A 115,343-nucleotide genomic window follows, 5' to 3' on the forward strand; every position below is an offset into this window, starting at 1 on the left:
GCTACGGGCCAGAGAAACGGATGGGCGGCCATGGGCGCTTTTGCGCCTGTCTGCGGACTCTTGACATCGGAGTTCTCCAGGTTCACGCTGTTGCGTATAGCGCTTATCGTTCCGTCTTCCGAAACTTGGGGTTAGTGACGATGATCCCGGTGTGCCCGCCGGCAGCCCTTCCACGAGGTGAGGCCCACCGGCTCGACACCGTCCCGAATCGTACGGACTCCACCGTGAGGAGCGAACTGTGAGCACGCGAACCCTGCCTCCCAGCGTGATCTCCACCCTTCCCGGCAGCCACTACACCGACGAGAGCGTCTTCGCCTCGGAGCAGGCGCGGATCTTCGAGTCAATGTGGTTCTGCGTCGCCCGCGCCTCCGACCTGGGGAAACCCGGCGCCTTCAGGACGGTCCAGGTGGGACGGGAGAGCGTCCTCGTCACCCGGGCCGGGGACGGTTCGATCCGCGCCTTCCTCAACGTGTGCCGCCACCGGGGGGCCCGGATCTGCACCGAGGAGTCCGGCGAGGTGAAGCGGGCGTTCCGGTGCCCCTATCACGCCTGGGCCTACGACCTCGAAGGCAGGCTGATCGCCGCTCCGAACCTCACCAAGATGCCCGACCTCGACCGGGTCGAGTTCGGGCTGGTGAACGTCCACGTGCGGGAGTGGCTGGGCTACGTGTGGGTGTGCCTGGCCGACGAGCCGCCGTCGTTCGAGGCGGACGTGGCCGGCGAGGTGGTGACCCGGCTGGGCGACGGAGAACTGATCAAGAACTACGACATCGACAACCTCGGAGTGGGACGCAGGATCGTCTACGACGTGAAGGCGAACTGGAAGCTCATCGTCGAGAACTTCATGGAGTGCTACCACTGCGCGACCATCCACCCCGAGCTCACCGAGGTGCTCCCCGAGTTCGCCGACGGCTACGCGGCGCAGTCCTTCGTGGGGCACGGCGCGGAGTTCGGCGAGGACATCCGGGGGTTCACGGTCGACGGGTCCGAGGGCGTGGACCGCATCCAGGGGGTCAGCGAGGACCAGGACCGTCGCTACTACGCGATCACCATCAAGCCGCAGGTGTTCATCAACCTGGTGCCCGACCATGTGATCATCCACCGGATGTTCCCCCTGGCCGTCGACCGGACGATCGTCGAGTGCGACTGGCTGTTCCGCAAGGACGTCGTGGAGGGCGGCAAGGATCTGGGCCCGTCCGTCGAGCTCTTCCACCGGGTCAACGTGCAGGACTTCGACGCGTGCGAGAGATGCCAGCCGGCGATGAACTCCCGGGCCTACGCCGGGGGCGGGGTCCTGGTGCCGAGCGAGCATCACATCGGGGCGTTCCACGACTGGGTGCTGGAGAAGCTGGGGACGACGTAAGACTCAGCCGGTGTGTCCCAGGCGGTGGCTGATGTCCTCGGCCCCCGCGATCAGCACCGGGGCGAGCTCGTGCAGCCGCTCCTCGCTGAAGCGGTAGGCGGGGCCGGAGGCGCTGACCGCGGCGACGACCTCGCCCTCGTAGGAGCGGACGGGCGCGGCGACGGCGTTCAGCCCGATCTCGAACTCCTCGACGGTGACCGCGTAGCCCTTGCGGCGGGCCTCCTTGAGCTGCTCCTCCAGAACGGGGAGGGAGGTGATCGTGTTCGGGGTGTACGTCTCGAAGCCCGCGGCGTCGAGAAGCCGCGTCCGGTGCCGGTCGTCGAGGTGGGCCAGCAGGATCTTCCCGCTCGACGTGGCGTGCAGCGGGGTGAGCTGCCCGACCCAGTTCTGCGTGGTGACCGCCGCCGGTCCGCGCACCTGGTCGAGATTCACCGCGTAGTGGGATCGGAGGACGGCGAGGTTCACCGTCTCGCCGATCTCCTCGGCGAGACGCCGGAAGACGGGACGGCCCTGCTGGGTGAGGTCCATCCGGGCGGCCACGCCGCCCGCCAGGCGGACGATCCCGAAGCCGAGCCGGTACTTCCCGCGGTCCTCGGCCTGCTCGACCAGGCCCCGCGACTCCAGGGCGCCGAGGAGCCGGAAGGCGGTCGACTTGTGGACCGCGATCTCCAGGGCGATCTCGCTCACCCCCGCCTCGCGGCGCTGGGAAAGGATTTCCAGAATGCTGATGGCCCGGTCGACGGACTGGACCCCGCCGCTGCTGTCGGTGCGACCACCGGGGGAATCGTTGCCCATAGCGGGACTGTAAGCGTTATGAGGAACGAGCGTCCATCGTATACAACAATCTTAGTTGCGAATAGCACAACACATTGCGTAATTCGCTACGATGACGCCACGTGATCCTGCTTGAGCGAGACGAGGCAGATATGTACGACTTCGTCGTCGTCGGGGGTGGATCGGCCGGAAGCGCTCTCGCGAACCGGCTGTCCGCCGATCCCTCCAACCGGGTGCTGGTGTTGGAGGCCGGTCGCCCGGATTACCCGTGGGACGTCTTCATTCACATGCCGGCCGCGCTGCCCTTCCCCATCGGCAGCCGCTTCTACGACTGGAAGTACGAGTCCGAGCCCGAGCCGCACATGAACGGCCGCCGGATCTACCACGCCCGGGGAAAGGTGCTGGGCGGCTCCAGCAGCATCAATGGGATGATCTTCCAGCGGGGCAACCCCCTGGACTACGAGCGCTGGGGCGCCGACCCCGGCATGGAGACCTGGGACTTCGCCCACTGCCTGCCGTACTTCAAGCGGATGGAGAACTGTCTCGCCGCGGATCGGGACGACCCCATGCGAGGGCACGACGGACCCCTCGTGCTCGAACGCGGGCCCGTGCGCAATCCGCTGTTCGCGGCCTTCTTCGAGGCGGTGCAGGAGGCCGGATATCCGCTGACCGACGACGTCAACGGATATCGCCAGGAGGGATTCGCTCGTTTCGACCGCAATATTCGCCGGGGGCGCCGATGGTCCGCCGCCCGGGCCTACCTGCACCCGGTGAAAAGGCGTCCCAATCTCGACATCAAGACGAGGGCGTTCGTCACGAAAATCCTCTTCGAAGGAAAACGCGCCGTCGGTGTGGAGTACAACGGCCGGACGGTCCGCGCGGGCGAGGTCATCCTCTGCGGCGGTTCGATCAATTCGCCGCAGCTGCTCCAGCTCTCCGGGGTGGGCAACGCCGCGGAGCTGGGCGCCCTCGGCGTCGACGTCGTGTACGACCTGCCGGGGGTCGGGGAGAACCTGCAGGACCACCTTGAGGTCTACATCCAGTACGGCTGTAAGCAGCCGGTGTCGGTGCAGCCCGCGATGAAGTGGCGCAACCGGCCGTGGGTCGGCGCGCGGTGGCTGTTCCTGCGCTCCGGGCCCGGAGCGACCAACCATTTCGAGGCCGGCGGCTTCACCCGCGGCAACGACGACGTCGACTATCCGAACCTGATGTTCCACTTCCTGCCCATCGCCGTGCGCTACGACGGCTCCGCGCCCGCGGGCGGGCACGGCTACCAGGTGCACATCGGGCCGATGTACTCCGACGCGCGCGGTTCGGTGAAGATCAAGAGTACGGATCCCTGGGTCCATCCGGCGCTGCGGTTCAACTACCTGTCCACCGCCCAGGACCGCAGGGAGTGGGTGGAGGCCGTCCGGGTGGCTCGCGACATCCTGACCCAGAAGGCCATGGACGAGTTCAACGACGGGGAGCTGTCGCCCGGCCCGGAGGTCCAGACGGATGAGGAGATCCTGGACTGGGTCGCCAAGGACGGCGAGACCGCGCTGCATCCCTCGTGCACGGCCAGGATGGGTGTCGACGACCTGGCCGTCGTCGATCCGCTGTCCATGAGGATCCACGGTCTCGAAGGAATCCGCGTCGTGGACGCCTCGGTCATGCCCTACGTGACGAACGGCAACATCTACGCGCCGGTCATGATGGTGGCGGAGAAGTCCGCCGACCTGATCCTGGGCAACACCCCGCTCGCGGCCGAGCCCGCCGACTTCTACCGGCATCGCGAGAGCCCGAGCCGGTGACCGTACGGGTGCGCTGAAACCACGCCGAGCCGGGCCCGGGGCGACCCGGGTCCGGAGTGGGACCGTCGTTCGGGGGACGGACCGTGTTCGAGGGCGGGTCGCGCCGGGAGTGAGTCGCGAGCGCCCGGACGGGCACGACGAGGGGACACCCCTTCTGGCCGGCTACTACGCTCACCGCGACGTTAGCCGACATAATAATTTGTCTTGACGGATATTATTATCGGTGTGAGGATGGTCGACATGTTGGACGTGGCGGTAATCGAGGATGCGACGGCGGCTGCGGCCACGCTGGATCCCTTGCGGGCGCGACTGCTGGCCGAGCTGGCCGAGCCGGGGTCTGCCAGCAGCCTGGCGGTCCGGGTCCACCAGCCTCGGCAGAAGGTGAACTACCACCTGCGCGAGCTGGAGCGGCACGGCCTGATCGAACTGGTCGAGGAACGCCGCAAGGGCAACATGACCGAACGGGTGCTGCAGGCGACCGCGTCGTCGTACGTGATCTCACCCGCCGCGCTGGCCACGGTCGCGCCCGATCCGCGGCGCTCGCCCGACCGGCTCTCCGCGCGCTGGCTGCTGGCCGTCGCGGCACGGCTGGTCAGCGACGTGGGGGCCCTGATCACCGGGGCCACCCGGGCCGGGAAGCGGGTGTCCACGTTCGCCCTCGACGGTGAGGTGAGGTTCGCCTCCGCCGCTGACCGGGCCGCCTTCGCCGAGGAACTCACCAATGCGGTGATCGGCCTTGTCGGCAAGTACCACGACGACACAAGCCAGAGCGGGCGGAAGTTCCGTGTCGTCGTCGCCGTTCATCCGGCGCTCGACAGCCTGCTGGCAAAGGGCACTCCGGAGAAGGAGACCTGAGATGGGACACGCGTGGGAAGAGCGCGACGAGGCCGTCGTCGCCGCCTCGGCCGAAGAGGTCTGGGCCGCCATCGCGACCGGGCCGGGCATCGACTCCTGGTTCATGGGCCGTAACGAGGTCGACCCCGGGCCGGCAGGCTCGGTGACGACCGACCTGGGCGGTTTCGTGTCGACCGGCACGGTCACCGCATGGGACCCGCCGAACCGTTTCGCCTATCGCAGCGACGGGCCGGGCGAGCGGTTCGTCGCCTTCGAGTACCTCATCGAAGGCCGGGATCAGAGCAGCGCCGCACTACGGCTGGTCACCAGTGGCTTCCTCCCCGACGATGACTGGGAGGCGGAGTTCGAGGCCATGACCATCGGTGGCCAGATGTACTTCCAGACGCTGGTCGCGTACCTGGACCACTTCGCCGGGCGCTTCGCCACACCGGTCGACGTCATGGGGCCACCGGTCGCGGACTGGCCGGCGGCATGGGCCGCCCTGCGGGCCGCGCTCGGTCTGGGCGACCGGCCGGCGGTCGGCGACCCGGCACGCCTGACGGTGCCGGGCGTTCCCCACCTCGACGGGCAGGTCGACTTCGTCAACTCCCAAGCTCTGGGTATCCGAACCGCGGACGGTCTGTTCCGGTTCATCCAAGGCTATTTCGGGAGCTTCTTCATCGGCCATCACCTTTTTTCTGAAATCGATGAAAATCAGGCCGGTCAGGCGTGGAAGACCTGGCTGAGTGCTTTGACATAGGAGAAACCATGGGATCGATCAACGCTGGACTTTTCATCACGCTCGACGGGGTGACCGAAGCGCCACAGACGTGGCAGGGCGACTACTTCAACGACGAAATGGGTGCGGCCGTCGGTGGGCTGATGACCGGTAACGATGGGATGCTGCTGGGCCGTCACACCTACGATGAGTTCGCCTCGTTCTGGCCGCATGCCGACCAGGCCGACCCGACAACCGCCCAGATGAACGCCACCCTGAAGTACGTCGTGTCGACGACGCTGGAGAAGGCCGACTGGGAAAACACCACGGTGGTCAGCGGTGACATCAAGGCGGAGTTGCTCAAGCTGAAGCAGGACAACCGACTCGGCGTGACCGGCAGTGCCACCCTGGTCCGCTGGCTGCTGCAGGAAAAGCTGATCGACGAACTGCACCTGTTCGTCCACCCCGTGGCGGTGGGCGCGGGCAAGCGCCTCTTCGAGCCCGGCGAGGCGATCCCGCTCCGCCTGATCGACTCAACGGCGTTCAGCACCGGTGTCCTGCACCTGGTCTACGGCCCCGTGAGCTGATCAAGGCACAGAGCGCGTCCGACGTGAGCTGATCAAGGCACGGAGCGCGTCCGACCGCGGCGCCGATCATGACCCACGGGTCATGATCGGCGCGGAACCGGGTGAAGGAAACCCCGCCGAAGGCGCGTCATGTCACGGCCGAGGGCGGCCAGGTCAGCGGGGTTGAGGCCGTTCGTGCAGTGGCGGTCAAGGGAGGGTGCACAACCCGCATAAAGTTGTGCCATGAGCAACGATATGGAGAAGGACGGCACCGCGGTGCAGTCCGTCGACCGGGCGCTGTCCGTTCTCACGTTGCTCGCCCGGCGCGGAGACCTGGGGGTCAGCGAGCTCGCCGCGGAGCTGGGGGTTCACCGGTCCACGGCGTTCCGGCTGGTCATGACGCTGGAGATGCACGATCTCGTCGAGCAGACCGCCGACCGGGGAAAGTACCGGCTGGGCGTGGGGGTCATCCGGCTCGCGGGCGCCACGACCGCCAGGCTCGACGTGGTCCAGGAGAGCCGTGCCATCGGGGAGAGGCTCGCGGCGGCGGTCGGCGAGACCGTCAACGTCGCCATCCTCGACCGCGACGAGGCGCTGTACGTCGACCAGATGGCGGGGCCCTCGGCCCTGCAGGCCTACAACTGGGCGGGCCGGCGCGTGGCGCTGCACGCCACCTCCAACGGCAAGGTGCTGCTCGCCCACGCCCCCGCCGAACGGCTGGAGGAATTGACCGCCGGGCCGTTGCGGTCGTTCACGGAGCGGACCGTCACCGACGCCGGGCGGCTGAGGAAGGAACTCGACGTCGTCAGAGGGCGCGGATACGCGACCGCCGTCGACGAACTGGAGATCGGTCTCACCGCGGTGGCGGCGCCCGTCTTCAACGTCGAGGGCGCGGTCGTCGCCTCGATGAGCGTGTCCGGTCCGACCTTCCGGCTTCCGGCGGAACGGCTTCCCGAGGTGGCCGGGCAGGTGAGGGCGGCGGCGGAGCGGGTTTCCTCGCGACTCGGCTGGTCGGGCGATGAAAACGGCAGGCCCTTGACCGGGTGAACCTAAAGGGTCGATTCTGTTCCTCGTTAAGCATTCCGATGCGTGATACGCAACAGATCATGCGATAGCCGGAAGGACGGCCCGTTCGTGACTGATCTCTATCTGGGTGGCAGCTGGAGGGATCCCGTCGCGGGCGGACGCCGGGAGATCCGTTCACCCGCCGACGGCGGCCTGGTGGCCACGGTGGCGGAGGCCACCGGAGCCGACACCGAGATCGCGATCGCCGAGGCGCGCAAGGCGTTCGACGAGGGCCCCTGGCCGGCGACCCCGGAGCGCGAGCGCGGGGCCCTGCTCCTGCGCGTGGCGGATCTGCTCGAACGGGACAAGAAGGACTTCGCCCGAGCCGAGTCGCTCGACACCGGGAAGCGGCTCGTCGAGAGCGAGTACGACGTCGACGACGTGGTGGCGTCCCTGCGCTACTTCGGCGGCATCGCCGGGACCGAGGCCGGCCGCGTGGTCGACACGGGCCGGGACGACGCCGTCAGCCGGGTGGTCTACGAGCCGGTCGGCGTGTGCGGCCTCATCACGCCGTGGAACTACCCACTGCTGCAGACCTCCTGGAAGGTCGCTCCCGCGCTGGTCGCCGGAAACACCTTCGTCCTCAAGCCCAGCGAGCTCACGCCGTCCACCGCGATCATGTTCATGCGCCTGCTGGAGGAGGCCGGTCTGCCCCCGGGCGTCGCCAACCTCGTGCTGGGCGCGGGCGCCGAGGTCGGCGCGCCCCTGGCGGAGCACCCCGACGTGGACATGGTGTCGTTCACCGGAGGTCTGGCGACGGGCCGGCTCATCATGGCGTCGGCGGCGAGGACCGTGAAGAAGGTCGCGCTGGAACTCGGCGGCAAGAACCCCAACATCGTCTTCGCCGACGCCGACTTCGAGACCGCCGTCGACTTCGCGCTGACCGCGGTCTTCCTCCACTCCGGCCAGGTCTGCTCCGCCGGCGCCCGGCTGCTGGTGGAGGACTCCCTGCACGACGCCTTCGTCGACGAGGTGGTGCGCCGGGCCGGACGCATCAGGCTCGGCGGCCCCTTCGACCCGGAGGCCGAGGCCGGTCCGCTCATCTCGGCCGCTCATCTGGCCAAGGTGGAGGACTATGTCGCGGCCGGGGTCGCCGAGGGGGCGGTGCTGCGCTGCGGCGGGCGGCGGCTCCCCGGGGCAGGCAACTTCTACCCGCCGACCGTGCTGGACGAGTGCCACCGGGACATGCGGGTGGTCCGCGAGGAGTCCTTCGGCCCGGTCCTGACCGTCGAGCGTTTCAGCGGTGAGGACGAGGCGGTCCGCCTCGGCAACGACACCGACTACGGCCTCGCCGGAGCGGTGTGGACGCAGGACGCGGGCAAGGCGCAGAGAGTGGCCGGACGGCTCCGGCACGGCACGGTCTGGATCAACGACTACCACCCCTACGTCCCGCAGGCGGAGTGGGGCGGGTTCAAGCAGTCCGGCGTCGGCCGCGAGCTGGGACCGACCGGCCTGGGTGAATACCGCGAGATCAAGCACGTGTGGCAGAACGTCCGCCCCCAACCGCAACGGTGGTTCCGCAGCTGAGGAGAAGGTCTCCCCGCAGGACGGCGCCCACGGACGATCTCCACGTAAGGACCCCGTCCGGACGGGTACCGCCGGGTGCGACGCCGGCACGGACGACACCCCGGACGAGGTGAGGGCCTGGCTTCCCACCTCCTGAGCGCGTGGCGGCCCGAATTCTTGACAGCGTCACCCGAGGGAAGACACTCTGTTGCGAGAAGCGCACTATGTTCCAGACTGCGCAACGACGGAGGTGGATATGACAGGCCGGCGCGTCGTCATCATCGGAGCCGGAGTCGTCGGCGCAGCCCTGGCGGACGAGCTCTCGGCGAAGGGCTGGGACGACATCACCGTCGTCGACCAGGGCGCCGTGCCGTCCACGGGCGGATCGTCCTCCCACGCCCCCGGGCTGGTGTTCCAGACGAACCCCTCCAAGACCATGACGGAGATGGCCCGCTACACCGTCGAGAAGCTCATGGCACTCGGCTGCTTCCTCCAGGTGGGCGGCCTGGAGGTGGCCACCACGCCCGAAAGGCTCGTCGAGTTGCGCCGCCGCCACGGCTGGGCCACCTCCTGGAGCGTCGAGGCCCGGCTGCTCACGCCCGAGGAGTGCCTGGAGCGGCACTCCCTGCTCGACCCCGAGCGGGTCCTGGGCGGGCTGTACGTTCCCACCGACGGCCTGGCCGGAGCCGTGCGCGCCGTCGAGGTCCAGCTCCGGCGCGCCCAGGAACGGGGCGTGCGCCTGCTGGAGCGGCACGAGGTGCTGGACATCCGCGTCGAGGACGATCGGGTCGCCGCCGTCGTCACCGACCGGGGAGAGATCCCGGCGGACGTCGTGGTGTGCTGCGCGGGCATCTGGGGCCCGAAGGTCGCGGGCATGGTGGGCATGTCCCTCCCGCTGACCCCCCTGGCGCACCAGCTCGCCTGGACCGGGCCCGTCCCCGCGCTGAGCGGGCAGACCGAGGAGGCGATCCGGCCCATCCTGCGCCACCAGGACGCCGACCTGTACTACCGGGAGCGGTTCGACCGGCTGGGCATCGGCTACTACGGCCACCGCCCGATGCCGGTGAGGCCGGAGGAGATCCTCTCGGTCGACGCGGCGGAGGTGATGCCGTCGGTGACGGCGTTCACCGAGGACGACTTCGCCCCGGCGTGGGCCGAGACCAGGGCGCTGCTGCCCGCCACGCAGGAGGCGAAGCTCGAAGAGGGCGTCAACGGCCTGTTCTCCTTCACCACCGACAACATGCCGCTGCTCGGGGAGTCGTCCGAGGTCAAGGGCTTCTGGGTGGCCGAGGCCGTGTGGGTGACGCATTCGGCGGGGGTGGCCCGCGCCATGGCCGAGTGGCTGGCGGACGGCCACTGCTCGTCGTTCGACCTGCACGAGTGCGACGTCAACCGCTTCGAGCCCCACCAGCTCTCCCCGGAGTACGTCCTGACCCGCGACTGCCAGAACTTCGTCGAGGTCTACGACATCATCCACCCGCTGCAACCGCCGGAGAACCTGCGCCCGCTGCGGACGAGCCCCTTCCACACGCGCCAGCGCGAGCTCGGCGCGTACTTCCTGGAGGCCGGAGGCTGGGAGCGCCCCCAGTGGTACGGTGCCAACGCCCCGCTGGTCGACGGCCGGGACATCCCCGACCCCGGCGACTGGGCCGCCCGCCACTGGTCGCCGATCGTCGCCGCCGAGGCCCAGGCGTCGCGGGAGTCGGTCGCGCTGTACGACATGACGGCGCTCAAGCGGATCGAGGTCAGCGGCCGCGGGGCCGTCGCCTTCCTGCGGCGGCTCTCGACGGGCGACGTCGACAAGTCCGTCGGCTCGGTCACCTACTGCCTGCTGCTCGGCCACGACGGCGGCCTCCGCGGCGACATCACCGTCGCCCGGCTCGGCCGCGACCTGTTCCAGGTCGGAGCCAACGGCAACCTCGACCTCGACTGGTTCCACCGCCACCTCCCGGCCGACGGGTCGGTCGTGATCCGCGACATCACGCCGGGCACCTGCTGCGTCGGGGTCTGGGGCCCCCGCGCCCGCGACCTCGTGGCGCCGCTGGCCGGCCCCGACTTCGCCGCCGGCGGCTTCCGCTACTTCCGCGGCAAGCGGGCCCACGTGGGGACGGTGCCCGTCACCGCACTGCGGCTGTCCTACATCGGGGAGCTCGGCTGGGAGCTCTACACGACCGCCGACCTGGGCGCGAAACTGTGGGACACCCTCTGGGAGCGGGGGCAGCGCCACGGGATCATCGCGGGCGGGCGCGGCGCCTTCAACAGCCTGCGGCTGGAGAAGGGCTACCGCTCCTTCGGCACCGACATGACCTACGAGCACGACCCCTACGAGGCGGGGCTCGGCTTCGCCGTACGGAAGGCCGGCAAGGGCGACTTCATCGGCCGCGCGGCCTTACAGGAGCGCGGCGCGGCGCCGCGCCGCCGCCTCACCTGCCTGACGATCGACGGCCCCGCGGCCGTCGTCATGGGCAAGGAGCCGGTGTACGACGGCGAGAACTGCGTCGGATACGTCACCAGCGCCGCCTACGGCTACACGATCGGCAAGGGCATCGCCTACGCCTGGCTGCCGGCCGGGCTGTCCGTCCCCGGGCGGACGCTCCACATCGGCTACTTCGACCGGCGCCTCGCCGCCGTCGTCGCCGAGGAGCCGCTCTACGACCCGGCGATGGAGCGCCTGCGTGGCTAGGCCACGGCGTCCCCGGAAAACCGCTTCACGGCCTGGCCCGTCCGGGCGCGGCGACGGCGGGAACCGTACGACCCGGCGATGGGGTGTCTGCGCGGCCAGGGCACGGTGTCTCCGGGGAACCCGCTCCACGACCCGGCGAGGGAGCGGAGCCGGGGCGCGGCAAGGGAGAAGACTCATGACCATACGTACCCCCGGTGTCGGGAGGGCCGGCTCCGTCCCGCCCGCCGACGTCGCCGGGACCGCGGAAGGACGACGATGAGCACCGACGAGCTGCCCGAGCACCCCGACCGGTTGTGGAACAGCCCCGAGCCGAAGAGCTCCTACGACGTGGTGATCGTCGGCGGCGGCGGCCACGGCCTGGCCACCGCCTACTATCTGGCCAAGAACCACGGGATCACCGACATCGCCGTGCTGGAGAAGGGCTGGCTGGCGGGCGGAAACATGGCCCGCAACACCACGATCATCCGATCCAACTACCTCTGGGACGAGAGCGCGGGCATCTACGAGCATTCGCTCAAGCTGTGGGAGGGACTCGAAGAGGATCTCGGTTACCCGATCCTGTTCAGCCAGCGCGGCGTGCTCAACCTCGCGCACAGCATGCAGGACGTCCGGGAGAGCGTGCGCCGCGTCAACGCCAACCGGCTCAACGGCGTCGACGCCGAGTGGCTGGGCCCCGAGGAGGTCAAGGAGGTCTGCCCGATCGTCAACGTCTCGCCCGACGTGCGCTACCCGGTGCTGGGCGCCACCTACCAGCCGCGCGCCGGGATCGCCAAGCACGACTACGTCGCCTGGGGGTTCGCCCGCGCCGCCGCGGCGATGGGCGTCGACCTGATCGAGCACTGCGAGGTCACCGGGATCGACGTCGTCGACGGGCGGGTGCGGGCCGTACAGACCACCGGGGGCCGTATCGCGGCGGGCAAGGTCGCCCTGTGCGCGGCCGGCCACTCCTCGGTCGTGGGCCGGATGGCGGGAGTGGAGCTCCCCGTGCAGAGCCATCCCCTGCAGGCGCTGGTGTCGGAGCTGCTGGAGCCCGTGCACCCGACGGTGGTCATGTCCAACGCCGTGCACGTCTACGTCAGCCAGGCCCACAAGGGTGAGCTGGTCATGGGGGCGGGCATCGACGCCTACACCTCCTACCGGCAGCGCGGCGCGTTCCACATCATCGAGCAGCAGATGGCGGCGGCGCTGGAGCTGTTCCCCGTCTTCGCGCGGGCGCACGTGCTGCGGACGTGGGGCGGGGTGGTGGACGTCAGCCCCGACGCCTCGCCGGTCGTCGGGCTCACCCCGGTGGACGAGCTGTACGTCAACTGCGGGTGGGGCACCGGCGGTTTCAAGGCCACGCCGGGGGTGGGGTGGTGCTACGCGCACACGATCGCCCACGGCGAGCCGCATCCGCTCAACGCCGCCTTCTCCCTCGAACGGTTCACCACGGGCGCGCTCGTGGACGAGCACGGCGCCGCCGCCGTGGCCCACTGACCGGCCATGCGCCGATCAGCTCACCGATCAGCTCACCGGCCGACCGCCGAGCAGCCCGCAGACACCAGCCCACCGAACGACTCCTTCGAAGGAGAGGCCGCCCGATGCTGCTGATCCCCTGCCCGTGGTGCGGGCCTCGCGACGAGGCCGAGTTCCACTACGGCGGGCAGGCGCACGTCGCCTATCCCGACGATCCCGCCGCGCTCTCCGACACCGAATGGGCCCGTTACCTGTTCTTCCGTGACAACCCCAAGGGGCCGTTCGCCGAACGGTGGAACCACACGGCCGCCTGCCGCCGCTGGTTCAACGTGGTCAGGGACACGGCCACCAACGAGATCCACGCCGTCTACCGCACGGGTGAGACAAGGCCGGTGAGCGCGTGAACTCCCAGCCGTTCCGCAGGGACACCCACCGGGGCGAGGTGCTGCGGTTCCGGTTCGACGGCCGGGACCTCGAAGGGTGCCGGGGTGACACGCTCGCCTCCGCCCTGCTCGCCAACGGCGTGCGCACGGTGGCGACGAGCGTCGGGCTGGGCCGTCCCCGGGGCGTCTTCGCCGCGTGGACCGAGGAGCCCAGCGCGATCGTTCAGATCGAACACCCCTTTCCCGAGCCGATGCTGCAGGCCACCACCGTCGAGCTGTACGACGGGCTGGTCGCCAGGGGCCTGCGGGGAAAGGGAAGGCTGAGCGACGAGCCCGACCCGGCGCGCTACGACGCCGTCCACGCCCACTGCGACGTGCTGGTGGTCGGGGCGGGGCCGGCCGGGCTCCGCGCGGCGCTGTCCGCCGCCGCCTCGGGAGCCCGGGTGATCCTCGCAGACGACCGGCCGGCGGCCGGCGGCTGCCTCCTGGACACCACCGAGACGATCGACGGCGTTTCCGGGGCCGGCTGGGCCGCCGCGGCACTGGCCGAGCTGGAGAGCCGCCCCGAGGCGCTGGTGCTCAGGCGCACCAGCGTGTTCGGCTACTACGACGACAACTACCTGGTCGCGGTGGAGCGCCGGGGGGAGCGGGCCTACTCCCGCGAGCGGGTCTGGCGTATCCGCGCCCGCCGCGTCGTGCTGGCGACCGGCGCGCACGAGCGGTCGATCGCCTTCGCCGACAACGACCGGCCGGGGGTCATGCTCGCCGGGGCCGCCCGCGCCTACGCCAACAGGTACGGAGTCCTGCCCGGACGCCGGGCCGTGGTGTTCACGACCAACGACAGCGCCTACGCCGCGGCCCGCGACCTGGCGGACGCCGGCGTCGAGATCGCCGCCGTCGTCGACGCACGGCCGGGCGGCGGCCGGGGGTGGGACGGTTCCGAGGTGCTCGCCGGGCACGTCGTCACCGGGGTGGGCGGGCAGGACGCCGTCACCTCGGTGACCGTTTCCAGGCGTGACGCCTCCGGGGGCGGCGCGGGGTCCGGGCGCGAGATCGAGGCCGACCTCCTGCTCGTCTCGGGCGGCTGGAACCCCGTGGTCCACCTGTTCGGCCAGGCGGGGGGCAGGCTCCGCTACGACGAGGAGCTCGGCACGTTCGTTCCCGGAGCCGTCCGCCAGGCGGTGGAGGTGGCGGGGGCCGCGCGAGGGGTGTTCACCCTGGAGGGCTGCCTCGCCGACGGGGCCGAGGCCGGAGACCGCGCGGCGAAGGCGGCAGGCTTCCGTCCCGCCCCGCCCGGACCGGTCTCCGATACGGCCCGGCCCGCGCCGGTTGCCCGGGGCGCCGTTTCCCAGGCCGATGTTCCCCGGGCCGATGTTCCCCGGGCCGCTGTTCCCCGGGCCGAGACCGTCGCGGCGCTCCCCGCGGAGCACGTGTGGCTCGTGCCCGCCGACGACTACCGGAGCCACTTCGTCGACCTGCAACGGGACGTCACCGTCGCCGACGTCATGCGCGCGACCGGCGCAGGGCTGCGCTCGGTCGAGCACGTCAAGCGCTACACCACGGCCGGGACGGCCCATGACCAGGGCAAGACCTCGGGGGTGCTGACCAGCGGGATCGTCGCGCACGCCCTCGGAGTGGACGTCGCCGAACTCGGCACCACCACCTTCCGGGCCCCGTACGTCCCGGTCTCCTTCGCCACCCTCGCCGGGCGTGACAGGGGGGCGCTGCACGACCCCGTCCGGGTCACCTCGCTGCACGAGTGGCACGTGGCGCGGGGCGCGCCGTTCGAGAACGTCGGGCAGTGGAAGCGCCCCTGGTACTACCCCCGGCCGGGCGAGGACATGGAGACCGCGGTCCTGCGGGAGTGCGCGGCCGTACGCGAGGGTGCGGGGGCGATGGACGCCTCCACACTGGGCAAGATCGACGTCCAGGGGCCGGACGCCGCCGAGCTGCTGGACCGGCTCTACACCAACCTGATGAGCACGCTGAAGGTGGGCGCGATCCGCTACGGCGTGATGTGCCGCCCCGACGGGATGGTCTTCGACGACGGGACGGTGATCCGCCTGGCGGAGGACCGGTTCCTGCTGACCACGACCACGGGCAACGCCGCCGCCGTCCTGGACTGGATGGAGGAGTGGCTGCAGACGGAGTGGCCGTCCCTGAAGGTGTACTGCACCTCCGTCACCGAGCAGTGGGCGACGGTGGCGCTCGCGGGACCGGATTCCCGGGACGTGCTGGCCGGGCTCGCCCCCGGACTGGCCGTCGGCAACGAGAGCTTCCCGTTCATGACGTGGCGCGACGCCCGGGTGGCGGGAATCGAGGCCCGGGTGTGCCGGATCAGTTTCTCCGGAGAGCTGGCCTACGAGATCAACGTCAGCGCCTGGGACGGGCTCGCCCTGTGGGAGGCCGTCCAGGCGACCGGCGTGGTCACACCGTACGGAACCGAGACCATGCACGTGCTGCGGGCGGAGAAGGGCTATCCCATCGTCGGCCAGGACACCGACGGCACGGTCACCCCCGCCGACCTGGGCATGGACTGGGTGGTGTCCAGGAAGAAGGCCGACTTCCTCGGCAAGCGGTCCTACACCCGCGCCGGCAACCTCAGGCCCGACCGCAAGCACCTGGTCGGCCTGCTGCCGGTCGACGAGGACCGGCTGCTGCCCGAGGGGGCCCACCTGGTGGCCGCTTCCGTACTGCCCGAGCCGCCGGTGCCGACGCTCGGCCACGTCACCTCCAGCTACCGCAGCGCGGCGCTGGGCCGGACCTTCGCCCTCGCCCTCGTCAGCGGCGGGCGCGAGCGCCTCGGCGAGCGGCTCCACGTGCCGGTCGGGGACGAGATGATCCCCGTCACGGTCACCCGTCATGTTCTCTACGACCCCGAAGGAGCGCGCCGCGATGGTTGAGCCGGCTGCCGTGCGACAGAGCCCGCTGACTCGGTTCGAACCGGTGTCGAGCAGGGACCTGCGCATGGCGGAGATGCCGTTCCTCACGCAGGTCAACCTGCGGGTGGACCCCGAGAGCCGCGCCGTCGCCGAGATCGGCCTCGCCCTCGGGGCGCCGCTTCCCACCGAACCGAACACGTACGCGAGCGCGGACGTCGACGTGCTGTGGCTCGGCCCCGACGAATGGCTGGTCGTCGGGGAGGCGGACGAGGTCGGCGACGCGTACGAGGTGGAGGCCCGGTTGCGGTCCGCGGCCGGAACGGAGCACGTCGGGATCACCGACGTCTCGGCCCAGCGGACGGCGCTGCTCGTGGCCGGGCCCAGGGCGCGCGACCTGCTGGCCCACGGCTGCGCCCTCGATCTGCACCCCAGGGTGTTCGGGCCCGGCCGGTGCGCCCAGACCCTGCTGGCCCGGGCCCAGATCCTGCTCGTCGCCCACGAGGGCGACGAGTTCGTGATCTTCGTGCGCTCGTCGTTCGCCGGCTACCTCGCCGCCTGGCTCCTCGACGCCGCGGCCGAGTATCTCGTCGAATGACGTAGGGCCTTGCTTCGGCGTCATGGGGACCGTGACCGCCCTCGGTGCATCGGACATTCCCATTGCCGAGATCGCCGATCTCGATGAAGTAAGCCGGTCAGCGGCGGCGGAGGCGCTTGTCTCCGATCGCGGGTGACGCGGCGAGGTGGTTGTCCGCCGGGTTGATCTCGGTGCCGGGAGGCACGATCTCGTCGATCCGGTCGAGCACGTCCTCGCTCAGCTCCACGCCGGCGGTCTCGTTCGTCGAGGACGAGATCCATGAACCGGCCTCCACCAAAATCTGGTTTTTCCCTGAAAAAACCTAGTTTGGTGGCATATTGCGTTCCATGATTTTTAAGGGAACCCCCTTAGTGGCTGGTCCAATGAAAAAGATCTTAACTATCCTCACGGCCGTCGCACTCGCCGGCACGGTAAGCGCGCCCTCGGAGGCGTTGAGCACGAAGGCCGCCGTCGAGAAGATCACGGTGGCGGCCGCCGCCGACGTCTATGTCAGCCAGGCGAGCCCCACCCGGAACCATGCCGACTACACGTGGCTGTCCGTGTGCCCGAAGGCCTGTGACGGGGTCGCCGACTCCGAACGGCGCGCCCTGCTCCGGTTCGACGTCGCCGGTGTTCCCTCCGGTGCGACGGATGTCACGATGGCGCTGGAGCTCCAGCCCGCGCGGTCAACCGGTACGACCGTGGCGGTGCACCAGGTCACCGCGGCATGGGAGGTCGCCTCCACGTCGTGGACCAAGCAGCCGGCGCTCGGGTCGACGATCGCCGAACGGACCGGCTTCACCAGCGGTGAGGTGGCTCGGCTCGACGTCTCGTCCGCGTTCGACGGGAACGGCGACTACTCCTTCGGCCTGACGGCGTCGGCGGGCGCCCAGGCGGTCCTGCACTCCTCCCGCGCGCCGGGCGGCATGGGTCCGCGTCTCGTGATCTCCTACACCGAGGCACCGGTGGTCGCGGAAGGGCCGCTGCCGTTCGACCTGCCCTCCGTCCAGGCACTGCGTGCCTCGCCGAAGAAGGTGTTCGCGCACTACTTCACGCCCTATCCCACCTCCTTCGACAACAAGGCGGAGAGCGAGGACTACTACACCAGGAACTACCTCAACCCCGCCGGGGAGTCGGGCAAGCACATCGCGTACGGCGGGCTGCTCCGCGACCGTCCGCTTCCGCGGGCCCCGCTGTCCGGCAACTGGCAGCTGGCGGACATGGAGACGGAGGTGCGAACCGCCAGGGCCGCGGGCATCGACGGCTTCACTCTGGACATCCTCTCGCTGACCAGCCAGAACTGGACGCGGGCCAAGCTGCTGATCGAGGCCGCGGAGAACGTCGACCCGGGCTTCAGCATCGTCCTCATGCCTGACATGACGTCGCTGAAGGCCGACGCCGCCACCCTCGCCACGTCGATGGCCGAGCTGGCCGAGTCGGACTCGGCCTACCGCCTGGGTGACGGGAGCCTGGTCATCTCGCCGTTCAAGGCCGAGAACCAGACCGCTGCCTGGTGGACGGGCTTCATCAACGAGATGCAGCAGGCACACGGCATCAAGGTGGCGCTGGTCCCGGTTTTCCTGAACTTCGCCGCCAACTACAAGGCCTTCGCCCCGATCAGCCATGGCTTCTCCAACTGGGGTAACCGCAGTCCCAACCAGCAGTCGGGCATCGCCGGCAACATCAAGGCGTCCCACGATCTCGGCAAGATCTGGATGCAGCCCGTGGCCATTCAGGACGAGCGGCCCAACCAGGGCATCTACGACGAGGCGAACAACACCGAGAACCTCCGGGTCACCTGGGAAAACGCCATCTCCGGCGGGACCGACTGGGTCCAGCTCACCACGTGGAACGACTTCTCTGAGGGGACGCAGTTCGTGCCGTCCGCGCACAACGGCGGCGCCTACCTCGACATCTCGTCGTACTACCTGACCAAGCTGAAGACCGGGGCGTCTCCGCCGATCGTCCGTGACACCGTCTACCTCACCCACCGGGTCCAGATGGCGGCCGCGCGTCCCACGTCCGGCACGCAGACCAAATTCATGACTCCGCGTTCCGGTGCGAGCACGCCCCGCGACACCGTGGAGATCCTGTCCTTCCTCACCGGGGCGGCCACGGTCAAGGCGTCGATCGGGGGCACCGTCCAGAGCCAGCAGGCTCCGGCCGGAGTGAGCGCCCAGCAGTATCCGCTGAAGTACGGCACCAACAGCGTGTCCGTGACACGTGGCGGCGCGACGACCGCCGAGGTCGCCTCGCCGTTCGAGGTCCGCCAGAACTTCTCGGTGCAGGACCTGCAGTACAACGCCGTGAGCAGCGGCCGCAGGTAGTCCCTCGCCGGCAGGCGACGACAGGCGACACGGCCGTCCGCGAGCACATCCGGGAGCGTGGACGGCCGTGTCCGGGGTCGTAGGGCGCCTCGCTGATCGTCTATGAGGACGGAGCTCGTCTTCATGCGATTCGGCGGCTCGCCACCTCGCTCGGCCGGACCCGAGGGAAAGGTTCCTCTACGGCCTCAACGGGCTCCTGAAGGCCGGCCGTCACAGAAAAGTAGTCCGGGATCGCTGAAAGCACCGGGGTGGAGTCACCCGGTGTGCTACCCCTGCCGATCCGCCTCGGGCCTCTGGCCACGGGATGCGCGAGGGGTCTGCTTCGGCCCTTCCGCGCCCAGAGGGCGGCGGTGGGCGGCATGTTTGGTTTTCAGGCAGGCAGGAGACCTCCGCGCCGGGCCATCGAGACGGCGAGAGACTGCACGATGCGCATGACGAGCGCCTCCAGCAGAAGGAAGACCGCCTTGGCGAGAACCGAGGACAGGAATCCAGACATAACAACCTCACGTAGAGAAATGGTCTCTTAGTGGGATGTTCTAGCAGTAAGTTGTATAAACCGGCTAGTCATGGTTGCCAATCAGTTAACGTTCGGTGACATCTCGCGTGTCATCGGCTCGATCATCATCCCCAGAAGCGTGGAGGCCGCGGCACTTCCGAGGGCGACGCTCCATCCCACGGGCCCGAGCGGGCGGCAGCCGAAGAACCGGGAGAGGCCCGGAATCGTGACGATCAGGCCCAGCACGAGGAGGGACCCGAGGGCGGCCAGCGCGACCATACGGTCTCGTTTGCCCATGGCCAGGGTCTGGAACAGCTGCGCCGCCACCAGCGCGACCAGTCCGATCGTGTTCGCCCGTACCTGCGTACCGGTCACCCGCCCGATCGACCAGCCGACACCGGCCGCGGTCGCGGTGACACCGGCGCGCAGGTAGATGTTACGGGTCAGGGACGTCCCCAGCGAGGCCTCCGGGCCCTCGGCGAGCAGCTTCTCCGGGCTGGTCGCCTCCGGAGGCCGGATGGCCACCGCCATCGCCGGGAGCATGTCGGTGAGCAGGTTGACCAGCAGGAGCTGGCGGGCGTTCAGCACGTTCTGCCCGGCGATCAGGCTGGACGCGACCGTGAAGACGATCTCTCCGAGGTTGCCGCCGAGCAGGATACTCAGGGCGTCGCGGACCGAGCCCCACATGGCCCTGCCCTCGATGATCGCGTCGACGATCGTCTCGATGCGGTCGTCGGTCACCACGACGTCGGCGGCCGCCCGGGCCGCCTGGGTGGCGCGGGACCCGAGGGCGATCCCCACGTCCGCGGTGCGGATCGCGGGGGCGTCGTTGGCGCCGTCGCCGGTGACCGCCACGACCTGACCGGCTCGGCGCAGGCAGCTGACGATGCGGGCCTTGTGGGCCGGGGTGGTCCTGGCGAAGACCGCCACCTCGGGCAGCACCTTCATCAGGGACTCGTCGTCGAGGTCGTCCACCTCCGGGCCGGTCATGATCCGCGAGCCGTTCAGAGCGTTGAGCTCGGAGGCGATGGCCTCGGCGGTGCTCGGGTGATCACCCGTGATCATGACGATCCGGACGCCCGCCCGCATCAGGCGGCCGACGCTCTCCGCCGCCGTGGGCCGGACGGGGTCGGCCAGGCAGAGGAAGCCCAGGAAGGTCAGCTCGTTGACCCGGGGCTCGTCGAGATCACTCCGGTCGGAGGCGGGGCGCTCCGCCACCGCGAGCACCCGGTATCCCTGGAGGGCGAGCCGGTTGACCTCCTTTTCGAGTTCTGCCCTGAGGGACGCGTCGAGAGGGATCGTCTTGTGATCGCGGAGCAGGTGCGTGCAGCGGATGAGCACGGCCTCCGGGGCGCCCTTGACGCTCAGCAGGTGTCCCGAGCCGCTCAGCCCGAGCACGGCGTGGTAGCCGCGTCCCGGTTCGAAGGGAATCTCGTCGACTCGTTTCCAGGTGTTCAGCCCCTCCTCGGGCGTTACCTTCAGCCGCTTGGCGCCCTTGATCACGGCGCGGTCGGTGGGGTGGGGGATGGGCTTCTTGTCGGCGCGGGGGCTCGCACGCAGCCCGGTGGCCACGATCTGCTTCAGCTGGGGCGTCAGCTTCTCCAAGAGAGCTCCGGCGCGTCCGTCCGAGACGAACCGCAGCCTGATGTGCCCCTCGGTCAACGTCCCCGTCTTGTCGAAGCAGAGCACGTTCACCCGGCCGAGGGCCTCGATGGTGGAGGGGTTGGGCACCAGGGTGTTGCGGGTCGACAGCCGCTTGGCGGCGGCGAGCTCCGCGACCGAGGCCACGAAGGGCAGCCCTTCGGGCACCGCGGCGACGGCGAGGCTCACCGCGGGGGCGAGCGCGGCCGACACCGATTTGCCCCGGAGCATCTCGGTGACCAGCAGGACGACCCCGGCGCCGATCGAGATCGGAAGGATCCGCCGGCTCAGCGCCTGCAGCCTGAGCTGCACGCCGGTCTGCGGGTGCTGCTCCACGTCGAGGTTGGCGGTGCGCGCCACCTCGGTCGCGTCGCCCGCCGCGACGACCACGGCGAGTCCGTGACCGGCCGCCACCGTCGTGCCCTCGTAGACCATCGAGCTCCGGTCGGCGAGGGCGGACGCGCTGACGGGGGCCGGTGACTTGGCGACGAGCATGGATTCGCCGGTCAGGCTCGCCTCGTCGAGTTCGAGGCCCACGGCGGTGAGCACGCGGGCGTCGGCCGGTACGGCGTCGCCCGCGCGCAGCTCGATGACATCGCCCGGTACGAGGTTGTCGGCGGTCGTCTTCTCCCCGTCCTCATGGGGGCGGCGGAGCCGTACGCGAACGGCGACCGACTCGGTCAGGCGGTGCAGCGCCCGGTCGGCGGCGTACCGCTGGCCTCCTCCGATGAGCGCGTTGATGAGCATGACCGCGGATATCAGCACGCTGTCGGAGATCGAACCGACGACGGCGGACACGCCCGCCCCCGCCCCCAGCACCGGGGTCAGCGGGTTGGCCAGCTCCTCGACGGACGTGCGGAGCAGCGAATCCGGTCCCTCGGGTTCCTCGGGACCCGAGGACTTCCTGCGCTTCGCGGCCTCCGTCTCGGTGATCCCCTTGGACGACGAACCGAGGCGGGCGAGGACGTCCTTGGCCGACATGGCGTGCCAGGGGGTGCGATCGCTCCGGGAGGGGAGGCTCCCGCGCCCGATGTTCCTGGCCGACCACTCGCCCACGCCGACCGCGGCCAGCGCCGTGCAGTCGTTCACCAGGCTGGCCCTGTCCACGGCCGTCGCCGGCGGTCCGACGGTCGTCAGCGTGACGCCGACGGCGGCTCCCGCCGCGCTGAGCCACACGCACTGCTCGCCCGTCTTCCTCGCCGGGGCCAGGCAGCTCAGGAGCAGATGGACGCCGTCGAGCTCGGCGATCACGTCCCCGTCCCAGGGCATCCGGCCCGACCGGCTCGGCACGCCGATGCCCAGATCGGCCTGGGCCAGCGCGGCCCCCGAGCGTCTCGACACCACGGCCACCCCATGGCCGTCGGCCTGGAGCGTACGGATCGACGCGGCCAGCCGCCGGCCGCCCGGCAGGGTCTCGTCGATGGAGAGCCGGAGGCCGAGCCCTTCGTCGCCTCCCGCCAGCATCACGGTGCACCCGGCTCCGGCCGCGGCGACGATCGCGTCGGCCAGGGGGTCGACCTCCGGTGCCAGGCCGACCAGGGCGATCAGATCCCCCTGCCTCCTCACGCCGACGGGCCGAAGCCCTCGGGCCTCCCATTCCCGGGCATCCTCAGGGTCGAGCTCGGCCAGATCCGTCAGCGGCTCGGCCACCCACGCGTCGTTCTCCCGTCGCTTGCCCGGGTCGCTGAAGTCGACCAGAGCGTAGAGCCGCGCGTGCAACTCGTCGGTGTCCAGGTCGTCGGCGAACGGGACGACGCGGTCGATCGTCCAGGAACCGGTGTCGAGCGTGTCGGCGTCGAGGACGACCGTGTCGATGCCGTCCATGTGGCGCAGGGCGGCGTTGTTGAGAACGATCACGCCGCGCTTGGCCAGCTTGCGCCCGACGGCGGCGGCGAAGGACTCGGTGCCCCCTCTGGCGGCCTTGGGCGTCGTCGTGATCAGGGTGGCGAGTCCCCGCTGCCTGTCGTTGCTCACGAGGTGGGTCACGATGGAGGCGCCCAGAGCCGCCGGGCTCACGAAACGCTGGAACCGTTCCACGGGGCTGTGGGCCATGGGAGCCGAACGCCGCTTCCTCGCTTTCCGCGTATGGCGGTAGGCCCCGTTCGTGGAGGACAGCTTCTGCTCGTGCACCTCCCAGGCCTGCCGCGTTTCGCGTGCCTCCACGTAACGACTGGCGGCGGTCGCCGTCTGGACGAGCAGTCCGGTCGGACGCAGCGCGAGCGTGTGGGCGATGATGTTCGTCGTCGAGAACAGGGCACTGGTGGCCGGGCGGCCGAGACGGCGTTCCATCTCGTGACGGATTCGCGGAGTGGATTCGACCAGGTTCAGCAGAGCGGGGACGACGGGGGACAGCGGCGGGAGACTGACCGTGCGACCGGCGAACGCCAGCCCGGTCCCGACCAGGCTCGCGCCGAGGCGGATGCCGGCACGGGTGTGATGCCCCATCAGGTTGGACAGCGCCGCCCCCTGCGACTGATCCTTCTCGGCGTCCTCGCCGAAGTCCTCGTCGAACTCCTCGCCGTCATCCTCACCGAGGTCTTCGTCGGTGTCCTCGCCGCCGTCGAAATCCTCGATGATCGACAGGATCTTCTCCAGGTCGACCGAGCCCGGCTCGCATCCCACGAAGATGGAGCCGAGGACACCGTTGACCTCCGCCCTCTCGACACCTTTCAGCGTGAGGAGCAGTGTCTCGAGCCGCCGCGCCACCCGGTCGGTGCCCGGACCACCGACCGTGCGCAGCGCGATCTGAAGTCCACCGGCACAGGCTCGCGTTTCACGAGGGCGCGGCAGGAGGTTCCGGACGGCGTCGGGCACGACGCCCCACACCGCTGCGGTGGAATGCGCGAGCACACGCGACAAAGACATTCAGTTCTCCAGTGACGAATATTCAGCTCGATCAAGCCGTGATGACCCGTGGCCCGATCAGCCGTGCCACCGCGAGCCTGTGATCACGTGGACGTGCTCCCTTGACCCGCGCCGGTCCGCGCCGCGGTGGCGGACCTCGCGGTTCCGGCTCGGGAACTCGTGCCGCCGCTCCGGGAGCTCGTGGTGCGAGCCCGCGAACCGGTGGCGCTCGCCCGGGAGCCCGTGGCGCTTGCCCGGGAGCCCGTTGTGCTCGCCCGCGAACCGGTGGTGCCGCTCCGGGTACCGGTGCTGCGGGTACCGGTGCTGCGGGTACCCGTGGCGCTTGCCCGGGTACCCGCGGTGCCTGCCCGGGAAGCCGTCGTGCCGCTCCGGGAGCTCGTGCTGCGGGTACCTGTGGTGCCGCTCCGGGTGCTGGTGCTGCGGGTACCCGTGGCGCCTGCCCGGGAAGCCGTGCCGGTCCGGGAGCTCGTGCTGCGGGCGCGGGTACCGGTGGTGCCGCTCCGGGAAGTGGAGCCGGTGGTGCCCTGCGTCCGGCCGGCAGACGCTGTCGTGCTCTGCGCCTGGGGCGCGGACCTGGCGGCCCCGTTTCTCCCGCGAGCCCGTTGGGCGATCAGTGTCCCGACTCCGATGGCGGCCGCCACCGGCCATTCGATCAACCCTGCGACCGCGAGCGCGCCGAGCCCTCCGTAGTAGGCGATGCGCTCCGGTGGCGGGAGGAACGACCTGGCGGTGTCGACGGCCTGGCCGACCTCCTGCCGGTTGACATGCGGCATGGGAATGTGAGGCATGGAAACGTTCGGCATGGAGATGTTCGGCCGCCGGACCTGAAGAGTCATCATCGGCAAGTCAAGCGTGAGTGAGCGCTTGGAGCTCCTCCGTGTCGTCGCCTTCTGAGTTGCCGGTGCCTTCTGCGCGGTGGGCATCTGGTCCGTGACCTTCTGCCGTGCGGACTTCCGCTCCGCCGCCCGTGCTCTCTGTCCTGCGGGCTTCCGTGCGGTGGCCGCGGTCGCCTTCTGCCCTGCGGACTTCGCCGTCGTGGTGGCCTTCCGCGTGGCGGACTTCGCCGCCGTGGTCGCCTTCTGCCCGACGGACTTCGCGGCCGTGGCCGTCTTCCGTGTGGCGGACTTCGCGGCCGTGGTCGTCTTCTGTCCGACGGACTTCGTCGCCGCCGTCGCCTTCTGTCCCGCGGGCTTCCGCGCGGCGGACTTCGCCGCCGTGGCCGTCTTCTGCCCCGCGGGCTTCCGTGCGGTGGCCGTGGTCGCCTTCTGTCCGGTGGACTTCGCGGCCGTGGTCGTCTTTCGCGCGGCGGACTTCGCCGTCGTGGCCGTCTTCTGCCCTGCGGACTTCGCCGCTGTGGCCGTCTTCCGCGTGGTGGACTTCGCGGCCGTGGCCGTCTTCTGCGCGGTGGACTTCGCGGCCGTGGTCGCCTTCTGTCCGGCGGACTTCGTCGCCGCCGTCGCCTTCTGTCCCGCGGGCTTCCGTGCGGTGGCCGCCGTCGCTTTCTGTCCGGCGGGCTTCCGCGCGGCTGCGGCCGTCGCCTTCTGCCCCGCGGGCTTTACCTGCGTCGCCGTCGCTTTCCGCTGTGCGGGCTTCTCCTTTGTGGCCTTCCGTTCGGCGGGCATGGTGGACTTCGGCGGCGTACGATTGCTCCGCCTCATGGTCGTCGTCTCACTCACGGTCATTACCCCTCCTCGCAAGAGTCGAGAAATCGGTTCAAGGGGGGACCGAAGGAGGTTGATGACGCCTCCCACCTGCTGATTGTGGCCCAACAGCCATTTTCCTAACCTTCCGCGAACCGAGTCTTCCGAAACTCGCCCAAACCTTTAAATCGGACATTAGGTCGGAATCATCCGACCTGGAGTACAGGGCATGTTCGCGGACGACATGTTCGGGGTCCGCGGTCGTGACGAGAAGGTCTCTCGCGCCTCGTCGAGACAGGTCGTCGTCGTCTTCGAAACGGACCCTGCGGGAGTGGGCCGGTCGCGTTCTCGGGATGACGCCTGCCGAAGGTCGGCCGTCGACCGGCACGGTCACCCTGTCACCGGGGTGAAAGGTGGGTGTCTGCTCTCCGAAGAGGGTGCCTGCTCTCCGGAGAGAGGGTGAGGACGGCCGTCGCACCGATCGCCGCGACGCGGAGCGGGGCGGACGTCGCTCCGGCTCCCGGCCGATGAGACCGTCGAAGCGGTATCGCGGGCGCCGCCGTCCCCGACTTGAGCCGTCGAACGAGCCGGTGGGAGCTCCGGCCGGACCCGGGCCGGGTCCGGCCGGAGCGGACGATCCCTGACCCGCTGGGATCAGGTGACGTTCGCGCAGATCGCGAAGACGCTGATGCCGACGTCGTTGTAGCCGATCTGGCGACCGATGCCGATCCAGCCGGTGCCGTCGTCGGTGGGGAAGGATCCGACCAGGATGGCGCCGTTGCCCTGTGCCTCGGCGCCACCGCTGACGACCTGCTTGCCCGCGGGGCACCGGAGCGTGCGGCGGGCGAAGTTGGGGACATTGGCGTTGGGCAGCTTGACGAGTTGGTAGCCGGTGAAGTCGGCGGCGCCGGCGGGGGCCATGGGGGCGGAGGCCGTCGCGGGCGTGGCGACGGTCACGGTGGCGAGGCCCGCGCAGCCGACGAGGGCGGCGGCGAGGACGGTGAGTTTTCCGCGTGACATGTTCTCTCCTGAGACAGGGAAGATCGTTATGGTCACGTAGAGTAAACAAGCCGATGCGTCGGGTGTCGAGCTCCGGCCCCGGTCGCCCCGTGGCACGTCGCGTCGCGCGCATTGCTCATGGCGGACGCGCGAGGGCGGCGCGACCGGGTGGCGCGACCGGGTGGCGCGACCGGGAAAGAGGGCGGGAAAGAGGGTGGCCCGCTTCGAGGCGGCCCCGGACGCGGGCACCGAACAAGGGCCGACCGGCGATGGACGGCCGTCGGCAGAGAGAGCGCTCTCAGATCAGGGTACGGCCATCGGGTGGTGATTAACCAGAGTCGCAATGGAGCACTGTCGGGTGCCGCCCACCCGCATCGTGCGCCGTAAAACCCTGTTTTACGAGGAAAAGCCCTCTCGCCTGCATCTCTCGGCTTTACCTATTCGTTACCAACGTGAAACATTGACTCATGCTGAACGGGCCGTTACTTTTTCGGTCAGAGAGCGCTCTCTCAGATTGGTCCGCCTAAGATCCCGATTCCTCTCCCCGGAGGCACCCCCCAATGGATCCCTCGATCCGGACCACGGGTCCGGACAGTGCGCACCCTCGCGAAGGACGATTCATCCGCCGTTCCCGGAGTCACCGGCGCGGCCTCGCCGCCGGAGTGGTCATCGCGATGGTGGCCGCCCTGTTCGGCTTCGGCGCCATCCACTCGGCCGAGGCTGCCACGGTCGGCGCCGGCAGCTACGCGGACACCCTGCCCGCGGGTCGCTCGTTGCCGAGCGGCTGCGGCTCCATCTCCACGAACCCGCGCCAGTGGGTGACCGCCAACGCGCCGGCCGGCGCCGTGCCGACCAACGACTGGTGGTCGTCGATCCTCTTCAAGAAGACCGACTGCGCGTACGGCGAGCCGCTCTACGCCCACCCGATCTCCTACGACACCTTCGGCGACGGCCTCGGCTTCTCCTACAGCACCACGGCCACGATCAGCGGCACGGCGACCGGGGTGGGCGAGTACCACTACCCCTACGTGCAGGACATCCGGGTCGGCGTCGCCGGGATGAACTCACCCGACGTCAAGGTCGACGGCTGGAGCGACTGGACCGTCACGCCGTACTGGAGCGGTGGTGGCCGGACCATGAAGGCCACCATCGGCCACGGCCTGCCGTTCGGCTATTTCCAGGTCACCGGCGGCGACGCCCAGATCACCACCTCCGGCACCCCCGTGGTCTGGTCCAACAGCGGCGCCACCATCGGCTTCACCGCACGCGGACACGACTACGTGGCCTACGCCCCGACGGGCGCGACCTGGACGGTCAGCGGGACGACGATCAGCTCGTCCCTGGCCGGACAGGGCTTCTTCTCGGTGGCGGTGCTGCCCGCCGGCGGCGACCGCGCCGCCCTGGCCGCCACCTACGGCCAGTACGCGCACGCGCACGTCACCGGTACCCGCGTCTCCTACGCCTACGACCAGTCGGCGAGCACGCTCACCACGACGTACGCCTTCACCACCACGGCCAGGCAGGGCACCGCGACGGGTACGGTCATCGCGCTCTACCCGCATCAGTGGAACTACCTGACCGGCTCGACACCGCTCGCGCAGACCTACGTCTCGGCGCGCGGGCAGATGAAGATCGTCACTGGCGCCCAGTTCAGGACGACGATGAAATACACCGGCGTGCTGCCCGAGGTGCCCGCCGTCGGCGACAGCAGCGGCGCCGACCTCACCACGATCACCAACCAGCTCAACGCGGAACTGGCCAACCCGGCGGACATCCGCGGTGACGACACCTACTGGACCGGCAAGGGCCTGGGGCGCGCCGCCCGCATCGCCGAGATCGCCGACCAGCTCAACCTGACCTCCGTACGCACGGCGGCGCTCAACGCCATCCGCACCCGTCTCAACGACTGGTTCACCGCCTCGCCGGGCAAGACCAGCCGGGTCTTCTACCTCAACCCCGCCTGGGGCACCCTCATCGGCTACCCGGCCTCCTACGGCTCCGACCTGGAGCTCAACGACCACCACTTCCACTACGGCTACTACATCGCGGCCGCCGCGACCCTCGCCAAGTTCGACCCGAACTGGGCAAGGACCAGCCAGTACGGCGGCATGGTCGACCTGCTGATCCGCGACGCCAACAACTACGACCGCGCCGACACCCGCTTCCCCTACCTGCGCGACTTCGACATCTACGCCGGCCACGACTGGGCCTCGGGGCACGGGGCGTTCGGCTCCGGCAACAACCAGGAGTCCTCGTCGGAGGGCATGAACTTCGCCAACGCCCTGATCCAGTGGGGACAGGCCACCGGGAACACGGCGGTCCGCGACGCGGGCATCTTCATCTACACGACCCAGGCCGCGGCGATCCAGGAGTACTGGTTCGACACGCGCAACCAGAACTTCCCCACGACCTTCGGCCACAGCACGGTCGGCATGGTCTGGGGCTCGGGCGGCGCCTACGCCACCTGGTTCAGCGGTGAGCCGGAGATGATCCAGGGCATCAACATGCTTCCGGTCACCGGCGGCCACTTCTACCTGGGCGACAACCCCGGCTATGTCACCACCAACTACAACGAGCTGGTGACCAACAACGCGGGCCCGCCCACCGTGTGGCAGGACATCATCTGGCAGTTCCGCGCCCTGGGCAACGGCGACGCGGCCCTGGCGAGCCTCCGCGCCGCGGGCGGCTACACCCCCGAGGAGGGTGAGAGCAGGGCGCACACCTTCCACTGGATCCGCAACCTGGCCGCGCTGGGCAACGTGGACACCTCCGTGACCGCCAACCACCCGCTGGCCAAGGTGTTCAGCAAGAACGGCGCCCGCACCTACGTCGCCTCCAACATCACCGGCAACGCGATCACGGTGACCTTCTCCAACGGCACCGTCCTCAACGTGCCGGCGGGCAAGACGGCCACCTCCGGCGCCTTCACCTGGAGCGGCGGCAACGCGGGAGGCGGCACCACCCAGCCCCCCGACCCCACCCCGACTCCCACCCCCACCCCGCCCACGGGCACCTTCACCGCCACCCGCTACCTGCAGACGGGCGGGGCGCTGCCGGGCACCTCCGGTACGGCGGGCAACCTCACCCTGGCCGCCGCCGCAGGCAACTCCAACGGCTCGCCCGTCAACCCGCAGGTCTTCACCGCCACCGGCCTCACCGCCACCCACAACGGCGGCTCCACCGCGTTCGACCTCTTCCTGGACGCGGGCGCCACGGTCGCCAACGGCAGCCAGGTCCGGGTCTCCTACGACCTGACCGGCAACGGGAGCTGGGACAGGGTGGAGACCTACCGCTATTTCGCCACCGACCCGGTAGCGGGCTGGGAGCACTACACCCAGGCCGCCGGCCTGCTGTCCTCGTCGGGAACGCTCGGCAACCTGTCCGGCGGTCAGGTGAGGGTGGAGGTCTGGAACGCCATCGGCAACGGCACGACCACCCTCGGCGTCGGCAACCAGTCGCTGGTGAGGCTCCCGTTCAGCTGATCCGTCGACGCACGGGGCCGTGGTCCTGACAGGTCTCGTGACGCGTGAGGCCGGCTGATCCCAGCACGTCCGGGGTCAGCCGGTCTCGTGTCGCGCGAAGGCGGCCGAGAGCGAGGACTCCCGATCGTCCTCGCCCGGGACGACGGGCGGCCACTTCAGGCCGATCGGGCTCGACGGCGGAAACGTGCCCGACTCGACGATCGCGTCGGTCAGGGGACGGAGCAGCCGGGCGAGCGTGGTGGTGAGCTCGTCCCCGAGGGCTCGCCAGGGACCGGCCGCCGCCTCGTCGGTCAGCCGCTCGATCCGGTCGCGTTCCCGCGCGCCCACGGCGGTCAGGCGATCGGAGCCGTCGAGCCATCCCCGCTCGCGCAGGGCGGCGGCGCCGGCGACCCAGTCGTCGTCATCCCATTTCCGGCCCTGCCGCAGGAGGTCCATGTCGGTCTCGTCCGCCGCGGCCTTGAGCAGGTGGGACTGGATCGGGGACACGCCGTGGGCCACCAGTGCGGCCACGTGCCCGTCGCCCCGGTGCTCGCGCAGCGTGGTCGCGGCCTGCCACAGCCGCAGGTGCGGTTCGGCCGGCGAGGGAAGGGCCTGGTTCGCCGCGCCGAGTATCCGGCCCGCGGTGTCGGCGTGCTCGGCCGCCCTCCAGGCGAGCGTGGCGGCCGTGCGCAGGTCCTCGGAGTCGAGCGTCGTGCCCGTGAGCAGGCGCTCCAGGGCGGCCCCCGCCCCTTCGAGCCGGGCCCGCAGCACGGAGGAGGGGGTCGCGAACGTCCAGGCGTCGGGGAGCGCCCGGCGCACCCGCGCCGGATGGAAGCCGTGGAAGGCGGCGGTGACCACGTCCGGACCCACCGGTCCGAGCGGAGCCGCTCTCATCGCGAAGTAGCCCATCCAGAATCCGCGCATGCCGATCGCGTCGGCCGCCGCCCGTGCTTCCGGGGCGAAGTAGGTGACGGCGTGTAAGGGCTCCAGCAGTTGCCACATGACACGTGGGACGTTCGTGGTCACCGTCGGCACGTTCTCACCCCGTTTCGTGGACCTTGATCAATGGGTCTGTGCGCTTTCACCCGGCAAGCATAGATATTTCAGGACGTCATGTCTGGTCAGGACACTGACCCAATGTGTTTGGGGCAGTCAGATCCATTTGTGAAGTTGGGCCTTCTCAATGGTCGGCGGGCGGGTTATCAAGAGCAGGAAAGAGATTGTGAGCCGGATGTCACATCCGGCGCGGCTCGCCCCGCCGTACGGCATCGCTGCCACATCCGGCCGTCCAGCCCCCCGATCCGATGGAGAGCGCCATGCGTCAGTTACGAAAAGTCATCGTGAGACTTCTGTGCGTCACCGTTCTGCTCGCATCCGGTCTCGCCATGGCCACGAGCGCGCAGGCCGCCGTGCCGGACCGCTGGGGGTTCGCCTACGTCAACGCCTACTCGGGCGTTCCCAGCCTCGCCCACCAGGCGGGAAGCTGGGGCCCCGGGTTCAACGTCACCGTCACGCCCGGCGCCCTGGGCCAGTCATTCGTGAGGTTCCCGCAGATCGCGACGGGCGGCGGCGTCGTGCACGTCACGGCGGTCGCCCCGGCCGCCCACTGGTGCCAGGCCCAGAACTGGGGGCCGTCGGGACTCGATCTCGTCGTGGCCGTGCAGTGCTACCGATACGGCGGGGGCCCCGTGTTCGCCCAGTACACCATCGTCTTCGAGACGAGCACGGGCACCCTGCCCGCCTCGCAGGGGCTCGGCTACGTTCACTACAACGGAGCCGGAATCACCAGCCAGTTCAACTCGGCCGGCGCGCCGAACGGCGTTGTCGGAGGCGGGGGAAGCTGGACGGTCTCCCTGCCGGGCCTGGGCTCGCCCGCGCCGGCGGGCAACATCCAGGTGACCGCGGTCAACCCCGTCCAGCCCGCCCGCTGCAAGGTCGCAGGGTGGAGCCCGTCCGCGGGTGGTCAGACGATCCAGGTGCGCTGCTTCAACGCGACGAACGTGCCGCTCAACACCGGCTGGACGCTGACGTACCAGCGTGAGCGGGCGATCACCGGAGCGGCGATCCCGCCGAAGAGCTTCGCCTACACCTTCGACCTCTCTCCCGGCACCGCCGGTCCGTACTCGCCGACGCCCGCCGGGATCAACTACAACTCCCAGCTGGGCGTCAACACCGTCCAGAGCGCCGGGGCCGGTCTGCGCATGGTGATCTTCCCGAGGGTCGCCGTTCCGCCCACCCACGTCCAGACCACCGCGTTCGGCCCCGGTCCCGAGTTCTGCAATCTGCAGTCCCCGTGGACCCTGAGCGGAACCACCGTCATCGTCCGCAACGTCGCCTGCTACAGCGCCGCCACCCCGGTGAACCAGCCCTCGCTGACCACCTACACCTCGGCCCTCTGACCGGAGGCGGCTCTCCGGGCGCCGCGGGTGCCCGGAGAGCCGCGTTCTTCCGGGTGCTCCCATGCGCCCGAGCCCGGCGCGCCGTACCGGCCGCGCTCGCCGGACCGCGCTCGCCGGACCGAGGCCGCCGGGCCGCGCTCGCCGGGCCGGGGCCGCCGGGCCGCGCTCGCCGGGCCGGGGCCGCCGGGCCGCGCTCGCCGGGCCGGGGCCGCACGGACACGCGCCGGCCCCACCCCGGGCGTGAAAACCGGAGTATCGGCTCGCATCCCGGGCAGCCGGAGACGATGACGACTTACGGATTTCACTCCTCACACGAGCAGATTCATCCGGCGGAGTTGCTGAAGGCGGTGACGCGGGCCGAGCAGGCGGGGTTCGAGGCGGCGATGTCGTCGGACCACTTCTCCCCGTGGAGCGAGAGGCAGGGACAGTCCGGCTTCGCCTGGTCCTGGCTGGGCGCGGCCCTCCAGGCCACGGAGCTGCCGTTCGGCGTGGTCAACGCCCCCGGTCAGCGTTACCACCCGGCGATCATCGCCCAGGCGATCGGCACCCTCGGGGCGATGTTCCCCGGACGCTTCTGGGCCGCGCTCGGCACGGGCGAGGCGAGCAACGAGCACATCACAGGCGACCGCTGGCCGCGCAAGGAACTCCGCACGACGCGCCTGAGGGAGTGCGTCGACGTCATCCGGGCGCTGCTGGCGGGGGAGGAGGTCAGCCACGACGGCCTGGTGACCGTCGACCGCGCCCGCCTGTGGACCCGTCCGGAGGTCCCGCCCAAGCTGGTCGGCGCGGCGGTGAGCGTCGAGACGGCGCGGTGGTGCGCGGAGTGGGCCGACGGCCTGATCACGGTGAACGGGCCCCTGGAGAAACTGCGCGAGGTCGTCGGGGCCTATCGGGACGCGGGCGGCCGGGGGAAGGCGGCCCTTCAGGTTCACCTCAGCTGGGCCGAAAGCGAGGAGGAGGCCATGGCGATCGCCCACGACCAGTGGCGGAGCAACGTCTTCTCCCCGCCGGTGAGCTGGGACCTCGATACCGCGGAGCTCTTCGACGTGGTCTCCGCCGAGGTCTCGCCGTCCAAGATCGCTGAGGTCGTCAACGTCTCCTCGGACCTGGGCTGGCACGCGGCCCGGCTCAACGAGTACGCGGAGGCGGGTTTCGAGGAGATCTACCTGCACCACGTCGGACAGGAGCAGAGCGCCTACATCGACGTGTTCGGCGCGAAGGTGCTGCCCCAGCTCCGCTGACGCCGGGCGGGGCCCGTCCCGGAACGTTTCTGGAGGTGATCTTAAAGGAGGGCTGGAGTATCGCCTGGTGACGTGACCTTTCCTCATCTTTGCGACATTTGGTGGAAACAAATATGTCGTAATCAATTCACATGGTTGGGGTGAATGTTCTACATTTAGTTGTGGGAGCGCTCCCATTAGAAGGAGGCGCAGTGTCTCTCCACCGCAACTCATCCGCGGCGTCCGCCGACGCCGCTCTCGAGTACGAGGCCGAGTGCCTGCTGTCTGCGGCTCCCGCGAGCGTGCGCGAAGCCCGCTCGCTGGTCCGCCGCGAACTCTCCCTGTGGGGTGCCCACGACCTCATCGACGACTGCGTACTGATCATCAGCGAGCTGGTCACCAACGCCGTCAGGCATGGCGGTGCCGCGTGCGCGCTCAGGATCTGCGGCGGTGAGGGTTTCGTGTACGGCGAGCTCTTCGACCCCGGGGCGGGCGCACCCCGGGTCTGCGAGCGTGACATGAGCGCCACCGGCGGCAGGGGCCTCCAGATCGTCGACTCCCTGGCGCGGGACTGGGGCGTCACCCGCACCTCCGCCGCCGGCAAGGTCGTCTGGTTCACCCTCGGCCCGCCCGTCTCACGCCACCACCCCGCCGTCATCCCGGTCCTGCAGCTCAAGTAGGCGCCGGAGACGCGGCCGGCGAGCGCCTGGCCGCCGGCGGACGGGGCTCGTCGTGGACGGCCGGCCCCGAAGGCCGCACGTGTCGTGTATATCGTGCACGTCGTGCGCATAGGCTTGGTGCGATCGTCCGGAGACGCCCTGGGGCGGGGCTCGCGACGGCGTCCGGGCCCGTACGCGGGGAATCGCTTCGCGTGAGTTTCCCGGCGGCGGCGACCGAGGGTCGTAGGGTGGTCACGGGGCCGGACCTTCACCGGATGGTTCCGGGGCCCTCTCACCGGATCGTGGCGTGCTGAAAGGACTGCGGGCGGCATGCGAACCCACTTCGAGATCGAGGAATCCGAGGAGTACGAATCGGCGAAGGAGCTGCTGCTCCGCCGCTGCGGCAGGTGGGCCGCGGATCACGGCATGCGGGCCGACGAGCGGATGCTCGTGGCCGCCCTGGACTCACGGCACCTCAGCTCGGACGGCCGCCTCGGTTACTGGACTCCCGCCGAGGTGCGGCGGTTGCTGCTGGAGTGGATTCCCCAGTCCGTGGTGGCCGACCCCGACACGCTGAACGCCGCTCCGGAGAGCCTGCTGACGCTCCTGCGTTACCTCGCCGCGTCCGGGCTGCGCGACCCGCGAGGCGCCTCGATCGCCACGCTTGAGAAGGCCGTCGCCGAAGCGGCCGTGGATTACCCGGCCGTGCTGGCGGATCCGCTCCAGCAGGGAGTCGGCAAGTTCTGGACGCTGACCGCGCTGGACCACGGGGTCGATCTCAGCGACAGCGGAACCCTGGCGAAGTTCCAGCGCGACGTCGACGCCGGACGCGTCCGGTACGACGCCGAGTTGCTCGACCGGCTGGTCGGCGCGAGCCTCGAAAGGCCGCCGCTCGACCAGGTGCGGGCCTACGCCCAGCTTCCCGTGGCCCTTCCGCCCCGAGAGGAGTTCGCCACGGCCGCCGCGGTCAGCGAGACCGTCCGGCGGCTGGCCGCCCTCGCCGACTGGGTGGGCGCCGACGGCCGGGCGCTGACGGCCGCCGGCGACCTCCGGCCGAACGACGCCCGTGAGCTGGCGAGACTGCTCGGCGCCGGTGAGCAGGTTTCCAGGGCGCGCGGCTCGGCTGAGATGCCCCGGCTCGACCTGCTGTTCACCTGGGCGAAGAAGGCCCGTCTGGTGCGGGTGAGCAAGGGCCGGGTGCTGCGGGTGGCCAAGGCCGCGCCGCTGCTGCGCGACCCGGAGGCGCTGTGGCGGCGGGCGTTCGAGACGTTCTTCGACCTCGGAAGGGCCGTGTGCACGCCGGTCCCCCTCTGGGGAAGGTCCGCGCCCCTGGCCCTGACGTTCGACGAGATCCTGCCCGATGTGCTGAACACTATCTACAGCATTCCGTGTCCGACGCCGGTGGTGCGGCTCCAGGAGACCGTGTGGCTGGCGTGCCAGGAATATCTCTGGCTCGACGACGAGGAGGAGGCCCCCTCGGGCGACTTCCTGCGGAAGGCGACCGAAAGAGACCTGACCCGGGCCCTTGAGGTGCTGGCCGAGCTGGGCGCCGTGGAGCTGAGCCACGGCATGGCGGACGAGACGTTCTTCGCCGACCTCGGCGACGACTTCGAGGAGCGGTACGGCGAGGAGCGCCCGCTGCCTCCGAAGGTGTGCGCGCGGCTCCTCACCCGGCTCGCCGAGCCGGGCCCGCTGGTACGGCTGACGCCCCTGGGCACCCGGGCCGTACGAGAGCAGATGCTCGCCGAAGGCCGTGACGTCCCCCTGGTCGGAGAGCTGGCGGAGGCGGCGCCGGCTGAGATGCTCGGCGTCGTCGCCCAGCACTACACCGTGGAGACGGCGAAGACGGAGATCGAGGGCTGGCTGGCGGCGCACGGCGAGGACGTCGAGCGGCTGCTGCGGGCCGTACGCGAATGCCCCTTCCGCACCCGGGCCGCGGCCATGCTGAACATCCTCGTCGGGGCGCTGCCCGACGGCCGGTCGATCCTCCGAGGGCTCCGCGGAGACTCGGGACTGAGGTCCCTGGCCGTGATGTCCCTCCTTGACGCGGGCGATCTCCAGCCCGAAGACCTCACCGACCGCGAGCAGCTGCTTCTGATCACCGAAGGGCTGCTCACACTCCTGGAGCTGGGCGGATCGGAGGTCGTGCGAGAGCAGCTCACCGACCTGGCCCCGGACCAGGCGTCGGAGATCGTCACCGGCGTGCTGAGCTCGGGGCATCCCGACAGGGTGGCCGTCGAGGAGTTCCGGACCCTGGTGGCCGAGCGGATACGCGACCACGATCGCCCGCTGCGCCTGATACGAGGTCAGGCGCCCGGCGCGCGAGGCCGTCCCAGCGGGCACGGGAAGAAGCGCCGGCGCTGAGCCCTCTCGTTCCCGTCGGGTCTCCCCGGCAGAGGGCGGGTGCGATGTCTTGCCGTTCCGCCCCGTAGTGTGCGGGATTGCCAGCCCCTGTTAGGAAGAGACGCGCATCCCTCCATGACGATGACTTTCGACCACACCCGCCGCGCCTGCTACACCGGCTACGTCACCCAGGCCATCGTCAACAACCTGGCGCCGTTGCTGTTCATCGTCTTCCAGACCCGCTACGAGCTGCCGCTGGAGATGCTCGGGCGCCTGGTGCTGCTGAACTTCGCCACCCAGCTGGTCACGGACATCGTGGCGGTGAGGTTCGTGGACCGGATCGGCTACCGCGTCCCGCTGGTGGTGGCCCATGTCCTGTCGGCGGTGGGACTGGTGCTGCTGGCGGTGGCCCCGGCCGTCTCGCCCTCCCCATATCTGGGACTGTGCGTCGCGATCATCGTCTACGCCGTCGGCGGCGGCCTGCTGGAGGTGCTCGTCAGCCCCGTCGTCGACGCCCTGCCCAGCCCCCAGGAGGGCAAGGCCGCGGCCATGAGCCTGCTGCACTCCTTCTACTGCTGGGGCCAGGTCGCCGTGGTGGCGGGCAGTACGCTGCTGCTGGCTCAGATCGGCCAGGATGCCTGGCAGATCCTGCCGCTGGCCTGGGCGATCGTCCCGCTGATCAACCTGGTGGTCTTCCTGAAGGTGCCGCTGCCCGCCACCGTGCCCGACGAGCACCGCACCTCGCTGAGAAAGCTCTTCAGCGTCCCCGCCTTCGTCGCGGCCGTCACGCTGATGCTCTGCGCGGGCGCGGCCGAGCTGACCATGTCCCAGTGGTCGTCCCTCTTCGCCGAGGACGGGCTGGGCGTCTCGAAGGTCTGGGGAGACCTGGCCGGTCCGTGCCTGTTCGCGGTGCTGATGGGGATCGGCCGCATCGTTTACGGCCTGTGGGGGGAGAGGATCCCGCTGGTGCCCGCCATGGCCTTCTGCGGCGCCCTGGCGACCGTGTGCTATCTCGTCGCCTGCCTGTCGACCAGCCCGGTGGTCAGCCTCATCGGCTGCGCGGTGTGCGGTCTGGCCGTCAGCCTCCTGTGGCCCGGAACCTTCAGCCTCGCCGCCGGGCGCTTCCCCCTCGGCGGCGCGGCCATGTTCGGTGTGCTGGCGGTCTTCGGTGACGCCGGCGGCGCCGTCGGCCCCTGGATCGCCGGTGCCGTCGCCGACGCGGCCGGCACCGGTAACGCGGTGCTGAGCGGGCTCGCGGACCTGCTTCCCGACGACGGCGGCTCCGGGCTGCGCGCGGGACTTCTCGTCGCCGTCGCCTTCCCCCTCGTCATCGTCGTCATCACCCTTCTGTACGGTGCCCGGACCCGGCGCGCGCCGGATGCCGCGTCCCCCGAGACCTCGGATCCGATCGGCGCGTGACACCCGGCGGATCGCATCACTCCCGTGGCCGGAACGAGTGACCGGATAACGGTGCCTGACCCAGGATTCGGTCACCTACCACCCCAATCTTGTCGTGGAGAACAAGAGTAAGAGCGTGCCATCTGGGGCGATTGGGTAGGCAACTACCCATCGTGGCGGCAACGGGGAAATATCGCCGTCGAAATCATGCGGTTCTTCATGGGTACAACGGGGCGACAAGGGGAAAAGATGAAGCGCAACACTGCCGTGCGTGCCATGCACGACGTCGGGCTGGCCATATGGTGCGGCGGCTCGCTGATGGGCGCCGTCGGCCTGAACGGCGCGGCGTCCGCGGTCAGCGACAAGTACGAGCGCATACGGGTGGCGAGCGTCGGGTGGAACCGGTGGACACCGGTCAACCTCGCGGGCATCGCCATGCACCTCGTCGGCTCGGCAGGCCTGCTGATGGCCAACAAGGGACGGGTGGCCCACCAGCAGGGCGTGGGCGCTAACACCGCGCTCAAAGCCACGCTGACCGGCGCGGCCTTGGCCGCGACCGCCTACAGCAAGGTTCTCGGCGCCAAGATCGACAAAGCGGGCGAGGTACCCGTGGAGGACGGGGTGAAGCCCGACGAGGACACCCCCCATGACATCGCGATGGCACAGCGGCAGCTGAGCGTCCTGCAGTGGGTGATCCCCGGCATCACTGGGACACTCGTCGTCCTCACCTCCCTGCACGGTGAGCAGCAGCGGCCGGCCGAGGTGTTCTGGGGAGTGATGAAAAAGGCCTTCCTCAAGCGAGCGTCCGCCTGACGCGAAGATCTGGTTCGGCGGGTCCGGAAACGAGGCCGGAGATCCCGCCGGCGGGTGACAGCCGGTCGGCCGGGAGCCTCGGGGTGGACGAGGCCCCGGCCGGTGCGGGAGAGTTGCCGGAGTTCCGGGTTTCGTCACCGGGCACCGGAGGAAGGTCGGCGATGGCGACACCTGACGAGTTGGTCGCCGTGGCCGTGGCCGTGGCGGATGAGGGAGCCGCTGCCGGAGAGCTTCCCATCGGTGCCGTGGTCGTCATGGGCGACGAGGTGATCTCTCGGGGCCACACGCAGGAGCGGGCGCGGGGACGTCGGCTGGTCCATGCCGATCTCCTGGCGATGGAGGAGGCGGATCGGCGTCTCGGGTGGAGGCCGCGATCCGCGCCGCTGGTGCTGGCCGTCAACCTGGAGCCGTGCCTGATGTGCGTGGGGGCGGCGATGTCTCTCGGCGTTGAGGCGATCTACTACGGCTTGGACTCTCCCGGCGACGGCGCCGCCGGGGTCGGAGCCGTATGGCGGCCTCAGCGTGAGGACATGACGTTCTCCCGGGTGCCCGAGATCAGGGGTGGCTTCCTCAGGGAGAAGGTGCGTGCTCAGTTCGCCCGCTACGCCGCCACGACGCGAACGGGAGGGCTTCGTCAATGGGCGGAGGACCTGGCCCGGCCTCCCGCCTGACGTCCGAACTCACCGATCTTCAATATCGGGTTCTGCTCGCTTCTCTTTGTGCGGGATTTCGTCAGGTGGTTTTTCTTCCTGGATATATGTGTTTTTCGGTTATGTGGAATCACGTTTTTTGTTCGGTGACGGTGAGAGGGGCGCGGCTGAAGGATTTTTGTCGGTGTGACGGTTCAGACTCGCCGTTGACTGCATCCCCGAGTGCGGAGGTCCCACGATGGCGAGGCGCAGATCACCGGCACGAGGGCGGGCGCCGGCACGGGGGCGATCCTCGGCTCGCGGGCGGTCGCCGGGGCGGAGGCGTCCCCGGCGTAAGGCGGGTAACGGCTGGGTGCTCTGGCTGCTTGCCGCCATGGTCGTGATCATCCTGATTCCGTACGCGCTCGACGCGTTCACCTCCGCGTGGCCGATCGTCCTGGTGGCCCTCGTCGTCCTGCTCGCCCTCACGGCCTGCGTGATCCTGGTGCTGCGCGGAACGAGCCGGCGGTATCGGCGGGAGGTGCTGAAACGCGCGGCGGTCGACCGGCTGACCCCCGGGCAGTTCGAGCGGTTGACCGCGGAGCTGCTGCGCAACGAGGGTTTCCGCGGGGTCAGGGTCATCGGCGGAGCCCGTGACGGCGGCATCGACGTCCTCGGCGTCGCACCGGGCGGCAGGCCGTACGCCATCCAGTGCAAGCTCTACACCAGGCCGGTCGGGCCCGGGCAGGTCCGTGAATTCATCGGCGCCCTGCGGGCCGCCGCCTACAGGGAGCACAGGGGTGTCCTGGTGACCTCCAGCGTCCTGAGCCGGCAGGCCTCCCAGACCGCGCGCGAGGACGGCATGATCGTCATCGACCGTGACCGGCTGGCCGACTGGATGGCGGGCCTCTACTCCCTCCACTCCGGCGAAGCGGCGTCACCGGCCTGGCTCGCGTGGCTTCGCCGTGGCCGCCCTGACCGGAAACGCCCGGACCCCCTGCCTGCCGCGCGAGAGGACGATCCCGGTCTGAGCGGCGTGATCGTCGACTGACGCGGGCCCGCGAGATCGCATCCGCCGCCGGGCGGAAGCACCTCTCCTGGCAAAATGGACAGGGATGGACATATGAGACAGAGTGCCTGAGCGAGAGGGAAGGGGTCGTCTACTCGTGGGAACGGGCTCGGGGGAGTGGAGAGGCCAGGCCAGGGGGTTTCCGGCTCGACGGCGCGGACGCGGAGGGGTGAGCCCGTGAGGCGAGCCGAGTCCCCGACGGGGGCGGAGTCCCTGACGAGGGCGATCGAGGCGATCTCGCTGGTGGACCACCACGTTCACGGAGCCTGGGCCGATGACGTGTCCCGGCGGCAGTTCGAGGAGCTGATCACCGAGTCCGACCGGCCGGTGCCCGGCTGGATGACCCAGTTCGACTCCCAGGTCGGTTTCGCCGTCCTGCGGCACTGCGCGCCCGTCCTCGGCCTGGACCCGGGTCCGGACCCCGAGACCTACCTCGCCCGCCGCGCCGAACTGGGGGCCGAGGAGGTCAACAGGCGCCTGCTCACCGCGAGCGGGATCGGCCACTTCCTGGTGGAGACCGGCCACCGAGGGGACGAGATCCTCGGCCCGGCCCAGATGGCCGCCGTCGCCGGAAGGCCCGCGGACGAGATCGTCCGGTTGGAACCGATCGCGGAGCGAGTCGTCGCGGCCGGGACCGACGCGGCCGGGTTCGCCGGCCGCTTCGAGGAGGCCCTCTGGGAGCGCAGCCGTACGGCACGCGGTCTGAAGACCGTCGTCGCCTACCGCCACGGGCTCGACTTCGATCCCCGCCCGCCCACCCCCGCCGAGGTGACGGAGGCGGCCGGCCGCTGGCTGCGGGCCTCCGACCGGTCCGGGACGATCCGCCTCGACGATCCGGTGCTCCTGCGCCATCTGATCTGGACGGGCCTTGAGCGTGGCCTGCCGCTGCAGTTCCACATCGGGCTCGGGGATCCCGACATCGATCTCCGCCGTTCCGACCCGCTGCTGTTGCGCGGCCTCATCGAGCTCGCCGAGCCAAGGGAGGTCCCGCTGCTCCTGCTGCACTGTTACCCGTTCCACCGCCACGCGGGCTATCTCGCCCATGTCTACCCGAACGTCTACTTCGACGTCGGGCTGGGCGTGAACTACACCGGCGCGCGCAGCGTGGCCGTCGTGGCCGAGAGCCTGGAGACGGCGCCGTTCGCCAAGGTTCTCTTCTCCTCGGACGCCTGGGGCCCCGCCGAACTGCACCATCTGGGCGCCCTGCTCTGGCGCCGCGCGATGATCCGAGTCCTTTCGGAGTTCGTCGCCGAAGGCGAGTGGAGTGAGAACCAGGCGGTTCGGGTAGCCACGATGATCGGCGCGCAGAACGCCCGCCGCGTCTACGGCCTCGGAGAGAAGGTATGAAAGAGATCCACGAACGGCTTCGCGCCGCGCTGCACGCCAAACTTCCCGCCGCCTGCGAGCTGCGACGGGAGTTGCACGCGGAGCCGTACGTGTCCGGCAAGGAGGAGCCGACGCTCAAACGCGTGCTGGACGCGCTGCCCGACGGCACCGTGATGGAGCGGGTGGCCGGAACCGGCGCGCTTCTGCGCATCGGTGGCGAGGGTCTGGCCGTCGGGGTGCGCGGAGAGCTGGACGCCCTGCCGATCCTGGAGGAGACGGGTGTTCCGTGGGCCTCCGGCAACGGGGCCATGCACGCCTGCGGTCACGACGTCCACCTCGCCGCGCTGGTCGCGCTGGCCGGGGCGGTCGAGCGCGTGGGGGCGCCCGCGCCGCTGGTCGCGGTGCTGCAACCACGTGAGGAGAGCTATCCTTCCGGCGCCTTCGACATCGTCGAGTCCGGGGCGCTTCAGCGGCACCGGGTCGGCGCGATGGTCGCGGCACACGTCCAGCCGGTGCTCGCCGCAGGTGAGACGGCCTGCACCCCCGGCGCGGTCAACGCCTCCTCCGACGAGTTCACGCTCACGGTTCGGGGCCAGGCGGGGCACGCCGCCTACCCTCATCTGTCCCGCGACCCGGTTCTGGCGCTCGCCCAGATCGTCGTGGCCGCGCAGCAGATCGTCAGTCGTGACTCCGACCCGATGACGCCGACCGTGGTCACCTTCGGGACCGTGTCGGCGGGCACCGCGCCCAACGCCATCCCGGAGAGCGCCTTCGCCCGAGGCACTCTCCGCACGATGTCGGAGTCCTGGCGCCACCAGTTGCACGACCGCTTCCGCGCGGTCGTCGAGGGGGTCGCCCGCGTCCACGGCTGCGAGGCGGAGGTGCAGATCATGCCCGGGGAGCCGGTGCTCGTCAACGACACCCGCCTCGCCGAGGAGACCGGCTACATCCTCGTCGACTCCGCTCACCACATGCCCGTCAGCATGCGTTCCTGCGGGGCCGACGACTTCGCCCACTTCGCGTCGGTCGTGCCGTCGCTGATGCTGTTCGTGGGCACCGACACGGAGGCGGGCCTGCACAGCCCGTACTTCCTGCCCGGGGACGAGACGGTGGTGGCGGTCGCCGAGAGCCTGCTCGCCGCATACCTCGGCGCCGCACACGTCATCGGCGCGGACGGCGGTAAAACGCGGGATCGTCAACCACGGTGAAGGCCGAACGCGCCGGTGGGGTCACCTTCGGCGCGCGACGCCACGGCAGCGCGCCAACGCCACATCCGTGACTCTCTGTAACTAATTGATTACAGTCTTCTTCGTCGTGCTTCCCACATGAACGAGGAGAATCATGTACACCTTTGTCCGTAGTGCGGGCACTGCTCTGGCCGGTGTCGTCCTGGCCGCCACCGGCCTGCTCGCCGTACTCCCGGCGACCGGCGCTCAGGCCGCGTCGGCCGTGGCCGTGGCCACCAAGGCCGCACCGGCGGCCGCCTGCACACAAACCGCCAGGGGCTGGATCTGCTTCCTGCGTTACTGCGACCGCTACTACTGCTACTACGACTGCTACCCCACCTTGGCCGCGCGCAACAGGGGCGATGCGCCCTCCACGACCCACAAGGAGACGAAGGTCGAGGGCAGAGAGCCCGCCAAGATGATCACCCTGCCCTGATCGGTGAGATCGTGAGACGGGTGCGGACGACGGCGCTGCCCGCATGACATCCGCATCTACGACAACGGCGAAGGCCCCGCCACGGCGGGGTCTTCGTGTCGTTGCGCGGAGAGGCCGCGAGACGGCGAGACTCTGACCATGCTCCGCTTCCACGCCACGACGGTCTGAGAGTTCCGCTGATCCGTCGCTGACGGCGTGGCCGGCGACCGCCTCCCGGGGAGAGCCGTGATCGCCTTCCGCGGGTCACGCCGGGGGGTTCCAGTCGCCGAGGTGGGTGCGGACGGTCCGTCCGGCCGCCTGCGCGCGCGTCAGCTGGGGCCTGTTCTCGGGAACGGGAACGGCGGCTCCCGGGCCGGAGTTGCGATATTCGCCGAGCCTGGCGTCCTGCCAGGGGTAACCCGAGCTCATGTTCACGTACGGCGTGGCGGTGTCGATCTCCGGGCCGATCCAGGTCTCGCGCACGGTCAGCATCGGGACGGCGGTCAGGTCGCTGCTCGGGCGCCAGGGGCGCGCGAGGCCGTAGGCGCCGTCGGGGGTGTCACCGGTGATGCGGCATCGGGTCACCAGAAAACCGTGCGGGTTCGCGGCGGCGGTGCTCGGTGAGAACACGTAACCGTAAGGCCTGAACGACACGTCGCGGACCAGGGTGCGAAACTCGCATCGATCGAAGACCGCGGTGGCACGGCCGAAGACGAAGTCGACGTCGCCCTCGATGTGGCAACGCCGGTAGTACTGCCGGGCGAAGGTCGCCAGGGTGAGGGTGTCGGCGTACAGCGTGTCCTGGTGGCCGAGGAACCGGCATTCCTCGAAGGAGGAACGGTCGCCCATGACCTTCACGGCGACGGCCTGCGTCGCGGTGATCTCCGGGTGGTCGGCGCGAAGCCAGTCGTTGGCGAAGGTCACGTGGGTCGCGGTGAACCCGTCGGCCTGGATCGTGGTGGTGGCGCTGCCGCTCGTGCCGTACGTGCCGCCGCCGGGCTTGACCGTTCCGGAGGCGTTGTCGAAGACGATGACCACGTCGCGGGCGTCGCGGGTGGCGCCGGTGAAGGTCAGTCCGGTCTTGGCCGAGGACACCAGGACCGTCTCGCGGTAGGTCCCGGCCGCGATCACCAGCGTCCAGCCCCGCCCGGGGGCGTCCGGCGTCGCGTCGACGGCCGCCTGGACGGTGAGGTGGTCGCCCCGGCCCTGGGGGTCGACGTACAGCGTGCGCGCGTTCAGCCTGTGGTGCGGTGATCCGTAGGGGCCGAACGGGCGCGGGGCGGCGATGGCGGCCGACGCCTCCGCGGCCGGGACGAGCGCGATGCCGAGGGCCGCGGACGCGGCTCCGGCCAGCATCTGGCGCCGGCCGACGAATGGACTCTGGGGCGACATGACCACCCTCTCGTGTTCACATATGTGAACGGCCTCCATGTATAAGAACATTTGAAAGGTAAAGAAACGTGACTGGCATGTCAACAGCGAAAGTCAGCTGCTTTTCGGGCGGTCCGGGATTGGACGGTTCCATATATTCGCGACGGCCGATATCACATCGGGAAAGCGTCCCTTGGGTGCGGCGCGTATCGCGGGAACGCGAGACGGTGAAGGCCGTCGTCGAGCGCGGGCCCCCTGCGGGGCCGACGGTCCGGGGCGGTTCGCCGGAGACGGGACTCCGGGATGACGACGCCGATCTTTTTGTCGGAGCCGGCTGATAGTCATGGCCATCACAACGATTCCGACGATTCATGGAGCCGCGGGATGGCGACGGTCGTTTTCCGAGATGAGACCGCGACGGGAAAGCCGATAGAGGAGTTCACGCTCCCCGATCTGCCCGAGAGCATCTCGGCGCGGGAGCTGGTGCGGCTTCGCGTCCGGGAGGAGGTCGCCCGATACAACGCGGCCCCCTCCGAACGGTTCAACGGCCTGGTCCGTCCCGCGGACGCCGAGGTGGAGCTGAACGGCTACCGGATGGGTGCGAAGCGGCGGATCGACTGGGAGCGTCAGGCGGACACCGCCGAGCGGGCGTTCCAGCGCAACGGGTTCCTGCTGCTGGTCGGGGAGCGTCAGATCGACGACCTGTCCGAGGTGATCGACCTGACCGTCGACCCGGTGGTGTCGTTCATCAAGCTCGTTCCCCTGGTCGGAGGCTGAGCGTGGGTGTCGTCGACGACTTCCCGAGATCTCACGACCATGTCATTCGCGATCTGGACCCGTCGATCCATGAAGCCTTCGCCCGTTTCGACGCGGCCTTCGACGCGGGGCGGGAGCTTCCCGGGGAGGAGGGCGACTCGCGGGCGTTCGGCCGCTGGGCGCAGATGCGGCTCAGCCTGGGAAGGGGCGGAGGCCACGACTACGACGAGCGCGTCCTGCGCGCGACCCGGCTCGCCGCCGACGGTGACACCCCGTGGACGTTCGAAGAGGTCCGCTTCCTCTGGTGGGTCGCCCACGCCCTGATGGTCCATCTGCACACCAACTACCTGGAGCTGTACCGGATCCCGCTGGCCGCGATCCGGACACTGGGCTACACGGAGCGTCGCCGGATCCTGGAGGGAACGCAGCGTTGGTTCCGTGAGCGCCACAGGCCGGTCTGGAAGGCCCTGCACGAGCAGTTGAAGGACGTGCTGACCGAACCCGCCGAGAACGGCCCGGCCGGCGTGGTGCGAAACCTGATCTGGGACCGCGACGACCTCGCCCGCACGCTGGCCGAGGAGCACGGCGCGGGCCTGGCCGACCCCGCGGTCCTGCCCCTGTTTCGCCACTGGAACACCGCCGGCTCCTCCAAGCCCAGCGGAAAATGGCTCAAGACCGCCGATGAGCTCCTGACCCCCGAGGCCGTCGGCCTCGTCCGTGAGATTCTCGGCCGGGTGGCGGCCCACAGGGAGAAGAGGATCGACCACCGCTCCGACGGGGGCCACGAGTGGACGGAGACCGTCTTCCTGCACGAGCGCACCGCCGTACCGGTGCGCGGCATGGTGTGGACGTGCGAGCTGATCGACGAGCCGTGGGTGGCCCGGCTTCTCGGTGACGTCGCCCTGACCTGCGGGACCGGGATCGGCGGGTCGGGCGCCAACTGCCGCAGCGAGAAGCTCGCCAACGCCGCCGTGGGCGTCCTGGCCCGCCGGGGCGGCCTGGAGATCGTCGCCGCTCTGGCCAGGGTCCAGGTCAAGGTCCGTAAGAAGTCCGTGCTGGCCAACGTGGCGCGCACCCTGGACGCGGTGGCCGCCTCGGAGGGGCTGAGCCGTGAGCGGTTGCTGGATCGCACCGTGCCGGACTTCGGGCTCGGCGCGGACGGGGTGCGGGAGGAGAAGATCGGCGACTACCTCGTACGGCTGTGCGCCGACGGTCCCGTGCTGCGGTTCGTCAATCCCGCGGGGAAGGCCGTCACGTCGGCGCCGCAGGCGATCCGAAAGGATCCGGCGCTGGCCGAGCTCAAGACCACGCTGAAGGAGCTCAAGCAGGCGCTGCCCGCCGAGCGGTTCCGGCTGGAGCGGGCGCTGATCGAAGAACGGCTGTGGCGCTGGGAGGAGGTGACGGAGTTCTTCCTCGACCACCCGGTGACCGGCCTGTACGCCCGGACCCTGATCTGGCAGGTCCCGCGGGGCCCGGCGGGGCTGCCGGTCAGGACCGATGCGGGATGGGAGCTCACCGGCCCGCGGGGGCGCCGTGTCCATCCCGATCCGGACACCTCGGTCCGGCTGTGGCACCCGATCCGGGAGACGGCCGAGGAGGTGCGGGCCTGGCGTGACCACCTGCTGGAGCACGGGGTGCGCCAGCCGTACAAGCAGGCCTTCCGCGAGGTCTATCTGCTGACTCCGGCCGAGGAGCGGACCCGCGTCTATTCCAACCGGTTCGCCGGGCATGTGCTGCGCTACGGCCAGGCCAAGGCGTTGCTGAACCAGCGCGGCTGGACCGGGCTGTCGATCGGTCACTGGGACTACGAGTGCGACGGCGGCCAGGGCGAGGCCTTCAAGGAGCTGTCCGGCTGGCATGCCCGCTGGGGCATGCACATCACCGGGTCCCCCGAAGCCGACGGGTGGGGCACCGCCTCCTTCTGCGCGAGCGAGCAGATCGCTTTCTACCGTGACGAGCGGGAGCTTTCCGCGTACGGCATGGTGGGGAACCACGTCGGCCACGTGGGGGCGCCGCTGGCCGAGGTGCCGCCGCTGGTGCTGTCGGAGGTGCTGCGCGACGCCGATCTGGCCGTCGGGGTCACCTCGGTGGGCCTGGATCAGCAGGCGACCGGCGGGCACGAGGCGTACTGGAACTCCTACGGGTTCGGCGAGCTCACCGAGACCGCCGAGACCCGGCGTGACGCGCTCGCCCGGCTGCTGCCCCGGTTGAGGATCGCTGATCGGGTGGAGCTGACCGACCGGTTCCTGCGCGTGCGCGGTGATCTCCGCACCTACCGGATCCATCTGGGCTCGGGCAACATCCTGATGGAGCCCAACGACGCCTACCTGTGCATCGTCCCCGGGCGCGACCGCGGCACCGCATCGGTCTTCCTGCCCTTCGAGGAGGACGGCGGCATGCTCTCGATCATCCTGTCCAAGGCGTTCCTGCTCGCCGACGACACGGCCATCGCCGACCCGTCGATCACCCGCCAGCTCGACGCCTGAAAGCACCGTGGCGGCCTCCCCGATGAGCCCGGGAAGGTCGCCACGACCGGGGAAGGGCGGGATCGAGCTCTAGTGAAGGTCCAGCATCATGAGGGCGATGAGGCCGACGAGGTGAAGCACCACGATCAGCACGATGAGGAAGATGAACACGAACTTGGCGGGTCCGTGCTCGAACTGCCGCCCCTCCTGGAGCGGATCCCTCTGCGCCTGACGGTCGGCGATCCGCTCTTCCAGGGTTTTCCTCTTCTGACGAGACATGACGGTCCCCGGGGTGGAGTGAGTGCTCATCGGTCCGCACCCCCGCACGGCACGGGGGGCGGCGTCACGAGGCGGGCGCCGGCGGGTGAGCCGTACTCGACCCAGGAGGCGTCGACAAGCGCGTTGGAGCGGCTCATGGCTTCCCTCTGTGGTGATGGCGTGCCTGGTGGCGGATGGGTTAGTGTACTAACTGTTCGTACACTAATTTTATAGCACGAGCTTCGGTCTCCATGGAGGTGCCATTGAGTGACTTCGGCGACATTCCCGACCCGCTGTCCCTGGAAAATCAGGTGTGCTTCGCCCTGGCGGTCGCCTCGCGCGGTGTGATCGCGGTCTACCGTCCCCTGCTGGAGCCGATGGGGCTGACCCACCCTCAGTACCTGGTGATGCTGGCCCTGTGGCAACACGCGCCCCTGTCGGTGAAAGACCTCGGCCGGCTGCTCCAGCTGGAGCCCGCCACGCTGTCGCCCCTGCTCAAGCGCCTTGAGGCGAACGGGTTCGTCAACCGCCCCCGCGCCAGCCAGGACGAGCGCTCTCTCGCGGTCACCCTCACTCCCGCCGGTCGACGGCTGCGCGACGAAGCCGAGAAGATCCCCGCGGCGATCGTCGAGCGCCTGGGAATGGAACCGGCCGAGCTCCAGCGGCTTCACGGGATGCTGACCCAGGTGATCTCCGCTGCCGGCAAGGCCAACGCCGCCCACCGGGCCGCGAACGGGCAGACGCCGGCCGGGTGAACCGTACGGCGTCATCGGCCGGCCGGGCCGGTGCCGCGGACGACGCGGGCGATCCGGGCAGGGCGTGCTCCCGCGGATCGGCGGTGAGCGGGGTCACCTTCTCCGCGCCGTGCGTTCCGCTCCCTCGGAACGCACGATGCGGACGGCCGTGGGCTGTTTCCCGCCGCTGACGTGCCGGTCGGGACCCGCCCGGGTTTCAGGGCCTGCTAGGAGGGTTCGTGCGATTCTTGCCGGGGTCGCGTCAGGCGGTCGCCTTGAGGTGGTCTCGCAGATAGTCCCTCAGCACCACGGCGTTGTTGTGCTCGGGGTCCTTCGCCGCGTAGAGAAGAGTGATCGGTCCCTGCCGTGCGGCCTCCAGCAACGGACGCACGACGTCCGGGCGCCGATCGAGCTCCTGCCGGTAGCGGGTTCGGAACTCCTCGAAACGTTCCGGGAGGTGCCCGAACCAGAGTCGCAGGTCCGGTGAGGGCGCGATGTCACGCACCCACCCGTCGAGTTTGAGGTCTTCCTTGCGGATGCCCCGCGGCCACATTCCGTCGACGAGGAATACCGGCCCCTTGGCGGGCTTCGCGCCGTACACCCGGCTGATGAGGATGTCTTCCATCTCTTGCGCGTACCCACGTCGCACGTCCCGAAGCAGACAAGGCACGGCCAATCACTGTCCGTGATCGGCCATGAGGGCTACGGCTTCGGCGGGCCGGTCGTCTCGCCGCCCCCTGTGACCTCCGCTTTCCCGGTCCGGAGGGTGTCCGGCTCGCTCGCTCCGGCGGCGGGGCCGGTGGAGGCGAGATGCGCCAGCAGGGCGAGTGACTGGGCGGCGTCGCTGCCGGGCGCGGCGTGGAAGACGACCAGAACCTGCCCGTCGGTGCCGGTGACGGCGAGCTTTTCGTAGTTCAGCTCCAGCGGGCCGACCTGGGGATGGTTCAGGAGGACCACACCGCTGACGCGGGGCTTGACGTCATGCCGGGCCCACAGCCGGCGAAACTCCTCGCTGCGCACCGACAGCTCTCCGACCAGTTCGGCCAGGTGCGCGTCGCGGCTCTCGGGACCGGCCAGGGCGCGTACGGCGGCGACCAGGCCGCAACTGTTGTTCTCCCAGTCGTCCTCGTACAGGGCTCGCACCTCGGGGTCGAGGAAGGCGGCGCGCAGCGCGTTGACGCCCGCCGCGTGGCAGGCCGACAGCGCGGTGGCGAGGGGATTGGCGACCAGCACGTCCAGATAGCGGCCCATGATGAAGGCGGGCATGTCGGTATGGGCCATCACCAGCTGCCTCATACCGGCGCTGACCCGTTCGGGGCGCCGCCGGGTCGGGCGGCGCCGCGCCGGCCGCGCCAGCCGGTGCAGGTGGGCGGCGGCGTTCGTGTCGAGCGTCAGCACGCGGACGAGGGCGTCGAGGACCTGCGTGGAAGGGTGCTGGTCGCGGCCCTGTTCGAGGCGTAGGTAGTACTCGGAGGAGATTCCGGCCAGCAGTGCGACCTCCTCGCGGCGTAGCCCCGGTACCCGCCGGCGACCACCGGGCGTCAGACCGACGTGCTCGGGCCGTATGAGATCGCGCCGGGCGCGCAGGTAGGCGCCCAGTTCGTTGGTCTGGCTCATATCGCCACGTTAGGCGCTTTACGCGCAGGAAGCGTAGCCCTGCCACTACCAGGGTCCGAGCCACCACCGGGGTCCGGTCGACATGTGATCGTCCGGCGCGACTCTGCCCGGGCGTCGGCCGGCGCGGTGCCGTGGCCGGAGTCCCGGCACGGCACCGTGCGAGCCGCGCGGCCCTTCGGCCGCACCCCCCGGGACGCGGTGGTGTCGTGGGGGTTCGGCGGTGCTACAGGGGGATCCATTCGGTGGAGGTGGTGACGGCGTCGAGGAGGTCGGGGATCGGGTCGATGCCGATGCCGGGTCCGGTGGGGACGCTCAGGTGGCCGTCGTGCAGCTCGAAGGGCGGGGTGATGTCGGTGGTGTAGTAGCGGTCGGAGGCGGAGGTGTCGCCGGGCAGGGTGAAGCCGGGCAGGGCGGCCAGGGCGACGTTGGCGGCGCGGCCGATGCCGGTCTCCAGCATGCCGCCGCACCAGACGGCGATGCCGTGGGCCTGGGCGAGGTCGTGGATGCGGCGGGCTTCGAGGTAGCCGCCGACGCGGCCGGGTTTGATGTTGATGATGGAGCAGGCGCCCAGGGTGATGGCGGCGGCGGCGTGGGCGGCCGATTCGATGGATTCGTCCAGGCAGATGGGGGTGGTGATCTTCTGGGCGAGGTGGGCGTGCTGGATCAGGTCGTCGTGGGCGAGGGGTTGTTCGATGAGCAGCAGGTCGTAGGGGTCGAGTTTGGCCAGGTGCGGGGCGTCGGTGAGGGTGTAGGCGGCGTTGGCGTCGACCTGGAGGAGCAGGTCGGGGCCGAAGTGTTCGCGGACGGCGCGGACGGGGGCCAGGTCGTTGCCGGGTTCGATCTTGAGTTTGATGCGCCGGTAGCCCTCCTCGAGGTAGCCGGTGACGGCCTCGAGGAGCTCGGGGATGGAGTTCATGATGCCGACCGATACCCCGCTGGGGACCTGGGGGCGGGTGGCGCCGAGGTAGGTGGCCAGGGGTTGGCCGCCGGTGCGCAGGTGGGCGTCGAGGACGGCGGTGTGCAGGGCGGCTTTGGCCATGCGGTGGCCTTTGAAGGGGTGCAGGGCGGCTTCGGCGGTGTGGGGGTCGACGGTGGCCGGGAGGGCGGGGATGAGGAAGCGGCGCAGGACGTCGGCGGCGCCGTCGACGTATTCGGGGGAGTACAGCGGGTCGGACATGGCCACGCATTCGGCCCAGCCCTCGGCGTCGGGGGTGATGACGCGGAGCAGCAGGACGTCGCGTTCGGTCTCGGTGCCGAACGAGGTGCGAAACGGGGTGACGAGCGGCATCGCGATCCGGCGGAGCTCAATCCCAGTGATCTTCACGTTCTCTCCCTTTCATGGTCGTGTTCGCCGCCGGTCGGGCGGCCTGTCGCAGGATGTCGTGCGGTCCCCGTGGGAGTTCCGCCGGCAGGCGGCCCGCTCCGGGGTGGTTGTGTGGTTCGTGTCGTGTCTTCGGCGCCGGGTTCCGGCCGGGCGGCCCGTTCCACGGCAATCATGGGGTTCGTGTCGCGTCCGAGGGGCTGGTTTCCCCTTCACGGCAATCATGGGACGCCTCGGAACCGGGTTCCGTTTCACGGTGGTCGTGCGGTCCGGGCCGTGCCTTCGGTGCCGGGTTCCGCGTCACGGCGGTCGCGCCCCGGGTGCCGGAGCCGGGTCAGGTGGTCCGCTCCACGACGTAGCAGGACCCGCGGTGGAATCCGGTGATCGACGCGCCCTCGGACAGGAGGCCGCCCAGCACGTCGCGTACGGCGTGCCGCCAGGCCTTGGCCGCGCCGGGATCGGTGCGGCGCAGGCCCTCGATGTCCTCGGGAACGGCCACCAGCACCGTGCGCGCGTCGGCCCGCCCGAGGACCGGCCGGCCGTCGCGGTCGCTCAGCGCGGCCACCGCCCCGGACGGGACCCGCGGGGGGTGGGGTCGCCGCCGGGCGGCGGCCAGGACGTGCGGTTCGGACAGCCGCCAGACGGCGAGCACCCGGTCGGACTCGTCTCCGGCGTTGATCGCGTCGTCCATGGCGCCGTAGAAGGAGGGCAGGTACTCCTCCGGGCGGGCGCCGAGCTTGGCCAGGTTGAAGTGCGCGTTGCGCCGGACCAGCGGGTCGTAGGTCCAGGTGATCCGTTCCAGGCCGCGCTCCAGTGCCCAGGCGCGCTGGTGCAGTTTGAGCGCGAACCCGATCCCGCGTCCGATCGAGGCGCCGGTGACGTGCGAGTGCAGCACCTGTCCGGGGGGCGCGCCCAGGAACGCCACCGAGGCGCCCACCAGGCGGTCACCGTCGTAGGCCCCGGCCACGTAGTTGCCCGCGTGCGACAACGCCCGCATCATCTCCACGGTGACGGGCGCGCTACCCGGGTCGGGGCGCCAGATGTCGTCGAACAGCCGGAAGACGTCCTCGAATTCCTCGATGAGGTGAAGCTCGCGCAGCACCGCGCCGGTCACCTGAGCACCGCCTGGACCAGGCCGGTCAGCAGCGCCGTACGGCCGGGCATCTCGCTCACGATCACGTGCTCGCCGTCGGCGTGGGCACCGCCGCCCACCGCGCCGAGCCCGTCGAGTGTCGGGCAGCCGGCTCCGGCGGTGTAGTTGCCGTCGGAGGCTCCGCCCACCCCGACGCCGGTGAGAGGAGCGAGCCCGAGGTCGGCGGCGATCCGCTGGGCGACGGCGAACAGCGCGGCCGAGGAAGCCTCCTCCAGGGGAGGGCGGTTCGGGCCCCCGTTCACCTCCAGCCTGGTTCCGGCGAGCCGGGGGGACAGGGCGCGCATCAGCTCGTCGACCCGTTCCTGCGCGGCGAGGGTGGGCACCCGCACGTCCACCGACACGTGAGCCAGCGCGGGCACGGTGTTGACGGTGGTCCCGCCGAACAGCGCCGTCGGCGTGACGGTGGCGGGCCCCAGGGATCCCGGCGGGGTCCCGGCCGCTCGCGCCCCGTCGGCGGCCGCCGTCACGCCTGGAGGACGACCGTTCACCCGGCCGGCGATCCCGTTGATGGCGAGGATCTGGTGGGCGAGCTCGATGCCGGCGTTCGCGCCCTTCTCCGGTTCGAGGCCCGCGTGCGAGGCCCGGCCGTGCACCACGAGTTCGTAGATCGAGATGCCCTTGCGCGCGGTCTTCAGGGCGCCGCCGTCGGCGCTGGCCTCCAGCACGAAGGCCGCCGCGCATTCGCGTGCCGTCTCCTCGATCAGCGCGCGTGAGGACGGCGAGCCGACCTCCTCGTCCCCGGTGACCAGCACGCACACCCCGTCCGGCGACGGCAGCGCGGCCAGCGCGTGAAACGCCTGCACCAGCCCGGCCTTCATGTCGAACACCCCCGGGCCGCGGGCGATCCCGTCGGTGAGCGACCAGGGAATTCTCTCCAGCGTCCCGATCGGCCAGACGGTGTCGTGATGGCCGAGGATCAGGACCCGGGGCGTGCCGAAGGTCCACCGCAGGTGGGTCACCCCGTCGATCACGATCGTCTCCGGGCGCGCGCCCAGCCTCCGGAACCCCTGATCGGCGACGACCGCGGCGCTGCGGGCCACGGCCTCGTGGTCGGCGGAGAACGACTCGCACCCGACGAGCTCCTCCAGGTCTTCCAGCATGGCGTTCAGGTTCACCGCGGCCGTCCGAACTCGGCGCGGAACAACCGGTGCACGTCGTCGCCAACGATCTCGACGATGTCGTCGGGAAGGCCCCGTTCGACCGGGGCCTCGGTGACCGGGGGCAGACCGCGTGGCCCGGTGAGCTCCGGAGGCCGGGCGGCGACCGCCGTCAACAGATCGTTATAGGCGTCCGCGACGACGGCGCGGCGATGAGGATCAACGGACACGTACCAGCCCTCCGACGGATGTTTACCGCGACGGTATGACAGGCCGGGGGTGGGGGAGTTCGTCCGGTCTTCCTAAGAGGGGGGAGATGTTCGTCCATTCGGCCAAGGGCGCCCGGTCCGCCGGCCGTCCGCCGCGGAGGGATCGCCCGCTGACGGGCGCGAGCGGACCACACCGTAACCGTCATGATGTGACGCTTCCGGCATTCTCCCGGAGGGGGCACGGCCGTCCGCGTATCCGATACCTCATTCGTGGGGAGAGACCGGAGTCGCGGTGAGCCGATTCTTGTCATGACGGATGAGAACGAAGACGGGCGCGCGGTGCTTCGTCGATGGGTTTTGATATGGCGGCCCTATTAAAGGCCGGACCGAACCCGCCGTAATGAATGTCCGCGACGAGTTCTGCCCCCGAGAGATGTCAGCCGGTATGGCATGTGATCGGGAAGGCCTGTTCGCTGACCTCGTCGTTTCCCTGGGCGCCGCCGAGTCGTGGGTCGAGGTCTCGCCGGAGGTCGCCGCGGGTGAGGGGAAACCAGATGCCGTGCCACCGCGGTCGCGGTGCTGAAAAGCGGCCGTCTGGCGGAATTCGACGCGCACTCCGCTGCGTAAACCTGTACTTTTTTATCGGAAAGTTCTCTGGATTTTCCTGAGAGGGCAGAGCCTTTCTGGAGGGCGGATCGTTTTGGGCAGGTGGATCACCGTCGGCGGTCGTTACGAGCTGGATCCTCTGTCCCGGCGTTCCGGTGGAATGGGAGAGGTCTGGTTCGGCTACGACAAACGCCTCGACCGGCAGGTCGCCGTCAAATTCATCAAAGTCAGCAGGTTTCCCGACGGCCGGCCGGACGAGGAACTGGCCAGACGTTTCGTTCGTGAGTCACGGATCACGGCCCGGCTGGAACACCCCGGAGTGCCCACGGTCTACGACTGCGGGTCGCACGGCGACGACCTCTATCTGGTCATGCAGGTCGTCAACGGCTGTCCCCTCTCCTCGCTCCTGGAGGAGACCGAGATCCCCGTCGCCTGGGCCGTGGCGATCGCCGCCCAGGTGTGCTCGGTCCTGGCCGTGGCCCACGCCAACTCACTGGTGCACCGGGACCTCAAGCCCGCCAACCTGATGCTCTGCCCCGACGGCACGGTGAAGGTCCTCGACTTCGGGATCGCCGCCACGCTCGTCTCCTCGGGCGCGACGAGACTCACGCGGACGGGAGAGGTGCTCGGCACCCCGGCGTACATGCCGCCCGAGCAGGCGATGAGCGGGGCGGCCTGCCCGCAGAGCGACCTGTACTCCCTCGGCGTGATCCTGGACGAGATGCTCGCCGGGGAGAACCAGTTCGCCGCCCCCACGGCCCTGGCCTCGATGCGCAACCACACCGACGTCCCGCCCCGGCCGCTGCGCGTCATCAGGCGGGACGTGCCCGAAGAGCTGGAGCGGCTCGTCCTGTGGCTGCTCGCCAAGACACCGGAGCGGCGGCTGCCCAGCGCGGACGTCGCCTACGAGCGGCTGCTCGACTTCTGCCGCGATCTGCCGCCCTTCCCCGGTTACGTGAACCTGGAGACGCCTCATCCGGTGCGCATGTACGCCACCGTCGTCGGGCGCATCACCCCTCCCGCGGAGAGCCGCGACCGGTGGCCGGCCGAGCCGGTGCGGCCGGCGCGGATCAGGCACTCCGGAGGGGCGGTGCAGCTCGGGCGCGAAGACATCGAGCGCGCCCGCAAGGACGCCGAGGCCCTCAAAGCCGAATCCCGGTTCAGCCAGGCGGCGGACGTGCTGGCGGAGGTGGCCGGTCCCGCCGCCGGAACGTTCGGCCCGATGAGCCCCGACGTGGTCAACCTGCGCATCGAGCTCGCCGAGGTCCTCTTCCTCGGCGGGGACTACCGCCGGGCGGCGCCCGAGTTCCACCGGCTGGCGGTCGACGTCGCCAAGGTGGAGGGGCCGGGCAACAATCTCGCGCTGCGATGCCGGTTGATGGCGGCCAACTGCCACGCGGCGGTGGGGGAGACGAACCTCGCCCTGATCCAGCTCCACCGGCTGCTGGACGACGAGCGGCGATTCGGCGCCGACGAGGAGCGGGTCCTTGAGCTCCGTTGCCAGATCGGGCTGCTGGAATTCGGCTCGGGAAACAGGACGCAGGCGAAACGCACCCTGGGCGAGCTGTTGTCTGACCTTGAGCGGAGGTACGGCCAGCACCACCCCGACGTCGGCAAGGTCAGGGAGATCCTCAAAGGTCTCGACGATCGGTGACCCGACCGGCCGCCCAGGAGTCGCCGGGGAAGCCCGGACACGGCCGGGGCCGGTCAGTTCGTGCGGGTGTTGGGGAGATGGTCGCCGAGGTAGCCGATCCAGATCTTGCCGGTGGCGCCGCCGGAGTCGTCGTGGAAGTAGATCCGCGGCGCGGGGTATCCGACGGACCTGAGCTTGATGTGGGCTTCCATCAGGACCTGCCCGGTCGGGCTCACCTCGGGGGGGACGGCGAAGGTGCGGGGGGCGCTGAACTTGTGACGGCTGGCCACGGTCTTCGACTCGCGCATGGACAGCATCCTGGCCGGGATGGTGAAGCGGCCGGGGGAGCCGTGGGCGCACCAGTCGTGGAAGCCTCCCGCGAACTCCCCGCTGGACCGTGCCTTCGCGAAGTCGTCCAGGGCACGGAGGGCGTCCCACGCCTTGGCCGCCCACGTGCGGCACTGGGCGGGGTGGCCCAGGTCCAGCCGGGCGGCGACGCCGTCGGTGTCGCCGATCACGAGGTGACGCAGGCTCTCGCGGGCCTCGATCAGGGCCTCGGCCAGGGTGGCCGGTTCGAATACGGACTCCTCCCCGGTCACGCCGTACACCGGCTGGCCCGCCTCGGCGAGCGTGCGCTCCAGCCAGCGGACCCGTTCGGAGAGCTTCCTGGCACTCGTGACGGCCTCGGCGTACTCCTCCTGGAGTAATCGGTGCTCGTCGAGGAGACTCTCGATCTCGGTGGCCGGCCGGTCGTTCGCGTCCTCGGCCCGCCCGTCGCCACGCCGTTCGGCGACGATGTCACGCAGGCCGGAAAGGTGCGCGCCGAGGGTCCGGATCTCGCGGAGCAGCCTGCCGGAGTCACCGCCGGAGGTCCCGGACGACGTGGCGAGACCCAGCGCCGTTTCCAGTTCGCCCCGCAGTTCCTTGACCACCTTGTCCGCCACCGCCTGGGTGAGCTCCTCCAGGTCGTGCTCCGGTGCGGCGGGGGCGGGCCCGGCCGGTGCGGCGATGATCCCCTCGGGGAGAGTCGACGTGGTTCCCACGGCGTCGGTCATCGTCGCGACAGCCGCCTCGGCCGGTGCGACGACGGCTCCCTCGGGGAGGGTCGAGGTGGTTCCCGAGGGGGCCTCCTCGGCGACAACGGGCTTGTCGGCCCCCGGCCTCTCGACGACGGCTCCGGGGACGGTCGCGGCCACGGCCCTGGTGACGCTCCCGGTGCCGGGCGGCGCCGGGCGCTGCATCAGGACCTCCATCCGGCGCCGCAACTCCTCGCGGGTGGGAACGGCCCTCACGGGCCGGGGCGCGACGACCGCGGCGATCTCGCTCGGCTCGGCCCGTCCGGCGAGCACGCGGTAGACGACACGGAGGGTCTGCTGGACGTCGTCGGGAAGCTTGCGGCGGGCGGTCTCACCGATCACCCTGTCGACGACCCGGTTGAGGGCGGCCGTGCCCTGGTCGCGGATCGTGGCGAAGCCCATGGGCGGGTGCCGGTAGGGGTAGCGCTCCTCGGCGGGGTCGAAGGGGGCGAGGTAGGTGCGGATACCGCCGCCGAACACGCCCAGTTCCCTGCCCATCGCCTTGTTGAACCGGTCCTGGGCGCGCAGGTCGGTCAGCTGCACCACCAGGCTCGCGCCGGCGGTGGCGCCGGCCAGGTAGTCGGCGCGGACCCGGCCCGCGCCGGGATTCTGGGGGTCCACGGAGACGACCACGATCGGCACCCTCCGGCGGGGCTCGGTCATCGTGTGGACGAAACGCCGCACGTCGTCCTCGTCGAGGACGACCGGACCGTCCTCGACATGGATGCCGCCGTCGGTGATCCGCGCGGTGCGCAGGTAGGGCTGGAGGAAACCGGGAGCGTTCGCCGCCGCCGGCTCCCCCTCCCCGTGCCGGTCCATGGTGACGACGACCCACCCGGTCATGCCCGGCACCGATTCGGCATAGGTCACGCGGGTGCACAGGTGTCCCTCACCGCGCGGCTCCTCCAGCGTGTAGCGGCCGCAGCCGCCGTGCCGCTCCATCGTGAGCCGGGCTCCGTCGACCTCGCTCTCGACCTTCGGCTCACCGTCCGCGGGCGGAAACCCCTTCGCCGTGACCCAGTCCGAGAAGGTGCGGAGCAGCGGGGTCGAGATGGGGACGGACTGGTCACGCAGTACCGCCTGATACAACCGGGTCACAGTCGACGCCATAGCGAAGGCACCTCATACGTCAGCAGCTTGGGGGGTGTACGGCTCACGTCCGGATACGTCGTTTACACGGGCGTGTACGGCTCACATCGATACGTCATCTCCACGGGCGTGTACGGCTCACATCGATACGGAATGTACGGCTCACCTCCGGCGCGCGGGCGTGAGCCGTACGAGATCGGATGCCAGTGACGTCCGGCGGATTCCCGTATGCGCAACAGCGTGTCACGTACGCCTGCCCGGCACCGGATGATTGCTGCGTTCCTCACCAGGCGTTGCATTTGTCCTTGGCCGACCATCCTGATCGAATGCGTCGCATGCGGCCCAGAAATTGTGCTGTTATGTCGAAATTTCCGCATGTCCGAGCGCCGCGCCGGGACCGCGACGGATCACGCCGGCCGGACCGATGACTCCCTTACGTGTGCGGAGTCACGCGACTCGGCCGGAACAGCAACGGCGCGCGGGACGCTGTTCTCAAGGAACAAAACGGAACCAGCTGGCTAAATCGGACGGCCGCGGAAGCCGTTTCATCGACTATGAGGAGTGACCATGTCCACGATCACCACCAAGGACGGCGCCCAGATCTTCTTCAAGGACTGGGGCAGCGGCCGTCCCATCGTCTTCAGCCACGGCTGGCCGCTGAACGCCGACGCCTGGGACAACCAGGCCAACCTGGTCGCCTCGAGCGGATTCCGGGCGATCGCCCACGACCGTCGCGGGCACGGCCGCTCCAGCCAGACCTGGGACGGCAACCACATGGACCAGTACGCCGACGATCTGGCCGAGCTCATCGAGCAGCTGGATCTGACCGACGCCGTCCTGGTGGGGCACTCCACCGGCGGCGGTGAGGTCGTCCGCTATCTGGGACGCCACGGCACTTCCCGGGTCTCCAAGGCCGTGCTTCTGGGCGCGGTCCCGCCGCTGATGCTCAAGACCGCCGCCAACCCCGAGGGCACTCCCATCGAGGCCTTCGACGGCATCCGGGAGGGTGTGCGTGCCGACCGTTCGCAGTTCTACCAGGACCTCAGCGTCCCCTTCTACGGCGCGAACCGCGACGGGGCCACCGTCTCCCAGGGCCTGCGCGACGCGTTCTGGCTGATGAGCATGCAGGTCGGGATCAAGGGCGCACTGGACTGCATCAAGGCGTTCTCCGAGACCGACTTCACCGAGGACCTCAAGCGCATCGACATCCCGGTGCTGGTCGCGCACGGCGACGACGATCAGATCGTCCCCATCGGGGCCGCCGCCCTGCAGACCGTCAAGCTGGTCAAGGACGCGACCCTCAAGGTCTACTCCGGCGCGCCGCACGGCCTGGTCGGTGACTTCGAGCAGAAGTTCAACGCGGACCTGCTCGCCTTCCTGCAGAGCTGACCCGCGGAACCGACGCACACGCTCCTCGCACGCCGGCGGGCCCGCAACGCTGCTGGCCCGCCCGTGATCCCGGCCCCTTCCCGGTGATCGACAGGAGGCGGCCCATGCCCCGCGACCCCGGCGCCTTTCCAGTGATCGACGGGGGCGGCCATGTCCCGTGACGCACCGCGGATGCTCGGCTCGAAGTCCTTCATCGAGGTTCCGGCCTTGCCGATGCGGTGAACGCGGAGGATCTTCCGGTCAGTATCCCGCGGCGGGATCGATCACCCCTTCCAGCGGCAGCCCCGCCCGCAGGTTGCGCACGTTCCGTTCGACCCGCTCACAGAGCATTCGCAGGACGTACTCGGCGGAGTCCGCGCAGTGCGAGGTGATGAGGACCCGGGAGTCGGCCCAGAGCGGATGCCCCTCGGGCAGCGGTTCGGGATCCGTCACGTCCAGGCCGGCGGCGGAGATCGTCCCCGCGCGGAGGGCCTCGACCAGTGCGTCGGTCCGGATGTGCGCACCACGTGCGACGTTGACCACGACGGCCTGCGGCGGCAGCAGTGCCAGCTCGGCGGCGTCGATGATGTGCCTGGTCTCCGGGGTCAGGGCGAGGGCCAGCACCAGGATGTCCGTCTCGGGAAGCGTGGCGTGCAGAGCCGTGGGCGGCAGCGTCTCCTCCGCGCCCTCGACCTTCTCCGGACGGCGGCGTATCACCCGGATCCGGCAGCCGAAAGGCCGCAGGAGCCGGACGAGCTCCGAGGCTATGCCGCCGCCCCCGAGGATCGTCACCCTCTGCCCGTGCAGGGACCGGGGATCCACCGGGCTCCAGTGAGGCGCCCGCGCCTGCCGTACGACACCGCGGAGACTCGCCAGTATCAGCATGAGCGCGTGCTCGCTGACCTGCCCGGCGAACGACCCCTTGGCGCAGGTGAAGACCGTCGGGCGCTCGAAGAGGCCGGACGTCGCGAACTTCTCCACTCCCGCCCAGGGGAACTGCACCCACTCGATCCCGGGATTGCCGTCCAGAGTCAGCCGGAGCTGTTCCGGCTCGCCGGGGATGAGCCATACGAGGCCGTTGGCCTCGGCCGGGGAGACGTTGACACCGCCGCCCTCGGACACGGCCTCCTCGATCTTGGAGCGCAGGTGGTCGAGGCCGGGGGAGTTGGGGCGGCCGTAGGCCTTCTCCGCTTCCACGGACGGGGCTATCGCGATGCGGGCTTCCATGAGCGACATTCTGCCCGGGCTCGCCGACCAGGCCCTGAACCGGTCCCACGCCGATCGTGATCCCGATGTGAGCGGCGGGCCCACCGGGGAGTCCGCCACCGCCCTCACCCGGCGGCTCGACGGCGGATGTGGTCACATCCAGTGGATCTTCGACGTTCGGTGGGTTCCGCGCTCGGCCGCCGAACGACGGCGACCGGTGAACGCCGGAGACGATCACGTGCCGGGCCTCCCAGAGCGACCGGGACGGGCTCATCGGAGCGCCGGGGCCTCGACCAGCACCTCGCCGGCGGTCGTGCGGTAGTAGAGGACGGACCGCCCGGACCGACGCCGCCGGATCAGCCCGGCGTCGAGCAGGACCTTGAGGTGGCGGCCCACCGACCCCAGCCCCTGACCGGTCAGTGCCACGAGCTGCGAGGTGCTCATGGGCGAGTCGAGCAGGACGAGGACGCCCGCCCGCGCCGGGCCGAGCAACGTGCCCAGCGCCGCGGGGACCGCCGCCCGCTCAGGTTCGGCGAGCGTTCCCGAGCACGGATACACCACCGCGTACCGCCGCCCCGGGTTCCAGGAGACCCAGCCCTGGCGGGCGGTGACCGGGACGAACATCAGCTGAACGCCGATCACCTCTCGCGGCGGGCGGTCATGCGTGTTGATCTGCAGCCGGTCGTCCCCCAGCCAGCGCATCCCCGGGCGCATGTCGTCCAGCACGGCGGCCCAGCCGCCCTGGCTCAGCCGGCTCGTTCGCGCGACGACGTCGGCCTCGAAGACACGGCGGCGCCGCGGCCAGTACGGCTGCACCGTCTCCGTCCACACCCATTCCAGCAGGTCGGCGGCGCGCTCCGGCAGGTCTGACCGGTGCAGCTCACCTGGAAGCGGACCTCGCAACGCCACCTCCAGGTCGGCGCGGGCGACTCCGGGCGGGGTCTCGCGCACGCGCGCCAGCTCCTCCTCGAAGGTCGGCGCGCCCTCGCCCGGCGGGGTGGGCGTGAGAAAGTCCGCGATCCAGTGCCATCTCAGACCGGCCCGTACGAGCAGCGCGGTGACCGGGTCGTCCGCCAGCCGCGCCCGGTAGTCCGCCAGGTGGGCCTCCAGCCATACGCGCTCGCCCGGGTGCGTGGCCGTCGCCCTCTCCAGGGTGATCACGCAGGCGAGGGTCTCTGCCAGGGCGGAGATCACGAACCGGCTCCCCGCCAGTGTGTCGGCGTTGACCTGCCACCAGCCCATTGTTTCGCCTCCCCGCGAAACAATAACGGTCCGGCGGCGACGCCCCCGAGACTCCCGCCATGCGCACCTACCGAGAACTCTTCCGGACGCCTGAGTTCACCCCCCTCTTCACCGCGAGCTCCGCGCAGGTCGCCGCCTCGACGGTGAGTGGGCTGGCCCTGGGCGTCCTCGTCTACGCGGCCACCGGCTCACCGCTGCTGTCGGCGCTCAGCATGTTCGGTTCCTCCTTCGGGCAGGTGCTCGGCGCGATGGCGCTGCTGTCGGCCGCGGACCGGCTGCCGCCGCGCGCCGCGATGACGGGACTGGCGCTGGTCTTCTGCCTCGGCACCGCGGCCCTCGCCATCCCCGGCCTGCCGCTGTGGGCGCTCTTCGTCATCGTCCTCGGCATGGGAGTGGCCGCCTCGCTGGGCGGCGGGATCCGCTACGGACTGCTCAACGAGATCCTCCCCAAGGACGGCTACCTGCTCGGGCGGTCAGTGCTCAACATGTCCGTCGGCGTTCAGCAGATCTGCGGATTCGCCGTCGGCGGGGTGCTCGTGACCGTCATGTCCCCGCGCGGCACCCTGCTCGTCGGCGCCGCCCTCTATCTCGCCGCCGCCGTCGTCGCCTGGTACGGCCTCGGCGCCCGCCCGCCGCGCGCCGCCGGACGGCCGTCGGTCAGCGAGACCTGGCGGGCCAACGGGCGGCTCTGGTCCTCCAGGCCGCGCCGCTACATCTACCTCGCCCTGTGGGTGCCGAACGGACTGATCGTCGGCTGCGAGTCGCTCTTCGTCCCCTACGCCCCCGAACACGCCGGGCTGCTGTTCGCCTTCGCGGCCCTCGGGATGCTCGCCGGCGACACCGTGGCCGGCCGGTTCGTCCCGGGGCGGTGGCGGGAGCGGCTGGGCGCCCCGCTGCGGCTGCTCCTGGCCGTGCCGTACCTGGTCTTCCTCCTGAGCCCACCGTTGCCCGTCGCGGTGACCGCCGTCGTGCTCGCCTCGATCGGGTACGCGGCCAGCCTGCTGCTGCAGGAACGGCTGATGGCCATCACCCCGGACGAGATGAGCGGACAGGCCCTCGGCCTGCAGTCGTCCGGCGTGATCACCATGCAGGGGGTCGGCGCCGCGCTCGCGGGCGGCGTCGCCCAGTTCACCTCGCCCTCGACGGCGATGGCCGTGATGGCGGTGGCCTCCGTCGCGGTCACCCTGGCCCTGGCGCCCGGACTGCGCCCCGTCCGGGAAGCCCACGACGCCGGTGACCTCCACGCCCCGGCGACCGCGTCGCAAGCCGGCGATTATGCGGCCGAGCACGGTATCGGCCGGTCCGAGCAGGCTGGATAAGCCTGATTCCCCCGGCGGGCCCGGTTCAGGTCACCAGGCGGCGGCGCAGCAGCAGCCACGCGATGGCCGTGTACACCCCCGCGAGGAGGAGCAGCACGGACAGGTTGGTCGTCAGCTGGCCGACGGTCTGGTTCCACAACGCGTCTTTCGGTCCCAGCGGTTCCACCAAGGTGGCGCCCGCCGCGAACGCCCAGCGGGCCGGCACCGCGACCGCCACCGTCGCCAGCGGGTCCATCAGCTTGAAAAGGGAGCCGTTGAGCGCGACCTGGACGATCGCGGCCACGGTGGCGAAACCCACCGCCTTCTCGGGCGTCGAGGCCAGCGCGGAGACTGCCAGGCCGAGCCCCATCGAGGCCAGCGCCAGGCAACTCAGCGGCAGGCACAGTTCCAGGACGAACGACAGCGGGAGCAGTCCTTTCCCCAACTCGCCCTGGATGGCGATGTAGACGACGGCGGCCAGCATGCCCTGGGCGATCGCCACGATGCCGAAGATGACGAACTTGGCGGACACCAGCGCGCCCGGCGACAGTCCGGAACGGTACTCCCGGGCGGTGATGTCGTACTCGGAGACCAGGTTGTTGTAGGTCAGAGCCTGCCCGGCCAGCGCGCAGACCGTCACCAGCATGGTGAGTACCGGGACCGGGTTCGAGCTGGGCGGTCCTTCGCCGGCGACGGACAGCGCCGCGGTGAGCAGCGCGCCCACCACCGCCAGCGCGAACGGGGTGATCAGGCCGATGGGCCCGCGGGCCCGCAGCAGGGCCGCCTCCCGCCGGGTGAACACCCAGAACTGGCGCAGAGCGGAGGCGCCGGTCCGCTGCGGCCGCAGCGCGGGGTCCGTGCCGGGCACCGGCGGCGCGGGTGAGGCCGACGGGCCGGCGGGGTCGCGGACCGGACGCAGGGCGCCCTGGCTGAGCTTGCGCATCAGCTCCGGGTAGTCGTTGACCTCCATCGCCGGGAGGATCTGCTGGGGTGCGCCGACGTAGACCGGCCGGCCGCCGGCGCCCAGGACCAAGACCTGGTCGGTGAGGATGAGGTTGTCCGGGGTGTGAGTGACCACGATGACCGAGCAGCCGCGCCCCGCGATCTCCTTCAGCAGCCGCATGACCTCCTGGTCCAGGCCGGGGTCGAGGCCGGAGGTGGGCTCGTCCAGCAGCAGGAGCAACGGGTCGGACAGGATCTCCAGGGCGATGGACAGCCGTTTGAGCTGGCCGCCGGAGAGTCGCGCGGCCCGCAGGTCGATGCGCTCGGTGAGGCCGAGCCGGTCGACGATCTCCAGGATGCGCGCCTCGCGGTCCTTCCTGGGCAGGTCGGCGGGCAGCCGAAGCCGGGCGGCGTAGCGCAGGTTTTGTCGGACGGTGAGTGATTTGTGCAGGTGGTCCTGCTGGGGCAGGTAGCCGAGCAGGTGGCGGATCTGTTCGCCGTCGGTGACCAGGTCCAGGCCGCGGAACAGCAGCGTGCCGCCGGTGATGGGCAGTTCCCCGAGCAGGGCCCGGAACAACGAGGACTTGCCCGCGCCGGACGGGCCCACGATCGCCATGAACTGGCCGTGGCCAAGGGCGAAGGACAGGTCCTGCAGTGCGGGTATGGACCCGTACCGCGCGTTGACCTCATGTGCGATGAGGTCGGCCTGCGGGGCCGGCCGAGACTCCAGGATCCGGTCGCTGAGGAGGCGGAATGTGGTGTCGGCGATGCTGAAGGCGTCGCCGGTGTGCAAGATGGCCCACAACACCGAGCGCCCCGCGATGAAGGTGCCGCCGCCCTTGCCGTGGTCGCGCAACCGGAACCCGTCCTGGGTGCGGAGCAAGGTGGCGTGCTCGGCCGCGACGTCCATGCCCCGCACCCGCACGTTCGCCTCGTCTCCGCTGCCCAGCACGGTCACGTCGCCGATCGTGTGGTGCGTGACCTGCGACGAGCTCCCGGTGGGACCTCCCGGCCACGGCAAAGTGAGCCCGGGCCCAGCCCCAGGCCCAAGGCCCGGCCCCGGGCCCGGCCCAGGGCCGGGGGTGGACTCAGGGCCGGGGGTGGGGTTGTGGGGCGGGTGATGGGGCTGGGCGGGTGGGTTCAGGGAGATCTGGCACTTCACCGGTATCCCGTTCACCTCCCCGCGTATGACGCACCGGCCGTCGGGCGTGTCGAAGGCCACCATCGAGCCGTCCCGTTTGGCCTGCTCCACCTGGATGTCCGCTCCGGGCAGCCGGACGTTGAGCCGCCAGACCCCGCGATGCCGGATGTAGATCAGATCTCCGGGCGCCCAGACGTAGGGGATCTCGATCGAGCTGCCCGGGCCGCCTGCCGTGTGCGGGTGGTCTCCGCCGAGCACGTGCACCATGCCACCGACGACGAGGTACAGCGGAGGCACGCCCTCGGCTGACCCCTGCAGCTCGGTCCCCTGCGGTCCAGCGCTCTGTGACCCGGTGCCTCGCCCTCCATCGCCCGGCGGGGCCAGAGGCGGCACGGGTGGAGGGGCGAACGGGAGCAGCTGCGGCGGAACCAGCGGTGGCAGAGGGGCACGGACCGGAGCCGGACCGGAACCGTGAGCCGGTGGTTGAACCTGGTGCGGTGGAGGCGGGGTGCGGAGCGGAACGGACGGTGGCAGGGGCGGGGCACTGATCGGAGGGACCGGGCCCGGCTCGATCAGCATCTGCAACATCTGCAACGAGGTCGGCCGATCCTCGGGACGCTTGGCCAGGCATCTGCTCACCAGCCCGCGCAGCGGTTCGGCCAGCCCGTCCAGCCGCGGCGGCTCGTTCAGCACCCGGTACATGACCGCCGGAATGTTCCCCTCACCGTACGGCGGCTGGCCGGTCGCCGCGAAGACGACGGTGGCGGCCCAGGCGTGCACGTCTGCCGCCGGGCTGACATCCCCCTCGCCGAACTGCTCGGGGGCCATGTACGGGCAGGTCCCGATGATGCCCTTGGTGTGCATCGAGGGGTGCAGAGAGGTGTTCTCCAGCGCCTGCGCGATGCCGAAGTCCACCACTCGCGGCCCGTCCGGCCCGAGCAGCACGTTGGCCGGCTTGAAATCCCGGTGCACCACCCGCGCCCCGTGGATGGCGGCCAGCGCGGTCGCGGTGTAGGTGGCCAGCCGTTCCAGTGCGGAGCCGTCCAGCACGCCCTTGTTGTCGATGGCCTCCTGCAGCGACGGTCCGGCGACGTACTCGCTGACGATGTACGGCGTCTCGCCCTGCATGTCGGCGTCGAGCACCACCGCGGTGCACACGCGGGGCACCCGGCGCGCGGCGAGCAGCTCAAGGGCGAACCGACGCCGGGCCGGTGAGTCGTGCGACGCCCCGGTCCACAGGATCTTGACGGCCACCCGGTCGCCGCCGGGCCGCTGCGCCAGGTAGACCTGGCCCTGCCCGCCTTGCCCAAGCCGGCCGAGCACGCGGTAGGGGCCGATCTCGGCGGGATCGTTCGGCTGCAGCGGCAGCGGGGCGTGTCCGCTCATCGGCCGCTCATCCACTCTGCACCGCTCCACTCCGCACCGCGAGGACGAGCAGGATGATCACCAGGATCGCCAGGACGGCCGCGATCGCCCAGAGCCGGCCCGCCGGTTTCGCCGGGATCGGTAGGGGCTGCGGGACGGTGGCCGGATCGCTCGCCCGGACGCCGGCGGGCGGCATCGCCGACTGGCCCACCGGCCACGGCATCCTGGTGTACTGGTCCGCGTTGACGAAGAGCCGGTTGCCGATGACCAACCTCGGCCACACCGCGGCAGCCTCCCGCAGCTGTTCCCGGGTCCCGGCCGGCGGCAGCGTACGCCCGCACTCGATAAGCGTGTCGGCCAGGTCGGAGCGCATCACCGCGCACAGCACCGCGCGGTCCGGCTGCCAGGTCTCCACGGTCTCCTGCACGCATCTGATCACCGCCCAGGCGAACTTGTAGTAGTCGGACTTCGCGTCGAACGGCGCCCCCTGCTGCTCCACGGGCCGCTTCCACTGCTCGGGGTCGACCGGCGGCATCGGTCCCGGACCGTTCAACGGCACGCACGAGTCGCAGTCCAGCAGGTACGTCCGGGGTCGCGGCTCGACGGTGAAAACGGCGTTGCGCAGTTGCAGGTCGCCGACCGCCCACCCGTGCTCGTGGAGCCAGTTGATCGTGTCGAGCAACTCGCCGAGCACTGCCAGCTTGTACGGCGGCTCGTAGTACGCCTTCTTGATCTCGAAGCGCGTGGAGATGCGCTGTGCCCGCTCCGGGCTGCGGGTCAGCTCGTCGAGGTGCCGGGGTGTCTCGACGATCGCCCCTGTCCGGGAGGTACGCCGCTCGAACATGGTGTCGTCGGCCAGCCGGACGAGGATGCCGTGCACCTCGACCGCGGTGCCCACGGCGGCGATCGGCCAGGCGCACCGGGCGTCCAGCTCGCGGCGCTCGTCCTCGGGCAGCTCCCGGCGCCAGCGGATCATTCGCAGCAGCGGGTCGATCCGCAGCTCCGCCTTGGTCTCCGGCCGATACCTCTTGTAGAGGTAACGCTCCTGGTCGGGAGTGGTGCACAGGAGCAGCCCCTGAGTCTGCCCGCCGTCGCGGAGCACCGGCCCGCCGTCCACGAAGGTCAGCTTGTGCTCCTCGACGGTCGCCGGCAGCATCCGGCGGCCCCTGCCGGGCCCGATCATGGCACGGCCGTATCGTGCCGCCCGGCCCACAGCGCGACCACGGTCCGGTCGTCGTCGAAGGTGGACAGCCGGAAGTCCACGTCGCGGGCGAACTCCGCCAGGCTCGGCGGGGTACGCCACGTCTCCGTGAGCAGCTGGGCCAGCGGGGTCTGGCCGCCCATCACACCGGCCGCGAAGCCGTCGCTGCTGAGGAGCAGCAGGTCGCCCGCCTCCCACGGGAAGGCCAGCACCTCCACGCTGTCCGGGTCGCCGGGCAGCGCCACGGTGACGTTCTCGGACAGGCCGGACTTGGGCTCGACGCCCACCAGGGGCCGCCACCGCTCCGCGCTGATCAGCATGGCCGGTGAGTCGCCGACCGCCGCGCACACCGCGGGCCCGGCACCGTCGGCCGGCACCACCGCGATGGTCAGCGTGGTGCCCGGCCGCGCCGAGGGCAGCCGCTCGGTGTTGGTGCCGCCGTGCGGCGCGCCCAGTGCCTCGGTGGCCCGCCGTACCGCGTCCGCGACATACCCGGTGACGGCCTTGAAGTCCAGGTTCTGCGGGTGCCGCGCGGTGCGCAGGGCGGCGTCGATGCCCTCCAGCGCGGCCCGGACAGCGGCGATCGCCGCCGCGTCGGCGTGCCGCGCGCTGCCCAGGCCGTCCGCCACCGCGGCGATGACCCACGCTTCGTCCTCGCTCAGCCGTACGCCGTAGGCGTCCTGCCGGGTCTCGCCGCGGAAGTTGTGCGTGCGACCGCGCACGCTGGCCGCGCGTACCGTGGTGCCCTTGAGCAGGCCGCCGTCTACCGCGAGCCCCGGTTCCGCGGAGGTGGTCGACCAGGGAAGGTGCACGGGGATGCGCTTGGGCTCGGGGCCCACCACGAGCCGCTCGTCCTGCTGCGCCCGGACGACGGGGATGGACGGGCTGAGCCTCGGCTGGAGGGTGCCGCCGGGTGGAGCCGGTTTCCGAGGCTGCCTGCCCGGCCGGCCGCCGCGACCGGTGCGCGCCATCGCGGGACGCCGGCCGAACAACAGCAGCGCGATGACGGCGATGAACCCGCCGGCCAGCAGCGCCAAGGCCGCCTGCGGCAAGGAGAACCCGAGCGAGGGCGTGGGCGTGGCCGCGCTCGGGGCCGGTCCCAGCAGCCGGTCCACCCAACCGGCGGCCTCTTGGGCGTAGTTCTTGCTCATCGCCATCTCCTGCACGGCATCGGGGTTCAACTGGCGCAGGTGGCGCCTCAGCCAGGCATTGAGAGGCTCGGAGACGCCATCGCTGACCAGGACGTACTTCACGGGGACCACCGGTACCTCGCCCAGCTTCTTCAGCTGATCGTCGATGCGCGAATCGTCCGGCGGCACCAGCGCGGCCCCGTCGAACCCCGGAGTGTCCAGGTCGGGGTTGCTCCCCTCGGCGGACTGCAGGGGTACCGGTCCCCACTTCCGCAGAGCCTCCCTGGCCGCCGGCAGGAACCTCTCCGGCACCAGCACGGGCGCGCTGGGGAAATTCCTCGTGAAGTCGCCGATATTGGGCGGGTCCAGCGCGGGTTCCGGCGACCCGTTCTGCGACAGCGGCGTGCCCAGGTCCAGGTCGTTCCGGACCACGAACGTCAAGCTCTCCTCCAGCTTGATGGCGTCGCGGTAGCCCTGGTTCGGGGTAGGCGGCGCCTGCGCCACCACGTCTACATGGCGCCCCTCCGCGCGCAGAGTGGGGTCCTGCACCACGGGCGCGCCGACCTCGGCCGTCCGGCGCTTCAGCAGGGCGGCGCAGATGTGCGCGAGAACCTGGTCGGTCGCGTCCTCCCCCGAACGCACGGTGATGCTCACCGCCTTCGGGGTCGTCACGGCCGACTTGGCCGTCGCGCCGGGCGTCACCTCGGGCTCCCCGCCCACGCCGCAGCCGGTCAGGCCGAGATGGAGCAGCAGCAGCCCGGCGGCGACCAACCGACGCCGGTTCATCACGCCGCTCCGCAGCGCAACTGCCGCATGCCGGCCGGGATGGGCACCACGAAGTCCGAGCCGCGGATGGAGTTGCCGATGCTGTCCTGGACCGCCTGCGCGATGGCGGCCACCACCTTCACCGCCTGGATCGACTCATCGGCGACGAACGCCAGCGGGGCGCCCTTGAAGTTGGTCGCCACCTGGCACAGGGTGTGCTCGGTGACCTGGCCGAAGCCCATCGCGGTGATGTGCGGGTGGTAGGTGAACCGAGGCTCGGTCAGCCGCTCCCGGGCCGGCAGCCAGACCTTCGGGGGCTGGCGTCTTCCCCCGACGTACGGCTCGCCATCGGTGATGAAGAAGACCACCGGGGTCTTGAGCTGGTACTGCGCGGACAGACGGACACAGTCGGTCTCGATGAGCTGCCGGAGCATCGTGAACGCCTGCTCGTAGTTGGTCTGGCCGCCCTTGGGCAACGCCGAGATGGCGCCGGCGTCGCATGGCCGGGTGAGCGGCAGGATCAGCTCGGCGCGGTCGTGGAAGGCCACGATGGCGACGTGCGCCGCCTCGCTGACGCCGGGGTCGCCGGCCTCAAGCTGGAACAGCAGTTCCCCGACGCAGTTGGCGAGGATGTCGAACGGCGTCTGTCGCCCGTCCTCGCGGCGCGCGTGCATGGAATGCGACACATCACAGACGATGTAAAAGGGGAACGCGCGAGGAAGCCCGTACGCGATGACGGGCTCGGGTGCAGGGGCCATTGAACGATCACCTTCCGGAGCAGCAGGACACAGGAAATCGGCCAAGGGCGTGCATGCGCTCGTTCCGAGGCCAACAATGGAGGCCCAGGCCCCCCGCGCCTGAGCTTGTCCTTAACTGGTGACTTTGTTCTACGCGCGTCGGCAGGGTGTGACGCTTTCTCGTTCCAATGAGGAATCGGGTCTTGACAATTGCCGGAGACTTAAGGCAGCGATCACTGATCGACGTCCCTGACCTGGCGTCGTGGATCGGTCGTCCGGCTCATTCGCCACACAGGGGTGCGCATGGATCTGGATCTCGGGTTGGTCGCCGACTTCTTGGTGCTGGTGAAGGAGCGACACTATGGGCGGGCGGCCGGGAGGCTGCACCTGACCTCATCGGCGTTGACCAAGCGCATCCACCGTCTGGAACGGCAACTCGGGGTCGCCCTCGTTGAGCGGAGCCCTGCGGGGGTGTTCGCGGTGACCTCCGCGGGCCGGCGGTTCGCGATCGCCGCCGGCCCCCTGATCGCTCAGGCTCATGCCGCCCGTGACAGTGCCCGGGTCACACCCGCCCGCTTCACGCTGCGGCTCGGTGTGCCCGCCGGCATCGGCGCGCTCCTGAGACAGTTCGACATGGCCCGCATCGCGCGAGAGGTCCGCCTCAACTTTCCCGAGATCCGGCTGGTGCGTCAGGACATTCCCTTTCCCGCGCTCACCGGCTGCCTGCCCGAGCATCAGGTAGACGTCCTGTGGACCACCACGTCCGTGCGGCATCCCGACGTGGACTCGTACCCCCTGGCCATGACCACCGCGCGCATCGGCGTGGTCGGCGCCCGGCATCCCCTCGCCGAGGTCGAGACGATGAACGTGGGGGACTTCAGCGAGCAACCGTTCCTGTACAACCCGGCCGGCGCCGACGAGTGGATGAACCAGTTCTGGCTCGGGGATGTGCGGCCCCGCCGTGAGGCGCGCCTGGTCGAGCTCGACGCCGGAGACCTCACCCGCGTCATGCGCCAAACCGCCGATGGCACAGCCGTGATGATCACCGTCGCGGAGATGGCTCCGTTCCTGGGCTCCGGCTTGCGGGCGGTGACGCTGACCGGCGCCGCCCCGGTGGTCTTCCACGTCGCACGCCGACGCACCGACCGGCGCGGCGCCGTTCACGCCCTCGTGAAAGCCTTCCAGGCTCTCGGACCCCAGATGCTGTAGGGGGTCCCCTCTGACTGTCGGCCAATATGAGGGCTTGCTGTCGGATGAGAGCTTCCTCGTGGCTTACACCGTCGTCGGACTGATCGGCAACCCCGGCAAGGAGGCCGAGGTCGTGCCGGGAGCCGGTCTGCTCGATCACTCGCCTGCCCTCCGTGCGCCGGGTGCGGCGGACGAAGGGGTGCATGGTCCCGTCAATCGAAATGACAGTTGGAATGAGATGACGCGGCCGATAGAGGTCTTGTGTCGTCGCCAGGGCGACGACAACTCCTGCACCAGCCACAGGCCGCGTTCTCCGCCGCTGTCGAAGTCGACATCCGTACAGGCCCGACCCCGGCTGAGTCAGATTCGAGGACGGCTCACCCAACCGATCGAGAGGTGCTCTCGACCGCCGATGTCCGGGTGGATGCGGGCGTCAGCCGGGCTGGCTGTTGTCCTTGAGCGTGCCCCAGCCGTGCCAGCGGTCGATCTCGATCCAGGCGCTGACCCGGTCACGGTCCCGCCGTGGGTACGGCTTCCCGGTGTACTGCCGGGACAGCCTGTCGATGCCGGTCAGGCTTTCGTCGTTCTGGATTTCGGCGACATGTCCGATGATGCTGACGTGTGTGTACCAGTCGTTCTCGTCGGTCACGGTGAGGGAGACCCTGGGGTCGTTGCGTATGTGGTTCAGCCGCTTGCGACCCTCGTCCATGTTGACCAGGATCCGGCCGTCGTCCCAGAGGTACCAGGTGGCCGTGGACACCGGCTGGCCGTCGGACAGAAGCGTCGTGATGACGGCGGGATTCGGCTTCTTCAGCATGGCGATGGCTTCGTCGGGAAGCGGCGGGTTCGACATGATCTCTCCTTTTCGCGCCGGTGCCTCCTGTGGTGGAGGTGGTGCATGCGGTTCATGAGACGTATATCCACAATATTATATCGCATATAGTGACTATTAAGTTACCCTCCGCGTTCAACGATAACCCGCCGACTCCCGTAGTTCTTGGCGCAAAAGTGGTGAATTGGCACTTTTAGTGAATCATGGGCGTTATGACCTTAGATGCACCATCTTCCCGGCGTGGGCGCAAGACGATGCTGATCGTCGCGATCACGGCCGTTCCGGCGATCGTGGTCGCCGCGGCCATATTCGTCGCGGCCACCGTCGCCGTGAACCACATCACCTCGCGCGCGCCTTTCATCGAACCCCCCGCCTCACTCCGCCTCCAGCCTGTCCTTGAGGTCACGCAGGCGCCCTGCGCCGACACGGATCTGCTGGACTCCACGGGAACCGCGTGCTTCCGTCTGGCGGAGGGGGCAACGGTCAGGCAGGCCGCGAGGGCCGTGGCCGGTGTCGATCCCGGCACCGGGCAATGGTCGATCATGGTCACCTTGAGCCGGGCCGACGCCGTCATGTTCGCTGAGCTGACCGGCAGGCTCGTTGCGGAACCCTCACCTCGCAACCAGCTCGCGATTCTCATCGACGGCAAGGTTGTTTCCGCCCCGATCATCCTGGAGCCGATCACCGGAGGGAAAGTGCAGATAAGCACCGGGTCCGTTAAGGAGACCGCCCTCGCCTTCGCCCGGCAGCTCAACGACGAATGACAGCCATACGTGGCGTCACTACCTGGTAGATCACCCGATATAATCGAAAGACGGACATCCGTACGGCGTCAATCAGCTCATCGGCCGACATGGCCTGCCGGTTGGCGAGCTGCCCCGCCGACGCCCTTCGCGACGTCGGCGCGAAGGGCGTCCGTCAAAGCGGAACACGTTCAGCCGGCCCTTTCCTCTTCCTGACCGGAGCCGTACGTATGGTGATACGCCTCGACGACGTCCTCGGGCAGGCGGCCACGGTCGCCGACGGTGTAGCCCTGATTGCGGGCCCAGGAACGAATCTGTGTCGTGGTCGGGCCAACCGAGGAGTTCCCGAAACGGGGCATGCTCAATGCTGTGATCGGTGATTCGTTCATGTCGCCGGAGTGGCCGTCTTCGAGGCCGTCCCAGCCTTCGCTTCCCGACAGAGCCAGGACGTTCCACGATGAGGACGTGTCGTTCCCTTCTCCGGTCGAGGTCTCAACTTCATTCGGAAGGATTCCCCGGTGATCGAGCTCGGCCCAGAGAGACTCCATGGCCGCCGATGGATCGAAGTAGAACTCGCTCTCGCGGATGCGCCAGAACCGCCACCCCGCGCGCTTGAGCTCGCGCTCCCGGTCGAGGTCCTCCGCTCGTTGCTCGGGTGTGCCGTGCCAGAAGTCACCGTCGCACTCGACGGCGAGGCGTCCCTTGGCGCCGCTCACCACAAGATCGATCCGGCGGCCGTTGGCCTCCACCTGGGGGACGACGTGGTACCCCCGCCGGTGGATGTGCAGGAAGACACGCTGCTCGAAGAGCGAGTCGAAGTCGGGATGAGGATCGTCGGAGGTCACGTCGCTCAAAGAATCCGTGAGCAGAGTCGAGGGCGGGTTCAACATGTAGGTGAGCAGCGACCGGCGAAGGCACACCGGAGAGAGGAGGTCGGGACTGACGGAGTGGAACAGCCACATCTGGTCCTTGGCTCGTGAGGCTGCCACATTGAACCTGCGCTGCCACTCGGTGCTCGTCACCGCGGTGCGCTTCTCGGCGACCACCATCGAGAGGAAAACCACGTCACGCTCGTCGCCCTGGAAGTCGGGAGGCGTACCGACCCTCAGCCTCCGTTTCTCCCAGTCTTTGGGATCCAGCCGGTCGAGAAGCATGTTGTGGAGAAGTTGCACCTGCCCGGTGCCCTGCAGCACGACGACGCCGAAGGTCTTGTCCTTGTAGTTCGGATCCTCCATGCAGACGAGGATTCGATCCACGATCGCTTCGGCCTCCACGACGTTGCGCAGCCGGGTCGCCGAACCCTCACTCTGCGCCCCGGTGACGCGCATCACCCGCAGCGGCGGCAAGCGGTCGGCGCCGAACTGCCGGAGCGGCACCAACGGCTCGTCCGCGTAGAACTGCCGTGACGAGAAGTCAATGATCTCCGGCATACATCGGAAATGCTCCTTGAGCCGCAGGACAGAGCCGAACCTTGTCGCCAGCAGGTCGAACAGGCTCGACTTGGGAGTGAACGCGTCCCGAAGATAGGCCGGCATATCCGGTAGATAAGTCGACAGCTTCGTGAAGATCGGTTCCAGTTCGCCATGGCTCACGACAGAAGGCGCACACTGTTTGTCATCACCGACGACGATGACGCGAGGAGCCAGCCAGAGCAGGAAAAGCGCTTCGATGCTCGCCTGGCTGGCCTCGTCGACGATGACCACGTCGAAGGAGTCGCGAATCGGTGGAATGGTCTCCAGCACCTGCTGGAGCGGCATGATCCAGGCCGGGACGGCGTCACGGGCGTGCACCATGGCCTCGCGCGCGAGGGACTGGTACCTACCGGCATATCGTCCGGTGCCCTTCCCCAGCTTGCCGATGTGGTCCTGGTAGGCCCGCAGCGCGGTCGTCTGGCGGGAGCTCATTCTGCTCAACGCCGCTTGCCAGGCCTGTTCGGCGGCGAGCTCGGCGGTCAGCCGCATTTCCCGCGCGTTCGCGGCCTCGAGTTCGGCCTCCAACCGCTGTTCGAGGCCCGGCTGACGTTGCTCGGCGAAGAACGTCTGCGCCTTGGCCCACGCCCATGCACGGTCCCAGGTGGAGAAGTGGAGCTGCCACGTCTGCGCCTCACCCAGAAGGCTGAGCAGCGCCGGATGAGCACTGCGGACTCGACCCGAAAGCTCCTCGCAGCGTTGTTGCTCGGCCTGTTCGCGGTGTGCGTCGACGAGAGCGGCGAGACACAACTGGTAGGTGATGCCGTCACGTGCGGCCACCGCGTGTCCGGCCTCGAGCAGTTCCGGAGCCGGCGTTCCGAGACGAGCCTCGTGCTGGAGAGCCGTGTGGAGTTCGTTGAGTGCCGAGGTAGCCCGCTCGGCCTCGGCCTGAAGCCGTACGGCGCGTAGAGCGGTCACATAGGACAGCCATTCCGCGGGAGTGCGAAATCCGATGTGCACGGCGCCCGTGGTGAGCAGCCGCGCCGTTTCCGTCACCGCTGACGTGATCTGACGCACCTGATCGAGCCGCTTGAAGGCATCGCCGAGCTGCGCCACCGTGCGTTGAAGGGGCAGGTCCTGCGGAAATTCCACCCCCACCAGCTGCCAGCCACGCAGGAGCTCGCCGACCGCGGCCCGGGCTTCGAGCTCGGCGATGATCAGCGACAGAAGTTCGGCGTTGGACGGCACGATCCCGTCGACCTGCGTGCCGGCCAGCCACGGCTCTGCCTGCTTCTGCACCGCGGGCCTGAACAGACCGCGTTTGAGCTGGTTGCCCGCAGCGAGGTGGTCACGCAGCGCTCGCATGGACTGGAGGTAGGAACCCGTCGCGCCCGGTGAGTCCAACGGTGGATAGTCGATTTTGCGAAAGCCAACGGAGCGGATCGCGTTCTGGGCTGTGACAAGGCGATCGGCGTGTGCGGCCAGCTGATCCCAAATGGCGGTCTCACGGCCGCCGAGCCCGTCTGTCAGTGCGCTGACCGCCCAGTCGGCCGGATCCCAGGCCGATGCCTCCTCGGGCATGCCGAGCTGCTGGAGGTGGAGAGTGACCTCGGCCGCGATCGTCTCCAGCTGAGCGATCAAATGGGGAGCGAGGTGCTCAAGTCTCGCGGAAATGTCCGTCTGGGCCTGCCGGGCCATCCCCTGCGCGGCGACCTCCGCCGCGATCAGACCCTTGAGTTTCTCCGCGCTGGGCAACGCGGCCACGTCGGGGAGGCGCTGGGAGAGTCTCGCCTTGCGTCCCGAGGTCTCTCCAGCGAGCAAGGCGATGAGCTCGGCAGCCTCGCCGACCGTGATCGGGGGCACGGGCGATGCCAAGGTCGGTAGGGGAACCGGCATCCACGAGCATTCGGGTTCCTCCCGCGTCAGACGCCGGACTACGTCAGCGAGAGTTCCCGAATAGCCGGCGGCGATCTCAGGGTGGCGGTAGGTCTCGGACTCGCGCAACGCCCGGATCTGCTCGGTCAGTTCGACGGTCGTACGGCGAGCGGAGTCGAGCTGGTGTCGTTTCTCGGCGATGCCCTTGGCCTGCCGGGTGGCATCAAAGGATGAGAAGCGGTTCGACAACGCCTTCACGCCGCCCTCGAGCTCCGCGGAGCCGCCGCGGCCGAGGTCGGTCATGGAGACGCACAGATTGGCGATCTCCGTCGGAAGCTTGTCCCGCAGGACTCGGAGTGCCTGAGCCTTCTGGCTGGTGACCAGTACCCGCTGGCCCTGAGCGAGCAGAGCCGACAGCAGGTTGGCGATGCTGTGGGTTTTTCCCGTTCCCGGGGGGCCCTGGACGACGACGCCGTTGTCCGAGCGCAGACGCGTCATGATCGTGCGCTGCTCGGGGTTGGCGGGGAGCGGGAACAGCGGATCCTGCCCGAGAGTGTCTCCCGACGCGACCCCTCTGTTCTGCAGGAAAGCCATGCGTTCTGCCGGCTCAAGGGGACTGACGAGTTGTGCCAGCCCGAGGGGTGTCTGGGCGTCCGGCCCGGTCAGCGTGGAGATCATCTCGTCGTAGTAGGAGATCAGGGAGCCATGATCTCGCTTACGCAGCACAAGTGCGGGTGCCAGCCGTACCTCCGGGAGCTCGGCGGAGGCGTCGCCGGAAGCCCAGTCAGGCTGATATTGGGGCTGGGGGTCGGATTCCAGCCCGCGGTCGCACCACGACTCCAGCAGGTCGGTCACAGTGGTCTGGAGCCCGATGCCCTCCCCCTCCCTGACACGTAGACGAAGACGATCAGTCCGTTGCGGGCTGAATCCGTCGAGGTCGGCCAGTAGCTCCCGGTCCTGGAGTTTGGTCGCCGTCTCGCCCAGCAGGACGTCCACTCGTTCGGTGTCCTGGTCGACCCGGAGGTGAAGGCGGGTCGCGAGCAGGTGGTTGCGGATACGGGTGCCGTCGGGTGCGGTCCAGGAGAGCAACCCGGTCGCCAGGACCAGTTCCCACTCGTCGTCCATCTGGCCGAGCTGGGTAGAGGTCGAGTAGAGATCGCGATGCCAGCGCTGTTGCAGTACTCGCTCTCGTTCCTGATCCGCCCATGTCCGCCAGCCGGGAAGCCACTTGCCGTAGGCCTCGACCACATCTGGCCGGTCCTCCTGGGTTTCCCAGCGTGACACCGGGTGGCCGTCTTCATCGGTCTCCTCGATGCGACGTAGACCGGTCTCGGAGAGTTTGGGAGCATCCAATTCGGGATCTACAAGTTCGTCCTGCTGCAGCCACCCGTGAAGCTCGTCCGGCGGAGCCGGATGCGGGGCGCTCCGGACGTGATCGACGGAGAAGAGGACCTCACCAAGCCCTGCCTCGCGGTGCAGCTCGACCGTATCCGGGAGGTCCACCAACCAGAGGACCTGACTGTGGTCGCGGAGGTCTCGAACAGGGACACGACGGGCGGTCGCCAGGTCGCGAAGAAACTCCACCAGTCGCGTGGTGGAGTCGACCAGGCGGGGGTCACGGGCCCGGGACTGCTGCGCACTCACGCTGCTCTTCTCTCATTCGGATTGGTACGGCTGGGGCTTGCGAGGTTAGTGCAGGTGGGAACGGGGATGCCGGGCAAGGTAGTGCTGCAGGGCACAAGCGACGCCGAAGGCCTTTGACCTGACCTCTCCCATCGCGTTCATCAATCGGAATCGATCATCTTCGTCATATTGGTCGTCCGCACAGAGCAGCAGCTCGTCGACGGCGAACTCGAAGTCGTCGATGGCGTTCACCAGACTGCGCGCCTCCTCGCTCGATTTTCGTGCCGCCTCTGCCTCGGCGTCCATCAGTTCCAACAGCATCTGATGAGAGCCCTCCGGAGCCGGGTTTCGGTATATCTCGGCGAGCAGGAGGCCGAGGGGGCCAATCTCGAAAAAAATCGATGGCGGAGCGACTGCCGTTGGAACTGAGCTCGATGAAAGGGCTTGAAAAATGAGCCGCAGGATGCGCGCGAACATGGCCTCTCTTCGGCCGAGATGATCTTTGGTAAGCGAGATGCTAGTAGTTGCAGTGTTTTGAGGGAATGGATCGTTCCCGTAATGAGACAGCTTTTCAATCGTGCATCATCGCAGCCGACGGCTCAGGCGGACTTCAGCCAATCGGTGACAACCCGGCAGACCTCCTGGTTTTTGATGATCTCAACGTCGGGGAAGAATCCCAGATCACGTTCCGGAAGTTCGCGGATGAAGAGCGTGCCGATCACCTCGAAGTCCCAGCAGCCGCACTCGTCGGCGAGGTGCTCCTGCGGTGTGCAGCCCGTCGTCCGTATCACGTGGACCTGGTAGAGGAACTGGTCGGAGTCCTCCAGCGCGACGTCGTCGGGCAGTCGATCCAGGGCATCGTCACCGCTGGCGTCCATGTCGAATACGACACGCCAGCCGAGGACGGTGTCCGGTTCGAGGTTCATGTTTCCTCCCGATCGAAGGTGTGGTCTGACGGAGAACGCTGGACCTGATCACGGGTGAGGCGATGCCGCTCAGCGTCGGGACGGGCGCACCTCTCGCTGGACCTCCCCTGGATCATCCCCGGGATGGGTGGGGGTCGTTCTGTGCATGGGATCACTCCCGTTCGAGGGGGTTCGTGTCTCTGCGAGGTGGGGCCGGAGCGGGTGGACTTTCAGCCGTCAGGAGCGTTTCAGGATCAGTCGGCTGTTTCCGTGGAGCTCAAGCACGAGACGCGGGCGGATGCGGCCGGAGGACCATGGCCTGTCGTACACGGTGAGGAAGACGATCTCGCCGGAGTCACCCATCGTCGGTCCGGCGTTGTCAGCTGTTCAGGGCGACGGTGACACCGTCGGAGAAGATGGAGTCGTGTAGCTCGACCGCCTTGATTTTGAAGGCCTTGGGGACGTCGAAGAGCAGGATCCCGTTGACGGTGTTGCCGGGATTGATGTTGTTGAGGAAGGCGTTGGAGTCCTCCAGGCCGAGGGCGGCGGCCCCGGAGTCGGTGTCGTACTGCCTGTTCCTGCTGTCGATGAGCTTCTGCGAGGAGCCGCTGAACATCTGAGCCTCGTCCCCGATGTTCTTCACGGTGACGTGCACGAGGATGTACTGGCCCTGGGCATCCGAGCCGAGATACTCGCCGCCGACCCGGGCGACACCCGTCTCGACCTTGGTGACCTTGAAGGAGAACTTGCCGTCCTTGACCACGTCGCCGATTCCGGCCTGCTTCGGCTCGGTCCGCTTGGGCTCGCTTCGCTTCTCGGCCGGCGTGGAGACCTCGGCGGCCGTGGTGTCGCCCGAGCTTGTGGGCGTTTCACCGCCTCCGCCGAGGACTCCGCCGACGACCACCAGACCGGCGAGCATGGCCGCACCGATGAGGATCGCGCGCAGGCAGCCGCCGCCTTTCTTCTGCACGATCACGGTCTGCGGGTAGGGCTGGACGTAGCCGTACTGCGGGGGCTGCTGGTTTTCATGCATGACAGAGCTCGCCTTCGAGGGAAGTCGTGATGGTGGTCAGGCGGCTACGACCTGCACCGCATGATGAGGCCAGTGAATCACATTGTGAATCGAATGCACAATCATATAAATGGTTCCTAGATGATCCGAAGGTGTGGTCTGATGGTGGTGAACGTGACTCACATCTGGTTGAATCCCACCCCAAGTCGCAACGGATCCTCTCGGAGGGCGTGTGCTGCCGTTATTGATGGGCGATCCCCACGAGATCGGGTCGTATCGGATCGTGGGGCGTCTGGGAGCCGGCGGCATGGGCGTGGTCTATGCGGGATTAGACGCCGTAGGTCGGTGGGTGGCCGTCAAGCTCGTTCATGAGGCTCTCTCGATCGACCTGGAGTTCCGGCGGCGGTTCAGCAGGGAGATCTCGGTGCTGGGTGAGGTCGAGGGCGCGTGCGTCGCTCGGGTACTCGGCTCCGATCCAGGAACGGAGCGGCCGTGGCTCGCCACCGAATACATCGCCGGTCCGACGCTGGAACAGCACATGCGGGTTGAGGAGCCGCTGGCCGGCGACGCGCTGTACGGCCTGGCCGCCGGTCTGGCCGAGGCGCTGGTGGCCATGCATGCGGCGGGGGTCGTTCACCGGGACCTGAAGCCGTCGAATGTGATCCTGTCGTCCGAAGGCCCGCGACTGATCGACTTCGGCATCGCCAAAGTGCTGGACGGCACCGCGATGACGCACACCGGAACGCTGATCGGATCGCCCGGATGGATCAGCCCGGAGGAGTACGGCGAGGGCCCGTCGGGAACTCCGGCCGACGTGTACGGCTGGGCGATGCTGGTGCTCTTCGCGGTCACGGGCGAGGCGCCGTACGGCACCGGCCGACCCGAGGTGCTGGCCTATCGGGTGCGCGAGGAGACGCCGGAGACCGGGGCTGTGCCGGAGGAAATGCGTGAACTCGTCGGGCGAGCACTGGCCAAGAATCCGGCTGAGCGGCCGACCGCCGATGAGGTTCTGGCGGCGGTGGCCGAGGTCTGGCGGGGGCGGGTAGGGGAGCGAGAGGACTCCACAGCCGATGTCACCTCGCTGATCCAGCACACCTGGGTACTGTCACGACACGAGATGTCAGATTGGCCGGAAGTGGCCGGGCCGACGGTCGCCAAGGCGGTCAGCCCGGTGACGCCGCCGTCCACTCTTTCGGGGACAGGGTCGGTGACGGTCGTGGCCAAACGGTCGGGGCCGTCCTGGGTGCATGCTTACATCGCCACAGCGGCGGCCGTGACCCTGATCGCGGTCACCGCGATCATCGCCGTGGCAGCCACTTCCTCCTCTTCGGAACGTTCCACAGCAGTCGCCGCGCGGGCGACACCCACGCGAACGACAGCTGCGCCTACCGCGATCCCGGTTCCGTCCGCGAGCACGTCTAGCCCCGCCCCGAAGGCGTCCAAAAAACCAAAAAAGGCGTCGCGGTTCAAGGGCAAGGTGGTGTCGTTGAAAGGGATCAAGATGACCCTGCCGAACGGCTGGCGGCTACTCCGGATCGGCAGCGACTACGCCTGTGTCGAGTCACCGAACTCGCAGGGGGCCAGCGGGCCATGGGAACTCGCCTGTCGTCCGGATTCGATGGCGATCGACCTCAGGTCCGGTGCCGACGACTGGCCTGGCCAGTCCATCGACAGTGAATTCGGCTTCATGGTCGGCCAGGACATGCCCTGCCTGACGGGAGGGAGCGTGACACGCGACCCGGGCAGTAGCTATGACGATATTTCTGGATCGGGAGAATACGGCCTCTATTTCGGGATTGATCCTTACAACTCCATTCTGACGCGTTCAAGCCTGGCCAGGATGGCGGACAGCAGGAAGGCCGCCTACCGTGAATGGCTGGTCAGGTGTGACGCCAATGCGGAGTACACCATGAAGATCTGGCACCTGCCCCAGTCCAAGATCTCCTTCTACGTGCTCAGCGCACGTCCGGAGGACGCCGGAGGCTACAGACAGATCATCGCCTCCACTAACCTTGCAGGCTACAAGCGTGCAGCTCCACTGTGAATAAAGTTCACTTGAAAAAGCTATTGGTGGTCGCTAGTGTGGCGAAGCGACATGGAGGGATGGCGACCTCTTTGGAGATCCCTGACTTCAGGATTGCCGCTGTTGCACAGGTAGGGAAACCGTATCCTGGCCGGATGGCCGTTTTGCGATCTTGAGGCAGGTGCGGATGGACCCCCTGGACCGTTCCGATCCCAAGCGTATCGGTGGCATCACGCTGCACGGGCGGCTCGGCGTCGGCGGGATGGGCCGGGTGTTCTACGGTCTGACGCCGGACTACGAGCGGGTCGCCGTCAAGGTCATCCGTGAGGAGCTGGCCGACCGGGCAGAGGTGCGGGCACGGTTCGCCAGGGAGATCGACGCGTTGCGCACGGTTCAGGGACCGTATGTCGCCGGGCTCGTCGACGCGTCCGAGGAAGAGGACGAACGGCCGTGGCTCGCGGTCGAATACGTCCGCGGGCTGAGCCTGAAGGAGTTCGTCGAACTGCACGGGCCGCTCGCCGTCGACAACGCGGCCATCCTCGGTGTTCTCCTCGCCACCGCGCTCAAGGACGTCCATCGGGCGGGCCTGCTCCACCGCGACCTCAAACCGGGCAACATCCTCATGGGCAGGGAGGGGGCCAAGGTCATCGACCTGGGGCTGGTGGCCTTCGCGGACGGCCCCACAGACCTGACAACCTCGGAGTCGATGCTCGGCACGCCTGCGTGCATGTCACCCGAGCAGGCCAACACCCCCAAGAGCGTGACCTCCGCGACGGATGTCTACGCTCTGGGGGCGACGCTGCTGTTCGCGCTGACCAAGCACTATCCCTACGACGGGCCGAACCTCGCGGCGATGTTCATGAACATCATCAAGCCCGAGGTCGTCCCGAACCTCGGCGGTCTTCCCCCAGAGTTCGAGCACATCATCGCTGCGATGCTCGCACAGGACCCGGCGGCTCGTCCCAGCCTCGCCCAGGTGACGGCCTGGCTGTCGGAACCGGCGACCGCGGGTGGGATCACTCTGCCGGTGGCCGCTCGCCGGCTGGCGGTGGCGACCTACGTCGAGCGTCCGACCGACCCCCCGGAGATCGAGACGCCTCTCCGGAAGAGGCGGGACCTCACCGATGTGATCGTCCCAGGCTCCGTCGTCGCTCTGCTCGCCGAGCGCCTGCGTGGCGCCTACGCTTCGAACGCCCGTTTTTAAGAGGAGATCTGTGACCGAGAGTCCGTACCCACCCGGCGCCCGGATCGAGGTGCGGGACGCCGAGTGGATCGTCCGCACCTGCACCCCGACACCGGTAATCCCGGGGACCGAGGAAATGCGGGACGGGCGCCCAGTCCTGGGAACCGGGGAAATGCGCGATGGATACCGGATCACGGCGGTCGGCGCGTCGGAATTCGTCCGCGACGAGGACGCCGTGTTCTTCAGCGGCATCGAGACCGTCGAGTTGATGCGTCCCGAGGAGACGATCCTGGAGCAGGACGAGACGCCCAGGTTCGCCAAGAGCCGCCTCTTCCTGGAAGCGGTCCTCAGAAGGACGCCGCTGCCCCAGACGGAGAAGGGCCTCGCGCTGTCAGACCGTTTCCTGCTGGATTCGCTGCCCTACCAGCAGCGCCCGGCCGAGCTCGCTCTCAAGGGCCTTCGGCCGCGCATCCTCCTCGCCGACGTGGTCGGTCTCGGCAAGACCCTGGAGATCGGCCTCATCCTGGCCGAGCTGATCCGTCGCGGACGTGGCGACCGCATCCTCGTGGTCACCCCGCAGCAGGTGCTGGAACAGTTCCAGCACGAGCTGTGGACCCGGTTCTCCATCCCGCTGATCCGGCTCGACTCGGTCGGCATCGAGCGCATCCAGCGAGAGATCCCCGCGGGCCGCAACCCGTTCACCTACTACAAGCGGATCATCGTCTCGATCGACACGCTCAAGAACGTGGGCAAGTACGGCCAGCACCTGGAGAAGATGCACTGGGACGCGGTCGTCATCGACGAGTCGCACAACCTGATCGGCGAGAAGAGCTTCCGCAACAGGCTGGCCAAGCTCCTGGCACGCAACACCGAGGCGCTGCTGCTGGCCAGCGCGACCCCGCACAACGGGGACAGCAAATCCTTCGCCGAGCTGATCCGCATGCTCGACCCGGCCGCGATCGCCGACGAGACCCGCTACTCGGCGCAGGACATCGGTCACCTCTACCTCCGCCGCACCAAGATCAGCCCTGAGGTGCGGGACCAGATGGGCAGCAAGTGGCCCGACCGAGGCCCTTCGGTTCCGGTCCGCTGTGCAGCTACCGCGGCCGAGGAGAAGATCTTCGAGGAGCTCACCCAGGTCTGGCTGGCCGGAGACCAGCGAGCCGGCGGACCGGTGGTCGACGCGAAGAACCGGCTCTTCCCCTACACGCTGCTCAAGTCATTCCTCTCCTCACACGTCGCCCTCGCCACCACGGTGGGGAAGCGGCTGAAGAACGCCAAGGAGAGTCGTGAGATCGACGCGCTAAAGGTCCTGCAGGGTCTTGCGGCACGGGTGACCGACGACGACTCGGCCAAGCTCGCCGCCCTGGTCGGCCGGCTCAAGGAGATCGGTGTCGGCCCGCGCAGCGACACCCGGGTCGTGGTGTTCTCCGAGAGCGTGCCCACCCTGGAGTGGCTGAAGAAGACCGTGCCCGCCAGGCTGGGCATCAAGGACGACGCCATCGAGATCATGCACGGCGGATTCTCCGACACCCAGCAGCAGGAGATCGTCGAGCGCTTCTCCCTCGCCGACAGCAAGGTCCGCATCCTCTTCACCGGAGACGTCGCCTCCGAGGGCGTCAACCTGCACCGGCAGTGCCACCAGATGATCCACTACGACGTGCCGTGGAGCCTGATCCGCATCGAGCAGCGCAACGGCCGCATCGATCGCTACGGACAGGAGCACCAGCCCCAGTTCAAGGCTCTGATCCTTACCTCCGAGGTTGAGGGTGCCAAGGACGACAGGACCGTGGCCGAGAAGCTCCTGGACAAGGAGGCGACGGCCCACCGGAGCCTGGGCACCGCCGAGGCCGTCACCGGTGAATACCGGGCCGAGCGGGAGGAGCGCCGTCTCATCCAGGACCTGCTCGAAGGCAGGACCGTGGAGGAGTCGCTCCAGGCGCACGCACCCGACGACTGCCTGGCCGGCCTGATGGCCGGAGTGGGGGAAGATCCGGAGAACCCGGAGCCGCCGCGTGCGAACGTGCCACGGCTCTTCGACAGCACCGAGGCGTTCGTCCAGGAGTCCATCAGGACCCTCAAGCTTCTCGACAAGCTGGAGGACGACGGCGAGATGCTCGCCTTCGAACCGCCCGCCGACCTGATCCACCGCCTGTCGGTGCTGCCGTCGTCCTACTTGCGCACCCACGACGTCAGGAAGCGAATGAAGGTCACCTTCAGCCGCACCCTGGCGCATCGAAAGCTGGACGAGGCCCGCAAGACCAAGACCATGTGGCCGGACATCGCCTACCTGTCGGACCTGCATCCGATGGTCGACTGGCTCACCGACAAGGTCCTCGTACGGCTCGGCCGTCAGAAGGCCCCGGTCATCACCGCCGACGTGGACGGAACCACCTTCCTGGTCCAGGGCATCTACTCCAACAAGCGCGGCCAGCCCACAGTCGTGGAGTGGATGGCGGTCAGCGGCCCACCCGAGGCGCTCGCCGTACAGGACGGGGAGATGGTCGAGGTCCTGAAGGCGGCCAAGGTCGGCCCCGGGATGATCAACACGGGCCGGCGGCTGGACCTCGAACCGCTCCAGCAACTGGTGAAGCCCGCCGTCGAGGCCGCGCGCACCCACCTGGAGAAACGCCGCGCCCTCTACGACGCGGAGGTCGTCGCACCGCTGGACGCCTACCGCGCGCAGCTCTCCGAGTGGGAGGAACTGACGCTTTTCGACGTGCATGCCTCCCGGCGCGGTCGCAAGGAGGCCGATGTGCGCGAGACCGTCGACGAGCAGCAGCGTCTCCTCGACTCCCTGCAGACCACCGGCGAACCGCTACTGCGGGTGCTCGCCGTACTGATTCCCACTGCGCCGGACTCGGGCGCGATCAAGCAGGCGCCGGTCTCGAGCGCGATCTCCCAGGATGGGCACCGATGAGCTTCGACTCAATCGTCAACCGCGGCGACTATTTCTCGGCCCACTACCTGGCCGAAGTGCTGCCCAAGGACCTGAAGAAGAAGGACGGTCTGCTCGCCCGCTGGACTGAGGACGAGAAAACCGGCCGCACCACGCCACGCAGGGGCCTTCGGGCGCTGAGCAAGCCGTACTTCGCCGACCGGCCGCTCTTCGCTGACGTCGACGTACGGCTGCGCGAGGGCGAGCTCGTCGGGGCGGATGACAGGGCCGAGTGGCGCAAGGAACTGAACGAGCTGCACGGTGATGTGCTGCGCGCGCTCGGGTTCACCGCGCAGCCGCGCGAGCTGGTTGTGGAGCGGGCGGGCAGGGAGTACGCCGTCCAGGTGGCGTATGCCGACCAGCACCTGGTGGCCGTCGAGTGCGGCTGGGCCGCCGGCGTGGACGCAGCCCTCGACGACGACCGGGCCGGCCGGGTGCTCGCCCCGGTCCAGCTCGACGGTCGCGAGCAGATCGTCTCCAGCACCAAGCTGGCATCCTGGCTGCTGGCGAGCGACACCCCGCCGCGCTACGTGCTGCTCCTGGCCGGCGGTGTGGTCGTCCTCGCCGACCGGGCCACCTGGGGCGAGGGCCGCTACCTGGCGGTCAGTCTTGATGTGGCGCTGGGCCGCAACAACCCGGCCGAGCTGGAGGTCATCGCCGCGCTGTTCGGTGCCGACTCGCTGCTGCCCCCCGAGGAGGGCGGCTCCGAGCCTCTGGCCGAGCTGCTCACCAACTCCCGTAACCACGCGGTCGGCGTCTCCACCGAGCTCCGTAAGGGACTGCAGAAATCCGTCGAACTGATCGCCAACGAGGTGCTCAACCGGATCCGTCAGGCCGAGATGCGGCTGGAGGACGGCACGACGCGCAAGGTGCGGCCCGAGGACATCATGGAGCCGGGCGCGCTGGCCAAGGAGCTGGGCCGCGAGTCACTGCGCTACCTCTACCGGATCCTGTTCCTGCTGTATGCCGAGGCCCGGCCAGAGCTGGGCATCCTGCCGACCGACGACGAGGACTACGGCAGGGGCTACAGCGTCGCCCGCCTCGGCGACCTCGTCGTCCGCGACCTGTCTGGCGAGGAGGCACGACACTCCTTCCATCTTTATGAGTCGCTCGACCTGCTCTTCCGCATGGTCAACGCCGGTCACCGCCCCCGTGGTGGAGCCGAAGCCGAGACCTCGGATGACGAGGGCCTCCGCTTCGAGCCGCTTCGTTCGGACTTGTTCGACCCGGAAAGGACCGGGCTCATCGGCCGCGCTGCGCTGGTCGTGCCCGGCTTCGACGAGGACGACCCGACCGCGCCGAAGATCGACACCAGGCTGCGCAATGAGACGCTCTACGAGGTGCTGCGTCTTCTCATGCTCACCAAGGGACGGGGTCGTGAGCGGGGTGGGTTCATCTCCTACGCCCAGCTCGGCATCAACCAGCTCGGCGCGGTGTACGAGGGCCTGATGTCCTACACCGGGTTCATCTCCACCGAAGAGCTGTACGAGGTGGCCAAGGGCGGTGACTCCCACGGTGGCACCTGGACGATTCCGGCCTCGAAGGTGGACGACTATCCCTCGGAGGTCTTCGTCCCGGAACTCGACAAGGATGGAACACCAACCGGGGGATACAAGCACCATCCCAAGGGATCGTTCGTCTACCGCCTCGCCGGCCGCGACCGCGAGACCAGCGCTTCCTACTACACCCCCGAGTCGCTGACCCAGGTCACCGTCCAGCTCGCGCTCCAGCACCGCCTCGACCAGAACGACACCGTCACGCCTGCCCGCGAGATCCTGGAGTGGAAGATCTGCGAGCCCGCCCTGGGTTCGGGCGCGTTCTTGAACGAGGCCATCAACCAGGTCGCGGCCGAATACCTGCGGCGTCGGCAGAGGGAGCTCGGCTCATCCGTCGATCCGGAGAGGTACGAGGAAGAGCTGCAGCGGGTCAAGGCTTATGTCGCGCTGCACAACTCCTACGGGGTCGACCTCAACGAGACCGCCATTGAGCTGGCCGAGGTCTCGGTCTGGCTCAACGTCATGCACCCGGGACTGCAGGCGCCATGGTTCGGTCTCCACCTGCGCCGGGGCAACTCGCTCATCGGCGCGGGACGGCGAGTGTACGGCGCGGCGGCACTGACCAAGGGGGAGTGGCTGAAGTCGGCCCCCGAGGATCTGCCGTTCTCGGCAGGTTCGCTGCCGTCGGGTAAGGTTCACCACTTCCTACTCCCCGCCGAGGGCTGGGGCGCGGTCGCCGGAGCCAAGGAGGCGCGCGAACTCGCACCCGCCGAGGCCAAGAAACTCGCAGACTGGCGCAAGCAGCTCCGGAAGAATGTCTCGGACAAGAAGTCCGGCGGTCGGAAGGTGTCCCAACTCCAGCGGTTGCAGGCCTTGTCCGGTCGCGCCGAATACCTCTGGGACCTGGTCATCCAGCGCCTCGCCATCTCCGAGCGCGAGATCAGCCGCAAGATTGACGTCTGGGGTGCCGACTGGATCGACCAGCCCGTTGACGCCGTCTCCAGGGAGAAGGTCTACGGAGACCTGGTTGCCCCTGGCACGCCGTACTGGCGGTTGAAGAAGGTCATGGACGCCTGGTGCGCGCTGTGGTTCTGGCCGCTCGACCGCGCGGGCCTGCTCGACGGCTCTGACGACGTCTACGCACGGCTCGCGCCGGATAAAGCAGATGACCACGGAGCAGATGCTCTACCGCCCGTTGCCACCGCTGCGCCCGCCGTTCAGGAGGATGTACGGTCCGCGCCCGTTGAGGCGGCTGAGGAGTCGATCGGCTTCGGGCAGAACTGGACGACAGAATCGCTCTTCGACATGGGTGAGTCCAAGCAGATGAGCCTGGGCGGCTTCGCCCGCGAGTCCCGTCGTAATGTCGGACGCAAACAGACCCCGGCCCTCGACCCGCTCCGCCCAATTATCCCCCTGGCGAACTTGGACGACTGGCTCGACTTCGCCGAAGCCATGCTCGGCAGGGCCGACATCCCGAAAGACTCCCTGGTTGCGAGCTTCGCATCCCTCGCCGACCTGGAGGAGTACGAGGACGAGCTTCCTACCTGGATGGGCATGGACTCGGCCATCAAGATTGCCGAGCGCTTCCCCTGGTTTGATGCCATCGAGGACATCGCGGAGCAACAGGGCTTCTTCCATTGGGAGCTCCAGTTCGCGCAGATCTTCAACAAAGGCGGCTTCGACCTCCAGGTTGGCAACCCTCCTTGGGTGCGACCCGATTGGCAGGAGAACTCCGTACTCGCCGAGTTGGAACCATGGTTCATGCTTACAGATAAACCCGCTCTCGCTGAGTGGCGCAACCGTAAAGCTGTTTCCCTTCAGACGGGAGCTGCGCGGAGTTACTATCTGAATGAATTTGCTGCCAATGTTGGTATAGCGGAATTTCTGAGTGCCAATGTAACATATGCGCTGCTTGGCGGTACCCGGCCTGATCTTTATCGCGCGTTCATGTGTAGGGTCTGGACTAACCTCAGTTCGCTAGGTACGGCAGGCCTTATCCATCCCGATACTCACTTTGGTGGTAGAAGGGAAGGGCCCCTGCGTGCTGCCTCCTACCGCCACCTACGCCTGCATGCAAGTTTCGTGAACGCGGCGAATTGGGCGTTTGAGGACCTCAGCCGGACTCAGGAATTTGGTTTACACATCTACGGTTCGGGCGGCGAGATTCGATTCGCTCATCTAAGTGAACTCTACGGCGCTCAAGTGGTATTAGAATCATTGGTGCACGGGGGGGATGGTCCAGTACCTGGAATCAAGCATGAAGGAAAATGGGATGTTCGCCCTCACAAGGCGAGAGTTATCGTTGTAGATGAAGGCGTGCTTGCTGAATGGCGACGTCTTACTGATTCGACCAGCATCCCTTTGGAGCAGGCGCCGCTGCTTTATCCGGTGACTACTGCGGAGGCCAATGCGATTAATATCCTTGCAAGCAAAGGAAAGCGGCTTGGGGAATATCGGCCTTGGATGAGCCTGGGATTTGATGAAGGGGAAGCAAAGAAGCGAGGTTTAATTAAATGGCAACCTGGTCACTCTGGGTCGCTGGATGCTGTGATTTTACAGGGCCCGCATTTCAGTGTTGCTACGCCATTCGCCAAGCAGCCTCCTCTGTTTAAGAGTTCTGATCGGCCCCAAGATCTAACTGTCTTGGCATCTAACGCAGTTCCGGCCACCAATTACGTCCGTTCCTGCGATGAAGAGGTTTATCTGGCAGCTCAAGATCTATGGAGTGGTCGTCGCTATACCGACCACTACCGACTCGCTTGGCGACGGATGATCGCCTTCAACGGAGAACGATCACTGTTTGCTGCTCTAATTCCGCCCGGTCCGGCTCATATAGACGCGGTAAACACGCTTGCGCTAAGCACCAATCGAGGTACTGTCCTCACAGCAGGGTTTTGGGCAACGCTGCCGCTTGATTACCTGCTCCGGATCACTGGCCGAACAGATCTTCGTAACCAGGGCGTGAATAGTATGCCTGCTGCAGATCCATGGCATCCACTGGCTTCAGCCCTGTTGCTACGGACACTGCGATTGAACTGCCTTACTGAGGCGTACGCCGAATTATGGTCCGACTTGTTCGATGAAGCCTGGGTCGGACATGAAATCTGGGCCGTGGATTGGCCGGGGCTCGCGCCGCTCGGCGATTCGGTCACTGTCACACCGGCATGGGCATATGCCATACCGCTACGAACAGAGAGGGAACGCCGGGCAGCCCTCGTTGAGCTGGACGCTCTGGTCGCGGTCTGGCTCGGCATGACCGCCGAGGAACTGATAGCGATCTACCGCTCTCGTTACCCGGTCCTGTCCGACTACGAAGCGCAGATCTGGTTCGACGCCGGTGGTCGGAAGATCGCTGGAAACCACAACACCTACGGCTACGGACAGACTAAGGAGCACTACGAGCAGCTCATGGCCCACCTCGACCCCGAGATCAACGGCCCCGTCCCGGATGGCTATGTGGCACCCTTCTACAAGGCCGACCGCGAGGCCGAGTACCGCCAGGCCCACGCCGTCTTCTCCGAGCGCCTTCGTCAGTCCGGTTGGCAGGCGCCGGCTGTACCCGATGACGAGAGCGCCTCGTGATGAGATCCGCGTGCCCAGCGGTCACTCAAGGGGTGACATTCTCGAACGTGCCGCAGGTTGACCCTGTCTGCGGAAGAGGCTTGACATGGGCGCTGATCTGGTTACGATGGGTGTTGCATGACTCACTTGGGGTCATGAAGTGGAGCCGGGTTAACCTCCGCAGGTGGTGGCCCGGCTTTCGCGTGTCATCAGGTCATACGGATTCGCAGCCGACATACGAGAGTATCTTCCCCAGCCCCCGCGCCGCAGGGTCCTCGTCGAGAGCAAGCGCTTTGGCGGTGCTGCTGACGATCACATCCGCCACCCAGAGCAGGGGCTCCTTCGCGAACGGGGCATGGCTGTATTCAAAACGCGCGGGTCGGCCCGCCAACCCCCCAAGAACCCTGCGATCATGTCGGTCCTGGTTCGCCTCACGCTCTGCCAGCACAATCCATCGGACTTGGCTTGGCAGTTCATGCACCAGCCAGGTCAGGGCTCGGGCGCGTGCGGCTTCCTTGCGCTTGGGTCGCTCGAAACGACAGCCATATACCCGTGCTGAGATCGGCAGAGACCCGATCTCGCGGATCAGCGCGGCGCGGGTCTGCTCATCTTCCTGTGACCAGTGTGGTGTGCGAGCGGTAGGTATCACGGCACACAGCCGTCTTCTGACGTCCTCCGCGAGAGCGGGGGCCGCGAGCACCAGCCCGACCGCGTACAGGCGGGCGTCGGTGTGGATCGACTCATCGATGAAACCCGCCAAGGGGGATTCGGGGGGACGCATAGAGTCATCATTTCGTAACGTAAAGGAGTGGGGTGGCTGCTTTCCATGAAACCGGTGTTGGCCGCTGACGAGCTGCTGCGGAGTCTGACGCAATACCTCACGACCACCTTCGCGCTTGTGGAGAAGCCGGTCAGGCATGCGCTGACGGAGAACGGCAATCCGCTCCCGCAGCTTCTCGTTCATGGCTCGTCGTGGTCGGTAACGCTGAGGAGAGCGGAATGATCTCGGTAGCGCTCTTCAACAACAAGGGGGGCGTCGGCAAGACGACGCTCACCTACCACCTGGCCCACATGTTCCAGCGTCTTGGCCACCGTGTGCTGGCCGTAGACCTGGACCCCCAGTCGAACCTGACCTCGGCGTTTCTCGATGAGGATGATCTGGCGATTCTCTGGGCGGAGCCAGAAAGCCCGGCATGGGGAGGGACGCAACCCACCCTCACCGGACCGCTCGCACGCCGGATCACAAGAGAGGCGGGTACGGTCGCGGCCTCGGTCAAGCCGATCATGGAAGGGCTGGGTGATGTCGCGTTCTACGAGCCGACATGCATCACCGACGGGCTCTGGCTCGTTCCCGGAGATCTTGAACTGAGCGCGTTCGAGGACAGACTCTCCGCTGCCTGGCCCAACTGTTTCATGGGTGATCAGGCCGCCATCCGGACGACCACGGCGTTCTACCGGATCATCGACGACGCCGCCCGTCGGATAAACGCCGACATCGTTCTCATCGATGTGGGGCCGAACCTCGGCGCGATCAACAGGGCTGCGCTCCTCGCCGCGGACAGCGTGCTGATGCCTCTCGCCGCCGACCTTTTCTCTCTCCGCGGCCTGCGCAACCTCGGACCGACGCTGCGGGCCTGGCGCGGGACGTGGCAGGGGACAGTGCTGCCGAAAGTGCCTAAGACCATTCCGGCTCCCCCCGGGGAGATGCGCCCCCTTGGCTATGTGATCATGCAGCCCACCATGCGCCTGGACCGGCCGGTAAAGGCCTACCGGCGCTGGCTTGAGCGCATCCCCTACGTCTTCGCCGAATCGGTGCTTGATGAACCTCAGCACTCTGAGCATCGATCGTACGAGATTGCGACACTGCGGAACTATCAGAGTCTGATGCCCCTCGCCCACGATGCCCGCAAGCCGATGTTCGATCTCAAAGCCGCCGACGGGGCTATAGGAAGCACGCAGACTTATGTTCAGAAATGCCGCGCCGAATTTCGTGAACTCGCCGAGAGCGTGATCGACCGACTCTTCAAGGTGCGGGCGCAAGCCGTGCAGGACCCCGAGAACATGTCGTGACGTCCACAGCCGTCCCGCTTTCCATCTTCTGGTCTGGCTTCAGCCATGATCTCGCGGTAGCGCGTGGAGAGATCGGGTTCTCCACTCGCCCCCAAGCCGACCCAGGGGAAGCGGCGCCGGACGGCCTCGCAGTCGATGGGCTGCTCATCATGCATTTATCAAGCTTAGAAACATCAGGCCGAGAAGGAGAGGTCGCTCGGTGAAGCCGACGCTGGCGGCGGATGAGCTGCGGAAGAACCTCACGCAGTACCTCACGACCACCTTCGCGCTCGCGGAGAAGCCGGTCAGGGAAGCGCTGGAGCGGTTCCTCAACCATCCCGAGCAGGGGATCTTCCGCGGGCCGTACCTGCGGATCCGCACGCCGTTCCGCTCCGCCGAGAAAGGCTGGAAGGACTGCCTGGAGTGGGCGCCGGCCGGGGACTGGACGCCGTACCGGCATCAGGCGAAGGCCTTCCAGCGGCTCAGCACGCTCAACAAGGCGGCCGAGCCGACGCTGATCACGACGGGGACCGGCTCGGGTAAGACCGAGTCGTTCCTGGTCCCGGTGCTCGACCACTGCCGGCGGCAGAAGGCGAACGGCAAGCACGGCGTGAAGGCTGTGCTGCTCTACCCGATGAACGCGCTCGCCACCGACCAGGCGCACCGGCTCAACGACTACCTCCAGCAGACCGGCTTGAACGACGTGACCGGCGCGCTCTACATCGGTGACACCCCCGAGGTCGGCTACCAGAAGGTGATGACCCAGCGGGCGGAGATCCGCCGCAACCCGCCGGACATCCTGATCACCAACTACAAGATGCTCGACCTTCTCCTCCAGCGTGCCGACGACCTGCCAATGTGGAAGGACGCCGAGCTCGCCTACGTGGTGGTGGACGAGTTCCACACCTATGACGGCGCGCAGGGCACCGACGTCGCCATGCTGCTGAGAAGGCTCGCCTCGGCCACCGGGCACTCCCGGCCCGGCAGGCCACTCGGTGACATCTGCCCCGTCGCCACCTCCGCCACCCTCGGCGAGGGTGGTGACAGCCCCGGGGGTGATAGGAGCAGCATCCGCGAGGTCGCGGAGCAGGTCTTCGGCACGGTGTTCCCCGAGGGCGCGGTCATCGGCGAGGACCGGCTCACGGCTGAGGAGTTCGTCGGCGAGATCGATGTCACGCTGCCGCTTCCCGACGCGCAGGAGCTGGCGCTTCTCCCCGACCCGCTCCGGGACCCCGGCGCCATGGACCTGATCGCCGCGGCGGTCACCGGAAAGAACGGTCTCAGTCCGCAGGAGCTGGGCGGGGTCCTCAAGCAGCACATCCTCACCCAGGCGGTGCTAGACCTGCTCAGTGGCGGCCCGGCGACGCCGGCGGAGATGCTCGAGCTCCTGCCGCGCAGGGGCGCCTACAACTGGGGTGCGGCCATCCGCCAGTCGCCCGACCAGGCCGCCACCGCGCTGGCGCGGTTCGTGGCGTTGCTGTCGCACGCCCGCGATCCGGAGGATCCGAAGCGGCCGTTCCTGCACATCGAGTCCCACGTCTGGGTGCGGGCCGTGTCGCGGCTGCTCCGGCTCGCCGACCACACTCCGGCTTTCGCCTGGATCGGCGAGTTGCCCGTGCTGGACGCCGACTCGACGTTCAACGTGATGGGCAAGAGCCTGCTGCCCTCGATCTACTGCCGCCACTGCGGGCGATCCGGCTGGGCCGCCTTCTCCCCGGAGAAGGACCCGTCGGAGCTGGTCACCAACCCGGAGAAGATCTACCGCGCAGCCGTCGGGTCGGAGAAGAAGCGCATCCGGCCGCTGATCCTGGCCACCCGGAGCGAGGCCGAGGGCCAGGTCCAGAACCTGGGGATTCTCGACGGAGAGCGAATCCGGCCGGTAGATCCCGCGAAGGACCGACACGGCGAGGGCGATGTCGTCTTCATCCTCACCGACCTGGACACCAAGTCGGAGGCGAACCACGCCGCCGAGCAGGACCGCTGTCCCGCCTGCAACCTGGACCAGGGCATCCGCTTCCTCGGTGCGGGGCTCGCCTCGCTGGCCGCGGTGACGGTCACCCAGCTCTTCGCGGGCAATCAGCTCGACATCTCGCAGCGCAAGACGCTGCTCTTCAACGACTCGGTGCAGGACGCGGCCCACCGGGCCGGGTTCGTGGCCAACCGGTCGTACGCGTTCTCGCTACGGCGGTTGCTGACCGGCCGGCTCGATTCCGAGACGCCGATCCTGCTCAACGACCTGGTGGCGGACCTGGCCGCGGCGGCGAGTGAGGCGGACGTGCTGCCCGCGGTGGTCCCGCCCGACCTGCACGATCGGCCGGAGATCGACGCGATCCTCGCGCAGGAGACCGCCGGGTCCACGCAGGCCTGGGACCTCATCGGAGAGCGCCTGGCCTTCGCCGCCATCATGGAGCTCGGTCTGCGCTCCCGGCAGGGCCGTACGCTCGAGTTGACCCGGACGGCCGCCGCCGAGGTCGTGCTGAGCGATCCAGCGAAGATCGCCGGCCTCGCGCGTGACGTGCACACCGGCATGCCCGGGATGATCGAGCTTGCCTCCGACGGCCGATACCTCGCCTACCTGCGAGGCCTGCTGGAGCGGCTGCGCTATCGCGGCGCGATCAAGCACGTGTGGCTGGACAGATGGCTCGCCAACGCCGGGACCAGTAGGTACAACGCGATCTGGGGCAGGCGTCCCGAAGGGCTGCCCGCGTTCCCCAGAGGGTTGTCGGCGCCGACGTTTCTGCTGGACCGGCAGAAACGGAAGTCGGAGTTCGACCGGATCGACTCCGACCAGGGCTGGTACCAGTACTGGACCACGCGCTGCCTCGGGCTCGATCGGGGCGCGGCCGGTGAGTATCTCGCCCGGCTGCTGCCGATGCTTGCTCGCGAGGACGTGATCTCCGTGCGGCCGGCCGACGACGGCGCCACCCGGGTGTACGGCCTCCAGCCGGGACACATCCAGATCCGCTCGCTGGAGGACGCCCAGGTCAACGATGCGGGGATCGGCTGTGACACGTGCGCGTGGGAACAGACCGTCCATCCTGAGCTCTTCGACGACTGGTACGGCCAGCCCTGCCCGCGCTACCGCTGCGGTGGGCATCTGACCAACCGCGGCAGCCAGAACTACAAACTCGACTACTACCGGCGGCTCTATCTCGCACGGGGCGGCGAGGGCGCGTTCCGGGTGGTCACCGCGGAGCACACGGGCGCGCTGACCCGCAGGCAGCGCGAGCAGGTGGAGCAGCGCTTCCGCGACGGCACCCGCTACAACGACCCGAACGTGCTCTCCTGCACGCCCACCCTGGAACTGGGCATCGACATCGGCGACCTGTCCGCGGTGATCCTCGCGTCGCTCCCGCCCGGCCCGGCGAACTACGTGCAGCGGGTCGGCCGTGCGGGCCGCCGTACCGGCAACGCGTTCCTGGTCACGATGGTCGGGCGATCCCCCCGTGACCTCTATTTCCTCAACGAGCCACGCGACATGATCGCGGGCGAGATCGTGCCGCCCGGCAGCTACCTGTCGGCGGTGGAGATCCTGCACCGTCAGTACGTCGCCCATCTGGTCGACCTGTGCGCCCGGGGAAAGCTCGACGGGGTGCTGCCACTGCCACGGCTGGCCTCGGCGCTGTTCGGGGAGACGGGCTGGCTGGCGGGGTTCACCACGACCGCGCTCGCGGCGGGCGCCACATCGGTGGAGGGGTTCCTCGATCTGTTCGGCACGTCGGTGACCCCGGAGGCCGCCGCGGATCTCCGGCAGTTCGCGACCGCGGACCTGGCGCAGACCGTACAGGACGCGGAACGCTCGTGGGGGCAGCGGATCGCGGACCTGCGAGAGCGGCTCGGCGTCATCGACGCCGCGATCGAGCCACTGGTGGAGTCGGATCCCATCCAGCGGGCCCAGAAGCGGGCGCTGGCCGCGGAACGGCGAGCCGTGGCCAAGCGCATCGGTGAGATCGGCAGGGAGAACGCCCAGGGCGCGCTCGTCGAGCTCGGGCTGCTGCCGAACTACTCCCTGATCGACTCCACCACCAGCCTGGAGGCGACGATCACCTGGGATGAGGAGGTCGACGGCGGCAGGCGGTATCACAGCGAGGTAAGGGAGTATCAGCGCTCGGCCCGGCTGGCACTCACCGAGCTGGCCCCCGGCAACTCCTTCTACATGCGCGGCTACCAGCACGAAGTGACCGGCCTGGACATCGGCACCCCGTCGCGCCCGGCGTGGGAGCAGTGGCGGGTCTGCCCGGGCTGCGGCTACGTGCGGACCACGCTCGCCGCGGAGGACACGACCTCCTGCCCCCGATGCGGTGGCGCGGACATCGGCGAGCTGGGGGCCCTCTACGGCGTGCTGCGCCCGACGCGGGTGACTGCCCACGATCGGCGGGATGACGCCCAGATCCGCGACGATCACGAGGACCGGCAGCGCCGCTACTACGAGTCGGCCGTCGCGGTGGACATCGAGTCGGCGGACATCGTGCCGGGGTCGTGGCGGCACACGAAGGCGGTGTTCGGTGTCGACTTCACCCGCAAGGCGGTCGTCCGGCGCTTCAACCTGGGCACCTCCCGCTACGACCGGCCCGCGACGGACAGGTTCGCGGGGGAGGACGTCCGGCTCAACCCGTTCTACACCTGCCCGGCCTGCGGCGGCACGACGGTGGACGGGCCGCCCGCGACAGCCCATTCGGACGCGTTGATCGCGAGCTCGTACGTCGATCCGAGCCGCAAGCATCACCGGCCCTGGTGCACCTACCGGCGGGACGCCGAGGATGCCGAGCACATCAAGCTGATCCTCGCGCATGAGCTGCGCACCGAGGCGTTGCGCATCCTGCTCCCGGTCGCCACACTCCTGATCGAGGAGAGGATGGCCTCGTTCGAGGCCGCGCTGATGGCGGGCGTGGCTGCCGAGTACGGCGGCGATCCCGACCACCTCGCCATCGTCACCGCCACCATGCCCGACCAGGAGACCGGACGGCGACGCCGCTTCCTCGTGCTGCACGACACGTTGCCAGGTGGCACCGGCTACCTGCATCGGCTCTCCTCGGAGGAGGGTTTCCGAGGCGTGCTGACAGCGGCGCTGAAGATCGTGGAGGAGTGTCCCTGCAAGGAGGACGAGCATAAGGCGGCCTGCCATCGCTGCCTGCTCTCGCACGTGCCGGGCAACAAGTACGACAAGGTCAGCCGGGCCGAAGCGCTCGCCATGCTGCGGGACCTGCTCGACACCTGGGACACCACGACGGTCGCCACCACCGATGCGATCTCACTGTGGGACCAGGTGGAGAGCGAACTGGAGGCCCGCTTCCTCGGCGGGCTGGAAGCTTGGGCGCGCCGGACGGACACACCCGGAACGCTGGGTATGGCCGGTGTCCTGAACAAGAAGAAGACGGCCGATCTGCGCATCGAAGGGCCTGACGGCTCGATCGTGCACTGGCAGATGATCCTGCAGAACACGATCAAGGGCACCCGCCCCGATGTGTTGTTCCGGCGGCTGGACGACGTGCCGCTGGAGGTCGCGGTGTACCTCGACGGCTACAACTACCACGCGTCGCCCGACAGGAACCGCCTGGCGGGCGACGCCGTGAAGCGGGCCCGGCTCCGCGCGCACGGGCGGATCGTCTTCCAGCTCACCTGGGAAGACGTTGAAGACTGGGAGACACGCGGATACGCGCCCTTCGTCAAGGGGGAGCCGCCGCGTGCTCCCTACCTGGGCAACGCGCAGACCAGCGCGCGCCAGATCTACCAGCAGTTCAGCCCTGGCCGGGATCCCGAGGAGCTGGCCCGCACGGTATGGGCCAACCCTGTCGACACGCTCCTGGCGTTCCTCCGCGAACCCCTGCCCGAGCTGTGGCTGCGCCGTGCCGAAGCCCTCACCGCCGGACTGCTGAAACTGGCACAGGGTCAGAGCCGTTCCGGTCCCGACGGAGTGCCGGAGCGGCTGATGGCCGCACTCCGTGCGTCGTCTCTCCCCGCTTCGACCATGGAGAAGATCCTGACCATGCGAGCCGTGGACACCGCCGGTTGCCCGATTGCCGTGGTGCTCGATCCGCGTGCCGGTTACACGTGGACGGCTTTCGCGATGATCGACGACACGAACGAGACGATCACCGCCGACGAGGAGAGCCACAGGCGACGCTGGGCGGCCTGGCTCTACTGGGGCAACCTGCTGCAGTTCCTGGACGCGGGGTCGGGAGACGGTGGGCAGCTCGCGCTCACCGATCTTGATGCCTTCGACCCGTCGTTACTCGCGGTGGCCGGAGGAGCAGGGATCACATCCATGCTCAGCCTCCTGCCCCTTGACGAGGATTTGGTGGACGAGGACGAGGACGAGGCAACCATCCCGGCGCACGCCGTGCGGCTGCCGCAGGAAGCTTCTGCGACGCAGACCGTACCCTTCCAGCGAGTTTCCACCGAAGCGAAGGCCGTGCGGAAGGAAGCACAGACCGTACCGGCGACGACAGCGGGACCGGATCCGCGCTGGGAGAAGATCTACGACTTGCTCGACCCGGGAGAGTCGGGTCTGGCGGAGTTCGCACGAGGACTGGCCGAACTAGAGGTTCCCGCGCCTGCCTCCGACGAGGTGGGGTTCGAGCTGGGAGAGCAGGCATGGCAGGCGGAGCTGGCCTGGCCTTCGGTCAAGGTGGCCGTCGTACTTGCCGGGGACGACGACGAGGCGCGCAAGCGGAACGCAGCCTATGCGGCAGCCGGTTGGGATGTGCGTGACGTGCAGGGTTGGCCGGCTGAAGAGCTGGCCAAGTGTATTCGCGGTGGGGGTACCGAGTGAGTGAGCCGGCTGGTACGGCGGCGCGGCGTGGTCACGAGTCAATGAGCGGAGCGAGAGGACGGAGTGAACATGCAAGGTGAGGCGACGCTGCGGCTGCTCGACAAGGCGGACAAGGAGATCCTCAAGCTCTCTCGGGACGTCAAGGGCGCGATCTACGACTTCCAGCACAAGTTCCGTAAGAGCCCGGCCAACCCCGGGCTGCACTTCAAGCAGCTCAAGGGGCATCCGCGGCTGTATTCGGCGCGGGTCAACCAGGAGTATCGAGCGCTACTGCTCCACGCCGGAGAGTCGGACTACATTCTGGTGGCGGTCAAGCACCGCAAGGACGTCTACGACAATCTCGATCGCTTCGCCTACCAGATCAACCCGGTCACCGGTGGTATCGAGTTCGTCGACTTGGTCTCCATCGAGAGGAAGGTCCTCGACGAGACCCTCGTCCCTACGGTTCCGGCTGAGAAGCAGGTTGGTCAGGGGACTCCCGCTCCCTCAGCCCCGAACGAGAAAAAGGCCCGGCATGCGACTCCCGACCCTTCGGGCTCGGAGACGTTGTTCGCCGCCTTTACGGCAGAGCAGCTTCTCGATCTAGGTGTGGCCGAGCCGCTGCTCGGGCTGATTGCGAAGATCACGACTGAGGATGAGCTGCTCGGCCTGGTTGAGTACACACCGCAGCTCACCGCCGAGGTGCTGCTTGCGCTCCATGACGGCAAGACCCTCGACGAGGTTCTCGACCAGGTCACCACTCCCGTCACCGCTGAGGAGCCGGTCGACGTCGAGGACTACCAGGCAGCCCTGGCCAGGCCGGCCACCCAGGTCACCACCGACGACACCGCCCTACAGGAGGTGCTGGAGGGAGACTTCGGGCGCTGGCGCGTCTTCCTGCACCCTGCTCAGCGCAAGGTGGTGGAACGGGATTACAGCGGGCCTGCTCGGATCAGCGGGGGGCCCGGCACCGGCAAGACCATCGTCGCGCTGCATCGTGTGAAGCACCTGGTGGACGCGCTCGGACCGGGGGACGACAAGGCGATTCTGTTCACCACGTTCAACAAGAATCTGGCGGCCGATCTGCGTCAGCGACTGCTTGAGCTTGCTGGGGCAGAGGTGGCCAAGCGGGTGGAGATCGTCAACATCGACAAGCTCGCCACACAGATCGTCGCGGAAGCCGAGCCCGGCGGGCGTCGCCGATGGATCGACGACACCAAGGCGTTGCTGGAGTGGGAAGATCTCCTTCTGGAGCAGGGGGAGACGCGTTGGGACGGCGAGTTCCTTCATGCGGAGTGGTCTCACGTCATCCTCGGTCAGGCGATCAACTCGCGTGCCGACTATTTCCGTGCGCGTCGCGCGGGCCGGGGCCGATCCATCAGCAGGGAAGATCGTGCGGCGATCTGGCAGCTTGTCGAGCGATATATCAAACGGCTCGACGACAAGGAGCTGTGGACCTTCCGGCAGGTGGCCGAACGTGCCGCCCGGCTGGAGATCGAGCGCGCGCGGCAGAGGGCCTCATACGAGGCGGACCAGGTCAGCGCGGTCAAGCTGCAGCGGGAGTCGGGGATCTGGCATCGTCCTCGCTACCGGCACATTGTGGTCGACGAGGCACAGGATCTGAGCGCCGCCCATTGGAAGATGCTCCGCGCCATGGTCCCCGAAGGCCCCAACGATATCTTCCTCGCCGGCGACACCCATCAGCGGATCTACGGTAACTACGTCTCGCTGGGCAGTCTCGGCATCAATATCCGTGGGCGATCGTCCAAGCTCACCCTCAGCTACCGGACCACGCACGAGATCCTCGGGGCCGCACTGGGCCTGCTTGGTCAGGAGGAGTGGGACGACCTCGACGACGGCCACGACGATCTGTCTGGATACAGATCCGTTCTGCACGGCATGCGTCCGACATTGCGTCCGTCGGCCACGTGGGTCGCTGAGCTCGACGCCGTCGTCGAACAGGTCCGGGAATGGAACGACGTGGCACTCGCGTCGATCGCGATCTGCGTTCCCGAACGCCGTATGGTGGCCGAGGTCGAGAACCGATTGGGCAAGGCGGGGATCATCGCTGCGGCCATCGGCGCGGAGGGGCCGAAGCTGTATGACGCGATCCACGTCGGGACGATGCACCGTTTCAAGGGCCTGGAGTATCAACGGATGATTCTCGTCGGTGTCGCCGAAGGGCTGGTCCCCTCGCATCATGCCGCACAATATGAGAGCACAGACCCGTTGCGTTACCGGCGTGAGCTGCAGCGTGCCCGGTCGTTGTTGTTTGTCGCCGCCACCCGAGCCAGAGACACTCTGGTGATCTCGTGGCACGGTCAGAAGAGCAGATTCCTGCCGTGAGGACGGTCGCCGAGCGCTACAAGCTGACCAGTCCCATCGCCCGCGGCGGTATGGGCGTTGTCTGGCAGGGATCGGATCTGCGGCTCAACCGTTCCGTCGCGGTCAAATTGATCTACGAAGATGACTTGGTCGCCAAGAATGAGGCGACGCGTCGCTTCTATCGTGAGGCGCGGATCACCGCCCGTCTGCGGCACCCCGGTGTGCCCGTCGTCTATGACTTCGGTAGCGACGGCGGGGAGCTCTTCATGGTCATGGAGTATCTCGACGGTCACATGGTCGCGGACCTGATCGCCGAGCAGTCTCCCTTGCCGGTCTCTTGGGCGGCCCTTATCGCGGCGCAGGTCTGTGCCGTCCTGGCCGCCGCTCATGCCGCCGATTTGATCCACCGAGACATCAAGCCGAACAACCTGGTGATGTGCGCGGATGCCACGGTGAAAGTGATCGACTTCGGAGTGGCCACGGCTCTTGGGGCCAAGGAGTTCTCGCAGATCACCGAGGCCGGGCAGATTCCCGGTACGGCTCGCTACATGGCGCCGGAGCTTGTGGACGGTGCCGAGGCGAGCCGCTCAAGTGACCTGTATACCGTGGGATGTCTGCTCTATGAACTGCTTACCGGTTCGCGCCCGTACGCCTCGCGGGATCTCATGAATGAGATCCATCGCAGTCGGCGGGAAATTCCGCCTCCGGTGGAGCGATCAGATGTTCCCGAAGAGCTGGAGGAGTTGACGCTCAGATTGCTCGCCAAGTCTCCCGAAGAGCGTCCAGAGAGCGCGCTGTCGGTCTTCGAGAGCCTGCTTCCGCTGGTGAAGGCGTTACCGCCGTTACCAGGCTTGATTAATAAGGATCTTTCCATTGACCCCGTGCATATGTACGCGGCGGTCATTCAGCACGTCAGTACGTAAGGTTTGGGGTTTTTCATGCAGGACAGCGCCACGGTCGCAGCGGCCGACATCGCACGGTTGGCGGGGGTCGGGCGCGCCGCCGTCAGCAACTGGCGCCGGCGGTTCGAGGATTTTCCCTCCCCGGTCGGGGGGACATCGAGCAGCCCCCTGTTCTCCCTCTCCGACGTCGAGGAGTGGCTGCGACGGCAGGGCAAGCTGGCCGAGGTTCCGCTCGATGAGAGAGTCTGGCAGCAGCTGAGGGCAGGTGTCGAGGATCTGCGTCTCGCCGAGGTGGTGGGCCAGATCGGGGCGTTCCTGCTTTTCCTCGACAGCTCGCCCGCGAAGTGGACGCGGCTTGCCGGGAAGACCGACGCCGAGGTGTCCGACCGGCTGAACGAAGAGCTGGCGTCACAAGGGCTTCCTGGGACGCCGTCGGCGGTCGGCGCGATCCCGCTCCTGCGAGCCGTCGCCGAGCTGGCGGGGGAGCGGGGCACCGCGGCGACCTTCGGCTTCCTCTACGAACGCTATCTGGAGGCCCATTCCCGACGGGTGGCGACGCTGCCGGCGGATGTCGCCGAGTTGATGGTGGAGCTCTCCTCGGCCGGTGGCGGGACCGTTTTTGATCCCACCTGCGGGCTCGGCACGCTTCTGATGTCCGCGGCCGACGCCGGTGCCGCGAGTCTCGCCGGGCAGGAAAGGGATGAGGCCGCCGCACGCATCACAGCGGTACGGCTGTCGCTCCACGGTCGTGAGAGTACGGTGCACACCGGCGACTCCCTCCGTGAGGACCGATTCGGCTCCCTGCAGGCCGACGCCGTCGTCTGCAGTCCTCCCTTCGGGGACCGCGCCTGGGGTTACGAGGAACTGGCCAGTGACGTTCGCTGGCAGTACGGCCTGCCGCCACGGGGCGAGCCCGAGCTGGCGTGGGTCCAGCACGGGCTGTTCCACGTCAAGGCGGGTGGGCACGTGGTGGTCCTGATGCCCTCGGCCGCCGCGGATCGCCGATCCGGACGCCGGATCCGGGCACAACTGCTGCGCACCGGCACGTTGCGAGCCGTCGTGGCGCTCCCCGCCGGTGCGGCACCACATGCTCTGGGATCGCCGCATCTGTGGATTCTGCGTAAGCCGGAGGCCGGGGATCCCGTCCCGTCACACGTCCTGATGGTGGACGCCTCGGACATGTCCTGGTCGCAGATGCGAGAAACCGTCCTGGAGAGATGGCGGTCCTATTCGGCCGGCGCGAAGGAAGCCGACGCTAGGGGAGCCGACGGCACGCCGGTTGACGGGAAAAAGACGGTGCCTCTCATCGACCTGCTGGATGAAACGGTCGACCTGACCCCCGCCCGCTACGTGGCCGGCCGATCGGCCGACAGCGCGGGGCAGGAGTTCGCGGCCTCTCTGGAAGAGATGGCCTCATCCGTTTCCGCACTCCAACGTGCCCTTGAGGACCTTCGCGCGTTCACGGCGGAACGCGACGACCTTCCGAAGACCACGATCGCGGAGCAGGCCAAGGCCGGTGCCATCGCCATCCACCAGTCCCCCCAGCAGGAGACGGGGTCGGGGGAGATTCCGGTACTGACCGTGGAAGATGTGATCGCGGGTCGCGCCCCCGGCGGACAGACCTCCGCTGCCGCTGACGTGGTCAGGCCGGGGTCCGGTAGTCCCGCTGGCGCGGGCAAGGTCAGATCGGAATCCGGGGATTCCGCTGCCGTCGGCTTGGTCAAGCTGGAGCCCGGTGACGTGGTCGTCCCCGCGGGAGGCCGCGTTTTCGTCGCGCGGGTGGTGCGAGAGAGCGGCGCGGTTCTCGGCCCGGGACTCCATCTCTTCCGGGCAGATCCCGAGCGAGTCGATCCGGACTGTCTGGCCGGCTTTCTGAGGATCGCCGGAATCCAGACCTCCGGACGCGGCCAGACGGGAACCTCACGGTCGGATATCCGGCGAGTGGAGATCCCACGGCTGCCCCTGCAAGAGCAGAGGCGTCTCGGCGACGGCTTCCAGAGGCTGGAAGCACTTGAGAAGGTCGTCGGCCGGCTTACGGATCAGGGTTCCACCCTGGCCCGACTGGGCCTTGAGGGCCTCGGCGACGGAACCCTGAGAAACCACTCGACCTGATGCTGCACCGCTTCGGTTCGTCGAGGGTCATGCGGTTGTGAGCGGGCCGCCGTCATGATCGCAGCGGTAGGACGTGGCTGTGCTGTGCGCTACTTCGTCAAGAGCCATGGACAGCAGGAATGGTGCAAGCCGTCCCCGAGCGGCTCGCCACTACAAGCGTCAAATGGCGATCCCGCCTCACTCTGATCATCCTCGACGTCGTGCTGTCGGCAGGGAAGGCTTATACGGCATCCACGGACATGTTCAATCATTCGAGCAACCTGCAATTTAATCGTGAATTCAATACACATTGACACTTTTGATGTCGATGGATACGGTGAGGGTCGTTGCGATCATCAATGTCAGGAGAAGGTCATGCATGTGGCCGCGCACCTTGATCTGGACGTCGTCCCCCTCGACGAGGCGGACGAGGTGACCGTCCTGCTGAAGATCACCGCTCCACGGGCGCCCGTCACCGAGAGGGCACCCGCGACCCTGCAGGTCGTGCTCGACCGCAGCGGGTCGATGCGGGGGCACAGGCTCGACGGCGCCAAGCAGGCGTTGCTCGCCCTGGTGGATCGGCTGGATCCGACTGACAACTTCGGTGTCGTCACCTTCGAGTCCTCCGCGCGGGTCGAGGTGGCCGCCGGGCCACTCACCGACAAGCAGGCCGTACGGCGTGGCGTCGCGGCCATCGCCTCCGCGGGGTCGACGGATCTCTCCAGCGGCCTGCTCCGGGGCATCCAGGAAACCCGCCGCGCCTCCGCGGACCGGGGTGCCACGCTGTTGCTGATCTCCGATGGACACGCCAACGCCGGAATCGTCGATCATGGTCTGCTCGCCGAGATCACCAGGAATGCCTACGGCAACGGTGTGGTCACCACGACTCTCGGCTACGGCCTCGGCTACGACGAGCATCTGCTCGCGACGGTGGCGGACGGGGGGACCGGCAGTGCTCTGTTCGCGGAGGATCCCGACACCGCCGCCCAGCTGATCGCGGGCGAGGTGGACAACCTCCTGGCCAAGGTCGCCCAGGCCGCATCGGTGACCATCCGTATGTACCACCCGGTGCACGCGGTCCAGGTCTTCGGGCACCTGCCCGCGAGCCGGCTCGCCGACGGCTCGGTGATGGTCGAGCTCGGCGATTTTCACGCCGGGGAGAGCCGTCACCACCTGCTGCGCTTCGCCGTACCGGGAATCGCCGCGCTGGGCCTGGCCACTGTCGCCGAGTTGTCCTTCACCTATGTGGAGACGCCGTCACTGACCACCCACACCGTTACCGTGCCGATCGCGGTCAACGTCGTCCCCGGTGACCAGGCAGCCCGTCGCATCACCGACCCCGAGATACGGACCGAGCTCGCCTTCCAGCAGGCGCAGGAGGCCCGGCGCGAGGCTGATAAGGCCCTACGCCGTGGGGGCGTGGAAGAGGCGGCCGCGACCCTGCGGGAGGCCGGTGACAAGCTGGAGGCTCACCTGTCCTCCGCGGTTCCGTCTCAGGTGAAGGATCTGGCCGAGGAGGTGGCCAAACTCCGTGAGCTCGCCGAGCGTGCCCGCTGGGACGACGTTCGCCGAATCTCCAAGAGCAACTTGGAACGCTGGCATCTTTCCACCCGAAAGCGCCGCCGCAATGAGGACGACGTCGAGTGACACAGCACTCGACGCATTCCGCATCAGCGCAGTCTGCCGTTGTCCCTCATGGAGATCATCTCGGTCATGTCGCGCACGCCGTCCGTGTCACCAAGCGCGACCGCAGGGCCCGCAGTTGGTACCAGAGACTGCCGCTCGGGGTTGAGCGACCGTCAGGTCGATCCGATCGCCTTGCGTCGTCTGCGGATCAGCCCAGCAGCGTGGTTCGGCGTTGAGCGGCGTTGAGCGGACACATCGACGGCGGCGCGATAGAACAGCACGCGAAGTTCCTGGTTGTGGCGAGCATGGTTGTGGAGATCAACTCGTCTACCAGGGTCTTCACCACGCCAGGGGGAACACTGCGGCATCGCGATCATGCTGTGACCCAACTCGCCCGCTCCTGGCCGAGGTGGCCGGTCGGCCTCTCGGTCAGGCCGACGGTCAGCCTCGTCGATCGGTCGTCGGCGTCGCATGCGGCGGGTGCGGCGGATGAAGTCGCCGGCTACACGAAGGCGACGACGGCGTATCTCTCATCCTGAATCGGGCGGCCCCACAGGCTCGGATCGGTGAGTGGCTCGACGCGCGCGTCCGCGGTGAGCGGCCGCAGCGCCCGCAGGAGACTCTCGGCCCTGACCCCTCCCACCCACGGCAGCGACGCGGATCCCACGTCGTAGGACCGGTCGTCGTCGGGCTCGGCATTGATCGCCCAACGTCCCTCGACGAGCACCAGACGCCCGCCCGGTCGCAGCAGGCCGGCCCAGCGGCGCAGGGCCTCCTCGGGATCGGGCAGGGTCCACAGCAGATGGCGGGAGAGAACCACATCGAAGGACGCTCCCGCCTCCGCCGGGGGATCGCTCGCGTCGCCCACCGTCACCGCGACGTCGAAACCGGCCGTGGCGAGCTTGCGCCGGGCCTGCTCGACCATGAGCGGCGACAGGTCGACTCCGGCCGGGCGGTGTCCCTGCTCGGCGAGCAGCAGGGACAGGGAACCGGTGCCGCAGCCCAGGTCCAGGACGTCGGCCGGAGAGGAGGGCATCCACGAGCGCAGGCGCTCTGCCCACGCGGCCTTGACGTGGGGGTCGCGAAGACCGTGGTCGGCCTCCTCGTCGAAGGAGGAGGCGGCGGCATCCCAGAAGGACGCGATCGAGGCGGCACGTGATTCCGGCATCGACGGATCATGCCAGGTGGCACCGACAAAAACGCGTACCGACCGACTCTCCTGACGGTTCGGAGAAGCCGAGGCCGCCCGGCACGGTTCGCCGGTCCACTCGCGGGCGGCCGGGGTCACCACGTCGAACGGTGCGAACAGGAGGGATCGTTCGGCGTGCGTTCCGGGCTCCACCGGTGACGCCCGCAGAAAGGGCCGGGGTCCGGCCGGCGCCTGTCACGGGTCGGCATGATCACCATAGACTGATCGACTGTGGACTGGACCGAGCGGATCGCAGGCATCCGGCGCTGGACGCGCGGTGGCGAGCGGGCGCCGCACAAGCCGCTCCTGCTGCTCTACGTCCTGGGCCGCTTCCAGCAGCACGGCGGCAACCTGCCGATCCCTTTCAGCGCCGCCGAGGTCGACCTCAAGCGGCTGCTCAAGGAGTACGGTCCGCCGCGCGACACCAGCCCCGGCTACCCGTTCCATCACCTGACCAGCGACGGCTTGTGGCTGGTCGACACCGTTACCGGTCCCGGTAGCCCCGGCCCGGAACTGGGTCGCCTGCGCGACGGCCAGGCCACCGGCCGGCTGCATCCCGACCTCGCTCGTGCCCTCTCGGAAGACCCTCGCCTGGTGGCGGGGATCGCCCGCTTCCTGCTGGACGCGAACTTTCCAGCCTCTCTGCACGCCGACATCTGCCGGTTGGTCGGCCTGGACCTGGACGGCTTGGAGACGGCCAAGCCCTCCCCTTCGGGCATCGTGCGCCGTGATCCCGCCTTCCGCGAGAAGGTGCTCATGGCCTACGAGTACGCCTGCGCGTTCTGCGCCTACGACGGCTGGCTGGACGGCACAGCGGTCGGCCTGGACGCCGCCCACGTGCGCTGGTGGGCCTTCGAAGGCCCTGACGATCTGGCCAACGGGCTGTGCCTGTGCGCCATCCACCACAAGCTGTTCGACAAGGGCGTCCTGGGCCTGACCTCCGATCGCACCATCACCGTCTCGGCCAGGTTCGTCGGCCGATCGGCCTCGGCACGCGACATGGTGCTGTCCCTGGCCGGACGGCCCACCCGCGACCCACAACCGGGTATGGACGCCGTCGAGTCCGACCACATCGACTGGCACGGCCGCCAGGTCTTCCGCACGCCCTCTCGAAGCATCTGAAGGTCGGCGGGTTTTCGCCGTTCAGGGAGTGGGACGCGACCATGTCGCACTACCGCGTGTCGAAAAGGGCGGGTTCGTCGTCGTGATCGGTCGTGAACCTGAAGGTGGCCCCGCCTTGGCAAGAGACTCGGGCGTGTCCTCCCCGCCGCGACCACGAGTGCGGGATAGAACAGGTACACGGCCAGGACCTGGGGCATTACGGGATCGTTCACACCTGCCTGCCTGTCCGCCTGCCTGGCGCTGATCACCACCCTTGTCCGCACCCTCCGCGACCCAGGAGGTGGGACGCCACGCGGGCTTTCGCGTCCGCCCTGACCAGGAGGTTCTCCGTGAGGAGTTCACTCGGACCACCTCGCCGGTTCAAACGACTCACCGTCATCGGTGGCTTGGCGGCGGCACTGTCCTTCGAGACCGTGTCGGCGGCCGCCGACGGCGTTCAGGTTCAAGGGCCGCCCGGCCCAAGTCTGACGGCCGACGCGCCCGCGGTGACGAACGTACCGCTGCCGGACTATGACAGCGAGATCGTCGGCCGGTTCCACTCTGCCAACTCCGTCGACCACATCCGGCGCCTCGCCGTGGACATCGGCCCGCGGCTGAACGGCACCCCGCAGGAGCGGGAGGGCGCGGAGTACATCGGCGGCATCCTGAAGTCCTATGGCTTCGAGGTGACCCTCCAGTCATGGGGCCCGGTCTCGACCAAGCACGTCGCGAAGGTCACGTCCTCGGACGCCGACCTGCCCGGAGGACCGAACTGGCAGATGGACGCCTCGACCAGCGGGAAGTTCACCGGCGACGCCGGCGTGAAGGGGCAGGTCGTCGACGCCAAGACCGGCCAGTCCGCCGCCGAGTTCCCCACGGATACCAAGGGCAAGATCGTGCTGATGGACTACGACGACACCGGCACGGTCCGGAACACCGCCGTGGCCAACGCGGTGGATCGCGGCGCGATCGCGGTCATCCTGGCCTACCCGACCGGCGACTCCGAGCCGCCGTGGTTCACTCTCACCACGCCCCAGCCGGAGATCCCGGTGATCGGCGGTGGCAGCGCGCACAGCGCCTGGATCAGAGACCTCCTGGCCAAGGGGCCGCTGACGCTGACGATCGCGACGAACGAATACGCGAACCCGATGGGCACCAACGTCATCGGCATCCGGCACGCGGTCGGCGACCAGACCGGAACCACCGCACCGATCGTCATGGTCGGCGCGCACATCGACTCGGTGCTGGGCGCGCCCGGCGCTCACGACGACGCCTCGGGCAACGGCGTTTCCCTGGAGATCGCCCGGGTGCTCAGCCGGTATCCACTGGACAAGGAGCTCCGGATCGGCGGCTTCGGCGGTGAGGAGGGTGGCCTGCTCGGCGCGGAGGCGTACGTGAACACGCTGACCGCGGCGGAGAAGGCGCGGTTCGTCGGCGAGTGGCAGCTGGACATGGTCGGCACGCCGTACGAGCCGGCCCGGCTGTGGGCGCTGACCCCGGACGGCCGGTCGAACCACGTGGTCCAGGAGGCGTACAACGCGGCCGCACGCGCCGGGTTCGACGGACTGGGCAACTGCAGACTCGGGCAGAGTGACCACCAGGCGTTCTACGATGTGGGCATCCCGTCCGCGCTGTTCATCTGGCTCGACTACCGGCCGCCGACCCCGCCGGCCGTCTGCGGTCCGACCGGTGGGACGTACGTCACCGAGCCGCAGTACCACCGGCCGACGGACACGATGGACAACATCAGCCCCGAGCGGCTGCAGACCACCCTTGACGTCGTGGGCGGCGCGGTGGCGCACAACGCGCTGAACGCGGTGACGGTCTCCGCGCTCTCGGATGCCGGTCAGCCACTGGCCGGGGCGCCGGTGCGGGCCGACTGCGGCAACGGCCCGCGGAACCTGGGTACCACCGGGGCGGACGGCCGGCTCAAGGCGGTGTTCCCACACGCCACGTGCGACTTCACCGTGACCGTCGAGGGCACGGTGGCGACCGGGCGTCGTGTGTCGATCTCCGGTGACCGGGCGGTGAAGGTGACCGTCGATCTCACCAAGCCGACGATCTCCCTCACCAGGCCCACCGATGGAGCGGTTTACCCGCTCGGGAAGACCGCGGCCGCGTCGTACCGGTGCAGGGACAACCTGTCCGAGGTCGCCACCTGCGTCGGCACGGTGCCCGATGGCGGACGGCTCGGCACCTCCACCGTCGGCTTCCACCGCTGCTCAGGTCACCCTCGACGTCCCAGGGAACGGACCGGTGGAGCAGTGTCGTGAGGTCACCGACGTGAGTCTTCCGTTCGTCTCCTTTCGTCACACCTACAGGTTCCTGTCGGACGGCACGGTGGTCACCTCCGACTCGACCCTCCGGTTCCGCGGTCGCGACGAGGTGGAATCGAGCCTGGTCGCCAACGGCTATCGAGTGCTGGATGTGCGAGAGGCCCCTGATCGCCCAGGACGCGAGTTCGTGTTCATCTCCGAGCGCACGACCTGAGCCAACGGGACGGTTCCGGAGCGCACTCCCATCGGCCCTCCGGCCGAACATCACAGGGGCGTTGCCTTCACGCCAGAGCCCGAGCGGCAGACGACCGGCGAGCCGGGCACCTCTTCCTGGGCAAGAGGATGTGCTGCCGGTGCGTACGGCGGGGCATCGGAGGGAACCACACCGGAGACGACGTTGGAGTTCCCCCCTCCCGGACCGACGAGGGCGAGGTGACGATGAGACTCGCGGGGGCTCGCGTGCTGATCACGGGCGCGTCGTCGGGCATAGGGGCCGCGACCGCACGGGCGATGGCCGAGGTGGGAGCCCGCGTCGTGCTGTCCGGTCGTGATGAGAAAAGGCTCGACGCCGTCGCCTCGGAGACCGGCGGGCAGGCGCTCGTCTGCGACCTCACGACGGACGCCGCCGGGCCGGCCGAGCGCGCCGGAGCGGTCGACGTCCTGGTCTGCAACGCGGGGACCGGATGGGCCGGGCCGTTCGCGACGATGCCGGACGACACCATCGAGCCCATGGTCGCGTGCAACCTGACGGCTCCCCTCCGCCTGACCCGGTCGCTGCTGCCCGCCATGATCGAGCGCGGCCGGGGGCACCTCGTCTACGTGGCCTCGATCGCCGGAGCGGTCGGCGTGCGGGACGAGGCGGCGTACGCCGCGACCAAGGCGGGCCTCCTCGTCTTCGCCGAGAGCCTGCGGTACGAACTGCGCGGGAGCGGGGTCGGGGTGTCCGTCGTGCTGCCCGGGGTGGTGGACACCCCGTTCTTCGAACGGCGCGGCGCGCCGTACACCCGCCGATGGCCCGCGCCGATCCCCGCCGAGCGGGTCGCCCGGGCCGTCGTGGCCGCCGTCGAGCGGGGCCGCGACGAGACGTACGTCCCGGGCTGGCTGCGGCTGCCGGCACGGCTGAAGGGCGCGGCCCCCGGCCCCTTCCGCGCGCTCGCCGGGGTGTTCGGCAGGCAGTGAGCCCTCGGCCGTCGCGCGTACGGTCCGGAGCGACTCCTGGGCACGGGGCCCGGTCCCCCGCGAGCCGGGACCTCCGGCAGGCCCGTGCCCCTGCGGGGGATACGGCCTCTCAACCGTCGCGTAGGGCGCGGAGCGACTCCTTGAGGGAGGTCAGCGTGGCGAACACGGCGGTCGGCTCGTATCCGCAGTGGGCCATGCAGTTGGCGCACCGGGGATCGCGTCCCCGGCCGTAGGCGTCCCAGTCGGTGTCCTCGATCAGCTCGCGGTAGGTCGCCGCGTAGCCGTCGGACATGAGGTAGCAGGGCCGCTGCCAGCCGAGCAGCGAGTACGACGGAATCGCCCACGCCGTACACCGGAAGTCGGTCTTGCCCTCCAGGAAGTCCAGGAAGAGCGGCGAGTGGTTGAACCTCCACCGCCGCCGGTTCCCGCCGGAGAACGCCTTGCGGAACAGCTCCCTGGTCTCCTGCACGCCGAGGAAGTGCTCCTGGTCGGGCGCCTTCTCGTACGCGTAGCCAGGAGAGATCATCATCTCGTCGACGCGAAGGTCGTCGTTGAGATAGTCGAGGACGTCGATGACGGTCTGCGGGCTGTCGGTGTTGAAGAACGTCGTGTTGGTGGTGACCCGGAAGCCGCGGCGCTGGCACTCCCTGACCGCGGCGACGGCCTCGTCGAACACGCCGTCCTTGCACACGGACTCGTCGTGGCGCTCGCGCATGCCGTCCAGGTGGATCGTCCACGCGAAGTACGGCGAGGGCTCGAACCGGTCGATCATCTTGGGGATCAGCAGCGCGTTGGTGCACAGGAACACGTACACCTTCCGGGCGACCAGTTTCCGGACCATCTCGTCGATCTGCGGATGCATGAGCGGTTCCCCGCCCGCGATCGACACCATGGGGGCGCCGCACTCCTCGACGGCCGCCAGGGCCTGCTCGACCGGCATGCGCCGCTTCAGCACGTCGGCGGGGTGCTGGATCTTTCCGCAGCCCGCGCATTTCAGGTTGCAGGCGAACAGCGGCTCAAGCTCCAGCAGGAGCGGGAACTTCGCACGTCCGCGGAGTTTCTGGCGGAGGATGTAGCCGCCGATACGCAGGCGCTGGCGAACTGGCATCGTCATATGGATTGCACCTCCTTGAATGGTGTGAACCGAATGGTCTCTTCGACGTGCATGTGCGGCATGTGGATGGTCTCTTCGACGTGCATGCGGAGGATCGGCGGCGGTCGCTCGGTCAGCGGTACGTAGGGGAGGTCGGTGGTGGCCGCCCAGCGAGCGAGGATCGGGCCGAGCCTGCGCAGTGTGCGGTACGCCGTGATGCCGCCTCGTATCGTGGCCGGTCGGATCAGCGGGATGGCGGGGGTGTCGACGATGACGCGCAGGGCGGCGAACGGCCGGTCGGCCGCCGCCTCGGCCAGCGGTCCGGTCTCCATGTCGACGGCCAGCGCTCCCTCGACGGCGAGCCGGCGCCGTTCGGCTCCCGTCACGATGTGACCGGAGGTGACCAGCGGCCCGCTGCGTGCGGCCAGGCCGGCCCGGGTCAGCTCCCCGATGAGGAGACGCGCCGAGGGGCAGGGCAGCACCCGGCCCTCGAAGCGCACCTCGCTCGCCACCAGCACGTCTCCCGGACGCAGGGCTCCGCCGAGGGCCCCGCCGAAGCCGACCACCGCCACCGCTCCCGTCGGCGGGAGCACGAACGCCGCGCTCGCGGCCCGGCCCGGCCCCATCCCGATCCGGATCACCGTCACGTCCCCGGCCGGGAGTCCGTTCCC

Annotated in this window: 79 protein-coding genes (1 of these 79 cut by a window edge); 49 read left to right on the top strand and 30 right to left on the bottom strand. The window is 68.8% G+C overall.

The annotated features are described in order from the left end of the window. Window positions 1–238: 238 nt before the first annotated feature. Window positions 239–1,363 carry an aromatic ring-hydroxylating oxygenase subunit alpha gene (locus J2853_RS43645; protein WP_307567644.1) on the top strand — a complete coding sequence of 375 codons (1,125 nt, stop codon included), beginning with the start codon at window positions 239–241 and terminating at the stop codon, window positions 1,361–1,363. Window positions 1,364–1,366: 3 nt separating this feature from the next. Here J2853_RS43645 and J2853_RS43650 read toward each other — a convergent pair whose 3' ends face one another. Next, on the bottom strand, window positions 1,367–2,158 hold the full coding sequence (locus J2853_RS43650) for an IclR family transcriptional regulator (protein WP_307567646.1): 792 nt from the start codon (window positions 2,156–2,158) through the stop codon (window positions 1,367–1,369). A gap of 101 nt (window positions 2,159–2,259) precedes the next feature. Between J2853_RS43650 and betA the strand changes: the two genes are divergently transcribed. The 11 genes from betA (at window position 2,260) to J2853_RS43705 (ending at window position 16,617) form a co-directional block, all read left to right on the top strand. Continuing rightward, a complete protein-coding gene (gene betA, locus J2853_RS43655) occupies window positions 2,260–3,930 on the top strand; it encodes a choline dehydrogenase (RefSeq protein ID WP_307567648.1) in 1,671 nt (556 codons plus the stop codon). A gap of 231 nt (window positions 3,931–4,161) precedes the next feature. Beyond that, window positions 4,162–4,785, top strand: a complete 624-nt coding sequence (locus J2853_RS43660; protein WP_307569028.1) for a winged helix-turn-helix domain-containing protein — start codon at window positions 4,162–4,164, stop codon at window positions 4,783–4,785. 1 nt (window position 4,786) lies between these two features. After that, window positions 4,787–5,524 carry an SRPBCC family protein gene (locus J2853_RS43665; RefSeq protein WP_307567649.1) on the top strand — a complete coding sequence of 246 codons (738 nt, stop codon included), beginning with the start codon at window positions 4,787–4,789 and terminating at the stop codon, window positions 5,522–5,524. An 8-nt stretch (window positions 5,525–5,532) separates the two neighbouring features. Beyond that, window positions 5,533–6,069: a dihydrofolate reductase family protein gene (locus tag J2853_RS43670; protein ID WP_307567650.1), complete on the top strand. Its 537-nt coding sequence runs from the start codon at window positions 5,533–5,535 to the stop codon at window positions 6,067–6,069. A gap of 222 nt (window positions 6,070–6,291) precedes the next feature. Continuing rightward, entirely contained in the window at window positions 6,292–7,095 is an 804-nt protein-coding gene (locus J2853_RS43675; RefSeq protein WP_307567651.1) for an IclR family transcriptional regulator, read from the top strand. A gap of 87 nt (window positions 7,096–7,182) precedes the next feature. Continuing rightward, window positions 7,183–8,640, top strand: coding sequence for an aldehyde dehydrogenase family protein (locus J2853_RS43680; RefSeq protein WP_307567652.1), 1,458 nt, complete (start codon window positions 7,183–7,185; stop codon window positions 8,638–8,640). Between the two features lie 235 nt (window positions 8,641–8,875). Continuing rightward, window positions 8,876–11,302: a GcvT family protein gene (locus tag J2853_RS43685; protein ID WP_307567653.1), complete on the top strand. Its 2,427-nt coding sequence runs from the start codon at window positions 8,876–8,878 to the stop codon at window positions 11,300–11,302. 255 nt (window positions 11,303–11,557) lie between these two features. Then, entirely contained in the window at window positions 11,558–12,778 is a 1,221-nt protein-coding gene (locus tag J2853_RS43690; protein ID WP_307567655.1) for a sarcosine oxidase subunit beta family protein, read from the top strand. 104 nt (window positions 12,779–12,882) lie between these two features. Further along, window positions 12,883–13,161 carry a sarcosine oxidase subunit delta gene (locus J2853_RS43695; protein WP_307567657.1) on the top strand — a complete coding sequence of 93 codons (279 nt, stop codon included), beginning with the start codon at window positions 12,883–12,885 and terminating at the stop codon, window positions 13,159–13,161. Continuing rightward, a complete protein-coding gene (locus J2853_RS43700) occupies window positions 13,158–16,043 on the top strand; it encodes a 2Fe-2S iron-sulfur cluster-binding protein (protein ID WP_307567658.1) in 2,886 nt (961 codons plus the stop codon). The genes J2853_RS43695 and J2853_RS43700 overlap by 4 nt, the downstream gene beginning before the upstream one ends. Continuing rightward, entirely contained in the window at window positions 16,036–16,617 is a 582-nt protein-coding gene (locus tag J2853_RS43705; RefSeq protein ID WP_307567659.1) for a sarcosine oxidase subunit gamma, read from the top strand. The genes J2853_RS43700 and J2853_RS43705 overlap by 8 nt, the downstream gene beginning before the upstream one ends. Window positions 16,618–16,714: 97 nt before the next feature. On the opposite strand, the gene J2853_RS43710 is transcribed toward J2853_RS43705, so the two are convergent. Beyond that, a complete protein-coding gene (locus tag J2853_RS43710) occupies window positions 16,715–16,891 on the bottom strand; it encodes a hypothetical protein (protein WP_307567661.1) in 177 nt (58 codons plus the stop codon). Between the two features lie 88 nt (window positions 16,892–16,979). On the opposite strand from J2853_RS43710, the gene J2853_RS43715 reads away from it, so the two are divergent. After that, window positions 16,980–18,923, top strand: coding sequence for a glycoside hydrolase family 71 protein (locus tag J2853_RS43715; RefSeq protein WP_307567662.1), 1,944 nt, complete (start codon window positions 16,980–16,982; stop codon window positions 18,921–18,923). A gap of 370 nt (window positions 18,924–19,293) precedes the next feature. Here the strand turns inward: J2853_RS43715 and J2853_RS43720 are convergent, their stop codons facing one another. Beyond that, complete coding sequence (locus J2853_RS43720) at window positions 19,294–19,419, bottom strand: hypothetical protein (RefSeq protein ID WP_307567664.1); 126 nt, start codon at window positions 19,417–19,419, stop codon at window positions 19,294–19,296. A gap of 81 nt (window positions 19,420–19,500) precedes the next feature. Beyond that, entirely contained in the window at window positions 19,501–23,925 is a 4,425-nt protein-coding gene (locus tag J2853_RS43725) for a cation-translocating P-type ATPase (RefSeq protein ID WP_307567665.1), read from the bottom strand. Between the two features lie 183 nt (window positions 23,926–24,108). Between J2853_RS43725 and J2853_RS43730 the strand changes: the two genes are divergently transcribed. Both J2853_RS43730 and J2853_RS43735 read left to right on the top strand, forming a co-directional pair. Further along, window positions 24,109–24,615: a hypothetical protein gene (locus tag J2853_RS43730; RefSeq protein ID WP_307567667.1), complete on the top strand. Its 507-nt coding sequence runs from the start codon at window positions 24,109–24,111 to the stop codon at window positions 24,613–24,615. A 225-nt stretch (window positions 24,616–24,840) separates the two neighbouring features. Further along, complete coding sequence (locus J2853_RS43735) at window positions 24,841–25,683, top strand: hypothetical protein (protein WP_307567669.1); 843 nt, start codon at window positions 24,841–24,843, stop codon at window positions 25,681–25,683. 536 nt (window positions 25,684–26,219) lie between these two features. Here the strand turns inward: J2853_RS43735 and J2853_RS43740 are convergent. Next, a complete protein-coding gene (locus J2853_RS43740) occupies window positions 26,220–26,585 on the bottom strand; it encodes a hypothetical protein (protein ID WP_307567671.1) in 366 nt (121 codons plus the stop codon). A 539-nt stretch (window positions 26,586–27,124) separates the two neighbouring features. Here J2853_RS43740 and J2853_RS43745 point away from each other — a divergent pair. Further along, on the top strand, window positions 27,125–30,046 hold the full coding sequence (locus J2853_RS43745) for a glycosyl hydrolase (RefSeq protein WP_307567673.1): 2,922 nt from the start codon (window positions 27,125–27,127) through the stop codon (window positions 30,044–30,046). Window positions 30,047–30,121: 75 nt separating this feature from the next. On the opposite strand, the gene J2853_RS43750 is transcribed toward J2853_RS43745, so the two are convergent. Continuing rightward, window positions 30,122–31,051 (bottom strand): SCO6745 family protein, encoded by a 930-nt coding sequence (locus tag J2853_RS43750; RefSeq protein WP_307567674.1) that lies wholly within the window; start codon window positions 31,049–31,051, stop codon window positions 30,122–30,124. A 290-nt stretch (window positions 31,052–31,341) separates the two neighbouring features. Between J2853_RS43750 and J2853_RS43755 the strand changes: the two genes are divergently transcribed. The 11 genes from J2853_RS43755 to J2853_RS43805 all read left to right on the top strand — a co-directional run bounded on the left by J2853_RS43755 (window position 31,342) and on the right by J2853_RS43805 (window position 43,543). Beyond that, complete coding sequence (locus J2853_RS43755; protein WP_307567676.1) at window positions 31,342–32,424, top strand: hypothetical protein; 1,083 nt, start codon at window positions 31,342–31,344, stop codon at window positions 32,422–32,424. A gap of 284 nt (window positions 32,425–32,708) precedes the next feature. Beyond that, complete coding sequence (locus tag J2853_RS43760) at window positions 32,709–33,665, top strand: TIGR03885 family FMN-dependent LLM class oxidoreductase (RefSeq protein WP_307567678.1); 957 nt, start codon at window positions 32,709–32,711, stop codon at window positions 33,663–33,665. 191 nt (window positions 33,666–33,856) lie between these two features. Beyond that, window positions 33,857–34,324, top strand: coding sequence for an ATP-binding protein (locus J2853_RS43765; RefSeq protein WP_307567680.1), 468 nt, complete (start codon window positions 33,857–33,859; stop codon window positions 34,322–34,324). Between the two features lie 309 nt (window positions 34,325–34,633). Then, entirely contained in the window at window positions 34,634–36,667 is a 2,034-nt protein-coding gene (locus J2853_RS43770; RefSeq protein ID WP_307567682.1) for a hypothetical protein, read from the top strand. 114 nt (window positions 36,668–36,781) lie between these two features. Further along, complete coding sequence (locus J2853_RS43775) at window positions 36,782–38,065, top strand: MFS transporter (RefSeq protein ID WP_307567684.1); 1,284 nt, start codon at window positions 36,782–36,784, stop codon at window positions 38,063–38,065. Window positions 38,066–38,293: 228 nt separating this feature from the next. Then, entirely contained in the window at window positions 38,294–38,857 is a 564-nt protein-coding gene (locus J2853_RS43780) for a hypothetical protein (protein ID WP_307567686.1), read from the top strand. Between the two features lie 161 nt (window positions 38,858–39,018). Beyond that, the gene (locus J2853_RS43785; protein WP_307567688.1) at window positions 39,019–39,528 is read left to right on the top strand and encodes a nucleoside deaminase; all 510 of its coding nucleotides are present in this window, start codon (window positions 39,019–39,021) and stop codon (window positions 39,526–39,528) included. A 331-nt stretch (window positions 39,529–39,859) separates the two neighbouring features. Continuing rightward, the gene (locus J2853_RS43790) at window positions 39,860–40,537 is read left to right on the top strand and encodes a restriction endonuclease (RefSeq protein ID WP_307567690.1); all 678 of its coding nucleotides are present in this window, start codon (window positions 39,860–39,862) and stop codon (window positions 40,535–40,537) included. A gap of 195 nt (window positions 40,538–40,732) precedes the next feature. Then, window positions 40,733–41,902, top strand: a complete 1,170-nt coding sequence (locus J2853_RS43795) for an amidohydrolase family protein (protein WP_307567691.1) — start codon at window positions 40,733–40,735, stop codon at window positions 41,900–41,902. Next, window positions 41,899–43,089: a M20 metallopeptidase family protein gene (locus J2853_RS43800; RefSeq protein WP_307567693.1), complete on the top strand. Its 1,191-nt coding sequence runs from the start codon at window positions 41,899–41,901 to the stop codon at window positions 43,087–43,089. Before J2853_RS43795 ends, J2853_RS43800 begins: the two co-directional genes overlap by 4 nt. A 133-nt stretch (window positions 43,090–43,222) precedes the next feature. After that, window positions 43,223–43,543: a hypothetical protein gene (locus tag J2853_RS43805; RefSeq protein ID WP_307567695.1), complete on the top strand. Its 321-nt coding sequence runs from the start codon at window positions 43,223–43,225 to the stop codon at window positions 43,541–43,543. A gap of 243 nt (window positions 43,544–43,786) precedes the next feature. On the opposite strand, the gene J2853_RS43810 is transcribed toward J2853_RS43805, so the two are convergent. Next, a complete protein-coding gene (locus J2853_RS43810; protein WP_307567697.1) occupies window positions 43,787–44,914 on the bottom strand; it encodes a pectinesterase family protein in 1,128 nt (375 codons plus the stop codon). A gap of 363 nt (window positions 44,915–45,277) precedes the next feature. Between J2853_RS43810 and J2853_RS43815 the strand changes: the two genes are divergently transcribed. Together J2853_RS43815 and J2853_RS43820 are read left to right on the top strand one after the other, a co-directional pair. Then, on the top strand, window positions 45,278–45,670 hold the full coding sequence (locus J2853_RS43815; RefSeq protein WP_307567699.1) for a hypothetical protein: 393 nt from the start codon (window positions 45,278–45,280) through the stop codon (window positions 45,668–45,670). 2 nt (window positions 45,671–45,672) lie between these two features. Beyond that, window positions 45,673–48,135 (top strand): DUF4132 domain-containing protein, encoded by a 2,463-nt coding sequence (locus J2853_RS43820; RefSeq protein WP_307567701.1) that lies wholly within the window; start codon window positions 45,673–45,675, stop codon window positions 48,133–48,135. Between the two features lie 69 nt (window positions 48,136–48,204). Here J2853_RS43820 and J2853_RS43825 read toward each other — a convergent pair whose 3' ends face one another. Further along, window positions 48,205–48,423, bottom strand: a complete 219-nt coding sequence (locus J2853_RS43825) for a hypothetical protein (protein ID WP_307567703.1) — start codon at window positions 48,421–48,423, stop codon at window positions 48,205–48,207. Between the two features lie 212 nt (window positions 48,424–48,635). On the opposite strand from J2853_RS43825, the gene J2853_RS43830 reads away from it, so the two are divergent. Beyond that, entirely contained in the window at window positions 48,636–49,127 is a 492-nt protein-coding gene (locus tag J2853_RS43830; protein ID WP_370879497.1) for a MarR family winged helix-turn-helix transcriptional regulator, read from the top strand. Window positions 49,128–49,368: 241 nt separating this feature from the next. Here J2853_RS43830 and J2853_RS43835 read toward each other — a convergent pair whose 3' ends face one another. From J2853_RS43835 to J2853_RS43860, 6 genes are all read right to left on the bottom strand, one after another. Then, on the bottom strand, window positions 49,369–49,731 hold the full coding sequence (locus J2853_RS43835) for a DUF488 domain-containing protein (RefSeq protein ID WP_307567707.1): 363 nt from the start codon (window positions 49,729–49,731) through the stop codon (window positions 49,369–49,371). A gap of 77 nt (window positions 49,732–49,808) precedes the next feature. Continuing rightward, window positions 49,809–50,723, bottom strand: coding sequence for a helix-turn-helix transcriptional regulator (locus J2853_RS43840; protein ID WP_307567709.1), 915 nt, complete (start codon window positions 50,721–50,723; stop codon window positions 49,809–49,811). A 223-nt stretch (window positions 50,724–50,946) separates the two neighbouring features. Next, entirely contained in the window at window positions 50,947–52,047 is a 1,101-nt protein-coding gene (menC, locus tag J2853_RS43845) for an o-succinylbenzoate synthase (RefSeq protein WP_307567712.1), read from the bottom strand. Between the two features lie 331 nt (window positions 52,048–52,378). Continuing rightward, the gene (locus J2853_RS43850; protein WP_307567713.1) at window positions 52,379–53,158 is read right to left on the bottom strand and encodes a GNAT family N-acetyltransferase; all 780 of its coding nucleotides are present in this window, start codon (window positions 53,156–53,158) and stop codon (window positions 52,379–52,381) included. Further along, window positions 53,155–54,297 (bottom strand): M20 family metallopeptidase, encoded by a 1,143-nt coding sequence (locus tag J2853_RS43855; RefSeq protein ID WP_307567714.1) that lies wholly within the window; start codon window positions 54,295–54,297, stop codon window positions 53,155–53,157. Before J2853_RS43855 ends, J2853_RS43850 begins: the two co-directional genes overlap by 4 nt. A gap of 11 nt (window positions 54,298–54,308) precedes the next feature. After that, window positions 54,309–54,524 (bottom strand): hypothetical protein, encoded by a 216-nt coding sequence (locus tag J2853_RS43860; RefSeq protein WP_307567716.1) that lies wholly within the window; start codon window positions 54,522–54,524, stop codon window positions 54,309–54,311. 679 nt (window positions 54,525–55,203) lie between these two features. Here J2853_RS43860 and J2853_RS43865 point away from each other — a divergent pair. After that, window positions 55,204–56,763 carry a serine/threonine-protein kinase gene (locus J2853_RS43865; protein ID WP_307567717.1) on the top strand — a complete coding sequence of 520 codons (1,560 nt, stop codon included), beginning with the start codon at window positions 55,204–55,206 and terminating at the stop codon, window positions 56,761–56,763. A 53-nt stretch (window positions 56,764–56,816) separates the two neighbouring features. On the opposite strand, the gene J2853_RS43870 is transcribed toward J2853_RS43865, so the two are convergent. Continuing rightward, the gene (locus J2853_RS43870) at window positions 56,817–58,928 is read right to left on the bottom strand and encodes a hypothetical protein (RefSeq protein ID WP_307567719.1); all 2,112 of its coding nucleotides are present in this window, start codon (window positions 58,926–58,928) and stop codon (window positions 56,817–56,819) included. A gap of 546 nt (window positions 58,929–59,474) precedes the next feature. Between J2853_RS43870 and J2853_RS43875 the strand changes: the two genes are divergently transcribed. After that, window positions 59,475–60,296 (top strand): alpha/beta fold hydrolase, encoded by an 822-nt coding sequence (locus J2853_RS43875; RefSeq protein WP_307567720.1) that lies wholly within the window; start codon window positions 59,475–59,477, stop codon window positions 60,294–60,296. Window positions 60,297–60,536: 240 nt separating this feature from the next. Here the strand turns inward: J2853_RS43875 and J2853_RS43880 are convergent, their stop codons facing one another. Beyond that, window positions 60,537–61,502, bottom strand: coding sequence for a D-isomer specific 2-hydroxyacid dehydrogenase family protein (locus tag J2853_RS43880; protein ID WP_307567722.1), 966 nt, complete (start codon window positions 61,500–61,502; stop codon window positions 60,537–60,539). 249 nt (window positions 61,503–61,751) lie between these two features. Continuing rightward, a complete protein-coding gene (locus tag J2853_RS43885; RefSeq protein WP_307567724.1) occupies window positions 61,752–62,723 on the bottom strand; it encodes an ArsR/SmtB family transcription factor in 972 nt (323 codons plus the stop codon). A 59-nt stretch (window positions 62,724–62,782) separates the two neighbouring features. Between J2853_RS43885 and J2853_RS43890 the strand changes: the two genes are divergently transcribed. After that, window positions 62,783–64,042, top strand: a complete 1,260-nt coding sequence (locus J2853_RS43890; protein WP_307567725.1) for an MFS transporter — start codon at window positions 62,783–62,785, stop codon at window positions 64,040–64,042. A gap of 25 nt (window positions 64,043–64,067) precedes the next feature. On the opposite strand, the gene J2853_RS43895 is transcribed toward J2853_RS43890, so the two are convergent. Genes J2853_RS43895 through J2853_RS43910 form a run of 4 tightly spaced genes read right to left on the bottom strand, consistent with a single transcriptional unit; the run spans window position 64,068 to window position 71,323 of the window. Continuing rightward, entirely contained in the window at window positions 64,068–67,490 is a 3,423-nt protein-coding gene (locus tag J2853_RS43895) for a protein kinase domain-containing protein (protein ID WP_307567727.1), read from the bottom strand. A 7-nt stretch (window positions 67,491–67,497) separates the two neighbouring features. Beyond that, complete coding sequence (locus tag J2853_RS43900; RefSeq protein ID WP_307567729.1) at window positions 67,498–68,652, bottom strand: hypothetical protein; 1,155 nt, start codon at window positions 68,650–68,652, stop codon at window positions 67,498–67,500. After that, entirely contained in the window at window positions 68,649–70,586 is a 1,938-nt protein-coding gene (locus J2853_RS43905; RefSeq protein ID WP_307567731.1) for a PP2C family protein-serine/threonine phosphatase, read from the bottom strand. Before J2853_RS43905 ends, J2853_RS43900 begins: the two co-directional genes overlap by 4 nt. Further along, window positions 70,586–71,323, bottom strand: coding sequence for a vWA domain-containing protein (locus tag J2853_RS43910; protein ID WP_307567732.1), 738 nt, complete (start codon window positions 71,321–71,323; stop codon window positions 70,586–70,588). Before J2853_RS43910 ends, J2853_RS43905 begins: the two co-directional genes overlap by 1 nt. A 282-nt stretch (window positions 71,324–71,605) precedes the next feature. Here J2853_RS43910 and J2853_RS43915 point away from each other — a divergent pair, with 282 nt between their 5' ends. Next, entirely contained in the window at window positions 71,606–72,511 is a 906-nt protein-coding gene (locus tag J2853_RS43915) for a LysR family transcriptional regulator (RefSeq protein ID WP_307567734.1), read from the top strand. Window positions 72,512–72,923: 412 nt separating this feature from the next. On the opposite strand, the gene J2853_RS43920 is transcribed toward J2853_RS43915, so the two are convergent. After that, complete coding sequence (locus tag J2853_RS43920) at window positions 72,924–73,343, bottom strand: PPOX class F420-dependent oxidoreductase (RefSeq protein WP_307567736.1); 420 nt, start codon at window positions 73,341–73,343, stop codon at window positions 72,924–72,926. A gap of 191 nt (window positions 73,344–73,534) precedes the next feature. Here J2853_RS43920 and J2853_RS43925 point away from each other — a divergent pair, with 191 nt between their 5' ends. Continuing rightward, window positions 73,535–74,086 (top strand): SecDF P1 head subdomain-containing protein, encoded by a 552-nt coding sequence (locus tag J2853_RS43925; RefSeq protein ID WP_307567737.1) that lies wholly within the window; start codon window positions 73,535–73,537, stop codon window positions 74,084–74,086. 170 nt (window positions 74,087–74,256) lie between these two features. Here the strand turns inward: J2853_RS43925 and J2853_RS43930 are convergent, their stop codons facing one another. The 4 genes from J2853_RS43930 to J2853_RS43945 form a co-directional block, all read right to left on the bottom strand. Next, window positions 74,257–78,993: a PDDEXK-like endonuclease domain-containing protein gene (locus J2853_RS43930; protein WP_307567739.1), complete on the bottom strand. Its 4,737-nt coding sequence runs from the start codon at window positions 78,991–78,993 to the stop codon at window positions 74,257–74,259. Window positions 78,994–79,038: 45 nt separating this feature from the next. Then, window positions 79,039–79,449 (bottom strand): hypothetical protein, encoded by a 411-nt coding sequence (locus J2853_RS43935; protein WP_307567740.1) that lies wholly within the window; start codon window positions 79,447–79,449, stop codon window positions 79,039–79,041. Between the two features lie 122 nt (window positions 79,450–79,571). Further along, window positions 79,572–79,898, bottom strand: a complete 327-nt coding sequence (locus tag J2853_RS43940) for a hypothetical protein (protein WP_307567742.1) — start codon at window positions 79,896–79,898, stop codon at window positions 79,572–79,574. A gap of 358 nt (window positions 79,899–80,256) precedes the next feature. Continuing rightward, window positions 80,257–80,910 carry a DUF4352 domain-containing protein gene (locus J2853_RS43945; protein ID WP_307567743.1) on the bottom strand — a complete coding sequence of 218 codons (654 nt, stop codon included), beginning with the start codon at window positions 80,908–80,910 and terminating at the stop codon, window positions 80,257–80,259. A 226-nt stretch (window positions 80,911–81,136) separates the two neighbouring features. Between J2853_RS43945 and J2853_RS43950 the strand changes: the two genes are divergently transcribed. The 4 genes from J2853_RS43950 to J2853_RS43965 all read left to right on the top strand — a co-directional run bounded on the left by J2853_RS43950 (window position 81,137) and on the right by J2853_RS43965 (window position 92,111). Beyond that, window positions 81,137–82,933, top strand: coding sequence for a serine/threonine protein kinase (locus J2853_RS43950; RefSeq protein ID WP_307567744.1), 1,797 nt, complete (start codon window positions 81,137–81,139; stop codon window positions 82,931–82,933). 166 nt (window positions 82,934–83,099) lie between these two features. Beyond that, window positions 83,100–84,116 (top strand): serine/threonine-protein kinase, encoded by a 1,017-nt coding sequence (locus tag J2853_RS43955; RefSeq protein WP_307569030.1) that lies wholly within the window; start codon window positions 83,100–83,102, stop codon window positions 84,114–84,116. Between the two features lie 10 nt (window positions 84,117–84,126). Next, window positions 84,127–87,015: a DEAD/DEAH box helicase gene (locus J2853_RS43960; RefSeq protein ID WP_307567746.1), complete on the top strand. Its 2,889-nt coding sequence runs from the start codon at window positions 84,127–84,129 to the stop codon at window positions 87,013–87,015. After that, window positions 87,012–92,111 carry an Eco57I restriction-modification methylase domain-containing protein gene (locus J2853_RS43965; protein ID WP_307567747.1) on the top strand — a complete coding sequence of 1,700 codons (5,100 nt, stop codon included), beginning with the start codon at window positions 87,012–87,014 and terminating at the stop codon, window positions 92,109–92,111. The genes J2853_RS43960 and J2853_RS43965 overlap by 4 nt, the downstream gene beginning before the upstream one ends. A gap of 193 nt (window positions 92,112–92,304) precedes the next feature. Here the strand turns inward: J2853_RS43965 and J2853_RS43970 are convergent, their stop codons facing one another. After that, a complete protein-coding gene (locus J2853_RS43970; protein ID WP_307567749.1) occupies window positions 92,305–93,054 on the bottom strand; it encodes a hypothetical protein in 750 nt (249 codons plus the stop codon). Window positions 93,055–93,089: 35 nt separating this feature from the next. Here J2853_RS43970 and J2853_RS43975 point away from each other — a divergent pair, with 35 nt between their 5' ends. The 6 genes from J2853_RS43975 (at window position 93,090) to J2853_RS44000 (ending at window position 107,855) form a co-directional block, all read left to right on the top strand. Beyond that, complete coding sequence (locus J2853_RS43975) at window positions 93,090–94,160, top strand: ParA family protein (protein WP_307567750.1); 1,071 nt, start codon at window positions 93,090–93,092, stop codon at window positions 94,158–94,160. 199 nt (window positions 94,161–94,359) lie between these two features. Continuing rightward, complete coding sequence (locus J2853_RS43980) at window positions 94,360–100,911, top strand: DEAD/DEAH box helicase family protein (RefSeq protein ID WP_307567751.1); 6,552 nt, start codon at window positions 94,360–94,362, stop codon at window positions 100,909–100,911. A 69-nt stretch (window positions 100,912–100,980) separates the two neighbouring features. Further along, a complete protein-coding gene (locus J2853_RS43985; RefSeq protein WP_307567753.1) occupies window positions 100,981–103,236 on the top strand; it encodes a UvrD-helicase domain-containing protein in 2,256 nt (751 codons plus the stop codon). Beyond that, complete coding sequence (locus tag J2853_RS43990; RefSeq protein WP_307567755.1) at window positions 103,233–104,138, top strand: serine/threonine-protein kinase; 906 nt, start codon at window positions 103,233–103,235, stop codon at window positions 104,136–104,138. The genes J2853_RS43985 and J2853_RS43990 overlap by 4 nt, the downstream gene beginning before the upstream one ends. A gap of 15 nt (window positions 104,139–104,153) precedes the next feature. Beyond that, window positions 104,154–106,229 carry an N-6 DNA methylase gene (locus J2853_RS43995; protein WP_307567757.1) on the top strand — a complete coding sequence of 692 codons (2,076 nt, stop codon included), beginning with the start codon at window positions 104,154–104,156 and terminating at the stop codon, window positions 106,227–106,229. 354 nt (window positions 106,230–106,583) lie between these two features. Beyond that, window positions 106,584–107,855 carry a vWA domain-containing protein gene (locus tag J2853_RS44000; RefSeq protein WP_307567758.1) on the top strand — a complete coding sequence of 424 codons (1,272 nt, stop codon included), beginning with the start codon at window positions 106,584–106,586 and terminating at the stop codon, window positions 107,853–107,855. Between the two features lie 481 nt (window positions 107,856–108,336). Here J2853_RS44000 and J2853_RS44005 read toward each other — a convergent pair whose 3' ends face one another. Next, the gene (locus J2853_RS44005; RefSeq protein ID WP_307567761.1) at window positions 108,337–109,002 is read right to left on the bottom strand and encodes a class I SAM-dependent methyltransferase; all 666 of its coding nucleotides are present in this window, start codon (window positions 109,000–109,002) and stop codon (window positions 108,337–108,339) included. Window positions 109,003–109,254: 252 nt separating this feature from the next. On the opposite strand from J2853_RS44005, the gene J2853_RS44010 reads away from it, so the two are divergent. From J2853_RS44010 to J2853_RS44025, 4 genes are all read left to right on the top strand, one after another. Next, on the top strand, window positions 109,255–110,145 hold the full coding sequence (locus J2853_RS44010) for a phosphorothioated DNA-binding restriction endonuclease (protein ID WP_307567763.1): 891 nt from the start codon (window positions 109,255–109,257) through the stop codon (window positions 110,143–110,145). Between the two features lie 329 nt (window positions 110,146–110,474). Beyond that, entirely contained in the window at window positions 110,475–112,397 is a 1,923-nt protein-coding gene (locus J2853_RS44015; RefSeq protein ID WP_307567765.1) for a M28 family peptidase, read from the top strand. Window positions 112,398–112,407: 10 nt separating this feature from the next. Continuing rightward, window positions 112,408–112,614 (top strand): hypothetical protein, encoded by a 207-nt coding sequence (locus J2853_RS44020; protein WP_307567767.1) that lies wholly within the window; start codon window positions 112,408–112,410, stop codon window positions 112,612–112,614. A gap of 224 nt (window positions 112,615–112,838) precedes the next feature. Beyond that, on the top strand, window positions 112,839–113,579 hold the full coding sequence (locus J2853_RS44025) for an SDR family NAD(P)-dependent oxidoreductase (RefSeq protein ID WP_307569032.1): 741 nt from the start codon (window positions 112,839–112,841) through the stop codon (window positions 113,577–113,579). Window positions 113,580–113,688: 109 nt separating this feature from the next. Here the strand turns inward: J2853_RS44025 and hpnH are convergent, their stop codons facing one another. Next, window positions 113,689–114,693 (bottom strand): adenosyl-hopene transferase HpnH, encoded by a 1,005-nt coding sequence (gene hpnH, locus J2853_RS44030; RefSeq protein WP_307567768.1) that lies wholly within the window; start codon window positions 114,691–114,693, stop codon window positions 113,689–113,691. Continuing rightward, window positions 114,690–115,343: the 3' portion of a phosphorylase family protein gene (locus J2853_RS44035; RefSeq protein ID WP_307567770.1), read on the bottom strand. 195 nt of this gene lie beyond the right edge of the window; 654 of the gene's 849 nt are visible here — the last part of the coding sequence; its start codon lies beyond the right edge, outside the window; the stop codon is at window positions 114,690–114,692. The genes hpnH and J2853_RS44035 overlap by 4 nt, the downstream gene beginning before the upstream one ends.

The sequence above is a fragment of the Streptosporangium lutulentum genome (assembly GCF_030811455.1).
In the GTDB taxonomy this organism is placed as follows: domain Bacteria; phylum Actinomycetota; class Actinomycetes; order Streptosporangiales; family Streptosporangiaceae; genus Streptosporangium; species Streptosporangium lutulentum.

Bases quoted from the DNA above. Each gene is read 5' to 3' on its own strand.
- J2853_RS43875 (WP_307567720.1), top strand. From the start codon at position 59,475: ATGTCCACGATCACCACCAAGGACGGCGCCCAGATCTTCTTCAAGGAC.
- J2853_RS43775 (WP_307567684.1), top strand. From the start codon at position 36,782: ATGACGATGACTTTCGACCACACCCGCCGCGCCTGCTACACCGGCTAC.
- J2853_RS44005 (WP_307567761.1), bottom strand. From the start codon at position 109,002: ATGCCGGAATCACGTGCCGCCTCGATCGCGTCCTTCTGGGATGCCGCC.
- J2853_RS43985 (WP_307567753.1), top strand. From the start codon at position 100,981: ATGCAAGGTGAGGCGACGCTGCGGCTGCTCGACAAGGCGGACAAGGAG.
- J2853_RS43665 (WP_307567649.1), top strand. From the start codon at position 4,787: ATGGGACACGCGTGGGAAGAGCGCGACGAGGCCGTCGTCGCCGCCTCG.
- J2853_RS43805 (WP_307567695.1), top strand. From the start codon at position 43,223: ATGTACACCTTTGTCCGTAGTGCGGGCACTGCTCTGGCCGGTGTCGTC.
- J2853_RS43975 (WP_307567750.1), top strand. From the start codon at position 93,090: ATGATCTCGGTAGCGCTCTTCAACAACAAGGGGGGCGTCGGCAAGACG.
- J2853_RS43920 (WP_307567736.1), bottom strand. From the start codon at position 73,343: ATGTCGAACCCGCCGCTTCCCGACGAAGCCATCGCCATGCTGAAGAAG.
- J2853_RS43965 (WP_307567747.1), top strand. From the start codon at position 87,012: ATGAGCTTCGACTCAATCGTCAACCGCGGCGACTATTTCTCGGCCCAC.
- J2853_RS44025 (WP_307569032.1), top strand. From the start codon at position 112,839: ATGAGACTCGCGGGGGCTCGCGTGCTGATCACGGGCGCGTCGTCGGGC.
- J2853_RS43895 (WP_307567727.1), bottom strand. From the start codon at position 67,490: ATGAGCGGACACGCCCCGCTGCCGCTGCAGCCGAACGATCCCGCCGAG.
- J2853_RS43740 (WP_307567671.1), bottom strand. From the start codon at position 26,585: ATGTCACGCGGAAAACTCACCGTCCTCGCCGCCGCCCTCGTCGGCTGC.
- J2853_RS43910 (WP_307567732.1), bottom strand. From the start codon at position 71,323: ATGGCCCCTGCACCCGAGCCCGTCATCGCGTACGGGCTTCCTCGCGCG.
- J2853_RS43810 (WP_307567697.1), bottom strand. From the start codon at position 44,914: ATGTCGCCCCAGAGTCCATTCGTCGGCCGGCGCCAGATGCTGGCCGGA.
- J2853_RS43825 (WP_307567703.1), bottom strand. From the start codon at position 48,423: ATGAGCACTCACTCCACCCCGGGGACCGTCATGTCTCGTCAGAAGAGG.
- J2853_RS43950 (WP_307567744.1), top strand. From the start codon at position 81,137: ATGGGCGATCCCCACGAGATCGGGTCGTATCGGATCGTGGGGCGTCTG.
- J2853_RS43925 (WP_307567737.1), top strand. From the start codon at position 73,535: ATGACCTTAGATGCACCATCTTCCCGGCGTGGGCGCAAGACGATGCTG.
- J2853_RS43705 (WP_307567659.1), top strand. From the start codon at position 16,036: ATGGTTGAGCCGGCTGCCGTGCGACAGAGCCCGCTGACTCGGTTCGAA.
- J2853_RS43685 (WP_307567653.1), top strand. From the start codon at position 8,876: ATGACAGGCCGGCGCGTCGTCATCATCGGAGCCGGAGTCGTCGGCGCA.
- J2853_RS43675 (WP_307567651.1), top strand. From the start codon at position 6,292: ATGAGCAACGATATGGAGAAGGACGGCACCGCGGTGCAGTCCGTCGAC.
- J2853_RS43650 (WP_307567646.1), bottom strand. From the start codon at position 2,158: ATGGGCAACGATTCCCCCGGTGGTCGCACCGACAGCAGCGGCGGGGTC.
- J2853_RS43880 (WP_307567722.1), bottom strand. From the start codon at position 61,502: ATGGAAGCCCGCATCGCGATAGCCCCGTCCGTGGAAGCGGAGAAGGCC.
- J2853_RS43720 (WP_307567664.1), bottom strand. From the start codon at position 19,419: ATGTCTGGATTCCTGTCCTCGGTTCTCGCCAAGGCGGTCTTCCTTCTG.
- J2853_RS43695 (WP_307567657.1), top strand. From the start codon at position 12,883: ATGCTGCTGATCCCCTGCCCGTGGTGCGGGCCTCGCGACGAGGCCGAG.
- J2853_RS43840 (WP_307567709.1), bottom strand. From the start codon at position 50,723: ATGAGCCAGACCAACGAACTGGGCGCCTACCTGCGCGCCCGGCGCGAT.
- J2853_RS43715 (WP_307567662.1), top strand. From the start codon at position 16,980: ATGAAAAAGATCTTAACTATCCTCACGGCCGTCGCACTCGCCGGCACG.
- J2853_RS43970 (WP_307567749.1), bottom strand. From the start codon at position 93,054: ATGAACGAGAAGCTGCGGGAGCGGATTGCCGTTCTCCGTCAGCGCATG.
- J2853_RS44000 (WP_307567758.1), top strand. From the start codon at position 106,584: ATGCATGTGGCCGCGCACCTTGATCTGGACGTCGTCCCCCTCGACGAG.
- J2853_RS43890 (WP_307567725.1), top strand. From the start codon at position 62,783: ATGCGCACCTACCGAGAACTCTTCCGGACGCCTGAGTTCACCCCCCTC.
- J2853_RS43815 (WP_307567699.1), top strand. From the start codon at position 45,278: ATGGCGACGGTCGTTTTCCGAGATGAGACCGCGACGGGAAAGCCGATA.
- J2853_RS43725 (WP_307567665.1), bottom strand. From the start codon at position 23,925: ATGTCTTTGTCGCGTGTGCTCGCGCATTCCACCGCAGCGGTGTGGGGC.
- J2853_RS43760 (WP_307567678.1), top strand. From the start codon at position 32,709: ATGACGACTTACGGATTTCACTCCTCACACGAGCAGATTCATCCGGCG.
- J2853_RS43770 (WP_307567682.1), top strand. From the start codon at position 34,634: ATGCGAACCCACTTCGAGATCGAGGAATCCGAGGAGTACGAATCGGCG.
- hpnH (WP_307567768.1), bottom strand. From the start codon at position 114,693: ATGACGATGCCAGTTCGCCAGCGCCTGCGTATCGGCGGCTACATCCTC.
- J2853_RS43745 (WP_307567673.1), top strand. From the start codon at position 27,125: ATGGATCCCTCGATCCGGACCACGGGTCCGGACAGTGCGCACCCTCGC.
- J2853_RS43945 (WP_307567743.1), bottom strand. From the start codon at position 80,910: ATGCATGAAAACCAGCAGCCCCCGCAGTACGGCTACGTCCAGCCCTAC.
- J2853_RS43995 (WP_307567757.1), top strand. From the start codon at position 104,154: ATGCAGGACAGCGCCACGGTCGCAGCGGCCGACATCGCACGGTTGGCG.
- J2853_RS43660 (WP_307569028.1), top strand. From the start codon at position 4,162: ATGGTCGACATGTTGGACGTGGCGGTAATCGAGGATGCGACGGCGGCT.
- J2853_RS43800 (WP_307567693.1), top strand. From the start codon at position 41,899: ATGAAAGAGATCCACGAACGGCTTCGCGCCGCGCTGCACGCCAAACTT.
- J2853_RS43915 (WP_307567734.1), top strand. From the start codon at position 71,606: ATGGATCTGGATCTCGGGTTGGTCGCCGACTTCTTGGTGCTGGTGAAG.
- J2853_RS43900 (WP_307567729.1), bottom strand. From the start codon at position 68,652: ATGATCGGGCCCGGCAGGGGCCGCCGGATGCTGCCGGCGACCGTCGAG.
- J2853_RS43755 (WP_307567676.1), top strand. From the start codon at position 31,342: ATGCGTCAGTTACGAAAAGTCATCGTGAGACTTCTGTGCGTCACCGTT.
- J2853_RS43670 (WP_307567650.1), top strand. From the start codon at position 5,533: ATGGGATCGATCAACGCTGGACTTTTCATCACGCTCGACGGGGTGACC.
- J2853_RS43935 (WP_307567740.1), bottom strand. From the start codon at position 79,449: ATGTTCGCGCGCATCCTGCGGCTCATTTTTCAAGCCCTTTCATCGAGC.
- J2853_RS43855 (WP_307567714.1), bottom strand. From the start codon at position 54,297: ATGCTGGAAGACCTGGAGGAGCTCGTCGGGTGCGAGTCGTTCTCCGCC.
- J2853_RS43885 (WP_307567724.1), bottom strand. From the start codon at position 62,723: ATGGGCTGGTGGCAGGTCAACGCCGACACACTGGCGGGGAGCCGGTTC.
- J2853_RS43940 (WP_307567742.1), bottom strand. From the start codon at position 79,898: ATGAACCTCGAACCGGACACCGTCCTCGGCTGGCGTGTCGTATTCGAC.
- J2853_RS43955 (WP_307569030.1), top strand. From the start codon at position 83,100: ATGGACCCCCTGGACCGTTCCGATCCCAAGCGTATCGGTGGCATCACG.
- J2853_RS43870 (WP_307567719.1), bottom strand. From the start codon at position 58,928: ATGGCGTCGACTGTGACCCGGTTGTATCAGGCGGTACTGCGTGACCAG.
- J2853_RS43785 (WP_307567688.1), top strand. From the start codon at position 39,019: ATGGCGACACCTGACGAGTTGGTCGCCGTGGCCGTGGCCGTGGCGGAT.
- J2853_RS43835 (WP_307567707.1), bottom strand. From the start codon at position 49,731: ATGGAAGACATCCTCATCAGCCGGGTGTACGGCGCGAAGCCCGCCAAG.
- J2853_RS43780 (WP_307567686.1), top strand. From the start codon at position 38,294: ATGAAGCGCAACACTGCCGTGCGTGCCATGCACGACGTCGGGCTGGCC.
- J2853_RS43690 (WP_307567655.1), top strand. From the start codon at position 11,558: ATGAGCACCGACGAGCTGCCCGAGCACCCCGACCGGTTGTGGAACAGC.
- J2853_RS43905 (WP_307567731.1), bottom strand. From the start codon at position 70,586: ATGAACCGGCGTCGGTTGGTCGCCGCCGGGCTGCTGCTGCTCCATCTC.